We start from the raw sequence: 115,343 nt of genomic DNA, 5'->3' as shown, positions 1-115,343 counted from the left end.
GTACAACGGTTTTGATGGGGTGAGTAATCGCAATGGTTTTCGGTGGGGCGAGTAAGCGCAGCCCCAACCCCAGGAGTCACGGTTTTAGCCTGTAAACCACTTAGGAGTCTACGTGGTTGGCCTGCGCTCTAATAGGACGTTACAGCACTTGGAAGAAATAACATCCTGATGAAATTAGGTTAGATAATCGCTTTTCAGCTTGAATACACAATCATTCTGGTGTTTCCAGTGGTTGGTTCAGCAGTTCAAATCATGACAACATGGAGCTTATATCGAGAATCGCTTTCATGCACAGAACAGAATGATTGCGGAACATTTTTACCATGCACCACGAAAAATTTGTTCTGTCTAATCTACGTTTAGTTGTTCAGCTATATCAACCGTGTAGAAAATCTCACTAGCGGAGGCGGACCGTTTTGACTCCTGAGGGATCAGCACCATCTGAAGATCCACTTTTGCCAAGCGCTCTTCTTGGCAAAAGTTAGCTGAAGAGCGTGCCCCTAGGAAAGCAAAACGGTCCGCCGTAGCGGTTGCCTTACACCTTACCTTCTATACCTTTGTCAAGGGAGTTAACAAAGGAACAAACAACTCCTTTTTCTATGGAAATAAAGCTACTTTTTAAGGTGCGAAAGTTGAGTAATTAAAAAAAAAAAAAGATAATTGCTATCACTATGAATGAATGGAAAATGAGGAGGTTGGAAATGGAGATTAAAGACTTATTGATTTTTCAGAGCGTTGCCCATAACGGAAGCATCAGTAAAGCAGCAGATGAACTTAATTATGTACAATCACACGTCACAGCCAAAATAAAATCTTTGGAATCAAAATTACAAACCCAATTATTTGATCGTCACAGCAGAGGAACCACAGTGAATTCAGAAGGAAAAAAACTTCTTGGCTATACCGAAAAGATATTATTGATGATAGAAGAAATGAATAAGGATTTTCGGGATTCCGACAATCCATCTGGTGCATTAGAGATTGGGACAATAGAAACCGTTATGAAACTCCCGATGGTCTTATCTCCCTTTATCAGAAAATTCCCTAAAGTAGATATAACATTGAAAACAGGCGTATCACAAGAACTCATGAACCACGTATTGAAACATAAGCTGGATGGCGCGTTTGTTTCAGGAATCGGTAAACATCCGGAGATTGAACAAATGAACGTTTTCCAAGAGGAACTTGTTATCATATCTGACAGCGAAAGAGTTGACTATGAGCATTTAAAAACCAAGCCTCTACTCGTGTTTAATGCAGGATGCAGTTACCGGACACGTTTGGAAAACTGGTTGTACGATGAAGGTATAACAGATGCAAAAATCATGGAATTCGGTACATTGGAAACAATTTTAGGAAGTGTTATATCGGGGCTTGGCATCAGCCTTGTTTCCAAATCGGCAGTCAGCCATCTGGAAGCTGCCGGAGTCGTTCAATGTTACCAAATTCCTCAAAAGTATAGTGATATATCAACTGTTTTTATTAGACGGGCAGATACTTACTTAACAAATACGATGGCAAAATTTATTGATAACATCTATGAATTTAAAAAAACAGCTTCTTCTCCATTCATGCAGCCGATGGTTCATATTCCAGATCAAGGAAAGTATTTAGTATAGCAGGCCGTTATTTCAAAAATGGCTTCTTTCAACTTTTGATATTATTTTCAAGCCTTCTCTGCTCATAATTATCTCAAACAAAACATACCTATAAAGTAAAACATCATGGCGTTATAACGGCATCGCACTGGAATTGGGACTTGCTGTGAGCATTCGTCCAGCCAACCCACTGTCCGTTAGTGCCAAAATGAGATAATTTATAGACCCTAGTCCCAATGAAGCTTACATTGAGCCAAAGAGGAGGCTTCTTTTATGAATGAAAACGTGTCAAAAATAAATAATAAATGGGTTCGATTGGCTGTATTAACGATTGTTTTCTTAAATACAGCGGCTATGCTTTTGGGCTACAAACTAATTCCTCTATCAAATGAAGAACTTGTTTCCGTATTATCGCTCATTGCCTTATTCATATCGGAAATCTGGAATCATTGGAAAAATAACAGCTATACGTCACAGGCAAAAGAAGCAGATAAACTAATGGAAAAGTTGAAACGCTAGTATGAAAAAACAGATGGACAAGTCTTTGCCTTATCTTTTCAGCATCGGCACAGACTTATCCATCAGTTTGTCATTTATGTCATCTTCCCATAAATCATTTCCAGATGTTTTGGAAGTACTTCCACAATTGTCGGTGTTTTATTTAAAAACTCTCCATCACAATCAATGTTTTGTTCCGGGGAAGCAGATACTTCTAACCGGTTTGTCCGAAAATAAATAATATCATCGTCTTTTTCATTTTCCGGATAATCATCCTGTATTTTCGCTTCTAGCCATTTCTTTAAATACTTTAATTTCGCTTCTTTGACAATCAGCACATCAAATTTCCCGTCTTGTACATCTGCATTCGGAAAAAAGGATTGAATTCCGCCGAGAAAGGAACCATTGCCGACAACCAGCAATTCTGCCTTTTCGTCAAAATCCAATTCCTTACTGGCTAATTTCAATGCAAAAGCTTCATTCTTAAAAGCAAGCTTCGATGTATTCAAGTAATAAGAAACTCTTCCAAAAATCTGCTTATTTGCTTCATCCATTTCTTCAGCAACTTTGGAAATAATACCGATACCCCAGAAGTTTAAAAAGTAATGCTCACCGTATTTACCTACATCCACCTGAATTCGCTTCTGCCTAATAATTTGCTCCAACGCTTCTAGCGGCTTTTGGCTGATACCAAGTGTCCGGGAGAAATCATTGCATGTTCCACCTGGCAAAATGGCAAATACCGGTCTTTTTTTCAAAGGAGCGAGTGCATTCATGATTTCAAAAACTGTCCCATCTCCGCCACCTGCAATCAGCAGGTCCACTTCTTCTGCATGCTTTTCAACAAGCCGTTTTCCATCTCCTTCCTGTTCACTCTGATAGACGGCTGTTTCCTCAAATGCTTCGTTCAATCTAGATGTAATTTTATCTAATTTCCGGGCCAGTTGTTGTTTCCCTGATTGGGTATTTATGATTAACGCGACTTTTTTCATCTTTTACGCTCCTCGCAAGGTTAAAATTATGCATATGCCAAAATATGCATAAATACCTTTCTATTACATTATACATCAATATAAGCGTTTCCCTAAAAGAAAAGAATGACAGCCCTTTGGGTTTCTTTTGATTAAAAAAAGGACGAAACATCCTTATGATCAAGAATGTCTCGCCAGATTCTTACTCTTTCTCTATCACATGGATTCTACTTCCCCTGTATCGGCATGAACGATAAACCAGCCATACGTAGATGTTTGTGCAGCATCTCCCTGTCCAACAATCGAATATACTTGAACCACGAAATTTCCATTTTCATCTTGATGATCAGTAGCATAATACAAATCTTCATTGTCCATATCTAAGTACTCTTTCACAATTGTTTCCGCAGCTGATTCATCTATTTCTCCAGCTGGTTCTTCCCCATTCTCTTCCCCATCCTCTACTGGGTCTGAATTGGGGTTGTCTTCAGAGGTATCTGTATCCGTGTCAGCACCATCTGATGTTTCTGTCTCTGTATCACCAGACTCTGTTTCATCTTGATTGGCATCATCATTTTCCTCACTATCAGGACTGGTCTGATTTTCTTCTGCATCCTCCGTGCCATTTGTATCATTTCCAGATGAAGTTGCTTCATCTGTATCTTCTTCCTCTGTTTCTACCGTCGTTTCTTCATTTGTTGGTTCATTGGTTCCTTCATCTGTCGCTTCATTATCTGTATTCTTTTCCTGTCCGGATTGGTCTGTATCGTGATCCGTACCTTGTTCCGTATCCGCTTCTGCTTCATTATTGGAAGCATTACTTTCCTCAGCCGGTATTTCTTCCGTTTCCACATTGGAGACAATCCATTTCTCTTCATCCCAGAAAATAGAATATGTAACAAGCATTCTGTTATCCGTCTGTTCTTGTTCTACTTCATACAAATCATCTTCCATTTTTTCTAATTCATACGTTTCTTCTTCATCAAACCAGATGGGCTCTTCTGAATCAGCTATGTAGATAGAACCTTCTTCATTCTCTTCAAAATAAGTATCTGTGATATCTTCTGCTAATTCTTCGGACATAATTGTCATGAATTCCTGCTGAAGATCTTCCAAAGAATCAAACGCTGTTATTTCTCCGTCTTCTTCTGCATTTTCCATGACATTTTGGTAGGTTTCTTTATAGGTTTGTAATACTTCTTCCGCTTCTTTTTCCTCTAATTCCGGAATTTCTTCTGTCTGTTCATCCGGTTCTGGTGCCGGCTCTTGCGCTTCTTCCTCATCATTACTGCAAGCTGCCAGCAACAATACGAAAGCCGCAGCCATGACCATAGGCCTAAAAAATTTACTTTTCATCTTATTTCCTCCATTTCTAATTTCTTCTTTATCATACACCTTTTCCTTAAAATTAGAAATGACTATTCATAGAGGATTGTATATTTTTAAGCATGCGTCTATGGAACTACTTTCTTTTTTCAATCGTTAACCACGGCCTGCCTCCATCCCAATGTACCTGCACAGGAATTTTAAATGTTTCACTCAATAAAGCATCTGTTAGAACATCGCGTTTTTCTCCTGTCGCAACTAATTCTCCATCACGCACTAAAGCAACATGCGAAATGGCTTCTGTCATTTCTTCAATATGATGGGTAACATAAAGCAGATGCGTATTCTTTTTTAAATCATCCATTAATTCCAATACTTCTTCACGTGATAAAATATCTAAGCCAGAGCAAGGTTCATCTAAAATTAAGATCTCTGGTCTGCTCATTAACGCACGGCCGATAAGCACTCGTCTTCTTTCTCCTTGAGACAGTACCTGAAATTTTTCACCTTTTAAATAGGATAAACGAAGATCTGTAAGAATCTGATCAGCCTGCTGCCAATCCTCCTCTGCTACCTCTTCATAAATACCAAAAGAAGCAAATTTTCCACTGACAACAACATTTTCAACTGGTTCCAGCTGGATTGTTTCCTGAAAGCGGTCCAGAGCACTGCTGACATAACCAATCGATTTTCGTAATTCAGATAAATCTGTTCTTCCAAAAAGCTGGTCTAAGACCGTCATTTTTCCGGATGTAGGGTAGTTATAACCCGTAATAATATTTAAAAGGGAGGTTTTACCAGAGCCATTCAAGCCTAAAATGGCCCAATGCTCTCCTTCTTTAATTTGCCAATTGATATCTTTTAAAATTTCTTGATTATTTCTCCGCCATGTTATTTGATCAAAATATACAATATTATCCATTACTATTCACCTCTACACCTCTATATAATTGAAATATCTTTCATTTATAATGCTACATGAATGGTTTCTTTTTGATTATAATTATCTGAATATACAAATCATAGCATCTAAAAACCGTGAATTCAATATGGATAACGTTTTCTCCAAAAACCAACAGCAATCCCTGTTAACCATATATACACCGAAGCATATAGGATACGCTGAAGTAACCCGCCTGGCAGATCCGTAAATACTGGCTGTAAGAATAGACTTAATAGAGCTCCTGTTGAGACTGCCGTACAAATAATCGTCCACCAAAATAGACGGGGCATCTTTTGATAGATAGCGATACTAATTAAAATCATTGCGGGCACCTGTACAACCATTCCTGGAAGTGCCGTTAACGTGTGCCAATTAAAATGAATATCTGCAGGCACAATGCCGGAGATGCTATAACTTGCTCCAAAAATACCAATAAAAACACTTGCTAATATTGCAGAAAGGGTTTTAGGCCACAATGGATAAAGGAAAACAGCACCAATCAAGATAGCCATACCTGTTAAGAAAAACGTCCAGTTCATCAGCCAGTGGTAAGGGGAACAAATAGCATAGGTTGCAAGTACATAGGTGTCCGTTCCACAACTAGTTACCCCCAGGTCACTCATGGGTTGGTCTAGAAAACTGTAAGGTGCTGTAGCAGCTCGGATAACCATTGCTTCTATAAAAAAGTAGGCGCTTAAAACAATCCAGCTGATTAAACCAATTCGAATAGAGTGTCTATTCGGTTTACGCAATAAAAACATGGACAGAAAAACGATACATGCAACGATAACCATTGCTATAGCATGAAATTCATAACTCATTTTATCGCACCGCCTTTGATTGATAGATTGTATCATCTATATGTAAACTTATATTGAAAAATCGCTCCCTTCACTACTTACGTTATTTTATTGATAAAGATTCATTCTATTTATGATGGAGAAATTTTAAAAGGTTATCCTTCTTTTAGTCGGATAACCTTTTAAAACAACCTGTATTGTATTCAAAGAAATGTGATTTACAAATACTGCCCTGTAAATGAGTCTTTATTTTCCTTAATCATTTCCGGCGTTCCCTCGGCAATCACCTTTCCTCCTTTTGCGCCACCTTCAGGGCCTAAGTCAACAATCCAGTCTGCCGCTTCAATTACTTGACTATTATGTTCCACCATAATCACTGTATTTCCTGCATCCACCAAACGGTTTAACAGTTTAAGCAGCTGGATCGTATCATTCGGATGCAGTCCAGTGGTTGGCTCATCCAATAAATAAAGAGAAGTCTTTTTCCCCTGCTTCATCAATTCTTTCGCAAGCTTTAACCGCTGTCCTTCTCCTCCTGAAAGAGTAGTTAAGGATTGGCCCATTTTTAGATAACCTAAACCGATTTCTGTCAGAAGCTTTAAAGTGGCTTGTATCTTCTTTTCCCCTTCAAAGATAGGCAGACATTCATGCACAGAGCTCTCTAAAATATCATTAATGGAATAGCCCTGATATTTCACTGCTAATACTTCTTGTTTAAACCTTCTTCCCTGACATTCCGGGCATACGACTTCTAAATCAGGGAAAAAGAGCATGTTCGTCGTTACATAACCAAGTCCCTGACAGTTTTCACAACGACCTCCTGCTGTATTAAAAGAGAAATGCTTTGCAGTGAACTTCTTATCCTTTGCTTCCGGCAGTTTGGCAAACAATGACCGAATTGGGGTAAACAAATCAATGTAGGTTGCTGTATTGGACCGTTTCATCCTGCTGAGTGGGGACTGGCCGACAATAATCATCTGATTATAAGGCGCAAGACCAGTTACTTTTTCAAATCCTTCATGAATGGTCTCATCTGCTTTTGCCAACACATCAAATAAGAGAGAAGATTTTCCTGAACCAGAAACGCCTGTTACTGCTGTTAAGCATCCTGCCGGAAAAGTTACTGTTACATCCTGCAGATTATTTGCTGTGGCGTGATATATCGTAATACCTTCCTTCGTACCAGTTCGATTATTCATTTTCTTCGGTTTTTCTGTGCGCAAATATTGCCCTGTAACAGATGTTTCTTCATTGATCAATTCTTGTAAGGTTCCTTGTCCAACTACAGCGCCGCCAAGCTTTCCAGCTCCCGGGCCAATATCAATAATATAATCCGCTTCTTTCATGACGTCGACATCATGTTCAATTAATAGGACAGTATTTCCTAAATCACGGAGATGTTTTAAGACGCTGATGAGACCTGCTGTATCCTTAGGATGCAGCCCGACTGTCGGCTCGTCCATAATGTATAACACGCCTGTCAGTGCGGAATCTAAAAGTGCAGATAACCGTATCCGTTGCGCCTCTCCACCAGATAACGTAATGACTTGTCTGTCCAGCGTCAGATAGCCTAGCCCTATTTTGATAATACGGGAAAGCTTTGTTTTTACATCTTGCGTGAAAGTTTCAACAAGCTGATAACTTATTTGATTCAGTGACCTCTCTAATCGGCTTAACCATGCAGCCATTTCTTCTAAAGAATGAACAACTAATTGCGGAATCGTCCAGCCATCTACAGTAACTGCCCGGCTCGTTTCATTTAAACGTTCTCCATGACAGTCTGGGCAGGTTTGGGAATAGAAATAAGCATCTGCTTCTGCTGAAGAACCATCATGTTCCGCATAACGGCGCCACATCGAAGTCAACACACCGGGGAACTTCCCTTTTTCTACTGTTTTGGGAGACTTCACGTTTGGAAAAAGCTGCTTCACCTCATCGCTTTCCACTCCATAATAAAGAATCGCTTTTTGTCCTTCATTGAAATGCTTGATCGGTACATGATCAACATCTGGCAATTGATAATACCGAAAAGCTGCTTTTAAAACAGCAATTTGATATTCGCCGTAACGACCAACAAAAATGTCCACAGCACCATCTTCTAAAGAAAGTTCCTCATGAAAAACCGATGGCAAATGAATCGCCACCGTTTTTCCTAACCCCTTACAAGTCGGACAAGCTCCTTCCGTTGTATTATAAGAGAAATGGGTACGCGTTAGTTTTTCCATTTTTTCATCGCAATTTGGACAAAAGATATATTCTGTGAAGTTATCTGCTTCTCTTTCAACTTCCCCTTCATAAGTCATTGGGTTGATTCTGTGCTGACACTTCGGACAAGCTCTTACTCCAAGCTTTTCAAATACCATTCGCAGACTGGTATACATATCTGTCATCGTCCCGACTGTCGAGCGCGGGTTTCGGTTGGTAATATGCTGGTTAATGCTGATAGCAGGTGATAAACCACTGATAGACTCCACTTTTGGTTTATTGATTCCCTGCATCCCCATTGATTCTAGATATTGGCGCTGACATTCATTGAATAAGGTATCCAGAGCGAGTGTGCTTTTCCCAGATCCAGAGGGACCTGTAACGACAACCAATTTATTCTTCGGAATAGATACAGAGAGATTTTTTAAATTATTTTCCTGGGCTCCTTTTACAGTCATCATGTTATGCATGTTGATATTCCTCCTCCGTAGCTTCTGTTTTATCCATAGATTCTGATTGCAATCGCAACGTTTTTTTCATGGTGATATAGAAAAATAGTGTTTTCATTACGAATGGCATCTTGATATCCCTCCTTAAAAACATCTATTTCAATCATATAACATTTGTGCAAGTGCAATGTTTTATAATAAATGATACGCTATAATAACGTTCATCAATAAAAACCCGTCACGGGTCTATAAGGTTTTAGTTGAATCTTTGGAGGTAATTATGGAGTTAAGACCAATTGATATTGCTAAAAAACTAGATGTAGGAACAAGCGCACTTAGACACTATGAGGAATGGGGTATTGTGCCAAAAGCTATCCGAAAAGCAAATGGTTATCGGGTATACACAGAGGTTCACGAAGCCTATTTTCAATGTATCCGCGCCATGTACCCAGGTTTTGGCATGGGGACTGTCCGCATCGTGATGCCTCTGCTGCAGGAAAATAAATATATTGAAGCATTATGGAAAGTCAATGAAGTACAAGCTGAATTATACGAAAGAAAACAGCACGCCATGGATGCTGTTTCGATCCTAAACCCGGACAATATACAAGATTTTATGAAAAAGCAACGAAAGAAACATTATTCGATTGGAGAAGTAGAAAATGAGCTCCATGTTGCTGCAACAACCCTTAGGCATTGGGAAAAGGAAGGGTTAATTATTCCTGAAAGAAATCCGGAAAATGGCTATCGGTTATATACTCGCGAGGATATGAGAAAATTACTGATTATTAAAACCGTACAATCCTCTGTTTATTTCTTGGATACGGTACGCGATATATTGGATAAGATACAACATCACAGTCTAACAGATGCCAGAAAAATGGTGATCGATGCGCTCGATTATATGGATTATCAAATTGAACAGCAATTAAGGGGAGCGTATTATCTGTATAAGTTGGTTGATTTGTTGAAAGATAAAAATACATGAGCTTCATTTGGTTTTATGAGAAATGCCGGAACTCTGTACTGCAGCAACATACGCATGATTGCAAAAACAGATACCCCCTAGCGGAATATCTGTTTTCTATTTCTATTTCTATTCAAATTCCCAATCTAATTGCGGGTTTTTGGTAACACAATCAATATGCACATCTGCTTTATTCGTTCCGCCGAAAGTATGATTAGAGCCAAAAGCAACATGAACCGTCTCATAAGCTTTTTCATCTTCTAAAATATTTCCAGTGATTCTCGCAGCATGGTTCGTGCCAATTCCAAGCTCAGCTGCCAAACGCCCATTTCCTTCTCCAAGAAGGGATAACAGTAATGCTCCCTGTTCACCAGTTGCTTGAACAAGTCGTCCTTTTTCAACTGTCAGAACAACAGGCTCATCTACCAATCCAATTCCTGCCATAGAGCCATTTATCTCTATTTTCCCTTCCGCTAATCCTTCTACAGGAGCAATATATGCTTCCCCAGATGGAAGATTTCCTGATGCTGTTTTGCCGCGGAATATTCCTGTGCTGGCTATTCCATCTCTTCCTTCCAGTGGAATATGAAGCTTAAGATTTTTTTCTTTTCCAGTTGTAATGGTTACTGCTTTCGCTTTTGTCAGCTTAGCAGTCATGTCGGTTGTTTCTTTTTCGACACGCTTGTAATCTGCACTCATCGCTCCTTGCAGAATCATATCTTCCGTAATTCCCGGCATCGTAATCACACTTACCCCATGGGCATTTGCATTTTTTCTTGCAACCGTATGAGTAAGGGAATGCTTGGTCAGGCAAAATACAAGATCATATGCAAGCATCGCTTCCGAATTTGCTTCCGGCGGTTCTTCCCCTGATTTATCGCGATCCGACATGATTTGTAAATCCGCATTCCAATCATCCTGCTCCAAAGCCGCTTGAAATTTCTTGCCCAGAGCTTCGGTACTATGATCGGTTACCACTAACATTTTCGCATCTTTCTCTGCAAATACATTATGCTTCATTAATTTCGCAACGGTTTGCTGAAAAGAATTCATTTTACTGCCTTCTTTCTATGCCTTAAAATTATAATTTATTTAAATATGCTTTCGCTGCATAAGCAGCAACTTTTCTTGGCAGAAATACGCTTAATCCACTTGCATTCATCGCTCTTTCTTCATGCTTTTCATTGTACCCCATACAATCAAGGACAATCAAATCCGCCCCCTGATTCTTTAAAGCTCTTGCAGCCCCTTCTATATCACTTTTTTCATAAGGAGAAGCTACTTCCACAAGCTTTTTTATTTCCGGATGATTCCACTTTTCAATCAGCGAATCTCTTTGCTCTTCTAATGGAATAATTAACCCCAGATTTCCAGACGGCATTACCTCGCGGACAGCTTTGTTTAACTCAACGTCTGGATAAATAATTGGCTTGGCCCCTTGTAAAGTTGGAAAATCTCCTGTACAAAGCATCATAATTACATCTGTCTGTTCTTCCAACGTATCTCTTTCTTCCTGAAGCAGTGGAAGAAGTTTTGATTTTCCCATTTTTACAGAGCCTCCGTTTCTGACCCTGGATATATACGTTGTATCCGCAGTATCCGGCGCAACGGTATGAAATGAATCCGTATCGAGCCTATCCAAAGCTCCTCTTTCAACGATTTCTATTTCTGGACCAAGAATTCTCTGAATAGAAGGAGTAACATCTGTACGCGGAGCTTGTCCGATTGTTAGAACGCCTACACTTCCATTTACCATTTTAAGCTTTCCCTAATGTTTGCAGATGTTTCATCGATCCATAAAGTTCTTCCAAACGATTATACTCTGCTTTATCATAGAATTCGATTTGCTTCTGAGTAAATTCTTTGGCTACCTCAATAGAGAAACGGACAGCCTGTGCAACATCCACTTCATGACTAGCCCCTGTACCGCTTCCTGGAACAGCTGTCTGCGCAGTTATTGCTACACCAATAACTGGTGCATCAGTCGCAACTGCTGGTTGGAGGATACTGTTAATATGGAACACATCATTCCCATACGGGGTAATGTCCTGTGTGGTGACTGCAAAGGTGACTGGTAATTCTCCCGTTGTCATTTCCATAATTCTTATTAAATCATCGTTGAATTTTAACACATATCCCGACTTCACAGTTGGTGACAATGCTATTCCCCGGTGATTAAATACTTTATTTCCTTTTGTCGTATCGATAGATAATACTGCATCCATCTCTGGGAATACTTCATATTGATTCATCGTCAAAATATCCACCGGTGATCCCATAAAATCCACAGGCTCATGCGGTTGAGTTGGTGCATTTGGGCAAATATGTGTGGTGATATAAATATCCCCAGGCAGACGATCTCCTTTTTCAGCCATCGTTGCTAGTTTCAGAGCTGTTGTAACTGCAGCGGCCGCACCGTCCCCATCAGAAACAAACCCGATACGATTTGGACGTGCACCAAGTCCGCCCAATCTTCCAACAATACCTAGAGAAGGAGCATCCCCTCCGTCTACCTTTCCATTCGTTCCTTTAATCACTACTTTAATGAAATCAGTCGAACCAGTTTCCCCGGTTACTGTCTCAAAACTAGCATCGCAATAATTCATTTCATCGAACAGTTTTACAATTTTTTCGCCATTAATACTTGCATCATCTAATAATTCCATAACTTCCATTGTTTGTTTTAAAGACATTCTCTCTTCAGCTCCTTAGATAATAGATTTATTGATAATCGGCTCTACCGCTTTTAATAACTTCTGATTGTACATCGTAGAGCTTAAAAGTAAGTTCTCTTTTGGTACAGACATAACAGCTATTTTGATGCCTTCTTTCATTTCTGCACTGACAAGCGGTTTCCCCGTCTCTACATCGAAAGTCATAATCAGATCAGGAAATGTTCCTTTACGCTCCCCATTCTTTTCTGCAGTCATATACTCATTCCAAAAAGTAAGCTCTAAATCATCAATACGCACATAACCGACATCAAATCCGCCAGTTTTATCCAATTGAAATTCATTCACTTTACCAGAATGAATAATTCTTCCTTTTAGGTACGTTACTGCTTTTTCAATGCGTTCCGGACCCTCCGGCACAGATAAAAATTCATTTCCCAATTCCATTGCCTGTGATATTGCCCCAACTGCTGCGTTTTCCTTCATATACTGCGTATCGACCGGGTTTCGGCAAACACCAACCATGCCTCCAGCTTGCACGGAGATGGAGCGGACTGCACTGGAAGTAAGATCGAGTGTACCTGTAATAGAACCAGCTACTTCTTTATCGCCTTTCCCTCCAGCAAAGGTTTGAATCGATTGATAATCCGCTACTTCAGAAAGATTCATCGACCCCATGGAACCTGTTGGATGCGCTCTTCCATTGGAAGGGGCGTCTATTACAGGCAAACCAGATGCTGCCGCCTGCAGCCAGCCATTAATCGTGGTTGAAGCACCATTTTCATTTGTCATTAATGCTGCAATCGGCTGATTAAACTCGGCCTTCATTCGATGGACGGTATCAACCAACTGCCCGGAATCTACATACATTTCTTCAGCAGATGGAGCTCCCACTAACGAAACACAAGCAACAAATTCGTTATCCTGTAATTCATCGACTGTAATCAGCTCCGGTTTTCCCAAAGCAAAAGCAAGGTCCGCCTTTTCTAAGCCGTCAGCGATCCAGCCGCCTCCACCTCCGCCGAGAATACATCCTCCATATACAGCACGAATTGCATCTTCTTTTGTCAACATTTTTCTAACCATTGTCCAATCCTCCTAATTATCTTGCTTTCCATATAGATGAAAAGAAACTATAAATCGCATCACCAGCAATAAACCCGGCTGCCATCGTATACATTGTATTTTCTGCCTCCTGGCCTCGAAGCTTGATAATCGCGATTCGGATAATCAGTCCAGCGATAACAGCCCAGCCGGCGAGCGGGTTAACAATCAACAAGCCTGTCGCAAATAAAACTCCCATTTGACGTTTTGGACCGCCAATAAGCTGGATAATTGCCCCAGGAATGGCCCATAGTAATATCAGCATGCCAACATTTCCAGTCAGACCAGATTCAATCGTTGCTGCATAAACGGCATCAACAGGGGGAATGAGCCCTTGTTCAAAGAAACTCTCTGCGAATAAGAAAACAACGACAAATGCAACACCAAATCCGATAAACGCACTTTTAAGCTGTTGCTTTCTTCCAAATAATTCTTGCTCCAGCGTTGTTCCCTTTCGTAAAATAACACCTGTTTTCAAATCAAATCCCAAGTCCGCAAAGGCAGGTCCGGTAGAAGCGGTATATCCAGTTAATAATGCAAGGGCAATCGGCGGAAATCCAATCATCATGCCGATTAATAAGAAAATCAGCGTTACTGCAAATGCTGGAAACCATCCGGAGTGCATAGCGGCAATACCAACAATCATTTCACTGATGATGGCAGCAAGGGCAGCAAATAAAACAAATACTGCAATTTGCCATAGAGGCATATCTGTCATGATTCCACCTAAAATGGCAACCACCACTGCACCTAGAGCATAAAATAGATAACCAAGTCCAAAACCCGTTTTGATATCTTTTTCCGTACGTGTATACACATGCTCTGATGTCTCTTCTTTCATATTCCGCTGTTGCTTTCTCGATTTGACAAGGATGAAAATAAACTGTAAAAGTGCCACACTTCCTGCTCCGATCATCATGCCATGCGGAATATAATATGCATTTAAATCTACTCCGAATAATGGATCAGAATATCCCATAAGCAACAAGCCGATTCCAAACATGGCAAGTGCCCAAATATTACCGATAAAGGCTACACCAAAGGCGGACATCGAAATGCCAAAATAAGAACCGATTACCCCGCCAAGAATACCCAAACTTAAGTATTTAGCTTTCTTTCCGCCTTCATCTCCTGCTTTAATGGCTTCTGCTGTCGCTATTCCTGAAGGCCACGCTTCATCTGAACCAAATAGCTTTGTATCAAACACCTTGTATAGGATTAAAGCATCGATTGCAAGCGCAATACCCGAACCGATAAGCATAGGAATAATCAACTCAGGAACTCCCATCGCATAAGGCAATCCAATTGGAATCAATAAGCTGTTTGCCGCGCCAAAGGTTGCAGCAGATATCGTCGTTTGCACCAAATTTTGATTTTCTAATGTACGATATTTATAAAACATCTGCATCGGGATTCTCGCAATTAACATCGCAATCAGAGCACCGATAATAGAGGTGTTTGGAGTGATCCCCAGGGATGTAATTAATTGCATCCCAATAATGGCACCTAAAAATGCGATAATAATAGAGAATATGATAAATGTAGGATCAAACGTTTTCTTCTTCATCTTTTTCCCTCGTTTCTATTAGCTGATAAGCTATCGCCTGCGCTTCGACTAAATCAATCACAGGAATTTTCACTCTTTTCTGTAAATAATCTTTTAAACGAATAGTTGAAAATCCCGTACAGGCAAATAAAATAACATCTGCACCTGATTCCATCTGCTGGTGAACAAGTGTCAGTAATTCCTGTTTTGCATTCGCTTTGAATAAATCTGTTGTTTTACTAAGCTTTGATGAAGAAGTATAAGCGTGAAAACGACTTCCAAGCTCTTTTTTCATTCTTACGGGAGGTTCTTTCGTTATCCCTATAATTCCAACCTTACTCCCGACCATACTGGCAGCATGTGCACCTGAGACACCTGCGCCGATGATTGGAATATCTGTTTCCAAGCGAGCTTCATCTAATGCAGGATCTGCAGCACAGCTGATAGTAATGGCATCGATATCTCTTTCTTGAGATAGTTCTTTCGCCAGAGAAATAATCTTCGGTATCGCTTCTGCTTCCGATTCATTATCGTATATACCGTTCGGCTGTTCTCCGATACATTTTGTTTTTGAGGCAATATGATACAGCTCTTTCATTCTTTTTCCATGCTCCATCAAAATATTTTCATCGTCCGTTGTTAATACTCTGACAATTCCTAACATTACCTCATCTCCTTTCCGGCTATTATAAAGAGTTATAAAATGTTTTAGAATGTTAAAAATGCGCAATATATGCGCAATAAATTTTCACACTTTTTCCACGGCCCGGGAAGCATCTATCATATAGCTTTCTATAAATGATGAAAAGGATGCTTTGTTCCAGCTGTTGTGAAACGGGTTGAACTCCCTATTCACTTCAAAATAAAACAATCCTCAAACTCTGCTCATAGAATTTGAGGATTGCTCGGATTCTGTCATTTTTTCAATATTTTAACAAACCGCTGCCAATATTCAGTGAATACAAAAATTTCTACAGAATAAAGTCCACTCTATCATTACAAAATCTCTAGCGCTTCTTTTTTCAAGATAATTCCTTTATTTTCAAACAAAAACGTAAAATAAAACCAGCCTCCGGGTTACTAATATCCATATTTAATGCCTCTTCAATTTTATTTATCCGGTAATTTAATGTACGACGATGAATGAATAATTTTTCAGAGGTTTTCGATATGTTCCCGTTATTATCCAAATAAACGATTAATGTTTGGAGTAACTCATCATTTTCTTCCCGGAGCAATGGAGATAAGACCGTATCCGTATATTTTTGTACAACATCCTCTGAAGTTAAATGAATCAATATCTCATAAATTCCTAATTGGTCATGGAGATAGACATTTTCTTCCGGTTTTACCTTTTTCCCTATTTCCATCATTTTTGTAACGGAGTGAAGCGCCTGATCGAAATTTTGACCATCCGATATGCAAGGACTAATTGAAAGACGAATCGTTTCTGCGCTGTTTCCTGCGTTATATTGCATGACCAGCTGTTGCCACGCTTTCACAACCATTGGATAATCAGCCTTGTCCCCATAATGAAAAGCATAAAAATGATTATGTTTTTCAAAGATAAATGTTTTCCCACATTCAAATTGATTCAACAAGACATCCAGCTCTTTTCTGACTAGACAGGAAGCATCCACGAATACATTTTCCGGCTGGTTTGCCTGTGTTATCCACGGTGCTTGAAAGTGCACAATGGTTATCCCCTTATCTTCATTGTCCTTCACATCATGTAAATAAGATTCCATTAACTCCATTTCGTATAGTCGATGTTTTTGATAATAAATTTGATCACTCAGAAATAGTTCACTCAATTTATTACTCATTTTCTTCATCGTGACAGCATCTATTTCGGCTAATTTTTCATCTGCATAGAGTACATGAATAATACCAAAAACTTGATTCTTAGAAACTAAAGGGATTAACATTTTGTTCTTATACCCTTGCATTTTATAAATAATAAATGACTTATCGTTGAATTCTCTAATCCATTCTTCAATCATTTTTAAATAAGAAGTAACTTGCGGTGAAGAAAACAGAGCGCTCGATTTTCTCCATCCATCCGTTTTAAAATTGGCAGAGCGATACAAAAGCTTCCCTTCCAGATCCTCCACGTAAACGGAAGCATTCACGATTTCCGCAATGTTTTCAATTGCTTGCTCCATGGAGGTAAAACTTGATTCCTCCAGTTTAAAAAATGGATGATGTGTTTGAATCTGCAGTTGTTTCTCTTCATATAATTTTTCATATAGAGGCATCAATATATTTATATAAGAAATATTCTTTGGAATGGATATAATCGGAAAATCTCTTTTATCTGCCAATTCGATCATTTTTTCCGGAAGCTCATGAATAAATCTTCCAAGCTTGACCACAATCCCAGATGCACCTTTTTCAATTAACGTTTGGACAATGTCAATTTGTTTTTCTTCATCATCCTTAATCGAATAGAAAGTAGTCATAATCAATATACCAGGTGTCACCCAATCCAATACTTCAGGAACCTCCATTACTTCAACCGAATTAATTATATTGTTTAATCCTTCATGTCCTGTAATTAGTGTTCCTGCTGATAACTCTCCAATTTTTAATGCATCTGCTATTCTCATAAACGTACTCCTTACTGTTTCCTAATCTCACTTATGATTTTTAAAACAAATTATTGGTTTACTATCTGAACAGGATATTACAGTATCTTACCCTTTACAATATTTGAAGTCAAATACTGTCACCATTTACATCAATTAAAAACAGCCATGAACCTCGAAAATTTTAGGGTTAATGGCTGTTCGTGTCTTAGGAGAGAGTCACCGTAAAATTGATCCTTTGAGACAATTCCTATACTTATTATTTTTCTTTTAATATGAAGGAGTTTGGATGTTAATCGATACTTCACTTCTTCGATTTATACAGTATCCATTAATCACTGTGATAAAGCTTCAGGGAACATTTTACGTTTCTCCTTCTTCCGCATCCGGGACATACTCTAAAATATCTCCAGGCTGGCATTCCAAAGCCTCGCATATCTTTTCCAACGTCGAAAAACGGATTGCTTTTGCTTTTCCATTTTTTAAGATAGAGAGATTCGCCATCGTTATTCCAACCTTATCGGTCAATTCCGTCACGCTCATTTTTCGTTTTGCCAGCATAACATCCATATGAATCATAATTGCCATACGCTCACCTCACACCGTTAAATCATTTTCTGTTTTAATATCGAGTGCATTCTTCAAGATTTTCTGCAATACCGATGCAAATACGGCAATCACAAAGGATGCAAACATTGGAACAAAGCCAATAATGATAGCTCCTGGAGCATCATCTTTCTCTGCAAAGATATAAATAAATGGCATCATAACAATATAAATACCTGTAATAATCAGCGCATATTGCTTAATCTTTTTTAATGTGAAAACGGCGGATTCTGAAAAGGCATCGTTCTTGTCAATTAACTTTAATAGTCGTAAAGCCTGATAAAGCGCCATATAATAAGGAATCGTTGTTAAAAGAAATCCGATGATTATCGGGTAGATTACCCATTTTACCATAGACGGCCCATCCGAAATGTTGTTTATGAATTGCGGAATCAGGAAGATACTCAATACAAATATAAGTAACCCCATTAAATAAACGACTGTTTTTAAAAATACTGTTGAACTTTTTGGCATAACTATCACCTCATTGATAAATGCAATATTTCATGTTTCATTAACTTTTACTTCTGACAATATCTTGATTACTTCTATCCAGCATTCCTTCTATTTTCGCCTGCGATTGCTTTAACATCGCCACAATTAAAAAACTGACAATGACTAATAACAGCCAGGAGCTTACTTTTCCCAGATGGACCATACTCCACATTTCCGCCTGATTCGGATATTCCCATGCCTGGAAGAAAGTTGCTATATTTTCAGCGATCCAAATAAAGAATCCAATCAGGAAAAAAGAAAGGATAATAGGCATACGATAACGTTGATTACCAACTTTATAATCCACATGCGCTCTAAAGAAAACAATAATGACCAATGCAGATAGCCACCACCGTATATCCAGCCAGTAATGATGGGTAAAGAAGTTCAAATAAATCGCAGCTGCGAGCGGACCCGCTAAAAGAATAGATGGCCATTTTACCAGCCTTACATCCAGCCTTCTCCATGCCTGGCACAAATAGCTGGCTACACTTGCGTACATAAACCCGCTGTATAACGGAACTCCAAAAACTTTCGTATATGCTTCTTCCGGGTACACCCATGAACCCATATTCACCTTAAAGATTTCTAAGTTCAACCCGATGATATGAAATAATGTGATAACTACCAGCTCTTTTTTTGTTTCCAATCCAGATATGATCATAAAAACCTGTGTCAGTAAACAGATGATTAATAACCAATCATATCTTGATAAGAAAGGAAGTTCGATAAACTTTGTTATAGCTAAAGACGCAAAAATAATTACCGGAAAAACACAGGATAATGCTTGTTCATAGCCGAATCGAATAAGTTGTTTGATTGCTTTCATTTTTTTAGTCTCCATTTTTAATTTCATAATACTAATATTGATTATAGATATAATTTTATCGAAAATCAATAAATAATTATTAAAAATAGATAAAAATATGGTTGTGATTATTTTCGATACATAAAAAAAGACTAAACCAATTCGATTTAGCCTTCATCTTTTATAGATTTTATTTTTAAGTGCAATTATGCCTTTTTCTCCAATGCTAAGAGCCCTTCCTTCATCGAAATACCACCGCGAAATCCTGTCAGCTTACCATCCTTTGCTATCACACGATGACATGGAACGAGAATCATTACTGGATTGGCGCCGATTGCTGCACCAACAGCTCTGACAGCTTTGGGCTTTTCTATTTTTTCCGCTATATCCATATAAGAAACGGTCTTCCCATAAGGAATGTTTTGCAGTGCTTCCCAAACGGTTTCTTGAAATGCAGTACCTTTTAAATCGATCGGTACATCAAATTGTGTTCTTTCTCCGTCCAAATAAGAAATCAGCTGCTCCTTATAAGCATTGATTTTCTGTTCATCATGTACCAATTCTGCACCTGCTCTTTTTTTCTCAGCCCAGCTTTCTATCTCATCTATTTCTTTCTTTTGAGATCCAACATAGCATAGCCCTTTATCGGTTGCCGCCAGATAGAACGACCAGCCGTTATGCTCTAATTTTCCATAATATATTGTTTCTTCGTGGTTATTCTTCATTTCAGATACCTTCTCCCTGTTCGCTTTTCTGAATTGACGAGGTGTTAGATGATTCTTTTCTTTAAATAGGGTTGTAAAGCGAGTTGGATTTGTTATTCCTACAAGCTGACTAATTTCCTTAACAGATAAATTCGTTTTTATTAAAAAATCCTTTGCTTTCTCCAGCCTTATTTGCTGCAAATAAGCCAAAGGAGTTATTCCTCTCCATCTTTTAAACACGCGATGCAAGTGATAAGGACTGCCATGAACTGCTTCTGCAAGCTCGTTTAAGGTTAAAGACGTTGCATAATTTTCTCTGATATAATTTCCCGCCTGCAAAACCCATTCTTCATCCGGCAAGCTGCTTCCTCCAGATTTACATCTCTTACATGGTCTATACCCAGCCTGCAAAGCATCTTCTGCTTTTCTAAAAATCGTGACATTATCAAAGTTGGGAACTCTTGATTTACAAGAAGGGCGGCAAAAGATTTTTGTTGTTTTCACCGCATAAAAGAACTGCCCATCATATGCTTTATCATTTTCCATAATTGCTTTTCGCTGCTCCGCTGTGATGTTTGGATTCACTAGCAATCACCTCTACTTTCATTGTACACCTGAAAGATAAGAAATAAAGAGGCATCTAATTAAAAAGCAAGATATGAAAGCTTCTACTTTCCTCTTACAACTTGTTTTTGCCTGACTTTCTGCTGAAACAAAAAGGGAATGACTAAATACAAGGCATAAGCAAAAGACATCCAGGATGAAAAAGCAATAACCTGTGTCTCGTTTAAGTTCGGATAGATTATTTGATAATTTGAAAAAACAAAGCTATCCAGTACTAAACCAATCATCGTTCCTACAATTCCAAATCGGATCGCTGCATAATCTTTTTTATCAAATAAGGTATAGAGATAGACGACCAACATTAATAGGATGGCTGTTCCAACTAGAAGCATTGCGGAACTATATGTAAATGCATCCGTACCAGGTGGAAACAGAACTTTTTCTCCAAAAATTCGGAAAAATAATGTAGCAGCTCCCCAGACGATAACACCCCATGCTGCTGTGAACAAATAGGTTTTCATTCCATTGCCTCCTCGCTTACTTACATTACGTAACTGTATCTATAACTCTGTACAAATTTCTGATAACTTCCTGATGAACAAACTACAAAAAAGGGATGATATCATGCCCTCCTACCAGCATTATACCATCCCTATTTAAAATGAAGAAAAACAAGTGCATATTATTTTTTATCGCACAGCTATTTTTCAAAACATTACCGCTTCATTACATTCTGAGGATTCCCGTCTAAAAATGCCAGCGTATTTTCAAACGCCACTTCCGCACGTAATTCCATTGCCTCATCCGTTAAAAAGCCGACATGCGGCGTTAATATCGCATTTTTTGCATGCAATAGTTTATAATCGTCTGGAATTGGCGGTTCCATATCAAACACATCAATACCAGCTCCTGCAATTTTACCATTGTTCAACGCATCTGCAAGGGCATCATTATCCACAATCGGTCCTCTTGCACAGTTGATTAAAACGGCGGATTCTTTCATTAAATCCAGTTTTTCTTTCGAGATTAACCCTTGGGTACTAGGTATAGATGGCACGTGTAGAGTTACAATATCCAATTGCGTCATCATATCATCTAAATCCATATACTCTACACCCAAATCCACTGCTTCCGGATTAATACTGGCCTGATTGGAGGCCACTAATTTTGCACCAAAAGCTTTAAATAAACGCGCAACCTCGATACCTATTTTTCCTGTACCGATGATACCGACTGTTTTTCCTTTAATTTCCTTCCCTTGAAAAGCTCCAGAATATTTTGTTGCGCGGATATCTTCATTTCCTTGTGTGATATGACGATATAAATCCATCACCAGGCCAATGGTTAATTCAGCTACTGCCTGGTTTGCATACCCGGCGGCGTTACATACCAGAATATCCTGATTTTTTGCACCTGCTATCCCTACATGATCCACGCCTGTAAAAGCAACATTAATTAATTTTAAATTCTCACTTTGGTCAATTACTTCGGTGGGATACGGATTATTGGCAATCATCACAACGTCTGCGTCTTTACTGCGTTTTGCCAGTTCATTAGTATCCGTTGTTTTTTCATTATAGTAAGTAAATGCATGTCCTTTCTGTTTAATCGGTTCTGCTAATTTCTCAATCAGTGCATCTGGAACATTTAATGGTTCTAATAATTTTACTAACATTTCATTCATTCCTTCCTTGTTATCCCTGTCAAATGTTACTGTATCCATTTTTAAATAATTTACGCCGCCATCTTTCATAAGACTCTCTTTTTGTATACCCTGTTCAGGCATTATAGAAACAATAGAAATGAATAGAACAGCTTAAAACGTATCCTTTTATTATGAGATTACATATTATTTCCTCTTAAGGATTGCTTATCCGCCGTGTCACGACATAAAAAAGCCCCCTTTCTCAACAGAAATTGAAAAAGGAGGCTTTCCTTGATAGGAAAATTTTCTAAACGTTTTATTACATTACTTCACCGTTTCTTTTTGGCTGATCAAGGCGTCCTCCAGTCTATTTACCGCCACTACTAAAGCGTAAATAGATGCTGCGGTAATATCCTCATGAATACCTGCACCCCAATAAATTGCTCCTTGATGAGAAATACCAATCTGTGCACAGGCTTCTGCAGAAGAATCTTTACCTAACGATTGCTGCTCATAAACTTCTAAAGCATAGTCCATGTTAAAGTAAGCTTTTAATGCATTGCTGATGGCATCCAGACTTCCGGCGCCATTTCCTTGCAATTCGACTTGCTCCTCCTCTGTTTGGATAGTTAACGTAACTTCCTGCCCGTTTCCTTTATTAAAATGGTAATTCACAAGTTCAAAATACGGATGGTAGTCTACATAATTCTCTCTGAATACCTGATAAATTTCTTCAGCAGCCAGCTCTCTGCTGGTTTGATCCGATACTTCTTTCGTGGCATATCCCATCGCTTCATTCATTTTATACGGGAGCTTCACGCCAAAGTTTGTTTCAAGGATATAGCCGATACCGCCTTTTCCGGACTGGCTGTTGACTCGAATAACATCCGTTTGATAATTTCTTCCAATGTCTCCCGGATCCACTGGAATATATGGAATATCCCATTCTTCCACTTCATTTTCCTGACGATATTTCATTCCTTTGGAGATGGCATCCTGATGCGAACCAGAAAATGCTGTGAAAACAAGATCGCCGGAATAAGGATGTCTTTCATGCACTTCTGTTCTGGTCAGCTTTTCATACTTTTCACGAATCGCATTCATCTGGCTGAAATCCAATTCCGGATCAAACCCTTGCGAATACATATTCATCGCTAAAGTAATCAAATCCACATTGCCGGTCCGCTCGCCGATACCAAATAACGTACCTTCCACGCGTTCTGCTCCTGCGAGCACGCCGAATTCTGCATCACTCACACCGCTTCCCCGGTCATTATGCGGGTGAATGGATAAAACAACCCCATCGCGATAGGAGAGATTTTTATGAATATATTCGATTTGACTGGCGAAAATATGCGGCATCGCAACTTCCACGGTTGCCGGAATATTAATAATCGCTTTATGATCGGATGCCGGCTTCCAAATATCCAGTACACTGTTGCAAATATCTAATGCATAATCGACCTCTGTGCCCGAAAAACTTTCCGGACTATATTGAAAATAGAAATTCCCCTCTGTCTGTTCAGCCAGCTCCTGTACTAAAACAGCTCCGTCTAAAGCAATCTGTTTAATTTCATCTTTAGATTTCTTAAATACCTGTCTGCGCTGTGCCTCTGACGTTGAATTATATAAGTGTACAATGGCTTTCGGCGCCCCTTCAATGGCTTCAAAGGTCCGACGGATAATATGTTCCCTCGCCTGCGTAATCACCATAATGGTTACATCATCCGGAATCATATTGTTGTCAATCAGCGTTCGCACCAATGTAAACTCGGTATCGGAAGCAGCCGGAAATCCAACTTCAATTTCTTTAAATCCAATATCTACTAACAGCTGAAACATCGCCAGTTTTTCTTCTAAATTCATTGGAATCGGCAGTGCCTGATTCCCGTCCCGCAGGTCTACACTGCACCATGCCGGTGCCTTCTCTAAGGTTTCTTTCTTGACCCAGTCGTGCGAAACAGTCGGCGGCATAAAATATTGTTTTCCGTATTTTTGATGATTAAACATGTTTCATTCCTCCTCAGATTAAATGCAATTAAAAAAAGCCTTCCTTCTCCAGCAATGTAGATTGCTTGGAGACGAAAGACTTATGCTTACGCGGTACCACCCCGGTTTCATGATAATCATATATTACCATGCACTTATCCGGATACAGACAAATTTATCTTATAGAGGATGTTCAAAAAGTCCAATAAAAATGACACGGCGAATTTCTGCGTTGACGAGATTTTTCCGATACTCACGTATTATAAAGCATACGCTCCGTTCGTAAAAATCTCGTCGCCTTGAACTTCTTGGTCCTATTTATCGGTCTTTTTGAACACGCACTTATATCCTTCCCGTGTAACGGCGGGGTTCCGTCCTTAATTACTCTCTTTTACTCTTGGTTTCACTAAGGCTGCTCAAAAGGTGAGTTCCCTGCTTCCTTGTTATTGCTTTTCATCCGCCAGCAACTTTCTGCAAACAAGTCAGACAAGTACTACTCCTTATCCTTGCATTCCTATTTTGATATTTTCACTATCTTATCAGATTTATCAGAGAATGGGAAGGGGGAATTTCAAAAAATTTTCGGCACTTCCCCATTCATATTAAACATATCAGCTTTATATCACTTGCTTCTGTATTTAAAAATCTCCATTATATTTCCGTATTTCCGTTCCTTTCTATTTCAAATATTGTTTGACGTCTTCTATTGTTTCCAATTCATCAATATGATCGATGATTATTTCCAATGTGCTTATTTCCTGTTCGTATATCTGTTTCTTGATATCTTCTGCAAGCGGAGCTACAAACTTGGTGATTAATCGAATGGTTGTATTAGCTAGTGCTTCTGCTTTCCCTTCTTCTTTTCCTTCATTCCGAAAAATCTCTGCTAAAGTCATTGCCAATTCGCTCCCTTCTTGATAATTGCTTTCTATATGGTCAATTATATCATAATATTGTTCTTTTGTTTGCTTGTATAAGCCTCGTCATCAAAATGGACAATTTCATGTTTTTCACATACCTATAAGGGGTATATTACTAATAGAAATAAGAAAGGAGTGAATGACAAATGCATGAACAACACCAACATCACGATACACAACAACCTAATCATGGACATCATCATGAAGACCATCGTTCACATTCGCATGAGCATCATCACGAGCATATGATTGCAGACTTTAAAAAACGTTTCTACATTTCGCTTGTCTTGGCCGTGCCAATTATTCTGCTTTCTGATATGATTCAGTCGTTTTTCAACTACAATCTCTCATTTACCGGGGATAGTTGGATAGAGCTGATTCTAGCCAGCCTTATTTTCTTCTATGGCGGCTGGCCATTTTTAACAGGCGCTATTGATGAATTGAAACAAAAATCGCCAGGAATGATGACATTAATCGGTTTTGCAATCACTGTAGCTTATGTTTACAGTGCAGCAACTGTCCTCGGCCTGGAGGGGCATGATTTATTCTGGGAACTGGCAACACTGATTGCGATTATGCTACTGGGTCATTGGGTGGAAATGAAATCAGTCAGCAAAGCCTCTGATTCCATGGAATCTTTAGTGGAACTGATGCCACAGGAAGCAACCAAAATCGACCAGGCGGGTAATACAGAGGTTGTTCATGTTTCAGAGCTTCAAAAAGGGGATCATGTACGGATAAAACCCGGCGAAAAAATACCAGCAGACGGTATTGTTATAGATGGGAAATCTTCTATCGATGAATCGATGCTGACCGGTGAATCCATTCCTGTTGAAAAGCAGGTAAAAGATGAAGCCATCGGCGGTTCCATCAACACATCTGGTTCCTTGACAATTGAGGTTTCCAAAACAAGTGAAGAAGGCTATCTCTCACAGGTCGTTCAGCTTGTTAAAGAAGCGCAGGAAAGCAAATCAAAAACACAAGTGTTTTCTGACCGTGCTGCCAAATTACTATTTTATGTAGCTGTCTCTGCTGGTATTATTACGTTTGTAGTTTGGATAGCTTTAGGATATGGACTGGAAGAAGCCATGACACGAATGGTCACAGTTCTGGTTATCTCCTGTCCGCACGCATTAGGATTGGCGATTCCTTTAGTCGTCGCCCGTTCTACTTACCTGTCAGCGCAAAATGGCCTGTTTATCCGTAATCGTGCAGGTTTTGAAGATGCACGAAAAATCGATACTGTCGTATTCGATAAAACAGGGACATTAACCAAAGGGGAATTTGCTGTAACAGATATTGTACCTAATGGCAGTATCAGCGAGGATGAGCTTTTACAAAAAGCAGCTTCCATCGAAGCACAGTCGGAGCATCCAATAGCTGCCGGTATCATGGCTTCTGCCAAGAAACAGAAGATAGACTTGAAACAGCCGGAAACATTTGATTCGATAACCGGCGCCGGGATCAAAGCAAAACTGGAAGATACGTGGTATTTAGCTGTAAGCCCCGGATATATGGATAAAAACAACATTGCTTATGATACAGCCGCTTTGGATAGGTTATCTGACGCAGGAAAAACCGTTATTTTCGTTTTAGAGGAAGAACAATGCATTGGCATGATTGCACTTGCCGACCAGGTCAAAGATTCTTCTAAAGAAGCGGTACGCCGTTTGCATGAACTCGGTATCGAAGCACAGATGCTGACTGGTGATAATCAAACCGTCGCAAATGGTGTGGCCAAAGAAATCGGCATTGATCATGTAATTGCCGAAGTTCTACCTGATCAAAAAGCGGATCAGATCAAACAACTGCAAGCAAATAATAAAAGGACAGCGATGACTGGAGACGGAATCAATGACTCTCCTGCTTTAGCTACTGCTGACTTAGGTGTTGCAGTCGGTGCCGGTACAGACGTGGCGATGGAAACAGCAGATATCGTATTAGTAAACAGCAATCCGGTTGATGTTGTTTCCATTATTGAACTTTCCCGGTTAACCTATCGCAAAATGATTCAAAATCTCTGGTGGGCAGCCGGCTACAACATTATTGCTATTCCATTAGCAGCAGGTATTTTAGCTCCTTGGGGCATTGTTATGGATCCGGCAGTCGGCGCTGTGTTAATGTCACTAAGTACCATTATTGTCGCTTTTAACGCCAGGTTGTTAAAAAAGAAGAAATCCTAAAAAGAATGTTTCTTTTTTATAGGAAACTGAAAAACGCAAATCAGAAGAAATATCTGGTTTGCGTTTTTTACATACTATGTTGCATCCGGATTATTTTTATATTGTCTCCCTTTCTGATAATCCGCTTCTTTTATTTCATCTGGAACCATACTCCCGCCAGTAGCCCAAATCAGATGAATATGTTCTTCTGTCACTTCAGGATTGTTTTGAACGACATAAGCAGGGCCCATTAATCCCGTAACAGCTGATGGTTCTAGATGAATTCCCTCTGCATCCGCCATCTCTGTAATAAGACGGAACATTTGCTCATCACTGACTGTATAGATTCCTTCTATCAGCGGCTCCATTACTTTTCCAACAAAACCGGATGCTCTGCCCACAGCTAAACCATCTGCGGCGGTTTGGTTATCGAGTCCGAAATCCTGGACGGAAATCGTATGATGCATGCTTGTCATCATCCCAAGTAACATACACGGGGAGTGGGTCGGTTCGGCGAAATAACATTTTACCGCATCACCGAAAATCACTTTTAATCCAAACGCGACACCGCCAGGTCCTCCGCCGACACCGCATGGCAGATAAACATGCATCGGGGTTTCCGGGCTTATTTGAATTTCCTGCTCTTCCAATTGTTTTTTCAAACGAATCGCTGCTACCGTATAGCCTAAAAATAAATCTCTTGAGTTTTCATCATCAATAAAATAACTTTTCGGATCTTTTGCCGCTTCTGCTCTGCCTTCTTCTACCGCTTTACTATAATCCGATACATGCTCCACAACCTTGACGCCCCGCTCTCTTAATAAATCCTTTTTCCACTGTTTTGCATCGGCTGACATATGGACAATAACATGAAAACCAAGCTTGGCACTGATAACACCAATACTTAGTCCCAAATTACCAGTAGAACCTACTAAAATCGTATATTGAGAGAAAAACTCCCGATACTTATTCCCTGCCATTTTACGATAGTTATCTTTTTCGGATAGAAGTTGGTTTTCCAGCAACAATGTTTCTGCATGTTTCAGCACTTCATAGATGCCGCCTCTTGCTTTGATGGAACCGGAAATTGGTAAATGACTATCTAATTTTAAGTAAAACGTACCTGGAATTTCCTGCCCCGTTATGTCTTCTATTCTAGCTTTTATCTGGTCTGCTTTTTTTAGCGGAGATTCAATGATTCCTCCTGTATTTTCCGTCTCCGGATAAACCGTTGCGATAAAAGGAGCAAAGCGCGTCAAACGTTCCTCGGCATTTTGTATATCTGCCAATTGAAGCGGCTGATTTTGCAGTCCCTCCTGCTGATTCTGCACATAGGGGTTGCTCCAAAAAAATGGGGTATAATTTAAAACTGGGCCCAAATCTGGATACGCTCTGATCCATTCCTCGATCGGTTTTCCCTTTATTGTTGCCATTCTTCTTCACCTCTTTTGTAGAATGATAATATGCTATTTTCAGTTTTCATAGCAAGCATTATATTACATATTTCTCTTAAGCCAATCTTCCCTGGTTAAACGCATCTGAATTGCATCAATCCATTCCCCGTCAAATTGCAACTCATTTTCATGGATACCACTTTTTACAAAACCAATTTTCTCATAAACATGCCTTGCCCTTGGATTGAAGTCCAAAACATCTAACGTCAATTGATGAAGTGTTGTGTTTTGAAACACATAATCAATAATAAGCTGTGTTGCTTCTGTACCCAAACCACGGTTTCTTCCCTCCGGACCGATAAGAATCCTGTAATTCATGCTATGATTTGTTTCATCATATAAGTTCACTACTGTTTCACCTACGCAAGTACCTTGCTTCTTATCAATAATAGCCAAATCCAAACGATCTTTTTCCAGATATCTTGTCTGGTACCATTCATAAATAATATCCTTTTCTTCTTCCCAATCAAAATCCATATCACTCCCGGTTAATTTTAAAACTTCCGGGTCTGTTAAGCATTTTTTGATAAAAGGGAAATCCGTTTCTTTAAAAGGACGAAGCTTTACTTTTTCACCCTCTAATAAAGGTTTGTAGCCTAAATATACCATTATATCACTTCACTCCCTTCTTTTCAGAAACCGACAATATATACATGTTTTATTTTTTAATAGCTTTATAGATAAAGTAACCAATAATAGCAATCATTGCATACACACCAAAAAAGACAACAAAACCCCATAATCCCATCACAGCATCTGCAAATTCCATGTTTCCGCGCTGGGTATAAGCCTGCTGTATTTCGACAGCAAATACCAGCACAACCATCATCGTAAATGTATAAAGAAATGCTAAAATAGCAATGCTCCACTTTAATTTAGATAAGATTTTAAAAACAATGTAAACGAAAAAGAACGTGATAATTCCCAGTATGCCAAAAATCCAGAAATGCAGCTCTTTATCCGTCATACCCGCACCAAACGTATTGGCAATCACATCATGAATATCGTTAATCAAATCTACAATAAGCATAATCGCTTCTCTCATAATCAGACCCCTTTCTATGAAAACATCCTCTTATAAGACAGGGTACATGAAAATTAAAAATAATTCCTTTATTATCTTCTTCGTATTTATCACGGAGAACCGCCCGTTAAGTTTCCACTGAATGAAGTTTGGTTTATGCGAAAAGAATGAATCCTGTCTAATTCGCTTTGCACATAGTTAAATAATCCATAAAAAACCCGAAGCTAGAAAAAAACTAACTCCAGGAAAGTGAACTTTATTATTCTATTCTTCTGTCACCTTAAAAAACGTCCGAATCGCAGGAATTCCCGTTCCCGGGTGGTCATCCCGATAGGTTAATTGCGGTTTTCGATAAATATCAGGTATCGGGTCTTCCCCTTGATAAATAGAAGGATAAATATCAATTGTATGATATCCAGGCTCCCCGGAAGCTGTCAAAGGCAATTTAATGGTGCCTTGACTGTTGAATCCGCATATATACCCTATATAGGCATTATCGTAGGTCACACCCAGAGCATTATCAAATTCCGTCCAGCCGGCTCCTTTGATTTCAACAGTTATCGGTGTTCCAGCAGGCCCTTCTTCCGGTTCAATCGAAACAATAGACGGGAGAATGCGCAAGTATGCCTGCCCGTACACTTCGTCGCCCGCTTTTACTTCAATAAGATGCGGCAAACCTCCCAAGTCGTCCGGAATTGGAAATTCATGCGTGAACGATCCGTCTTCATCTGTCTCAACCGTATCAATTTCCATAATTTCAGGTGCGAACCCTTCGGTAGAAACACGGTTTCCAACCATCGTATGCCAATCTAAAGTCAGTTCCTGATTTTCAGGCAGTCCTTCTCCACTAAGTGTCACCATTTCATCCACCGTGCCCATTTCTTTATCCAGAGAAATTTGGACACCTTCTTTATTTTCTGGTTCAGGCATCTGAATACCTCCGTCAGCAGGCTCTGGAGGTTCTTCTACATATGCCATATCCGTATCTGTATCAGGTGCTTCATCGGTTATCGTAAAATCAAAGAAGTGTGTTTCAATATAATTGATTGCCGATGAATCTCTGCTGAGATATGGTGCACCGCTGGCTCCACTTTCTACCGTCACCGTATGCGTACCGGGGGAACCTGCAGCTCGTACAACCGCTTCTGCTTTTCCATCAGTAGAAATGGCTGTAATCATACCTGTATAGGCATTATCATAATTCACATGCCAAATGCTGCCGTACATATTCGGGCTTAATCCTTCTCCTTCTATTGTAATTTCGGTACCAGGCGGTCCAGATTCAGGAGACATGGTAAAAACAGTTTCTACAAAGAAATTTGCTTTTGCAATGGCATTCCCATCCTGTTGAATTAAAATATCATGATCATCACCAAACCCATCAGGGATGGTGATACTTCCACTCCATTCTCCATTTTCATCAGCGGTTCCTTCGCCGACTTCTTTTTCAACCTCATCATAAGCTGTCCCAAGGAAGGAATAATTATTTTCAATTTCGTATTTGCCTTCCATGTCAACGTAAATCACTTGAAGCGGTTCATCGGGATCAAGCCCTTCAGCCGTTAAGTGCACTTCATCACCAATTTCGCCCTCTGTCTCATCAAGTGTAAGTTTTCCAGTCATCGTGTTCTCCTGTTCAGACGCTTCCTCAGAAGAATTTTCTTCTGAGGTTTCTTCGTTTGACTCAGCGTCCGCATCAGTCTGACTATCCGTGGCAGAGCAGGCAGCCACCCCAACCATTGTTAAAAATAAAATAAATATAAGACCATATTTCCACTTACTCATCAGAATCCTGTCCTTCTCCAGATTCGATAATAGTCAATTTAGAAGGTTCTACGTCAAACGGCTCAAACGTATACTCTTCTCCATCTACCGTTGCAATAATTTCATAATCCAGTGTTCCTGTCGTGAAATCTTCCGGAATCTCCCATGGCACTGTATAAAGCAGCGTTTCTTCCGGTCCATGCGGTCCCAGTTCCATTTCAAATTCTTCTCCCGTTTCTAAAACTGCTTTTACATCTGCATCTTCAATGATTTCACCAGTGTTTTCATCCGTCACGGAAGCCCGGAATAACATTCTCCAACCTTGTTCAAATCTGCTGTTCACAACACACACAGCATGCTCAACGGTATGCGAATTAATCGTATCACCTGTTACAACTACATTCGGTGTTTCCTCCTTCTCCTGCTCTGTTGAACTCGCTTCACTATCCGCTTCTTCCCCTCCACACGCTGCAAGTAAAAAAAGCAGCCCAAACAGAAGAACAGATAACATCCAACCTTTTCTTTTTTTAATCCTCATTTTCTTTCTTCCCCCTTTTTAGTTAAATGGTAGTAGTAATCATGTCTTAATTATCTTATAAAAGGAAAGCGATTACAATGAAAAAGTATTAAAGGAACAGAATTTTTTCATTTTTACAAACATTACAGGAAATAATCCAATGTATACTATAAATATAGTACGTTCATTTAAAAATAGAACTTCCGCATTAGCTTATTAACGTATGGAGGGAATTAACGGCGTAATAATGAATATACATCTATTTTTATGGATGCATGCTTTGTTATTTTGATTAAGGAAAGAATCGACTTTTCTATCATTTCAGCCAAGAGAACTCCTTCCTCAAAAATTCCATAGAATTTTAGGTGAGAGGTGAATTGGCGGTTTTAATACTTTAGTAATTTAGATGTTAAGAAAACCCAAAGAAATATTTAACAGCATCGGCATAACATGAATAGTCTAAAAAGTTGTTAACAACTTTCAGAATAGTGGTATTTCCCCCCCCCCTCCTATGATATGATAGAAACATAGGAACTAATGTTCTGGAAGAGGGGGCGGAAATGAAATGGCTGTTTATCGAACCTTGCAAATTTGGGTGAAAAAAGGACACCGGATGCATCTGTATTTTCAAAATATGTGCCAAAACGCAAAGAATATGCATAACACAACTAACTTTTACATCCGGCAGGTTTTTACAGGTCTCAAACAAGAAAAGGAACTGCAGCCGTTACAAAAAGAAGTATTGGAAAGCCTTCAAACTCATTTGCCTGCAATCAATGCGAACCAGCTGAAAGCTTACCAACGAAGGAGTGTGAAAGAACAGGAGAAAGCCAAGTCAGAACAAAAGGAAATCAAATGTCATTTGTTTGAGATGCCCTCTAAGGATCATCCGTATATACCTTATTCTTTTTTGGATGCGTTGTTTAAATCGATGAAACAGACCGATTATCAATCCCTGCCAATCCAATCGAGTCAAGGCATCATGAGAACAGTCTTTCAAAACTGGAAAGCCTTTTATGGCAGTTTGCGGGAATATAAAAAGAACCCTATAAAATTTAAAGCACGGCCTAACATACCGTCATATTGTCGTTTAAAAGAAAAGGAAGTCGTCTTCTCCAATCAGGATTGTGTAGTAAAAGCCAAGAAATTTTTGAAGTTCCCTAAAACAAAACTATGTCTGAACATTGGAAAATTAGGTTATTCAGAAGGGAAACTCAAGCAGGTTCGGGTGGTTCCAAAGTATGGTCATTATGTGGTGGAGTTAGTTTTTCAGGTTCCTATAGAAGTAGAGAAGAAAGAATCCAAAAACCGTTTTTTAGCTGTAGATTTAGGTATTGATAACCTTGCAACCATCGTCACGAATACGGGCAAAAGACCAATGTTAGTGAAGGGCAAAAACGTCAAATCCATCAATCAACGATATAATCAACTAAAAGCCTATCATGCAAGCATCCTCCGGCAGGGAAAACAATCAAACGAGGGTTCATTTACATCCAAACGTTTGGAAAAGATCAGCCGAAAACGATTTCTTCAAATCAAAGATCTCTTTCATAAAGCCAGTTTTCAAATCTTGAAAATAGCCTTGGAAGAGGATATTGACACGATTATTATCGGGAAAAATAAAGATTGGAAGCAACATGTCACGATAGGAAAAAGAAATAACCAATCCTTTACAAATATCCCACACAGCCTGCTTATTCAAATGATCACATACAAAGCAGAAAAGCATGGAATAACCGTGGTGTTGACAGAAGAATCTTATACATCGAAGGCCAGCTTTCTTGATAACGATGACATCCCTGTTTATGGTCAGAAGCATAAAATCGCTGTATTTTCAGGGAAACGTATCAAACGTGGCATGTACCTTTCAAAAAACCAAGAGCGCATCCATGCAGATGTGAATGGCGCTGCAAATATTATGCGGAAAATTTTTAAAGATGCTTTTCATCATGACTTTGCCAGTATAGATGCTTTACGAAGACCAGTATCTTTGATTGTAAAATAAAAGTAGTCTCAGGAGGCAGGACCAATGAGATAGCGGGGTTGGGTGTTTTCAGCACACCGATGTGTCAACTCCACTGGTGGTTAATCGTCATCTTTAAAGTCGACACCGCAGAAACCTCCACTTCAAATTTCGATAGAAATGAAGTGGCGGGAATATTCATTCTAAATAACTAATATATCTTATATCCTCCAAATTTCTTATGTTTATTCTTACATAAAGTTGGGTATTAGTAATATTAGAAATATAATTATAATGAAAGTAGATTCAGGAGGGACCAAAAATGAGTACATTCAGAAAAGCACATTCAGAAAAATCCAGAGAGCATATGATTGATCTTCTTAACCAGCAGGTAACAGATTTAACGGATTTATTTATTCAGACAAAACTGGCACATTGGAATGTACGCGGACCACAATTTATTGCATACCACGAGTTTTTTGATGATTTAGCGGACGAACTGCCTGAATTAATTGACACGGTTGCAGAGCAAGCAGGTAGCTTAGGCGGTTCAGCAGGAAAGCCGGTACAATTCATTGCATCTGAAACCAGACTCCCTGCTTGGGAACTTCAAAACACCAAAGATATTCTGGTACTTGAAAAACTGACAGAACATTGGGCAATCGTAGCAAATAACATGCGCGAAGCAGTTGAAGTATCCGCAGAGGAAGATCCGGATACATCCGATTTATTTACAGAAGTATCCCGTAAACTGGATAAAAACCTGTGGTTCTTGGAATCACATTTAACAGACGGAAGCTCGGAATAAGGCATTTAAAAACAAGGAGCTGCTCTCTTGCAGTTCCTTGTTTTTATCACCTGGCAAAATTGTAAAATAGTGCCGTATTAAACGTTTGTTGTTATCATTAAAATACTGTTTTTTATGATACCCTAAAAAAACATAATCGCTCATTATTTAAATTCTCTAGGTTAAGAGACCATCTAAACAATGAACGAATACCTTACTTGACCAATCTATAATCATTTACAATCTCATTTATGTGCTGCATCGTTTTATTGGTTGCTTCATCTGCACTCAAATGACGTCGATTATTCAACACAGTGATTAACATACCTTGCCATATCAGCACGGTTCTCTCATTAATAACAGCTGCTTTTTCTTCTGATAATATACCTTCCTGAACAGATTGATTCAATGCATTTCGACTTCTTGTTGAAAGATTATAATCAATTAAAATTGTCTTTATATCCTCTGTCACCTCTCCATATAAATCCGACTGGTAGACATTATAATAATGTTTTAATAGCTCTTCTGGATTTTCTCCTAAATCAGCTAAAAAGATAGCGTTGTAAATTTCGGGCTCTTCAAAGGAATGTTTACAAAAACTTTCCCAGCTCAATAAGTATTTATCTAAAGAAGTATCTCCTTTTTCCATATGTTCCGGAAGCTCGTCAATAAATTTATTTAAATATTTTAGTGCTGCAAAAAAAATCAGGTGAGAAACTTCCTGAAAATAATTATAGATCGTAGCACTGTTATACCCTGCTTTCGTTGCAATCTCCCGTATAGTTACATTATCAATACCTTTTTGTTCAATAATTTCAGTTGTAGCATCAACAAAATACTGCCACATCCGCTGCATTTGAAGCTCTTTATTAGACATTTGGAATCCCTCCTTTACCTTATAAAGTGAAAATTCTTTCAGTAGGAGTTTCTTTCACCTACTGGAAGTTAGTTGAACGAATCAGGCCGTTCCTGGCTGATGGATCTCTCACTTAAAATTTTCAATTTTTCTCTATTCTTGAAGTGTGAGTCTTTTAGCCAGTTACACTGTGATAAAATCATGCAGAACTACTTTACTACTATAAAGGTTTTTCAGCTGTGAATCAAGAATACGAAAAGAAACACGGAAACATGATACAAAAATGCCTTTTATAATTTCCTATAATAACTAAAGCAGCATCCGCTTGTTACGAATGCTGCTTATTTGAATTATTTACGCAGGACTTCTATATAAATGAAAATTGTCTAATTCTTAGTCTCATTATCTGCTTCCTGATTATCATTTTCTGCTTCATTCATAATATCATCGGTCATTAATCCTTCTACTGCTGGTTCAGGTGAAGCGAAAAATGTTCCTCCTGATACATCTTTCACATTATGAACAACAATGAAAGCGTCAGGATCTACTTCCCGAATAATTCGTTTTAAAAAGATTAAACGATAGTTTGGTACAACTACATATAAAATTAATTGTTCCCGATCCGTAAATGTACCGTATCCATTAAAGTATGTAGCACTTGAACTCATATTTTTTGTTATTTGTTTGCCAATCTCGCGATACTTTTGGGATACAATGGTAACAGCTTTTTTCGCATCTAAACCGCCAATAACATAATCACTTGCGATTTTCCCAACTGATAACGATATCACTGTATACAATGTATATAATGGCCCAATGACAAAAATTCCTGCAAACACAATAACAGTATCTAAGAGAAACGTTGTAAGTATAATATTCCATTCAAATTTCTGCGCCAATAACCTTGCAATTTGAGAAGTTCCTCCTGTTGAACTCCCAGCTTGTATAATGAATGCAAGTCCTACCCCGCCAATTAGGCCAGCAAATATAGCTGCAACCAAAGGATCTCCCAGAGGTTCGGTAATTATATTTTCCGTTAAAAAGATAAATAAAGAAAGAAGCGGAACATTAATGGTGGTTATAATGAGCACATTTCTAGGCAAAAATTTAATACTTATCAATTGCAGGATAATAAATGAAATAAACGTAACAATACCAGGAGAGAGGCCAAATTGGAAGTAAAGCAATAATGCTATCCCAGGCACTCCGCCATCCGAAATTTGGTTAGGCATTGAAAATACAGTGAGTGCTAAGGCAACAAGTAAAGTGCCAGTTAATATAAAAAATATTTGTTTCGTCAGTTTAATAATAATCCCCCTCTATTAATTTGTTAAAGTAAACAAATACGCTTTGTTTATTATCCCTCTATTTTATATTAATAGGAAGATATTTTATTATGTTCTAATTTATCGCAGTGTAACTGGTTGGGCTGGGGCTCGGCCTACGCTTACTTATCCCGTTGATAACCAACAACCAGTTACACTGCGATAAAATCAAAATATATATTGTTGCTAAACAAATACCTCTTTTTAATCAAACCAAAACAAAAGTATTGTTGTTCTTAAAAACATAACAGAATCTGTTCCCTAGCCGGTTTTTGATTTAATATCTTCTTTTTCTTCTGGTTTTTTAAATTCACTTCTCAGCGCTTTTAATATCGTATATGTCATACATAGCATAAATATAATAAAGGGAGTGGATACTACAATAACTACTGTCTTTATCGTTTCTAAGCCTCCAGCTATAATAAATACTGCTGAAATACTAAAAATAATTAACCCCCAAATAAACTTTATCTTATTGTCAGGATTAATATTCCCTCCAGAGCTAAACATTGCCAGCACATAAGTACCTGAATCGGCGGAAGTGATGAAAAATACTAAACATAGAAGCATCATTAAAGCACTGGTTAAAGAGCTCATTGGAAAATACTCCAAGAACGAAAATAATGCTTGTGTAACATCTGTATTGACAGCTTCTCCCAACATACTATTTCCCAGGTCATGGATAAGGTGTATACCTGCCCCTCCAAAAATAGAAAACCAAATAAAACATAATATGGAAGGAAGGAAAAGCACGGCCATGACAAATTCCCTGATTGTCCTGCCTTTTGATATCCTGGATATAAATGCACCAACAAACGATGCCCAGGTTAGCCACCACGCAAGATAAAATATTGTCCAATTAGAGACCCAATTTTGCTGGTCGCCGTTAAAAGGAGCTAACTGTGAACTCATTGCTACGATATCACTGATATAACTTCCTGTTCCAGTGATAAAAATATCTATTATCTGTTTTGTAGGTCCTATAAAGAAAATAAACATCATCAAAACAAAAGCTAACAGCATATTAAAATTAGAAAGGTATTTTATCCCGCGATTAACACCTGTAAGTGCGGAAATCATAAATAATACAGTACCAAAAACGATAATAAACATGGAAACAGTTGTTGTATTAGAAAAACCCCAAAGAAAATTTGCTCCCTCAGAAATTTGAATTGCGCCTAATCCAAATGCTTGTGCAATACCTATAACTGTTATAAATATCGCATAAATATCAATTGTTTTACCCCATGGACCATAGATTCTGTCGCCCAAAACAGGATAAAAAATCGAGCTTACCCTGGCAGGAAGTTTTTTTCTAAATTGAAAGTAAGCCATTCCTAAGCCAACTAAACCAAACAACGCCCATGGATGTAACCCCCAATGAAAGAATGTATATTTTATTGAGAGTTCGGCTGATTCGGAAGTGGATCCTTCCCCAACAGGAGGAGATATATAATGCGTAATGGGTTCGGCCGTCGCCCAAAAAACCAATCCAATTCCCATTCCCGCAGCAAATAACATGGATATCCAAGATATTGTACTGAATTCGGGCTTATCTGAATCTTTCCCTAATTTGATAGTACCGTATTTTGAGAACATAAGGTAGACACTAACAATGACAATTAATAAAGTAACCACCAGATAAATCGGACCAAAATAATTCACATTAAAACTTAAGAAAGCAGGAGCAGCTTTTTCCAACCAATCCCTAAATATAATACCAAAAACCATAAACGCTAATGAAATAACTAAAGAGACACGTAAAATTAAATTATTTTTAAACATAGACATTCCTTTCTAATTCATTTTTAGTTTAAATAAAAATAAGGAAAATAGTATCTAACGTCAGTAAGCGCTTACAAATAAAAAGTCCTTGCAGCTTTTTTAGATTAACTAACCTCCTTTTCTCCTTCTGAATATTCCCTGTTTAATTCAGGTTCATCATTTACTAATCCTTTTATAATCGCATAATACATTAATAAGATTAGCAAAGCTAGCGGTGAAGTGAAGACTATAAGTACTGATTTTGCAGTCTCCAATCCTCCAGCAATAACCAAAATAATGGCATAACTAAAAAGAACACCGCCCCAGATCAGTTTTATTTTATTAGGCGGGTTAAGATTTCCTCCTGAACTGAACATTGCTAATACAAAAGATCCAGAGTCGGCTTGTGTTATAAAAAAAACTAAACTTAATACCATAACTAGAACACTCGTGAGAGAACTCATTGGAAAATAATCCAAAAACGCAAATAATGCAGTGGTGACATTTGAACTTACGATATCTCCTAAAGCAGTATTCCCTAATTCATGAATCAGGTGAATACCTGCCCCTCCAAATACAGAAAACCAAACAAAACACATGAGTGAAGGTACAACTAGTACTGCTAATACAAACTCTTTAATCGTTCGCCCTCTGGATACTCTTGAGATAAAAGCGCCTACAAAAGGGGCGCAAGATAGCCACCATGCCAAATAAAATACGGTCCAATTTGAAATCCAGTTTTGTTCTTCATTACTAAATGGAGCTAACCTGGTACTCATCGATAAAAAATCACTTATATAACTGCCAGTACCAGTAATAAACACATCAATTATGTGTTTAGTCGGCCCCAAAAACAAAATAAATAAGGTAATCAGAAGAGCTAAGATCATATTCACATTGGAGAGATACTTAATACCACGTTTAAGTCCAGTAACTGCAGACATCATAAATAAAATAGTTCCAATAATGATGATTACGATGGAAACAGCTATTGTGTTTGAAAATCCCCATAATATATTTGCTCCCTCAGAAATTTGTAATGCGCCTAACCCAAATGAATTCGCCAAACCAATTGCCGATATGATGATTACAAATATATCGATAGCGTTTCCTATCGGACCATATATTTTCTCTTTTAAAAGTGGATAAAAAATAGAACTAAACCTGGCAGGAAGCCCTTTTCTAAATTGAAAGTAAGCCATACCCAAACCTATGATTCCATACAATCCCCAAGGCTGAAGTCCCCAATGAAAAAAAGTATATTTCATCGCAGTGTCAGCAGATTCGGCAGTAGCTCCTTCCCCTTGCGGCGGAAATAAATAATGCGTAATTGGCTCCGCAGTGGCCCAAAATACTAAACCAATTGCCATCCCGGCTGCAAAAAGCATTGAAATCCAAGAAACAGTACTAAATTCAGGTTTTTCTGTATCCTTTCCCAATCTGATATTTCCGTACTTGGAAAATGCTAAATATCCGCAAACTACAACAACGATAAGACCAGAGAATAGATAAAAAACTCCAAAGTAATTTGCATTAAAACTTAAAAACATTGGAGCGACTTTTTCTAACCAACTTCTAAATACTAGACCCAGAACGATTAAACAGCAAGAGATGATTATTGAAATCCTTAAAACAATATTCTGTTTGATAATAATCCTCCTTAAACCACCTTAAAAATTACCAACTTTCTGACTTATTAATTTATAGTTCGGTTACATATATGAATACATTTATCTATCAAAATAATCTACTTAAAGTCCAGGTTTGCTGAATGTTATTTTACTTACCTGCAAATAAAATGAATATATAAGGATTTTCCTTTACCTTCAAGCCAACAGTATAAAATCCTATATTTATCTATACAGGAGACTATCTTTTTAGCAACTATTGGTTAACTAAAGAATCTAACCAAATGATGGCTCTCTAATAAAGTGAAACTTCTTTCAGTGGGGGATTCCTTTCATCCCCCATTGAAACGATAAAGGGACAAAGGCTAGGTTCGCAACGTCCTGTTTCAGGCACCTTTGTGACCTGCATCTTGTAGGCTAGAATGAATCCGATCGAAGGGCTTTTGCGCTTACTCGCCCTACCGAAGAGCTTTTGCGCTTTTCCGCAGGAGTCTCCGTGTTTTTCCTCCGCTGGTTAGTTTTATTGCTCTACAATTGTAACTATTATTATTTTCTTGAAAATCTATTAACCTGACAGCATTGGTAAGCACAGTCCCAGTACCAGCTCTAGCCAGTTACACGCCGATAAAACTTGAAATGCGTAAGGTGCATCTTTTAATCATTTTTATTGCCAACCGCGATATTGTTTTGGTGCCTCAATATTGTACCCTAATTCATCGGCTGCTACTTTTGCCCAGTATGGTTTTTTTAATAAGGCTCTTCCAATTACTATCACGTCTGCTCGCTCATTTTGTAAAATTTCTTCTGCTTGTATTCCAGTTTTGATCAGTCCAACAGCACCGGTAGCTATCAGCGTTTCTTGTTTAATAGCTTCACATCGCGGTACTTGATATCCAGGATATGAAGTGATTTCTGTTGGTACAACTCCACCCGAGCTGCAATCTATGAGATCAATACCCTGTTTTTTCATTTCATTTGTAAAATACAACATATCCTCTAAGGTATTACCCTCTTTATGGTATTCATCCGTTGAAACTCGTACGAAGATAGGGCCCTTCCATTCTGTTTTTACTGCTTCAATAATTTCAGAAAGAAAACGGTAACGATTTTCTTGTGGTCCGCCATACTGATCCGTCCTTTTGTTAGCCAAGGGAGATAAAAATTGATTAATTAAATATCCATGTGCTGCATGAATTTCAACAACATCAAAATCTGCTTCCATAGCACGTCGAGCTGCTTGTCTGAATGCTTCAATTGTCCGTTTAATATCCTTCATATCCATTTGATTAGGAACTTTACTCTTATCGTTAAAGCGAATGGACGATGGAGCGAAAATACCGCTATCCACTACTGCTTTTCTACCTGCGTGCGCAAGTTGAATGCCTGCTTTAGCTCCATAAGCATGTATCTGTTCATTCAGTTTCTTTAACCCTTCTACATGGATATTATCCCAAATACCCAAATCTTGTACGGAAATACGCCCCTCTGGTTGAACGGCTGTAGCTTCTGTCATAACTAAACCAACTTGACCAACCGCCCTGCTTATTAAATGGGTGAAGTGAAATGGTGTAATGATTCCATCCCTTTCACATGAATACATACACATCGGGGACATAACAATTCTATTCTTTAATTCTGTATCTTGAAACGTTATGGGTGTAAACAACATTGACATGATGAGATTTCTGCTCCTTATTTTGATTTCTAATATTGATAGGCTAGAAACGCTCAGATATTTATTCATTTCTTAAAAACTGTAAATAGCTGCATCTAGAGTTTTTTTAATGCCTCTTCTATTTCTGTATTACCTGTAACAAGATCAAAAGCACGTTTATACGTGTTTTCTTCATTTAAGGATGTAATGGCAGTCCGTGCCACGTCTTCTCGCGGAATTGTATCTCTTTCCAAATAATCCGCTGCCTTAATTCTGCCGATACCTGACTCATTTAACAAACCGCCTGGTCGCAGAATCGTATAGTTCAAACCGCTCGCTTGAAGAAATCTATCAGCATAATGCTTTGCTGCTGAATAATGGGCAAGTTTTTCCGGCCAGTTCTCTCTTTTATTTCTGTGGATAGCGCTAATCATTACAAAGCGTTTCACACCAGTTTTCTCCGCAGCTTCTACTGATTTAATAGCCCCATCCTAATCAATTAACATGGTTTTATCCGGTCCAGTATGTGCCCCTGAGCCAGCCGTAAAAATAACTGCGTCACAGTCTTCTGCCGCTTTAGTCAGTCCATCTACACTGCCCTCCAGGTTACCCAAAACGGTTTCTACTCCAGATAGTTTTAATTCCTCTTCCTGCGCTTCTTTCCTGACCATTGCCCTTACTGTATGTTCATCACTGTTTTGCAACTGAGCAACGAGATGTTTTCCGATTTGTCCGTTTGCACCGATTACAAGAACTTTCATATAGAACTCCCCCCCTCTTTAAATTCAGACTAAAACGAAACAAAGTCTCCTTTTTATTGAGGTGGTTTATACCAACCTTTGCTGTTTTCCTATCAATTTACAAAGTTTCATTTATAAACCAGACCTTGATCATTAACCGCTTTTTTTATTAAATAAATGAAATTATCAATATTCCGAATATTCACCATATATCTCCCACGGTATAGCCTTCTGAAAATGGATCTGTTTTATCTAAAATATACTTTGTGAATCCATAAATCCATGCTTGCCCGCCTACTTTTACATGGATAGCATCCATCGATCCAACTTTTGAATTTCCTAAAACCTTTCCTTCAAAAATAATACCAATTAGTCCTTCATTTCTCCAGCTGTCACCTACTTTTAATTCTCCCTTAGCATGCTTAATAGTCATTAAAGCTGAAGTACCTGTTCCACAAGCGCACCTATCCAAAGCACCAGTCCAAGTGCTTTCATCATTAAAATCAATGTCGCCGGTATACATCGTATTTACAATTTTAGAATCTGCGTCGGGATTATTCGTTGGACCATGCATGATGGAAATCGTGATCCCAATCCCCGGATAATCCGGGTGCTCAGGGACTTCGAGCTGTTCTTTGGCTGCTTGTGTACAAAGGGCAGATATTTTTGCTATTTCTTTCCCTTGGTCCGGAACAAGTTCCAGCCAATCAAATTGTCTGCTGTCTATAATACAATAGTACATTCCGCCCCAAGCTACATCGACTTTTACTTTGCCAAGTGTAGGCACATCAATTTCTGCATCGATATGCACTGCATAAGATGCCACATTATCAAAATAAACCTGTGTTACTTTACCATCTTTACAATTTGCTGTAATAGGAATGACTCCCCCAGGAGCTTCAAGAGCAAACTCTGTTACAGGCTCCTGCATTGGTATCATGCCAGTTTCCAATAATGCAGTGGCAACACTTATGGTATTGCCGCCTGACATCATAGGATATTCAAGCTGTTCCATTATAATATAACCTGCATCTGCATCAGGATGTTTTGCAGGCACAATAAGGTTACAACAAATCGGCGGATAGCCTCTGGGTTCCCTAAGCATTAACTTTCTTAACTGATCATCATTTTCTTCCAGCCAAAGCGCTTGCTCATATACTGAATTTCCCGGAATTGTCGGGATCCCTGAAGTAACAACCCTCATAGGTAATCCAGCATGTACTTCAATCGCATCAAACGATCTTTCTATTTTCACAGGAAAATCCCCCTATCAACTATCTTTTCATCTTTAATCAGTAATAGAGTGTATCTATTCCGCAGTAACGTCAATGACAAACTTCCCAGCCAATGTTTTAGATAAGAAAGCTTTTTGAGCTTCTACCATATCCTTTAATGGAAATTCTTTTGCTACGGCAGGTTTGATTTTTCCTTCTTCAATATATCGAATAAGATTCAAGAAGGCTTCTTTTGTTTGATACGTACTTCCAAACAGACTTAAATCTTTTAAATAAAGATCTCGCACATCCAGCTCTACAAGCGGTCCGCCAATTGCACCAATAACACCGTATTTTCCACCTTTTTTCAAAACATCTAAAAGCTCTGGCCACATGTCTCCAGCTGCTACATCTAAAACGACATCCACTTTCATTTTCCCAATCTTTTCTACATAGCTGTCTCCCCTGAAGATGATTTCGTCAGCGCCATAACTTTTTACTCTTTCGACTTTGTCTTGGCCACAAACAGCAATAACCTTCGCACCTCTTACTTTCACTAACTGTACGAGCGCAGCACCAACGCCCCCTGAAGCACCAGTTACCAGAACGACATCGTCTTTTTCGACACCCACTCTGGAAATAAGGTTTTCAGCGGTTCCATATGCGCAAGGAAAAGTGGCAAGTTCTTTATCAGATAAACTGGAATGGATGACAAAGGCTTCTTCTGACAGTACGGATGCATATTCGGCAAAAGCACCATCACATTCGGAACCAAAAGTAATGGATTCCAATCCACTTTCACTTGATTCTCTTTGTTGTACCGTACGTATCAATACTCTTTCACCCAGTCTGTCTTGACTGACACCTTCTCCTACAGCAACAACAGTACCGCAGCCATCTGCTCCTTGAATTCTTGGAAAGTGCATTGCCTCCCCAAGCCATGAACCATCATCTGTAACTTCTTCTTTAAATCCTGATGCGCCGCCTTCATTCGTTTCTGATTTAACACTCTTGGAATACCATCCAATACGTGTGTTTATATCTGTATTATTTATAGCTGCTCCACCTATTTTCACCAATACTTCTCCTGCTTTTGGTGTTGGAACATCGATATCTGTACGATACTCTAATTTTTCGAATCCACCATTTCCGGTTAAATATACGCCACGCATTTTTTCTGGAATTGTATGCATTGTTTCTCTCCTTTTACAACAAATCACGTTTTCTTTCGTTCTCCATTCAAAAAAATTTAAAAATATACTAATACCGCTGCAACAACATACAATCTTTCAGCTGACTTTTTCAAAATCTGAGGAATAATATAAACAATATTATCCATATTTTCTATAATTTAGGAAGAGATATTTTGAAAATTCATTATTCCTCAGCGCTGTTATAACATAGTATCTCTACCGATTTTCAAATTTTTATCACGTAATGGTCTTTGAAAGAAAGCGTTTTTTATAGGGTTCATCATTATAGGAGGGGCGCTATTTACTTCGCTCCCCCTTCAACACTATAAAATCTCTGATTTTTTAATGCAAATTGATGGATATAGCTCATCCTAATTCGCCTCTACATACATGCATTCTTTTAGTTTTATATCCGTATTTGGCAATAGCTCTGGAACGACAGGATGCTGCTGGTTAATTAGACGGCGAACTGACAAAGCATTTTTAGGTTGATTAACAAGTAAAGCTGCCTCTATCACATTACTTTTATTTAAATAGAAATAACTAAATTCCTTATCTTCTTTATTCCCCCGTAAGACAGTCGTTTCCCAATTCTTTGTATGACCAAAATATTGCAGACGATAATCATATTGATCGGACCAAAAATATGGGACTGTTTTATAAGAAGTCTGCTCCCCGCCCAGCATATTTTTCGCAACATTTTTACCGTGATTGATCGCATGATCCCAATGTTCTATGTGAATGTTATTTCCTAAAAACGGCCACATTGCACAATCTCCGGCAGCATACACATTTGGCAATGAGGTTTCACCAAATTCATTAACAATATAACCTCGGTCAATCTGTAATTCTTTATTAAGCAATGCAGTATTAGGTATAACTCCGACACCAACAATTACTGCCTGACATGGAATTGTTCTCCCTTCTTCTGTCAGAACTTCTTCCACATGCGTATCTCCATTAAATTGTACAACACTATCTTCCATAATAGCGTCTACACCTTCAGATTGGTGCATTTGAAGGAAATACTCTCCCATCTCATCTCCGAGAATATGAGCTAGTGGAAGCGGCGCACGTTCCAATAAAGTTACTTCTTTACCCAGCTTTTTAAATGAAGATGCAAGCTCTGCTCCAATAAAACCTGCTCCAACAATAGCAACCTGTTGAATATCATCCAATTTCCCCCTTATTGCTTTTGCATCGGATAATGTCTTCAAGTAATGAATACCTTCAAGGTCTGATCCTTTTATTGGTAATTCTCTTAAACTAGATCCTGTTGTTAATAAAAGTTTATCCCATTTTACTGTTTCTCCATCTGATAAAACTGCAGTTTGTTTCTCTGAATCAATTGAAACGATCTCAACTCCCAGTTTCAAATCAATACGCAATTCTGTTAAATTTTCATGCGTTTGCAAAGTTATATCTGTCTCCGATGATTCGCCCAGCATATATTCCTTTGATAGCGGCGGACGGTCATACGGGAGCTGCGTATCACGGTCAATTAACACAATGCGGCCTTCATGCCCCTCTATACGCAGTGCTTCAGCCGCATGTGTTCCTGCTATACCAGCGCCAACAATTACAATCGTTTCAACAGTAGTAGTCATTGTTCATCCTCTCCAATCATCTTTAAATCAGAATATATTTTACAATGTCATATCATGGTATCCATATTCATTTTACATCTTTATTCGCCGTATATATCCAAAGCTTTTATCCAGATAGAGCCTTCTTGTTCTAATACGTCATATACAGACAACGGAGTAACAGCAGGACCTTCTAATACAGATCCATCCCGAATATCAAAACAAGCAAAGTGCAGAGGACAGTATAAACAATGGTCTTCTAACTCACCGTCAACCATTTCTGAATAAGCATGTGTACATATACCATCTACCGCAAATACAGCACCGTCTACTCGTGCCACAACTACGGTTTCTGTTCCAAGTGGCACATCAATCATTTCACCTTCTTTAACTGAATCACTTGATGCAACAAATGTATATTTGTTTTCCTCCATATTTCCCTCCGATTGAAGATTTTCTGTTTGAATCGTCATGTTCTCATCTCCTTCCTTCATGGTCGCCAAGACAGGGAGAGCATTTTTGGAAAAAGGGATATAGTGATGTTAGATTTGATATCTTTCACCATATCCCTGTCTGTCACTTAATTATTTTCCAGTTCATTTTTCACGTACTTCTTAAAATTAGCAACCCGCCAGTCAATCGGCGTCAGCGTGCCGCCATTTTTATATGATCTGGATTCATTTCCAAGCTGAGCTAATGCACAAGCTTCCCAATCCTCTTGACACGTTACATCCCAGAACTCAATTGCATCATCGAGGTAGGCGTCTTCTTTTTCTAAGACATCTGGATCAAACAACCAGTACCCTTTCACGATTGATTCATCTGCTGAAACCGGGAAGATAGCCGCAACAAACACATAGTCAGAAGCCATGCAAAGGTATGAGTGCGGGAAAATATGCAGATAGGAAATTTTTCGCTGATCTTCTTCACTTAATCCCGGAAATACTGGTCTGTATGCTTTTCCGTCTACATTCACACGCTCGAATCCAGGATTTAATCCCATAGAGCCAACGTGTTTGATAACCTTCGTTTCCGGTACTTCTTCATCCACCCATTGTCTAGGTTGCATCGGTGGAGTAGCTTTACTTAATTCCGGATGAATCGTACCGCAATGATAGCATTCCTCCGCGTTATCCATTAATAATTTCCAATTTGCTTTTACGTTATAGGTTCCTGTTTTACCAACTTTTAATCTGTGCATTTGATATTGTTCATAAATGGACCATGATTCTGGTAAATTAAAGCTTTCATGCAAGGTAGGAGCATCCGGATCCGCATTAATCCAAATAAAACCATCCCATGTTTCTGTTCTTATGCTTGCCAGAGAATGCTCGCTTCTATCAAACCCTTCATCCTCATCTGAGATATTTGGTGCTTTGGTCAATTCACCAGTATCTCCGCTATACATCCAGCTATGATAAGGGCAGATAATTCTTCCTCTAGGGAAGTTTCCTGCCTCTGTCGTACACAAGCGGGAACCGCGATGGCGGCATACATTATAGTACGTATTGATATTGCCATCTGAAGCACGGGTAACAATAAAGTTTTCATGTGCGACTTGAACGGTTTTATAATCGCCGCTGTTCGGAATTTCTTCTTCCCGTCCTGCAAGCAGCCATGTCTTAAACCATATTTTTTCTAACTCTTCATGAAAGTGATTTGGATCATAATAATCACTTCCTGGAGACGTAGGTTCAAACTTTGCATAACTTGGGAAACCGCCTTCGATTGATTTCATACTATTAACCTCCCATTTTTTATATTTATAAAGTGAAACTTCCTTCAGTGGGGGCTTTCGTCCCCCGCTGATGGTTAGTTGAACGAATCGGGCCGTTACTGGCTGCCCTATCTCCCACTTAGACTTTTCGATTTTTCTCCATTCTTGAAGTGGGAGACCTATAGCCAGTTACACTGCGATAAATTAATAATTTTCAGCAACTGTTTTTGCTTGCACAAAGTGTAATAGATACTCTAAAGTTCCAGTTTTTTCACCAGTACCGGACATATAATAGCCGCCAAACGGCTGGACTCCTACTAATGCCCCGGTACACTTACCATTAAAGAATAAGTTCCCACATTCCATTTTTCTTCGTGCGTAAGTGATTTGCTCGCGATTATTTGTATATAATGCTCCTGTCAGCCCAAACTCGGTGTCATTATATACATCAATTCCTTCCTCAAAGTTGGCTACTTTACATATAGCCAGAACTGGTCCAAAAATTTCTTCTTTCATTATTTTTGCACCCGGCGCAACGTCTTTGTAAACAGTTGGAGTAATATAGTACCCTTCTGTATTATCACTGTTGCCTCCAAAAACCAGTTCCCCTTCTTTACTACCGATTTCGATATATTCATTGATTTTATTAAATGCTTTATCATCAATGACCGGCCCTATCGGATTATTCTCTGTACCTGGACCAACATGAAGATGATTCATACGTTCTGCTATCTTTTCGACCATTTCATCGTAAACGCTTTCATGGATGATAGCTCTTGAACCGGCAGAACACTTCTGTCCTTGGTAACCAAATGCAGATGTCACGATTCCGTCAGCTGCAGCATCCAAATCTGCTGACTCATCCACAACAACACCGTTCTTTCCTCCCATTTCAGCAATAACACGTTTTACCCAACGCTGATTTGGTATTCTTTTATGAGCTAATTCATCAATGTGTAATCCTGCTTCTTTTGATCCGGTAAACGAAATAAAATTAATATCTCTGTGTGTTACCAAATCATCTCCAATTTCCCGGGACGATCCTGGTACGAAATTAATGACGCCATCAGGAATCCCTGCTTCTTGCATAATTTCCATGAACTTTGCTGCTATAATTGGCGTTAAGGAAGCTGGTTTTAGTAATACGGTATTACCAGTAACGATAGCGGATACGGTCATCCCTGTGACAATCGCTATGGGAAAATTCCATGGAGAAATAACAGCCCCAACTCCAAGCGGTTTATATTCAAGATGATTTTCAACACCGGATAACGTTACAAGATCTTTTCCTTCCATGAGCTCTATCGCTTTACGACCATACATTTCCAGAAAATCAATTGCCTCATTAATCTCTCCATCAGCTTCCGCCCAATTTTTACCTGCTTCGTATATTTGCCATGCAATCAATTCTGATTTACGCTGCTGCATAATCTTAGATGCTTTGAATAAATAACGTGCTCTTTCCAGAAAAGTTAAAGAACCCCAATGTTCATAAGCATTTTTTGCAACCGTTATTGCTTCTTCAAGATTTTCTTTATCGGCTTGACTCATATAACCAACCGCTTCATGGTGTGCAGCTGGATTATAAGAAGCCAATTTGTGTTCTTTTAAAACTTCTTTCCCTCCAATAATCAGAGGATATTCCTTCCCGAACTCGGATCGTACATATTCTAAATTTTTATTTAGCGCTTCTCTATTTTCAGTTTTTCCCCAATCTGTAGGTGCGTCATTTTTAAATGGTTCGATAGGCAAAAAATCACCTCCTAAAAAGTTAATACATTGCTGGTTCAGACCACAGTTTTACTGACGTTCCCAATCCGCGTTCCTTCGCATTTTGATAAATCTTATAACTGTTTGCTGTATCTGTTGCACAAATCCCCAAAGTTACAAAAAAGACGCTGTCATCTTCATTTTCCCGAATAACTTTATCTCCTTTAATGACCTGGCCTAACTCTGTAATATCATTCGCGTCCAATTGACCAGCTTTCGTTAACTCGGATAAAGGATATTTATCATCTTTTAAGCGTAATTTATAGTCCATGCAATATTTATTAAAACCTTCTAAAATAGCTTCGTTTTTATGATCCCACATGGATACACCGGAGTGGAAAGAGCCTTTTTTAATCCATTCTTTAGGAATGTATTCATTTCCTAAGTTGACGTTTGTAGCTGTATATACGATATCGGATTGCGCTACAGCTTCCTCTACACTTTTACAGATCTCAAATTTATACCCTAAGTGTTTCCACTTTTCAGCGAATTGTTTTGCGCGATCCTCATTCATATCATATAAACGTACCGTGTTAATGTTTTTCATCACTTTGCTTGTAGCCTCGATATGAGCGTTTTGAATCACACCACAACCTACCAGCCCAAGGACTTCTGAATCCGGGCGAGCACAATATTTTGCCCCCAAAGCACTGGAAGCCCCAGTACGTAAAGCGCTTACAATCGTGTCGTCCATCACAGCAAATGGGTAGCCTGTATCTTCATTATAAAGAATAATCATTCCATTTGATCTTGGTGTCTGTCTTTCCACCGGATTCAAAGGATTACTTGGAATACCTTTTACAGCTGCAACACGCATTTCTTCAGATTGGATTAAAGCAGCGTGTACACCGATTCTTTTTCCAGAGTAATTTCCTTCTTCCCATAATAAATGTAATAATTCCGGTTCAACCACTTTATCTTCTGCTAACCATAGATTTACTTTTTCTACATATTCCAGAATCATGTCCATATCTTTTGCGCCACTTTCAATACATTCTTCCTGAGATAACCATAAAACGTCTACTTCTTTAGAATTACTCATTAAATGAAACACTTCCTTTTCGCTTTTATTTTTGTTATGAAATATTTTGCTAAAATTGCTTCGTGCTTATTTAAAGAAATAAAGTGAAACTAATATGTACACATCCCCTCTTTCAGTAGCAAAAAGTAATCATGATTACTACTTTGATTATATTATAATCATGATTATTATAGAACGCAATAGGCATTTTAAAATTTTTTTGCTTTATTATTAATTTGGTAAATTATCCAAATTATATATATACTAATTATTCTGATTATGATATAATCATGATTATCATTTGAAAGCGATTTCAAAAAATTGTAATATTAAAGTTGTATTTTGTAAAGGGGGGATTCTATCCTGAGGATGTATCAAAAATTCTTTCAATCACTATTCATTATTATTTAGATTTAATTTTAAAAATGAGGAGGAATTTTCTTGTTTAAACGCAACAGCGTTCTTAGTATTTCTTTATTGCTAAGTATATTGTTCGTAATTATCGGTGTGGTCTTTAATAATTGGCTAGGAGAAAAAGCAGCTGCATTTTTGGATTTTACAGTGACTTATTTTAACTGGTTCTACTTACTTGTAGGCACTATTTTTGTAGCTTTTTGTATTTATTTAATGTTTTCTAAATTCGGGAAAACACGATTAGGAAAAGATACAGATAAGCCTGCTTATAGTACGCTGTCATGGATTGCCATGCTGTTCAGTGCAGGCATGGGAGTTGGATTGGTGTTTTGGGCAGTTGCTGAACCTGTTTCGCATTACATAACACCACCCACTGGAGAAGGTGAAACTGCAGAAGCTGCCACCGAAGCAATGAGAGCTACTTTTTTTCATTGGGGGATGCACCCTTGGGCATTATTCGGTACTGTAGCGCTGGGATTGGCTTATTTTCATTTTCGTAAAGGATTACCGCCATCCATAAGTTCCATTTTTCACCCATTGTTAGGAGAAAGAATTTACGGAACCCCCGGCAAAACAATTGATATTGTTTCTGTATTTATTACTGCCGTTGGGGTTGCAAGCACATTTGGATTAAGTACTTTACAAATTAACAATGGGATGAATGCGCAATGGGGCGTACCAATTACATTTTCTAATCAGTTACTTATTATAGGTTTTGCTACATTATTATTTATTGTTTCTTCGTGGTCAGGGTTGAATCGGGGTCTTAAATATCTCTCTTACTTTAATATGGTACTTATGGCTTTTGTCGTGTTCATCATACTTATCTTAGGTCCTACCAGACAGATCTTTGAAATACTGATTTCCACCACAGGAAGTTATGTGGGAAGTATACTGCCTACGAGTCTTCGGATGGAACCGTTTGATAGTGAAGGAAGCAATTGGATAGGTACCTGGACCGTATTCTACTGGGCCTGGTGGACCACATGGTCTCCTTTTGTAGGATCCTTTGTCGCCAGGATTTCAAAGGGAAGAACCATTAGAGAATTTGTTTTAGGTGTATTATTAGTACCCTCCTTTATATCCTTTATCTGGTTTTCCGTTCTTGGAGGCAGCGCTATGCACTTAATTCATGATTTAGGCAACAGTCAATTAGCTGAAGCGATAAATGCAAATGTGGATGGAGCTTTGTTTGCTTTTCTAAGTGAATTTCCACTAGGTTCCTTTTTAAGTGTATTGGCTCTTCTACTGATTTTTATTTTCTTTATCACCTCAGCAGATTCCGCTACTTTTGTGTTAGGAATGTTGAGCAGCAATGGTAATCCTAATCCGACAAGAAATCTCAAAATAACCTGGGGATTGGTCACTGCAGGATCTGCTGTTGTTTTCTTATTAGCCGGCGGTCTGGAAGCAGTCAGAACAATAGCTATCGTTATAGCCACACCATTTACGATCATTACTGTTTTTATATGCTGGGCCGTGTTGAAAGAGTTAAGAAATGAAGATAAAATCAGACAATCTAAAATTGCAAATAAAAAATACAAGGTGGCACGATATAGCGACTATGATTACAAATCCCGCGCTGAATAAATGGACAAGCTAAACAGGATACATTCAGGATTAACTGTAAAAAAAGATTCCTTCCAGCAATATTTTGCTGGAGGGAATCTTTTTTAGTCTTTGTTCTGTTCTTCGTCTGTGCATTTATTTTTTAGAACTGTTCCATGTTTGCCAGAGAATCCATGTTAACCGAATAAAGTCTTATTATTTTCTTGTTCGAACAAACAACAAAGCTAAAACAGCTCCAACAAAAGCAATCATACCTGCCCAGAAGAATCCTTGTTGGAAACCTTCATTTAAAGCAACAACTGAATCAGTAGCTTCACTCGCTCTTGTTGCCGTACCCGCAATTGCAACCATAACGGATAGACCAATAGCAGAGCCGATTTGGAAGTTCGTGTTGTATAAACCGGAAGCAAGCCCCGATTTTTTCGGTTCTACTTCTGATACAGACGCTGTTGTAGACGCTAAGTAAGCAAGTGCATTACCAAGTGCTGCTACAAATGATGGGAATAATACGCTGATAAAGTAAGTACCATCTACTGTTGCAAATTGGGAAAATAGAATATTACCTAAGCCAAGAATAACAAAACCTACTACCATCGTCATTTTTATACCTAATTTAGCCAATACCTTTTCAGCTACTGCAATCATGAAGAAGGCCATAAATAAAGGTACAGGTAGTACTGCCATTGCACCAGCTGTTGGAGAGTATTGCAGTACTTGCTGCAGATAAAGGATCAACATATAAATTAATGGGAACCATGTTGCCTGTGTTAAAAAGACGCCGACATTACCAATACCTAAATTAGGTGTTTTAAATATATGAAGTGGTAATAACGCTTCTTTCATTTTGGATTCTACAAGAAGGAAAATTAGAAACAGAACAACACCTGTAATAAGAGAAATCATAACATTACTTGATGTCCAGCCGCTGTGTTCCGCTGATACAATACCATATACAAGTAACATCAGAGACACTGTGACTAAAATAGCACCAATATAATCAATACGACCTTTCATTCTTTGTCCGGATTTTTGTAATAGTTTCGGGCTAAAAATCAAAACTATAATACTTAACGGTACATAGATGAACAATGTCCAGCGCCAGCCGAGTGATCCAGTTAAAAGTCCGCCAAATACAATTCCGAATGCGCCCCCAGCTGCACCAGACAAGCCCCAAAAAGCAAGTGCCTTTGCTTTTTCAGACGAGCTGAAATTAAACAGCCGCATGACCATAGATAGAGCGGAAGGCGCAATGAAAGCAGATCCCAATCCTTGCATTCCACGAAATATATTTAAACTTATTTCACTCCAGGCTAAACCTGCAAATAAAGACGAAACTGCCAAAATAAAAACACCAGTATTAAAAATACGGCGGTTGCCATATAAATCAGCTAATTTCCCTCCTAATAACAGGAAGCCTCCAAATATGAGCAAAAATGCGCTCATCACCCATTGCAAACTTTCTTGCGTATAACCGAGTGACTTCTGAATGGACGGCAGTGCTATCTGAATAATAGATGCGTCCATTATTACCAAGAAGTTCGCAAAACATAATAAAAACAGTGCTTTCCACCGTTTAGGGTCTGGTTGTGAGTTTGTATTTGTATGTGTAGACATCGTTGTATTACCTCCAATATTACATGTAACCAAACATCATATAGATGTTATTTAAATATTTACCATTTGCTCTTTCCCGATTCTTCTCCAGAATTTAAAGAAAGTCTCTCTTTTCTTGCCGAGCTTTGCATAACTATCGATGATTCTCTCTATCATTTCGTACAGCTCTTCCGGCTCCAGGTTCTCTTGCAAAAGCATCCCTACTTCTGCATCGAATCCCTTACCTTTTCCACCTACATATAAATTGTACTGATCTTTAAATTTCATAACGCCTATATCGCTGACCATTGGTTCTCCGCAGCCAATCGGACAGCCTGTATAAGCCATCTTTAATGTAAAAGGAACTTGTTTGCCAGCAAATCGCTTATTGAGCTCTTTGGCAACAGGCATCCCTTCCCGCTCTTCCCCTTTACAGAAATTACAGGTTCTTAAACTCTTCACATAACTTCCTACTGGGTAACAAGCCAACCCCACATTTTCAAATTCCTTTATTATTTCTTCTTTTTTGTTTTCTGGTATTTCGATATAAAGTTGTTGAAAAGTGGTTAATTCCAGCTCCTCGCTTTCATCCATATACTTGGAAATGGTCAGCAGCTGATTGGCATTTAGTTTTGATCCAAATCCAATACCTCCATTGACAGCTATTTTTATCTTTTTATCATCACTTTCCATATGGACTCCCCCTCTTTATACTTTTTCACCACTTTTATACAATACGCTAGTAAGGTATTTAAAATGATAAAAACAATTCGTTATTACAAAGTAGATTCCATAAAGACATTAAAACTCTTTATGGAATCCATTTATTTCTATTAGCTGATTTCCAACAACTTTTTAATTTCTTCTTTATTTTGCTCAAATCCGGTCATACTCTTAGCTTTTTTCCTTAAACCTAATATAGAAGATTGAGAAAAAACAATTCCGGGAACAATTCTATTCCCTGTTATCTTTTTCAATTCTTTCTCTTTTTCTGGCTGTTTTGCTAAGTCATATTGTTTATGCGGGATTTGATGTTCTTCTAAGAAGTTTTTCAAGTCCTGGCAATCCGAGCAGGTCGGTCTTGTATAGATTTCCAAATGATATGCAGCCATTTGTAAACTTACCTCCTCCAGGTATGAGGCTGTTACTTATTCACTTACATCAATGTTGAATGAATAAGTGTGTACCTTATTATCAAATTCAAATTCTGCCCAAATTTTATACATTCCCTGCTTCGGAAAATGAGCATGAAATGTAGTGGTGTCGTCAGAATCTGGATGAACATGGATATATTGTTCTGCAGCTTCATCTACAATGGCCACATGACCTAACGCACCTAAATACGGCTCAGGGGTTTCTCCGTGCATATTAAAATCTAAAGGAACAGCTTTCCCAGCCTTTGCTTTGACATCCTCTAACGTAACGGTTTTTCCATCCACTTCTTTAGTCCAATCATCGTCAGACTTCAAATCAGCTTTACCTGTTTCCTTCGTTCCGACCTGAACAGTATTAGGAGCTACCTGATATGCTTTTTCCTTTGGCGTAATATCAACAAAGGCTTTGTACGTACCATCCTTTAAAGGCTGGTTAATGATATAATGGCCTTCCTGCTCTTTTTCCGGATGCAAATGATAATACTGCTCTAAATCATTCGATACCATAATAAAATGCATTTCTTTTTCATGTGCTAAAGCCAGTTCCGGCGCTTTTCCGGCATTATCCTCTAAGGCGATAGATATTTTTCCGTCCTTATACGTTACATTTACTTTTACCTCTGATTCACCTGAATGATTATGGTGATGGTGATGACTATGATCCATATTTACTTCCTCCTTTGATTTTTTCATATGATAATTCAAAGCATTTCCGTTTGTTTCGACAGATCCTATGAGAAGAACTTTTTTACAAGAGGGTAACTCTTAATCTGCCGGTGCTAACTCTTCCTCTGTTACCCATTTATGGTATTGAACTTCTTCTCCAGTATCTGTGGTTTCAAAATCAACCATATAGACAGTCGTTTCGTCTGCAGAATCGATTTCTGCATTCGCACCGTCCATTCCTTCCATATGATTCGCATTTAATACAACCTTCGTGCCAGCTTCCAATGGAGCAGCATCTGGATTTTCCAATTCTTCATGGATAACCCACTTGTGGTCACTGATTTCCTGCCCTTCCTCTGTCGTATAAGATACGGTGTAAACCGTCGTATCAAACGCACCGGAGATTTCCGCCACAGCACCATCCATTCCTGGCATATGATCGGCATTTATGATTGCTTCGCTGCCAATTTCAAATGTCGGATCTGATGCTTCTTGAAGACCTGCAGGGATGTCTCCAGAACTAGACATTTCTTCAGCTGAATGATTCATCCCTCCATGCTCCTCTGCGTGTTCATCATGTTCCATTTCTCCGCTCGCCAGCGGATTTTGTCCGGTAATAATACCGAATGCTGCAAAAACTGCCACTACATAAATAATCCCTAAGGAAACCCATTTCTTAATGGACATCTTATTGGCCTCCTTTTAACTTCAAGCGTTGTAATCGTAAAGCATTTACTACAACAGATACAGAACTGAATGCCATCGCTGCTCCGGCAACCCACGGAGCGAGCAGTCCAATCGCTGCAACCGGAATAGAAGCTGAATTATAGAAAAAGGCAAAGAACAGGTTTTGTTTAATATTACGCATTGTTTTTGCACTAATTTGTACACTGTCTGCCACACTATTTAAATCACCGCGCATCAGTGTAATATCTGCCGCTTCAATCGCTACATCTGTTCCAGTACCAATCGCCATGCCGATATCTGCCACGGCTAACGCTGGGGCGTCATTAACACCGTCACCAACCATAGCAACTTTTTTGCCTTCCTCTTGAAGTTTTCTAACCTCATCTGCTTTTTGCTCGGGAACAACTTCTGCAATCACACGGTCGATTCCTACCTGTTTTCCGATTGCGTCAGCTGTCCGCTGATTATCTCCAGTCAGCATAATGACTTCTAGTCCTTGCTCGTGCATTCTTTGTATAGCTGATTTGGAAGTTTCTTTTACAGTATCTGCAACTGCAATCACACCAGCTAATTGATTTTCTAACCCAATTAACATCGCTGTTTTTCCTTCTGATTCAAGGTTTTCCATATTATCTTCTACAGAAGAGGTATCAATATTCTCTCGTTTCATCAGTTTTCTAGTACCGACAAAAATCATTTTTCCATCCACAGAGGCCTGGATACCGTATCCCGGTACTGACTCAAAAGAATCGGTTTCTTGAATCTGAACACCTTTTGCTTTTGCACCTTTAACAATTGCTTCTGCAAGCGGGTGTTCGGAATTATTTTCAGCAGAAGCCACAAAAGCGAGCACTTCTTCTTCTGTAAAACCTTGTTCAGGCAAAACATCTGTTAATTCAGGTTCGCCTTTCGTTACTGTTCCTGTTTTATCTAAAACAATCGTGTTTAGATTACGTGTATTCTCTAAATACTCTCCGCCCTTAAATAATACGCCTAATTCTGCTGCTCTCCCTGACCCGGCCATAACGGATGTCGGAGTAGCTAAACCAAGTGCACAAGGGCAGGCAATAACCAATACTGTAATCGCAGGGACTAAAGCAGAACGTAAATCCCCAGGTGCGACAAAGAAATACCATACAAGTCCTGTTACAAGCGCTATCCCTACAACAATTGGAACAAATACACCAGATACACGATCCGCTACACGTTGAATATCTGCTTTACTTCCTTGCGCTTCCTCAACAACCTTCACAATTTGCGAAAGAGCTGTATCCTTACCAACTTTTGTCGCTTCAACGGTTAATAATCCATTTTTATTAATGGTTGAACCAATAGCCACATCACCAGTCTTTTTATCAACGGGGATGCTTTCCCCAGTAATCATCGATTCGTCAACTGCGGATTCCCCTTTAACAATTTGACCATCCACAGGAATTTTTTCACCAGGACGTACCATGACGGTATCACCAACGATTACTTCTTCAATTGCAATTTCTTGTTCTTCCCCGTTTCTGATCACGCGGGCAGTTTTCGCCTGCATGCCAAGCAATTTTTGTATTGCCTGACCGGTTCTTCCTTTCGCACGGACTTCAAATAATTTTCCAAGCAAGATTAATGTGATAATAACTGCGGAAGCTTCAAAATAAAGATCCGGCATGCCAACCTGACCTTGGATTTGCCACTCTACTCCAAGGAAAATACTATAAATGAAAGCAACCGATGTACCTAATGCGACTAGAACATCCATATTCGCACTGCCATTTTTCAATGCTTTATATGCAGATTTATAAAATTGTGCACCAACGATAAACTGTACGGGTGCAGCTAATGCTAGTTGTACCCACGGATTCATTAACATATCCGGGGAATAGATAAACGACGTAAATTCAAAGTGTGTCACCATCGTCCATAATAAAGGAAGGGTTAAAATGGCTGAAAAGATAAATTTTCCAGTTTGATGGCGAATTTCTTCTTCTTTATTATTGGCCGTTTCTTCTTTAGACGCTTGCACTTTTAGGCTATAACCTAATTTCTTTACCGTTTCCATCATATCGCTGACAGTAACTTGACCCTGGTCATAATCTACCGCCACATTTTCTAAAGCAAAGTTAACGGTAGCGTTCGAAACGCCTTCCATTTTATTTAATTGTTTTTCAATTCTATTGGCACATGCGGCACAGGTCATACCTGAAATATCAAATGTTTGTTTATTGTGCGCAACATGATAACCTAATTTTTCGATTTTATCTTCAAAATCCTGTACATTTGTTTTTTCAGGATCGTAAACAACTTTTGTTTTTTCAATTGCAAAGTTGACATTTGCATTTTCCACGCCATCTATTTTATTGAGGCCTTTTTCAATTCTATTGGCACATGCAGCACAAGTCATACCTTGAATTTGTAGATTCGCTTCCTTTTGTGCTCCCATTGTTTTTCACCTCTCCATATACCTTATAGGGGTATTTAAATTTCAAAAAGGGGATCGTGCTGAAACAGCACGATCATCTTCCTTCTATATTAAGCAACATCATAGCCTTGTTCTTCGATTACTTCTGTAATTTCTTTTAAACCGACTTGTTCTGAATCAAAAGATACGTCTACTTTTCCATCTTCTAAATGTACTTTGACGGATTCCACTCCATTCAATTCTCCTACATTCCCTTCAATAGATTGAACGCAATGACCGCAAGACATTCCTTGTACATTGAGTGTTTTATTTTCCATTTAAATTACCTCCTAATATTTGATTCATTTTCATATTACCATACCCCTGATAGGTATTGTCAAGTGAAAAATTTTTATTTTATCATTTTTGAGATGGTTGTCATAAATTCTTCCACAATTTCTGGATCCTTATTCTCTAATCTGTCCATTACACAGGTGTTTATATGGCTTTCTAAAAGCAGCCTTGAAACAGAATGTAAAGCAGATTGTACCGCCGACATTTGCGTTAAGATATCATCACAATATACATTGCGGTCAATCATACGTTTAACACCTTTCACCTGTCCTTCGATTCGACTCATGCGATTCATTAAATTTCGTTGGAGTTCATCGGGCATATATGCATTGGGATCTTCTCCTTCTTCTACACAGCACATTTTCTTCTGTTCTATTGGATTCATATGTTCAGCAGTCTTTCCCATATTCATTCTCCTCTCTTACTCCAAGGATTATTTAAATCTAATTTGTTTCTGATTTCATTATACTATACCCCCACAAGGTATTTAAAGTCTGTTTTAATATATACTGCTCTTGAATACATTCACAACTACCTTTCTTTCGCATCAAATTGGCACTGCGCATGTTAGTTTCTTGGATTTTGGGAATCATTTTTAAACATCAACATTTTTCATCTAGAAGGTAAATCAAGTCGCGCTTAATGGGTTACCCTGCTTTGTTTCTTTAATAGATAAATACAACTTATAATTTCCATAGTCAAGTATTTTATTAAGGACGAGGTTTAACTGGTCTTGCGAACGAACTTTTATTTGTAAATGGTAACAGCCTTCTCCCGACACCCGATGAACTTCCACAATTTCTTTTTGGTTATTGGTAAACTCTAAAAATGCATGATGATCTGCTGTTTTCATATATATAATGACAAAAGCTGTATAAGAAAGCCCTAATTTCATTTCATCTACAATAATCGAATACGATTTAATTACACCATTATCCTCAAGTCTTTTAATACGATTTCCTACCGCTTGCCCTGTCATATGAATCTGCTTTCCTAAGTCTTTCCACTGTATACGCGAATTTTCAGATAGTAACTGAAGTATTTGAACATCAATATTATCAAGTTCCATAATCTATTCCTTTCATTGTGAAATGATTTGCCTTAAAAGTGTTTCATCAACGTATCGATAGAAATCGACGTATCGTTTATCATGGTATTATAACAAATTTTTTCATGAGGTGATAATAATGAGTACAGCTTTAATTATTGTAGATATTCAAAACGACTATTTTCCAAACGGAAATATGGAACTAGTAAACACTGACAAAGCAGCTTCTAACGCTGCCAAAGTGCTGGAATGGTTCAGACAGAATCAAAAAGATAATATTTTTCATATTCAGCATATTGCCAGTGATCCATCATTAGGTTTCTTTCTTCCAGATACGGAAGGAGCAAATATAAATGAGGCTGTTCTTCCATTAGAAAATGAAAGTGTTATTACAAAACATTTTCCGAACAGCTTTTTAAACACAGAATTAGAAAGCAAATTAAAAGAAAAAGGCATAACCAACGTTATTGTCGTAGGTATGATGACGCATATGTGTATCGACGCAACAGTGAGAGCAGCAGTGGATTTGGGTTATGATACAACGCTTATTGAAGATGCATGTGCTACAAGAAGCTTAGCTTATGATGGCAAAGAAGTTCCAGCTGAACAAGTTCATTATGCTTTTGTCGGTGCACTTGATGGGATGTATGCTACTATAGATTCTACGGAGAATTTTTTAGCTACTAGAAACTAATTCAATTTTAAACGAAAACGGAAGACTTCTATATCCAAAAAGAAGTCTTCCGCTTTTATCTTCTACTGTATTACTCATCATCATTCCGTAATAGATTCATACCACTTCTTCATCAACGTAAATGTTTCCTCATCAAATCCAATAAAGTAAACATCCATCTCATTCCCTGACAAAAAGTCATGAATAACCGAAACAGCAACTTTAAATGCTTGTTCTTTAGGATACCCATAAACACCAGCAGAGATAAGCGGAAAAGCAATGCTTTCCAATTGATATTCCTTCGCTAAATGAAGGGAATTTTTATAGCAATCTGCTAACAGTTTCTCTTCATTCTCTTTTCCGCCGTGCCAAACCGGCCCGACGGTGTGAATAACATAGTCAGCAGGTAACTGATAACCTTTTGTTATTTTCGCTTGCCCAGTTTCACAACCGCCGAGAGTACGGCATTCTTCATATAATTCAGGTCCTGCCGCACGGTGAATGGCTCCATCAGCCCCGCCTCCTCCTAACAATGTGGAATTAGCAGGGTTCACGATAGCATCTGTATGAACTTTTGTTATATCATTTTGAATGATTTTAAATGGCATACGAGCATCACCTCTATTCAAAATCTTTACTTAAAATATCCACACGTTCTTCAAAAGAAACTTCACGATGCACTTCATGCAGCATCCACACATAGCCAAAGCTATCTAAAAACATTGCATTGGAAATACCCATTTCTTCCATTCTTGTGACTGGCTGAATCTCTGTTGCATTGGCAGCCATTGCTTTATCATATGTTTCTTGGATATCTGGAACCGTTACATTAAACCAAAAGGATTGGGCTTGACCTTCTTTTGGTGCAAATAATTGATATTCCGGATTTTCATCAAGCATATGGAATCGTGTACCATAAATAGTAAATACCGCTTCGTTATTCCCAACCTTAAAATTGGTCTTCTCTACCACTTCTACATCAAAAATGGATTTATATTGTTCCAATGCTGTTTTGCTGTCTTTAACTACAAAATCAAATTCTACTCCTTGTACCATTCAGCTCTCTCCTTTTTTATAGGTGTATCATCTTTTATAAGGGTGCCTTTTAGATGATGCCTTGTTAAACGTTACAATATTTCTTGATTTGTTTGCAAACCATTATTCCTTCTTATAATTGTGCTGTAAACCAATCATTATAACATCTTTTTATTGGATATTTTTTGCACGTTCCAGCCAAGACTCTTTGCCCATGCACGTGCTTCTGATGCTTCCGATTTATCTCCTTCATAAATCGCCCCTAAAAATTCCGCAAAGCCGCTTAATCCGCCAACATCATCATAAACGTTGATTCCTTGTTTATGAATGCATATTGGCTTATGCTTATCCAAGACTTCCGCCTCCGCTATCGTAAGCTCTTCTTCACCAATCAGATTTTGTTGCAGTAAATCTGCATAATCCGCATGTTTTGTTATAGTCACCGTCCAATTATCTCCAAAATCGTATTGATAAAACAGTTCTCTGGTAACCGGAAACAACGCTTCATCATTCATGGATTCATTTTGTGCAGCCAGCAGCTTATCTGCTTCTAAACGTTCCAACAAACTATCCTTACCGCCCTCCATTGTGAGAGTAGCATTCATTTCATCAAGTGTCAGATCAATTAAAGGTGCTTTTCGCAAGGTTTTCCTTTCGGCATCCGGATTCTCTTTCATCCGATCCAGATAGTCCCTGACTGATTCCTGTACCTCTATCATTGAAAAATGATCTAACATCTGCTGTATGTCTTGTTTTGCCGCTTCCGGATGCTCTAAATTTCCGCCATATACATAAGGGCCTGTATACTTTTTCTTCAGCCACGTATTAATACTTCCACTTCTGTAATCTTCATCCCAAAAAATATCACGCTCTGCTTCAGAAGGCGGTTGAAAAAGATCGCCTACTAAATCGGACCAGCCTTTTACTGTATTACCGGTTAAATTTTGATAGACAGACTTTGGCAACTGAAATTTGCGCAGATGCGAATTCTTCCATCCAAATAATTTTTGAATTGCATAATGCAGATTGTGCAGCGGCATGTCAGACGGAATAAGAATATCCCTTGATATAGACTTACCATCTAAGGACTCCCCATATCTTTTCAACATTCTTTTTTCAAAATCTGACAAGTAATCATCTGTTAATTCCAGATGCAGACGAACAGGAGCAATTTCTTCGTTTGTCATGTTCCTATTGTTTTTCACTTTTTTCCCTCCAATCTTACTTAGTTCCAAGTTTTTTATAACTAACTTTATTATATGAAACATTATTTCTAATGCCAAGCAAGATTACATGCAACCTCGCAGGATAATTTATACATGAGCAATTGGTTTATCTACAGTTTAAAAGATAAACCGGTTACAATTTATTTGCACATCATCGTACAACCACTGGCAAATCCTCTTCAACCGTAAAAGAACATTTGTTCGTTTTTATTACTATACCAAACTTTCGTTCTTAAAGCGAGCATTTTTTCTTAAAACTACTGTTATCAAAAAAACGCTTATCAATAGATAAACGTTTTGCCTTTTTTATCAACTGTTGAAAATGACCATCTTACCTATAACATTTCTGCTCTCCATGCGCTTAAATGCTTCATTTATATCGCTTAATTTAAAATGATGCGATATCGGTATTTTAATTTCTTCATTTGCTACTAAACGGAAAAAACAAATCGCACTTGTCTTTAAAGCATGCGGGCAGTCTTTTTGCCTTTGACCAGAACTGTAGCCAAGAACAGCTTTCGATGTGGTATGAAGGTCATATGATCGAACAGTTCCGCTTTTCCCGGAAGCATGCCCAAAAGTGATTAGCTTGCCATAAGGCGCTAAACAGGCAAAACTTTTTTCAAATGTATGCCCTCCGATGGAATCGAAAACAATATCTGCTCCTTTATCATTTGTAATTTGTAACACTTTTTCTTTAAAATCAACTTCTGTGTGTTGAATGACATAGTCAGCACCATATTGTCTGATAAACTTTGCTTTTGTTTCGCTGCCCACAACACCAATCACTTTAGCTCCAATATGCTTGGCAAGTTGTAATAATGTGAGCCCGACACCTCCAGCAGCCGCATGTATGACTGCTGTTTCATCTTTTCGTAATCCGGCGACTTTATATAAAAGTTCATATGCTGTGATTCCTACACTGATTGAAGCAGCCGCTGCATCAAAATCAAGATTATTCTCCATAGGATAGAGCAAGTCTTCATGCACACATACATATTCTGAAAATGCCCCGCCAGAAGGAAAACCTGCAACTCTATCTCCTATTTTAAAATGCTTTACTTTCGATCCTTTATCGACAACATATCCTGCACAATCAAAACCAGGAATGAAGGGTTCTCTTGATTGCTGATGATATGCTCCTTTAACCGCCAAGAGATCCGCAAAATTTAAACTGGTTGCATATACCTCCACGAGAACCTCATTTTCTCGAGGAACTGGTACAGATACATTTTGGATGACGACATATTGATTATTCTCTTTATCATAGTTGCTTACAGCAGCCTTCATGCATATCACCTGCTTTAGGATTTTGTTTTAGTATAACATGGGAATCGTTTTTAATTATTTTGACTGCTGATTTTATATCAAAAGCACCTCTTTGCGAATTAATAAAAAGTCGTTTTTTTTCACGTCTATATATTTGATTTTTTATACAATCGATCTGCCCCTGACTATTGCAATGTTCTTTCTAATACATATAAGCAAATTTATATCTCTTCATACTTCTATTGTGCAGTGGAGGGCTTTGACTTGTATTGCAGTCTCACCCAAGTGCACCTAGCCTTCTATGAAGTCCGTGTTCCTAAGGGCAGAGGTTTGCCGCTTCCTTCAAATTCTGGGTCGCCCCAGACGCCCTTGACTTAAGCTAACTACTGTTACTGCCTTCGTAGTTCGGGACTTCAACCCTAGAGAGTGCGCGCATGCCTGGCGCATAACAAGAAGCGGCAGGAACCTATTCCCTGCCGCTTCTTGTTACTTATCCTATTCATCTTTATGGTCTTTTCTCTCTTCGCCTCTCTGATTTTTTCGTCCTTTAACACTTTTATAAAGATTTCCGGGTGCCTCTGATGTTTTTTCGATAATATCGTTCGCTTTCCCCGCTGCACCCTTTAAAATATTTCCCGAAGCATCGGTCGCTTTTCCAACAAGTCCTCCTTCACCTGAAATTGATTTAATAATTTTACCGGACGTATCAACGGTATGGTCGAAAAACTTGTTCGCTTCCTGAGAGGTCTTTTTAATTATATTATCATCGTCTTTGCCTTTTTGGTTTTTATCGTTAGTCACCGGCATTCCCTCCCCTCTAATCTGATCAAGCTTCTTTACTAAAGTTATGATGTTTTCATTAAAAACATGACTTTTCGGAGAAAAAAAGAGTCGATGTAGCGAAAGGATTTCAATATAAAATCCTCTTGAATGAATGTCATCATTCAAAGCTTTTGTGATACCAATAGTTCACAGCTTTTCATATCAATCTTTTCTACAGATTGATAACATCTTTTACCCCTCTTCATCATTTACTTTATATATATAAAAAACTAAACTACGAAATAAGAGCCACATGCCCTCATTTACGCAATTTAGTTTATGATCTCTCTCAGTCATTATTTAGAACGAATTGTAAGTGTGTCACACATTCCACGTGCCCCGTACTCGGAAACATATCCACCGGCTGTACTTCCTTCGCCTCATAACCGCCGTCTTCCAAAATACGCAAATCCCGTGCCAGTGTCGAAGGATTACAAGAAACATACACAATCCGCTCCGGTTTCATTGCCATCATCGCATCCAGAAATTCTGGATCACAGCCTTTTCTAGGCGGGTCGACAACAATCACATTCGGATCCAGGCCTTCTTTCTTCCAAGCCGGCATCACTTTCTCTGCCTGTCCAACGGTAAATTCCGCATTATTTATTCCATTATGCGCTGCATTTTTCTTTGCATCTTCAATGGCTTCTGGCACAACCTCGATTCCATAAACTTTTTTCGCTTTTTGAGCAAGGAACAGAGATATCGTACCTATGCCGCAGTATGCATCAACAACGACATCATTTTCATCAATAGCAGCATACTCCAAAGCTTTATCATAAAGCACCTTCGTCTGTGCAGGGTTCACTTGATAAAAGGACTTTGGTGAAATCGCAAACGTTAAATCACCAATCGTATCATGAATATAAGATGCACCCCATAATACATTTGTCTTCTTCCCTAGAATCACATTCGTGCGCTGGTCATTGATATTCTGCATAATCGAACGGATAAAAGGAAACTTCTGCTTCAATTCTTCCACCATTTGTTCTTTACCCGGAAGTTTGGCTGTACGAGTTACCAAAACAACCATCATTTCTCCCGTGAAGTGGCCTGTCCGAATCATAATATGCCGAAGCTCACCGCGATGTGTTTTTTCATCATAAGCTGTCACGCCATATTTATTCATTAAATGACGAACAAATGGAAGCACCTCATTCATCGCATGACTGTGCACATGACAGGTATCTTGATTTTGTAAAATCCGGTGGCTTCTTTTTTGATAATAACCTGTGATTAATTCGCCGTCTTTTTCATCAACTGGAATTTGTATCTTATTCCGGTAATGAGAAGGGTCCTCCATACCGATAATCGGATGTACCGGGACATGCTCCAGATGCGCTATTTTTTTCATCACATTGTGGACCTGGTTCTGTTTCATCTGTAATTGAAGGGCATAGCTCATGTGCTGGAGCTGGCACCCTCCACAATAGACATGACAGGTTGGCTCCACACGCTCCGGGCTTGTTTTTTTCAGTTCCAGCAGTTTCCCGAAACCATAATTTTTATTTACTTTAACCACTTTGATAAGTGCTTCTTCTCCTGGTAAGGTCTTCGGAATAAACAAAGGATAGCCGTCTATTTTCCCGACACCGCTTCCTTCATGTGTTATATCTTCTATTGTGATGGATAATTGCTCATTTTTTTGAACAGGTGTCTTTCCTGTAGATTTCGCCATTTTACATCTTCCTCTATTTCCGTAATCGATTTTAATACCTTATTTTATCATAAGGGTGTAAAAATCGAAAACAATACTCCTTTACCGGTCCGTTCATTCTCAAAAGAAAAAAGCCTCTAAACAAATCCTGTTTAGAGACTCTCATCCTTATTCCAAATCTTCTTGATGCTCGATAAACTCAGCGGGAACCATAAATTCAATATGTTCCTGAAGATTGATAAATTCTCCTGGCAGCATACCGCCGTATTCGCCATCAATGTTCAACTGCATTTTATCCTCATTTGTCACTTTAATACGCTTTGCTTGTGTATAGATAATGTTTTTACTTTTTAAGTGTTCCCCTCGAAGGGCAAGTGATGCAATTTGAATAAATTCAGCAAGATTGGTTTTCTTTAAGATGAGAACATCAAAGTACCCATCATTTAAACGTGCATCGGGAGCCAGCTTTTCAAAACCGCCGACGGAATTCGTATTAGAGATTAGAAAAAGCATGATATCCTCTTCCAGAACATGCTCATCGTACTCAATTTTAACGTGGGCTGGTTTCAAAGAAGGCAGCATCTCAATGCCTTTCATATAATATGCTAATTGACCTAACATGGTTTTTAATTTGCTTGGGACATCATATGTTAATTCCGTCAGTTTTCCTCCGCCGGCAATATTGATAAAGTAATGCTCATTGGCTTTTCCGATATCTAATTTCATCGAATTGCCTTCCAAAATAATGTCTGTAGCCTTACCAATATCCTTAGGGATATGGAGTGCTCTGGAAAAATCATTTGTTGTTCCAGCAGGTAATATCGCTAACTTTGGTCGATGCTCTTGTTCTGCTACACCATGAACAACCTCATTTATCGTACCATCGCCGCCAGCAGCAACAATGAGGTCATAGCCTCTCTCTACTGCAGTTTTTGCTGCGTCGATAGCATCCCCCTCACATGTTGTCGCATGCGCTGAAGTCTCATAACCGGCTGTTTCCAGCTTTTCTAAGATATTTGGTAATTCTTTTTTGACTGCTTCACGTCCCGAAGTAGGGTTATAAATGATTCGGGCCTTTTTCATGTTCTTTCCTCCCTGTATGGAAGTTATATACGTCCTATAAATTAAACTCACCTAGTCCATATCATAGACTTTTTTTATATATTTGAAAAGCAAAATGAACAGAAAAATAACAAACTTCGACAAAATGTAACTTTCTTACCCATTTGAGAGGCTGCCACATCACATCATGCGGCAGCCTGCTCGTTTGCTTTATTCTTTTTATCTTGGTGCTATTCTGTGGACTTATCTCTTTTCAAGCTCCGCTGCCAGAATTTCGTTTACAAGCTGCGGGTTCGCCTGTCCTTTTGTTGCTTTCATAATTTGTCCGACAAGGAAGCCTTTTGCTTTTTTCTTGCCATCTTTGAAATCAATGATAGATTGTTCATTTTGATCGAGAATATCATTGATAACCGGCTTTAATTGCTCTGGATCAGAGATTTGCACCAGGCCTTTTTCTTCGACAATTTTTTCCGGGTCACCGCCGTTTTCAACCAGTTCTGCAAATACTTTCTTCGCAATTTTAGATGAAATCGTGCCATCATCAATCAGTTGAATCATTTTTGCCAAGGCGACTGGTGTAATGGCCAATTCTTCTACTTCTTTATAGTTTTTATTCATGTAAGCAGAAACTTCTCCCATTAACCAGTTGGACACCTGCTTCATATCGGCTCCTTGTTCTACTGCTTCTTCAAAGAAATCGGACATCTGCTTGGATGCCGTTAATACATTTGCATCATATTCCGACAGACCTAATTCATTCACATAACGTTCTCTTCTTGCATCAGGAAGTTCCGGAATTTCACTGCGGATACGTTCTTTCCAAGCCTCATCAATATATAGCGGCACAAGATCAGGTTCCGGGAAATAACGATAGTCATCCGAACCTTCTTTAACACGCATTAGAATCGTTTCTTTGGTTTTTTCATCATAGCGGCGTGTTTCCTGTAAAATCTCTCCGCCGGTCAGTAATTCTTTTTCCTGACGTTTTTCCTCAAATTCCAATCCTTTTTGCACAAAAGAGAAAGAGTTTAAGTTTTTCAATTCTGCTTTGGTACCAAATTCCTCCTGTCCAATTGGACGAAGCGAGATATTAGCATCACAACGCAGAGACCCTTCCTGCATTTTCACATCTGATACACCTGTATATTGAATAATATTTTTCAGCTTCTCTAAGTATGCATAAGCTTCTTCCGGAGAACGCATATCCGGCTCGGATACAATTTCAATCAACGGTGTTCCCTGACGATTGTAATCGACATACGAATAACCATCTTCCCCGTGTGTCAATTTTCCGGCATCCTCTTCCAAATGCAGACGGGTGATGCCAATTTTTTTCTTCTGGCCATTTACTTCAATTTCAATCCAGCCATGTTCCCCAATTGGCTGGTCAAATTGTGAGATTTGATAAGCTTTCGGATTATCCGGATAAAAGTAGTTTTTACGGTCAAATTTTGTATCGGTTGCTATTTCACAATTTAATGCCAATGCTGCTTTCATAGCAAAGTTAACCGCCTCTTCGTTTAAAACAGGCAGCGTTCCCGGGTATCCTAAGTCAATCGGATTCACATTTGTATTTGGTGCAGAGCCGAATTCGTTTGTGCCCGGGCTGAAGATTTTTGATTGTGTTTTTAACTCTACGTGTACCTCAAGTCCAATAATTGTTTCGAAATTCATTACTTGGCACCTCCCAGTTGAGGTCGTTTTGTATGGTGTTCCGTTGCTTGTTCAAATGCATGAGCAGCACGATATACGGTGCTCTCATCAAAATAATTCCCAATAACTTGCAAACCGATTGGCAATCCTTCCTCGGAGAATCCGCAAGGAATAGAAATACCAGGAACACCTGCTAAGTTAACTGGAATCGTCATGATATCATTGACGTACATCGTCAGTGGATCACTTGTTTTTTCGCCCACTTTAAAGGCTGGTGTTGGTGCTGTCGGCCCGACAATCACATCATATTCTTTCAAAATATTATCAAAGTCATTTTTTATTAATGTACGTACTTTTTGTGCTTTTTTATAGTATGCATCATAGTAACCGGAACTAAGTGCAAAGGTTCCAAGCATAATACGACGCTTCACTTCGTTACCAAATCCTTCACTGCGGGATTTCACGAACATATCCAGCATGTTTTCGGCATTCTCTGACCGGACACCATAACGTAACCCATCAAAGCGTGCTAAGTTTGCGGAAGCCTCCGAAGAAGAAAGCAAGTAATACGTTGAAAGGGCATATTTCGAATGTGGTAAAGACACTTCTTCCCACGTTGCGCCCAGATTTTCATAGACTTTTAATGCTTCCATCACCGCATTTTTTACTTCTTCTGAAACACCTTCTGCTAAGTATTCTTTCGGAACAGCAATTTTTAAGCCTTTCACATCGCCTGTTAATGCCTCTGTGTATGCTGGAACTTCTACATCTGCGCTGGTAGAGTCCATTTTATCATGACCTGCAATAACTTCCAGTACACGCGCATTATCTTCTACCGTGCGAGTTAAAGGTCCAATCTGGTCTAAGGAAGAAGCAAACGCAACAAGGCCGAAACGGGATACACGACCATACGTAGGTTTCATACCGACGACTCCACAGAATGCTGCCGGCTGCCGAATCGATCCACCTGTATCAGAACCTAAAGAGAACAACACTTCTCCTGCTGCTACTGCTGCAGCTGATCCGCCGCTGGAACCGCCAGGAACGTGATCGGTATTCCACGGATTACGAGTCGGTACATAGCCGGAATTTTCATTGGAAGATCCCATTGCAAATTCATCCATGTTTAGTTTACCGACAGCAACCGGATTTTCTGCGTGTAATTTTTCAACCACTGTTGCATCGTATAATGGATCATTAAAATTATCCAAAAGTTTACTTGCACAAGTCGTCCGAAGTTCTTTTGTGACAATATTATCTTTAATACCTGCTGGAATACCAAATAAGACACCGGATTTATCTTCAAGCTTGTCCAGCTCTTTTGCTTTTTCCAATGCTTTTTCTTCATCAAGTGTCAGGAATGCATGTACATCTCCGTCTACTTCTTTAATTTGCCGATAAGATTCTTTGACTAAATCTACTACAGTAATCTCCTGATTATGTAATTTTGCTTCTAATTCTTTGATTGTATAATCAAATAAAGACATGAACCTTATACCCTCCTTTATTCTTCACTATTTGCTAAAATGGATGGCACACGGATTTGTCCATCTTTTTGATCTGGCGCATTCTTTAATGCTTCTTCCTGTGTAATCCATTTTTTAGGCTCATCTTTGCGCATCACATTTTTTAAATCCAATACGTGTGTCGTTGGTTTTACGTTTTCTGTATCTAATTCATTCAACTGCTCCGCATATTCAATGATCGCACTCAGCTCGCTGGCCATTTGCTCCACTTCTGCATCATCAAATTCCAAGCGTGCAAGATTAGCTACATGCTTTACTTGCTCTTTTGAAATCTCTGCCATCTCTTTACCCTCCAAAACATTTTATTGATTTTTATAATATGCTACCGCAATAGCACTTATATTCCAGCATGGGTTTTATTGCTCCATTTATACACTCATCAAAATAATATTATACCATTTTTGAGTCCTGTTTGATATGAATATTGCTGACAATATTCATCCTATTAAAACCGTCGCATAATGATAATAGCAAAATAAACGGATACAAGGCAAGTTTATCACTCTGCATACGAACGAAAAGCGGAAAGCGCCCGTTTAAAAACGTAGAGACTGGAGCGGCGTAACTGAGATAAAGGAATCACGGTGAGGTGACGAACCGATGATGACTTATCGTAGGGCAGGACGGGAAGTCTCCTAGTTTTTGGCGCTTGGAGCTGGACATGGCTGTTCCTGAATAAGAATTTATTCAGGCAAAACGTTATTCTTTCTTTTTCTCCAAAAAAACCAAGCTATTCTATAATTTACAATTAATATTATAGAATAACTTGGTTTTAAACGCGAAAAAATATCAAAGATGGGCAATATGTTTATACGTTTGACTTGCTTCCCGATAATATTGTACAGCATCTTTATAGTTGCTGTTGCTTTCATAATGCTTTGCCAACAGTTCAGAATAGAGAATATAATTCCCATAGTCTTTTTGCTTCTTTAATAATGGCAATAGATTATCAATTAATAGTTGTTCAAAATGATGAAACTTTTCATCCAGTAAATAATAATAGCTGCGTAAAATATACTTATATACGATATACGGTTGCTTATCCGTTAAATCATAGAATTGTTTCAATCCATAATTAATATACTCTTCTGCTTCATCATAATAATTCGCATGATAATATTCGCGCACAAGCAGCGCAGTTACTTCCATTTTATTGCCAGAAGGGACATCGGAGCTGTTCAATACGATTTTATAATAGGCAATTGCTTTTGTTGAATCGCCTTTGGAAGCATACAGATAACCAAGATTCTGATGAATGGTTTGAATCACCGTTTTATCATGGACAGTTTCTGCCAATTTTAATCCAAGCGTGAAATTTTCAGCGGCTTTTTTATATAATTTAATATGACAATAGCAAATTCCTAAAATATTATGTGCCCGTGCACAGCGCAGAAAATTATATTGTTTCATATACATTTTCAAAGCTTCCTGAGCATACTCAATAGCTTCCAGAGAATTTCTTAACTTAGAGTGTGTCATGGACATATAATACTTTAAATCCGCTTCGATTTTTTCACTCAAACGGTAACTTTCTGTAATATTTTCTGCTTTTTTATATTGGTACATGGAATGATAATAATTCTGCACAAAAAAACTGTAACGTCCGTTAAATAAATACCAAAAATACTGTTCTTCCAAACTGAAAGTATCCATCGTCTCTTTTAAATGCGTAATTTGGCTAGCAGCTAAATCCTTTCTGTTCATCAATGAAAAATACTTTATTTTATGGATTTCAAACATAACAAGATGGTTGGAATAGTTTTTATCCATTAATTCCTGAATTTCGCTATAACCTGCTTCCATTTCCTGTTCACTGCTGCTTTCATCCAATAACTCATACCAGCTCTGACATAGTTGCCCAATTGCTTCATCTTGATGCTGATCCGTGGTAACACAGAGTCTGTTGCACAGCTTTTTTATAATATCTTCATTCGGTTCTGTTTTCTGATTCTCAATTTTAGATAAATAGGATAAAGAGACAATTCCTTCTGATAGCTCTCCTAAAGTCATTTTCTGCTTCATACGTTGTATTTTAATATACGTTCCAATTGCTATCATGTTAACTTTCTCCCCATTCTTCTTAATCTTTATCACGAATTAAGTATCCATCCTCTTTTTTCCTTGCACAGACAAACTTGTATATGCTTGTCCTTTCCATACATCCCCCTTATTTTCTTTAACAAGGAAAATAGGTCAAAAGGTTCTGGAAAGCACTTACAATTCAAGAAACGGAATATCGATTGAAAAAATGCCTCTCCTTTTCATTCAGCACATCTTGATACTCGTAGTATTGACAACTCCTTTCATTCAATTTATATAGTATATGGACTCCGATATGATACATTCATTGTACCATAATCTGCATCGTTTCAATTTGGGAAAATAGCCAGATGAAACGATAATGAGTTCTAACTCCATTGAAAAATTTTCTTAAAAAAAGAAAATTTACTGCCTATAACTGACAAAGCAGTTACGGACAGTAAATTTTCTACCCTTTTAATCATACACATGAATCTGGATTTCATCTTCACCCGCATTTCGGTAAAGCAGGCTTTCACTTTTTTGACTGGAATTTATATTTACTTCGATATCATAATAATTCGGGAACATTTCCTCGATAAGCCCATAAACATATTGGGTAAATCCGATAACTTCTCCTTTTCCGTAGAACTCGATCGGTATATCCATACGTAGTTTTTGCAGCTCCTCATCTACATAGAAACCTTCTCCTACCATACCGACATAGTTAGGGAAGAAATCACTGATTTCATTTGCAAAATTGGTAACAAGCTCCTGATCATCATAATATTTATCTTCTCCTTCATCAGAAGGGAATAGAATATTTTCTTCCTCAACATCTTCCCAGTCGCCGACAGAACTGCTGCCTCCATCGACAGTTGTCTTAGCTACAAAATTTCCCGGTACAGGGGAAGATTCTTCTTCCTCCCGATATACACCAATCATAATCGGGATATCACTTAATTCTTCATCATTTTCACGAATATCGTTTACAATATCCTCTGCAATCTCTGTTGCCTGATTCATCATATCACTTTCTGATATCTCTTCATATTCATAAGGTTCCCCGGTATCTGTCTGGAATTGGTACACAGATTTCATTGCCAACCCGATGGAAATTCCCTCTAAATGAACATTATCTTCTTCCGTCTGTGTTAAATAGTTTTGTTCTAAAATATGCGATAAGTAACGCGGATTTTCCCGGAACGTTTCTTCATCCGACCCTTTATCCACTTCCGGATTCAATTCATCAATCCAACTATAGATACGGTCACTATCGAAATACTGCCCTTCCTGAAAGTAATAATCTTCCGGGTCATATACATCCATTGACAGCCGACGGAGCCCTTCTTCCATTTCGTCAATATCAACACGGTTAGCTACCTGGTTCGTAATAACACCTCTGGCTTCACTTGGCTGATATGGTAAAATCATACGATAATTTTCCCCGGAAAGTCTATTAGTTGGCACAATAGAGGCTTCTTCCTGGCTGGTTTCTTCCTGGACAACCTCATCATCATTAGATGTCTGCTGCATACATCCACTTAAAAACAGTGCGATTACTGCAATGGATAGTATCCATTTTTTCAAAGCGAATCACTCCTCTCCCTCGGCCGCTTCTTTTAACTCTGTCTCGGTCCATACTTCTACATTTAATTTTTCTGCTTTTTCCAATTTGGAACCGGCGTCCGCTCCGGCAATAACAACATCTGTCTTTTTACTGACACTACCAGTTACGGTTCCGCCCAACGATTCAATCAGCTCTTTCGCTTCTTTTCTCGTATATTGCTCCATTTTACCAGTCAGTACAACTGTTTTTCCAGAGAATAAGCTATCTGTTGTCATTTCTGCTTTTTTCGGGCCGGTATAAGTCATATTAACACCTAATGCTTTTAACTCGTTCAACAGCTCTGTCACTTTCTCTTCCTCAAAATAACGAACAACGGAATCTGCCATCTTCTCACCAATTTCTTCAATCGCTGCAATCTCTTCCAAACTGGCATGTTGAAGCTGTTCCATTGTTTCAAATTCCATCGCTAAGGTCTGCGCAGCTTTTGATCCGATAAAACGAATACCCAGTCCAAATAATAATCTTTCTAACGAATTTTCCTTCGAACGCTCTATTGCTTGTAAAAGATTGGTAACAGACTTTTCACCCATCCGCTCCAAATCCAGAAGGTCTTCTTTTTCCAATCGATATAAATCCGCAATGGTATGCACGAGATCTTCACGGAAGAGCTGAATAATTACCTTTTCTCCAAGCCCGTCGATATTCATGGCGTTTCGGGATACAAAATGGATCAACCCTTCCTTCAATTGTGCCGGACAATTCGGATTGATGCAGCGTAATGCCACCTCTCCTTCTAAACGGACTAATTCATTTCCGCATTCCGGACAAACGTCTGGCATATAAAATTCTTTTTCTTCCCCTGTACGCTGTTCCACAAGGGAGCGGACTACTTTAGGAATAATATCTCCTGCTTTTTTTATCACGACCTGGTCACCAATCCGGATATCCTGCTCGCGAATGAGATCTTCGTTATGCAAGGACGCCCGCTGCACGGTTGACCCGGCAATCCGGACAGGCTCCAGCATGGCTGTAGGAGTCACTACACCTGTTCTGCCTATACTTAATACAATATCTTTTAAAGTGGTCACCACTTCTTCTGCAGGGAATTTATAAGCAATCGCCCAACGCGGACTTTTGGCAGTAAAACCAAGTTCATCCTGTTGATCTAGGTTGTCTACTTTAACTACAATACCATCAATTTCATAATGTAAATCTTGGCGATGCTCTGTCCAATAGGTTATAAATTCCAGCACTTCTTCAATGCTTTCTGCCCTTTTCCACTCTTTATTCGTTTTAAAACCTAGACGCTCTAATGCTTCCAAACGTTCACTGTGCCGGCTTATTCTATTATCATCCCATTCACCCACACCATATAGGAATATATCTAAATTACGCTTGGCAGCTATTCTCGGGTCGAGCTGCCGCAATGACCCGGCAGCTGCATTTCTCGGATTGGCAAAAGGCTCTTCTCCGTTTTCTTCCCGTGCTTCATTCAACGCTAAAAAAGACTTATGCGGCATAAAAGCTTCACCGCGAACTTCTACTGTTCCTTCTTTTTGAATACTTAACGGGATGCTTCGTATCGTGCGCAGGTTAGAGGTAATATCCTCCCCGATTCTCCCGTCCCCGCGGGTAGATCCCAGGACAAACTTGCCATCCTGATACTTCAGGGAAACGGCTAAACCATCTATTTTCAATTCACATACAAAAGTAACTTGACCGGATACCCCTTCTGCCGCCCTTCTGGCAAAATCCCGTAAGTCTTGTTCATTAAAAGCATTGCCAAGACTCATCATCGGTGTTTCATGCGCTACTTTTTGAAAAGCGTCAAGCGGTTCTCCGCCGATACGTTGTGTAGGGGAATCATCCCTTGCAAATTCCGGATATTCTTTTTCTAAATCCTCCAGTTCCCGTAATTTCCGATCGTACTCTGAATCGGGGACAGCGGGATTGTCTAAAACATAATAGGAATAACCATATTGGTTAAGGAGCTCAACAAGTGAGTCCATCTGTTCTTTTATCTTTTGTTCATTCATTCCCTTTTACTCCTTTGTTATTGGGGCAAATTGTGCAAGCAGACGCTTGATGCCGATCGGTGCAGGAAATGCTACATCTAATTCCAGCTTATCGCCTTCTCCCTGCACCCTGACAACTGTACCCGTTCCCCATTTTTTATGGATAGCTTTATCACCAACGGACCAGTCTTCTGATTCGGCACCACTGGGTTTGGGACCTTGTATTTTTTCAGCTCGTTTTTTCGGAGGGGCTTCCTGTTTTTGCCATGATCCAAAGCTGTTCTCTTTCCTGCTGTTACCGCCAAATGGTGTTTTTTCAACTGGTTCCATTCCTTCCATTAATTCTGGAGGAATTTCATTGATAAAACGGCTGAGCGGATTCATATTCGTACGTCCATATAATGTACGCATTTGCGCGTGTGTCAAATAAAGTTCTTCTTCTGCTCTGGTAATCCCGACATAAGCGAGACGGCGCTCTTCTTCCATCTCTTCCTCATCCATCATTGAACGGCTGTGTGGAAAGACGTTTTCTTCCAAGCCGATTAAGAAAACAACCGGAAACTCCAATCCTTTTGCCGCATGCAATGTCATCAGCGTGATTTTTTTCGATTGATCAGGATCTTCTTCATCGACACGGTCAAGATCTGCAATCAATGCCAAATCTGTTAAGAAGGCAATCAATGATTTATCTTCATTTGCTTTTTCAAATTCTTGAGTAACGGTTTTAAACTCTTCTAAGTTTTCCAGTCTGGACTGCGCTTCGATGGAACGCTCATTACGCAACATTTCCTCGTAACCTGTCCGCTCGAGCACTGCTTCCACCATATCTGTCGCTGTTAAAAATTCCAATTGCTTTGTAAGCGATTGGATAAGATCCAGAAATCCGGCTAATGCATTGGCCGCTTTTTTGGAAACACCCGTGAAATCAACTTCCTTCACTACATCAAACAGAGAAATATCATGCGTAGCCGCATATGCCTGCAAACGATCCATCGATGTTTTGCCAATTCCTCTTTTCGGTTGATTCACCACACGCTGGAAGCTGATATCATCATCCGGATTAGCAATTAACCGTAAATAAGCAATCATATCCTTGATTTCTTTACGGTCGTAGAAACGGGTACCGCCGACCATTTGATAATTGATTCCCGATTTCACAAACGTATCCTCTATCGCACGGGATTGGGCATTGGTACGATATAGAATCGCAATATCGCTGGGTTCGTATCGATCGTTACCAATTAATTGCTGAATCGTATCTGCAACATACAAAGCTTCTTCCTGCTCCGTTGCGCCTTTATAATAGGTTATCTTTTCACCGTCATCTTTATCCGTCCAAAGATTTTTCGGTTTCCTTCCAGGATTATTGCCGATTACTTTATTGGCAGCCTGTAAAATAGAATTGGTAGAACGGTAATTTTGCTCCAGCATCACCGTTTCCGCCGAAGGATAGTCTTTTTCAAAGGAAAGGATATTGGTAATATCCGCTCCGCGCCAACGGTAAATAGACTGATCGGAATCACCGACAACACATAAGTTTTGATATCTATTGGCAAGCTGCTTTACCAGAAAGTACTGGGCATGGTTAGTATCTTGATACTCGTCCACATGAATATATTGAAATCGTCTCTGGTAGTATTCCAACACTTCCGGTACACGGTCAAACAAATGAATCGTCTGCATAATCAGGTCATCAAAATCCAACGATTGATTTTTCCGCAGCATCTTCTGATAGCTTTCATAGACCTGTGCTACTTGGCGCTCGTAGAAGTTACCGGCATTCTTGGCAAATGCATCTTCGGTAATCAGTTCATTCTTGGCACCACTGATTTGGCCAAGCATCGCCCGGGGATCAAATTGTTTGGGATCAATATTTAAATTTTTAAGTACTTGCTTCACCACTGATAACTGGTCGGCACTGTCTAAAATGGAGAAGTTCGAGGAATAACCAATCCGGTCAATATCCCGGCGTAAAATCCGGACACACATCGAGTGGAATGTAGAAACCCACATATATTCCCCTTGCGGACCGACTAGTTTCGCTACACGCTCTTTCATTTCTCTCGCTGCCTTATTGGTAAAAGTAATCGCTAGAATATTACGTGGAGATACTTCCTTCTCTCCCATTAAATAAGCAATTCGATGTGTCAATACGCGTGTTTTTCCGCTTCCTGCACCCGCCATAATTAACAATGGACCTTCTGTATGCCGGACAGCCTTTTGCTGCTCCGGATTTAATGTATTTATCATCGCTTCAAGCGTTTGCTCCATGTTGCATCTTCCTTCCTCAATGAGCTTCTTGCTTATTCTCCTTTAACAGCTATTACTGTCTTGAGTGCTTGTTTTAAATTCGTATAAATGCTGTTTCCCACAATAATCGCATCCGCGTGTTCCTTCATCTCTTTGGCCTGATCCGGCGTTTCAATACCGCCGCCATAGAAAAGCTTTGTCTGATCAAGTTCGGCTTTCACTTCACGAACGACTTCCGGGTCACCATAAGTTCCGCTGTATTCGACATAAAAAACAGGCAGATGAAAAACATGCTCTGCCATATAAGCATATGCCTTCACATCCGCTGTTTCCGGCAGTTCACAATTCGCATGCTGAAAAACTTTTGCCTCCGGATTTAATACACAATAACCTTCAAAGTATACCTCACTATACTCCATCATGTCGATATATTCTTTAATCGCTTTTTGCTGGATATCCATGACATATTTTTTCTCTTTCGAATTCAACACCATCGGAACAAAATAAGTATCAAACCCTGGTGTTAATGTCTCTTCGTTGGAAATTTCCAGAACAACCGGCACCATATGCGCTCTACGAATCCGTGATAATAAATCTAAAACGCCGTCTAAAGTAACATTATCTGTTCCACCGACAATAATTGCATCGGTACCTGACTCACAGACTTTATCTAAATCTTCATCGGAAATCTCCTTTGCCGGGTCTAACTTAAACATATGCTTCCATTCATCTATATTTATCATTCGTTATTAATCCCCCATCATGACATTCGTTTCTTTATTATAACAAAAATCGGCACATGGTTAGAACGGATAAAGCAAAGATTTTAAAGAAAACTTGGCATTCGTAAAAGAGAGACTTAAAAGCGTATGTTGCTTTCTTAAAATATAAAGAAAAGCGCACATTTGCTTACCCACAACAAAAAATAAGCATTCCCTTCTGTAAAGAGAGAATACTTATCCCCAGTATTTATCACACTGTGCCATATTTTATTATTTTACATTCAATTTTTCTAACACAAGGTTATAGCCGTCACTTCCATAATTAATGCAGCGCCTTACCCGGGAGATGGTTGCAGTCGATGCTTTTGTCTCCTGCTCAATGGCGCTGTAGGTTTTTCCTTCTGTCAGCATTTTTGCTACATGTAACCGTTGTGATAAGGATTGAATTTCGGACATTGTTGCAATATCATCAAAAAACTGATAACACTCCTCGCGAGTATCTAACGACAATATCGCATCAAACAACTGATCAAGCTGCTCTCCTCGTAACTTATCAATTTGCACTTCATTTCCCCCTTGTATTTCCTGTTCTTCTTTCATTGAATAGCTGAAAGAAGAACAGAATAATATTGATTCCAGGTAAAGCTATTTTGATTAAAATAGCTTTACCGCATGGTTGCCGGGATGACAATTTCCCGTTTTTTCACATCGATTAGTCCCTGTTGGGTAATGCGAAAGAAAGGAAGATGGATAGCTGACAAAAATAATAAACTGTAAATAGGATCATTATAGGCGTATCCGTAAGCTGCCAATACTTTTTTCAGTTCTTTGTCACTCGAAATTATTTCTTCCATTGGAACCTTAGCCATCACTCCACCGAGAGGAAGCGGGATTTCAGCTAAAATCTCTCCTTGATCTACTAATACAATCGCTCCACCCAACTCTTTCATACGTTGAGAGGCGATACGTAAGTCCTTTTTAGAATTACCAATATAGATAATATCTCCGGTTGCCGAAAAACTGCTGACTAATGCACCCAGTTTTGGTGCAAAACCGCGAATAATCGTGTTCACACGCCACTCGCCATATTTATCAATCAGTGCAATAAACTGTTCACTCTTATTGGCAGGAATTTCATCTGCACTAACATCGGATAGAATCGTATATGGCTGGATAATGACATCGTTCACCATATCCATGCCGATTGGACTGGAAAATTGCAAATCTTCTTCTGTTAATTCCCAATCAAGTTCAAGCGGAGTAACTTCATATTCTTCCCACGGAATAACAGATGGTTGAGAAATAACTGTACCATCTTTTTTAATCCATTCTCCTTTACTGATAACACTTTCCGGATGCGGATTTTGTTTATCGAAAAGGATATTGATATTAGCAACCCGTCCCGGTGCAATACTGCCGAACTCTTCTTCCTTATTAAAATGTCTGGCAGGGTGATAACTTGCCATCCGATAAGCCGTCTCTAAAGGCAGACCGCTCTCAATTGCTTTTTCGATACATACATTAATGATACCGTCTTCCATAAAGGCTGGTGTCGGACCATCCATTGTAAAACTCATATTATCAAATTGGGACATCCCTTTATCTAAAAGCCCTTTGATGATTTCCGGCAAATCAGGACGGATTGGCGAATAACGAAGACTGACACGATAACCAAGCTCCAGCCGTTTCAATACATCCTCTGCAGACATCGACTCATGGTCGCTTGAAATACCGAAAAGTTTCATTTTCGTTAATGTTCGGGATGAGGCACCGGGCAAGTGCCCTTCAATTGGTTTGCCAAACTTTTTCATTTCCTGCATCCAATACAACAACCGGTCGCCGCCGGTTAACAGGCTTGGCCAGTCCGTAAGCTCCCCGCCTTGCACAACCATTGGATGTTCCGCCCAATCCAATATATCTTTTGTATTAAACATCTGATTGTCCTTCAACATGGTTTGACTGTCAAATCGATTCCACCAAAACATATTTACCGGCAGTTTCGAAAAAGTATTCATCATTGAAAATGTCTTTTTTTTATTCAACAGTAAATACCAGGTTAAATTATCATTCACAAATGTCGTTGTCCCTGTTTTTGCAGCATGCATCACGGTTTCTTCCGGATTAGCAGCTTGAAAAGGGTGGGCATGGGGCTCGATATAACCTGGCACAACAAATTTCCCCTGACAATCATAAAAATAGGTTCCGGTTGTTTCTTCAGGCAGCTTCTCACCGACGTATACAATACGGTTCTCATACATCCAAATATTTGCTTTTAGCCATTGATTTGTATATACATTTAAATAGGTTGCATTGGTTAAGACAATACCAGGGGCAACCGTCCCGTCAACTACTTTAATATGCTGTCGTAATTCCCGATTTCTCCATAATGTCATTAATCAACTCTCCACTATCTGTCATTTCTTTTTATTTTATCATATTGTAACGCTTTAACATAGTAAAGCCGTCTTTTTCTCTTAGGATTATACAAAGATACCACATTTCAAACAGACTTTGACAATAAACACTTTTCTTCTTTTATAAAAAGCAGCGCCGTTTCTACAAATTTCGCAAAAACGACGCTGCTTTTTATGAAACACTTGATAAGAAGATAAAACGAAGTCTCCTTTGTTCCATTTGCTATGAAAGGTAATCAGCTGCTTTCAGTTACTGTACATTCTCCACAAAGTAAGTAGCAATTTGCGGGAAGAAGCACATCAATATGATAAACAGCACCATGATAAGTGCAAACGGAATAACTCCTTTTACAATTTCACCAATCGTATTCTCTTTATCCAGTCCTTTTAAAACAAAGAGATTTAATCCCACTGGAGGTGTAATCAATGCCAATTCCATGTTAATCACCATGATAATCGCAAACCATATCGGATCGAATCCCAAAGCAGTTATAATCGGATACAAAATCGGTACCGTAATAACCAAAATAGAAACAGTTTCCAAGAACATCCCTAATACAAGTAACACAATATTAATAAAAATCAGGATAACCCAAGGAGAAACATCTGCCGCTGTTGCTACTGCAGTGATTTGCTGTGGAATTTGTAACATCGTTAGGATAAAACCCAGCAGTTTAGCACCAATGATAATAAACAGGATCATGGCACTTGTATTGACCGTAGACAAGGTAATCTTTTTCAGATTAGCAAACGTCAGGTTCCGGTATACAAAAATGGCAATAAGAAAGGCTAATACCACTCCAACCGCCGCTGCCTCTGTCGGTGTAAAAAGGCCCGAATAAATCCCGCCGATAATGACAATCGGCAACAATAGTCCCCAGATGGCTTTTTTAGAAGCTTCCCAACGTTCTGTCCATGTCGCGGGTTTTTCTCTGATATGCCGCATTTGAATAGATGAAAAAATCATAAAACTTAACGTTAATACAATACCTGGCACTACACCGGCGATAAACAATTTCCCAACGGATTCACCGGTAAGTGAACCATATAAAATCATTGGAACGCTTGGAGGAATAAGAATTCCCAGCGTACCCCCGGCTGCTAATAAGCCGAGCACATAACGCCTTTTATATCCGCGGCGAACCATCTCCGGAAGCGCCACAGCACCGACCGTCACAGCCGTAGCTACACTGGAACCGGAAATAGCTGAAAAAACCGTACAGCAAAAAACGGTAGCGATAGCTAATCCTCCTGGAAAATGCCGGAACCATCTGCTTGCCATCTCATATAGATCCCGTCCAACACCGCTGACAACCAGGATTTGACTCATCAGTATATACATCGGCAATGCTGTCAATGTAAAATCATCCAGAGCAGAATACGCTATAATCGGAATTTGGTCAAAAGCGACACTTCCGCCATTAAATAGATACATACCTAATATAGCCAGCACGCCTAAAGAAAATGCAACAGGGAGACCAATAAGCAAGAATGTCGCTAATCCTCCTGCAAAAAATAGATTCATAGAGACTCTCCCCCTTTATGTACACCGCCGTCAATCAGCTGCAATATAAATGCGATAATGAGTAACACGCCGCCTACCGGAATAAATAATTCCGGTAAATACATCGGAACACGCAGCAAGGAAGTAGACGTAGTCCCTAATTCAAACGTCAACGAAACATGCGTAAACCCGTACCATGTCAAAATAATACTAAAAAGCAATCCCAACACATTACAAATATATGCGAATACCTTACGTGTGGCATCATTCACTCGATTAACCAATAGATCGACTGTTATATGCGCATAGCTTCTCACAGCATATGCCGTTCCTAAAAAACAACTTCCGATAATGGCATACGTGGATAATTCCGTTGCCCATGAAGTCGGCGTACCAAAAAATGATCTCGATAACACTTCATAAAATGTCATCAATGTTGTTACAAATATTAATATTCCAGCTAAGTAGGCTGCGTATTTAATTAATAAATCTGAAAATTTATATAAAGCATTCATACTATAACTCCCTTCCAAGTGTTGAGCAACGTTTAGTCCTCCTCGGCAATATTTAATAATTCTTTACCTGCTTCCCCAGCCTCGTCTTCAAACGTTTTCCATACCGGCATTGCTGCTTCTTTCCATATATCAAGCTCGTCCGCAGGCACTTCATATACTTCCATTCCTCTGTCTTTCAGCACTTGGAGTGTTCTCTCATCTTCTAACTTTGTCTGATGACGAATCCATTCTTCGGTTTCACTGGCAGTATCTTCAATTAAGGTTTGTGTTTTTTCAGGTAAATCATCCCAATACTCCTGATTCACACCAAGAATAAACTCAAAGTAAGCATAATTATTAACGGTTAAATAATCTGTGACCTCATCATAACTGCGCTGCACCATTGCTGTTGTTCCAGATGTTGCTCCATCTACAGTCTCTCTTTGTAATCCCATATATACTTCTCCGCCTCCCATAAATACGGGAGATGCTCCATAAGCTTGAATTAATTCAGAAGGAAGCGTGCCGACACTTCGGATTTTCATTCCCTTAAAATCTTCCGGAGATTCGAGCGGACGCTGGTTATTCGCAAATTGCCCAAAGCCATAATCCCCAAACATCAGCACTTTCACGCCAACATCTTCCATCTCTGAACGAAGGATGTCGCCAAACTCACCATTCAGTGCTTCGCCGACTTCTTCATAGTTTTCAAACACATAAGGAACATCAAAAATTCCCATAGCCGGCACAGTGGAAGACCAAATCGTAGACGAATTCATTCCCATTTCAATGCCGCCTGTTAAGAGCGATTGGTTCATGTCTTTATCAGAGAGCAGCTGCCCATTTGCAAAAACCTGCATCTCGATTTGACCATTTGATTCTTCTTCTATTGTTTTTACGAATTCTTCTATTCCCTGAGAAATATGATGACCAGGCGGCAAATTGTAAGCTAAGCGGATAGTAGCCGGTTCGTATTCCTCTCCACTTGCTTCTGCATTTTCAGATGCTTCGTCATCGTTGCTGCAGGCCGCCAGCATAACTCCTGTAAGAAGCAGCAGAAAAGAAAGATGACGTATTTTTTTCATTCCATCATCTCCTTTATCGTACGCGCTCTATCTAAATGCCGTATTCTTCCCAAAGGCTTTTTGGAAACCAGACCCGCTGCAAAATCAGCAGCTTCGAACAGCTTATTAACATCCACGCCTGTCTGAACTCCCATCCGTTCAAATAAATACACCAAATCCTCTGTCGCCAAGTTCCCGGCTGAACCCGGAGCAAATGGACATCCGCCAATGCCGCTGACAGCTGTCTCAAACGTCCTTACTCCAGCTGTATACGCCGCATATGCATTCGCTGCTCCCAATCCTCTCGTATCATGAATATGAAAAGAAACCTTTGTATCTCCTGCCACATCCAATACTTTTTGGAATAAACGATCGACTTCATTCGGTGTTGCAATACCAATTGTATCTGCAATACCAATTCTGTCTGCTCCTGCTTGTACAGCTTTTTCTACCAATTGCAGTACTTTTTCTTCTTCTACATGACCTTCATAGGGGCAGCCAAAACTGACGGCAATCGAGAAGCAAATCTCCATTCCTTTTGCTTTCACTTCCTTTGCCACTTCTGTAAACATTTCAAAATTTCTATCGATTGTCATTCCTAAATTTTTATCGCTGAATGTTTCGGTTGCGGAAGCTACCCAATTCAGTTCCAGATTCGGAAAATGACTGGCCCGCATAAATCCTTTTTGATTGGGAATTAATGCGATTGGCTGTATATTCTCATTGGCACTAATCTGCTCTAACAACGCTTCCGCATCCGCCATCTGGGGAACTTTTTTCGGATGTACAAAAGAAGTTGCTTCTATTTTTTGAATTCCTGCTTCTGTCAGCTTATGGATAAGTTCTGCCTTATTTTCCGTAGAAACGCTATTCGCTTCTATTTGCAGTCCATCACGCGGGCTGACATCAACAATCGTAACCTGTTGTGTCATCAGATAATTCCTCCTTCTTTTAACCTTTTAAAATCCTCATAGGAGAAGTTTAAATATTCTTTGTAAATTTCCTCATTATGTTGACCGAGCGTCGGTCCGTTTGCCTCAATTCCACCCGGTGTTTCCGAAAGCTTTGGAACAATGCCAGGCGTTTTTATTTTTTTACCGTCAGCTAATTCAACTTCCTGAATCATATCTCTCGATTGGTAATGAACATCCTCAAAAATATCCTTAATACTGTAAATCGCGCTGACTGGAACAGAAGCTTCATCCAAAATCCGCTGTACTTCTTGAAGTGAATGTTGTTTTGTCCAAGATTCAATGACATTATCAATATATTCCACGTTATTCACCCGGTCTTGATTCGTAGCATATTTGGAATCGATTGCCATATCCTCTCTCCCTATGGTCGTCATCAGGCGCTGAAATATCCGATCGCCATTCCCGCCGATAATAACATAAGAGCCATCCGCACATAGATAGGAGTTAGACGGTGCAACACCCGGCAATGTACTGCCTGTACGCTCGCGAATCTCTCCGGTTAAATCAAATTCCGGAAGCATTCCCTCTAATAAGCTGAATACAGACTCATAAAGAGCAACATCCACTTCCTGTCCACTTTTTTCCTCATCACGATCCCGAACCCGCAGTGCCATCAGTGTGCCGATAACAGCATATAATCCGGCAACCATATCTCCAATCGCAATTCCGACCCGGACCGGCGGCAAATCTGGATACCCGGTTAAATATCTTAAACCGCCGACTGCTTCAGCAACACTTCCAAAACCGGCTTTTTCCCGATAAGGTCCTGTCTGCCCGTAACCGGATATTCTTGTTAATACAATAGAAGGGTTCACTTTTTTCAATGTTTCATAGCCTAGTCCCCATCTTTCCAACGTCCCCGGTTTAAAGTTCTCTAAAACGACATCTGCTGTTTTGGTCAGATTTTTTATAATCTCCTGCCCTTCCGCCTCTCGAAGGTTGACTGTAATCGATTTTTTATTTCGAGCTTGGACATGCCACCAAACAGATGTATCTTTATACATTACTCGCCAGTTTCTGAGTGGATCCCCATTTGTCGGTTCTTCTACTTTAATTACTTCTGCTCCAAATTCAGAGAATAATTTCCCCGCAAAAGGAGCTGCTACAATATTTCCTAATTCTAATACCTTTATTCCTTCAAGCGGCTTTTTCTTACTCAATCCAATCCCTCCAACGTGTCTTTGTTCAAATTCTTAAAATGTGTAAAATCTCTTTCAATATGCTGTTTCATCAACTCTTTCGCAGCATTTGCATCCTGCTTGGCAATCGCCTCCCATATTTGTTCATGATCCACATATGCTGTTTCTCTGTAGGTCGGGTCTTTATCCACAATCACTTCCCGATAAAAACTGTTCACCCCGCGCAGCGTCCGAAGCATGGATATCAAAAAAGGATTGGCGCTGGCTTCAATAATAATGTCGTGAAAAGCTACCGTAACGTGCTTTTCATTATCATCTTGCTTTTCTTTATGATGAGCGGTATTCTCCACTTCCTGTTTCATCAATTGCAATTGTTCATCTGTCCGTCTGATAGCAGCATAATAAGCAGCCAGCGACTCCATCCCTATCCGGCATTCATATAAATACCTAAAATCCATAAGGGAAGGCTCAACTACCGTAACACCGCCTGTTCTTGATAAATTCAAAAATCCCTCTTGTTCCAGCATCCGTATCGATTCCCGAATAGGGCTTCTGCTTACATGTAATGTTTCTGCTATTTTTTCTTCTATTAATTTTTCCCCAGGTTTGAATTTTCCGACAATAATTTGCTCTCTCAAGTAATCATAGACTTGACTCTTTAAGGTTTTCTTCACAATCTCTACTATGATAATCACCTCTTGTATACAGTATGCAAGTTCATTCGTTCATACTATTACAATAAAAGTAAAAAGTCAAACTATTTTAAAGATCATTTTCCTATTTGAAAAAAACAAGAGCTCCATACCTCAAAGCGAGATACAGAGCTCTTGTATTATCCATTATTCGATTCTTAAAACAGAATTATTTTTTGCTTAGTTGGTCCACTGCTAAAATAGCCTGTGCAACATCATCAGCAGTAATTTCTTCTGAAAGGTTGCCCATGGTTTCGCCTTCTTGCGTTGCAGCTGCTCCTACTTTACGTAAATCTTCATAGGATACTTCGTCCAAATGCATTTCTTCTAATGTGGTTGGCAAGCCTAAAGAACGATAAAATTCGATATATTTTTGGATTTCTTGTTCAGGATGCAGTTCAAGTACAAGCTGTGTCAACGTACCGTAAGCAACCTTCTCACCGTGTGTCAGATGGTGAATATCTCCATCTAATACAGTAAAACCATTATGAATGGCATGGGCAGCAGCCAGTCCGCCGCTCTCGAAACCAAGACCGGATAAGAGCGTGTTTGCTTCCACGACCGCTTCCACCTGTTTTGTCACCAGATTTTTTTCTACTGCTTTATATGCAGCTTTACCATAGGCGAATAACGTTTTCTCACATGCTTCAGCAATAGCTTGTCCAGCAATACTTGTCTTTCCTCCAGCCATTGCATCTCCATTACTTTTAATGGTTGCTCTTGCTTCTACCCATGTTGCCATGGCATCCGCAATTCCGGAAGCAAATAACCGTGGCGGTGCACCTGCAACTACTTTGGTATCTACAAGCACCAGCTCTGGATTTTTGTTATAGAATTTATAGGATTCAAACACACCCTCATCACTGTAGATAACAGACAAAGCGCTTGTTGGCGCGTCTGTTGACGCAGTGGAAGGAACAATAACAACACTTACTTCCAATATGTCAGCAACTGCTTTGGCAGTATCGAGTGTTTTTCCTCCTCCAACGCCAATAACAAAGTCAACATCTTCCTGTTTTCCTTCATCTGCAATACGTTCCATTTCATTTAAAGAAGCTTCTCCATTAAATTGGATATAATGGAATTGTAATGCTTCTTCCTTCAGGCTGTTTTCAATGGTTTCTCCTGTGATGCCCCATACGACTTCATCTGAAAGAATTAACGGCTTTTTACCGATGTTCTTAATCTGTTTACCAAGATCATTCAAAGCACCTTTTCCTTGAATATATTTGCTTGGTGATGTAAAAATGATATTTGACATCTAATCACTCCATTTCTAAGATTTGTCTATATTATAACATAGAATTCAGTTTTTGTGAAATGTTTCACAATTGTGGCATTTTCATCTTACCCGCTCTGCTTTTTTGACTTCTTATGCCAACTGCCAACGTTTTGCGCGTGAACCTTTTGGTTTCATCTGGATTCTTTATTTGGTTCTTAGAAATATTGCGCAGGTCATCAAACAAAAAATAATTTCTCACTATTAGCCATTGTTCTATTCCGGAATATCCGTTTTTTGGAGAGACAAAACCAGAACGAATGATATTATCCTTCCCATTAAGAGACCATACATACTAAAATGACACATTTTCATTGCCAATCCAATACTAAAAAAATAACCATGCAAAGGCTTATGCTTCATCCTTTGCATGGTTATTTTTTTACTGAGCAATATCATTTCGGTAAAAAAAGTTACCGTTCAGTTCTGCTTTGTCAAGCTGCTGATACACGTTAGCTGCAGCCTGCGAAAGCGTTTCTGCCCGTCCGCCGACCAGAAGTACTCTCCCTCCGTCAGAAACAAGTTTGCCATCCACTTTTTTTGTTCCGGCATGGATAATAAAAGTGTCTGTTGATGTACCTAGCTGAGGCAGCAGTTTCCCCCTTCTGTATGTACCAGGATATCCTTCTGAAGCAAGTACGACACCGACACAGGCTCCAGGATACCATTCTAAATTCGGATTCTTTTTCGCCAAGACATCTTGCATAACTTGGACCAAATCATTCTTTAATAATGGGAGAACAACCTGTGTTTCCGGATCGCCAAAACGTGTATTGAACTCAATTACCTGGGGTCCGTTTTCTGTCATGATTAAGCCTGCATATAGAATTCCTGTGAATGGTCTGCCCTCTTCCAGCATCCCTGCTGCTGTTTTCTCTAAAATTTGTTCCACCGCAAATTGGTATGCTTCCGCTGTTAAATCCGGAATAGGCGAAAAAGCTCCCATACCGCCTGTATTGGGACCTTGATCATGATCAAACGCCCGTTTATGATCTCGTGCTGCCATCATCGGATAAACTTTATCTTCATGAACAAATGCCATTAAAGAGAACTCTGAACCTTCTAAATATTCTTCGATGACAATGGTAGAACCGGCTTGCTCAAATGTTTTATCGACAAGCATATCATCAATCGCCTGAATAGCTTCTACTTCTGTCATCGCTACAATAACACCTTTTCCAGCTGCTAAACCATCTGCTTTGACCACAATAGGAGCTCCTGTTTCGGAAATTCTCTTTTTAGCTTTTTCCGCATCATGGAAAACACCATAAGAAGCAGTAGGGATGCCATATTTTTTCATAAAATCTTTCGCGTAGCTTTTACTCCCTTCCAATTTTGCTGCTTCCTTCGTCGGCGCAAAGATAGCGAGGTTTTCCTGCTGAAACCGGTTGGTAATGCCGGCATCTAATGGATCTTCCGGGCCAACAATTGTTAAGTCAATTGCTGCTTCTTTCGCAAAAGCTGCCAATTCTTCGATGTGCATTTCATCAATGGGAACACATTCTGCCTCTTCTCCCATGCCGGCATTTCCAGGAGCAACATAAATCTTATCCAGCTGCTGATTTTCCTTTAACTTTTTAATCATACTATGCTCTCTGCCACCGCGACCCACAACTAATATTTTCATCGCTTCTCCTCCGTTTTCATTTTATTCAGACGAATCGATTTTTTTATCTGCCATGTACTTTAATCAGAAAGCTCCTGCATGAACAAATAAAGAAATACAGGAGCTTCTGCGTATAATTAATGTTTAAAATGACGTACAGAAGTATTGACCATGGCAATCCCGTATTGATTACATACATCGATGGAATCTTGGTCGCGTTTGGATCCGCCTGGCTGAATAATCGCTGTGACACCGGCTTTAGCGGCTGCTTCTACGGTATCCGGCATCGGGAAGAAGGCATCTGATGCAAGGACAGCTCCTTTTGCCTTGTCTCCTGCCTGCTTGATAGCAATTTCTGCAGCCCCAATCCGATTCATCTGACCGGCACCTACACCAATGGTCTGCGCTTCCTTTGCAAGCACGATTGCATTTGATTTCACGTGTTTCACAGCTTTCCAAGCGAATAGTAAATCAGCTATTTCTGCTTCAGTCGGCTGTTTTTCCGTTACCACTTCTAAGTCCTCTGCTGTTACTTCTTTGACATCTAAATCTTGGATAAGAACTCCGCCATCAACGGTGGTCATCCGCTTTTGATCGGCCTGCTGATTCGAAACATCCAATTCTAAGAGACGGATATTTTTCTTCTCTGTTAATAAAGCAAGTGCATCCCCCTCAAAAGAAGGTGCAACGACAATTTCTAAGAATATTGAAGAAAGCTGCTCTGCTGTCTGTCTATCAACCGGACGATTGCAGGCTACAATTCCTCCAAAAATAGAAATAGGATCCGCTTCATACGTACGTTCAAACGCTTCAGCCAATGTTGCTCCAATACCGATGCCGCATGGATTCATATGCTTGACCGCTACTGCAGCAGGTTCACTATAGTCCCGCAAAATTTCTAATGCTGCATTAGTATCTTGAATATTATTATAAGAAAGCTCCTTGCCATGCAGCTGGTTGGCAGTTGCCAAGGTTGCTTCATGTTGAATAGGTGCTTTGTAAAAAGCGGCCTGCTGATGCGGATTCTCTCCATAACGTAAATCCTGCACCTTTTCATAAGTCACGGTATATGTTTCTGGAAATACTTCTTCTGTCTTTGTTTGGAAATAGGCTGCAATCATCACGTCATAATGTGCTGTATGACGGAATACTTTCGCTGCTAATTGCTGACGAAAAGCATAGTTATCCGCTTCCGTTTCCAGAGCTGCCAGAACAGATGGATAGTCAGCCGGGTCGGCAACAACGAAGACATCTGCAAAGTTTTTCGCTGCAGAGCGAAGCATAGATGGTCCGCCAATATCAATATTCTCTATAATTTCCTCATGGCTTACCCCTGCTTTTTGAACCGTTTCTTTAAACGGGTAAAGGTTAACAGCTACAAGATCAATTGGAGCAATCTGATGCTCCTCCATTTGCGCACGGTGATCTTCATTGGTTCGTTTTCCTAAAAGTCCGCCATGAATCATTGGATGCAATGTTTTTACTCTTCCATCAAGCATTTCCGGAAAGTTTGTTACTTCCTCTACCGGAATCGCCTGGACGCCAGACTCTTTCAATAAACGGATGGTTCCGCCGGTTGATAAGATTTCAAACCCTTTTGCTTCGAGCCCTTTTGCGAATTCTGCGACCCCTGTTTTATCGGATACACTAATAAGCGCACGTTTTTTCATGATAATTCCTCCGTTATATTCTGCTTAAGTTGATTGATTACATTTGGATATAAGCGATGCTCCACCGCTTGGATTCTCGTTTTCAGCTGCTCTTCCGTTTCTCCAGGCAGCCTTTGTATTTCTTCCTGTGCAATGATTGGACCGGTGTCCATGCCTTCATCTACATAATGAATCGTTACTCCTGTCTTGGAAACACGGGACCTATAGGCTTGGCCAATCGCGTCTTTTCCGGGGAAGTCCGGTAAAAGGGAGGGGTGTATATTCACAATCCTGCCTTCATATTGTGAAAGTAAGGTCTCCCCGATGAGCCGCATATAACCTGCTAGGAAAATCCATTCGACTTCTAAAGCTTGCAGTTTTTCCACAATCACTTTTTCATATTCCTGTTTGGAAGCATACTTTTTTGGCTCTGCTACAAGTGTCTCGACTCCATAACTTTCAGCTTTTTTGATAACCGCTGCTCCCGGCTTATCACAGACAAGCAGCACGATCGAACTCGCAATTTTTTCATCCTGCATCATGGCATCAAAATTACTTCCTGTGCCGGATGCAAACACACTGACCCGCTGTTTCATGAAGAAATCTGCACCCCTTCACCTGCAATGACCTCTCCAATAACGGCTGCTTCGACCTTGTTCTCCTGCAAGATATCACAGACTGTCTGCGCTTCTTCATTGGGTACAGCGACGACCATGCCGATGCCCATATTGAAAACACGGTACATCTCACGCGCATTAATTTCTCCTCGTTTTTGCAAGAATGGAAAAATCTCAGGAACATTCCAAGTCCCTTCTTGTACTACTGCTCCAAGACCTTCTGGCAGCATACGAGGGATATTTTCATCAAACCCGCCGCCGGTAATGTGTGCGATTCCTTTCATATGTACCTTTTCTTTTATGGCTTGAACTGCTTTTGCATAAATTTTTGTTGGTTCCATTACTGCTTCCTTCAAAGGTTTTGATAATCCATCAGGCGTTTCTTCAAAATCCAGACCTTCCATCAGCTTGCGGACAAGCGAATAGCCATTGGAATGAATGCCGCTTGATGCGAAGCCAATCAGCGTATCTCCCTCTGCAATGGTTTTACCTGTAATGATCTCTGCTTTCTCAACGATACCTACCACAAAACCAGCTAAATCATATTCATTTGCGTCATACATTCCCGGCATCTCTGCTGTCTCGCCGCCAATCAATGCAGCACCAGCCTCCTGGCACCCTGCAGCAACACCAGAGACAATCGCTTCGATCCGCGCCGGGTCATTTTCTCCGCATGCAATATAATCTAAAAAGAAAAGCGGATCGCCTCCTTGAGCAACAATATCATTCACGCACATCGCTACTAAATCCATTCCTACTGTATCATGCTTGTCCAATTCGATCGCAAGCTTTAATTTGGTGCCAACGCCGTCTGTCCCAGAAAGCAGGACAGGCTCTTGATAGGAAAAGGAGGATAAATCAAATGCTCCTGCAAAGGAACCTAACGAGCCCAGCACCTCTTTACGATGTGTTTTTTGAATATGTTTTTTCATTCGCTCTACTGCTTCGTAGCCTTTTTCAACGTCTACACCAGCTTGTTTATAAACATCTGACATCTTTTCGCCCTCCAACATGGATTTGATTCTAGTGTGTGTTCAAATAGAACATCCTCTACTAGCAGTTTGATATGTCCATTTCCTTCTCATTAGCCGGAGGAACTGGATACAAACCTGTCATACAAGCCATACAGACACCTTGATGGATCGTTTTATCTTTGACGATAGCATTTTCCAAGCCTTCTCCAGACAGATAAGCGATACTATCCGCCCCAATGATTTCCCCAATTTCGTCAATACTGTTGTTTGCTCCAATCAGTTCTTCCTTCGTAGACATATCGATTCCGTAATAGCAAGGGTTTGTAATCGCCGGAGATGCAATCCGTACATGTACTTCCTTCGCACCAGCATCCTTTAACATTTTTACAATTCGTCTGCTTGTTGTTCCGCGAACAATGGAATCATCGATCATAATGACACGTTTTCCCTCTACGATTCCGCGGACTGGAGACAGCTTCATCTTTACACCAAGCTCTCTCAGCTCCTGGGAGGGCTGGATAAACGTTCTTCCAACATAACGATTTTTGATAATCCCCATTTCATAAGGCAGCTTGCTTTCCTCCGCATAGCCAATGGCGGCTGAAATACTGGAATCCGGCACTCCTATGACTAAATCTGCATCAACCGGGGCTTCCTTAGCCAGTTCTTTTCCCATCCGCTTTCGTGATGCATGCACATTCACATAGTTTAAATCACTATCCGGTCTGGAAAGATAGACATATTCCATCGCACACATTTGTCTTTTACCGCGCGGGGCAAACCGGAAGGAAGTAAGACCCTCTTGATTAATTTTAATCAACTCACCCGGCAGTACCTCTCGCTCAAAGGTTGCACCGATTTGATCGAAAGCGCACGTTTCCGATGCAACTACATACGCTTCCCCTATTCTTCCAATAGAAAGTGGTCTGATTCCAGCCGGATCCAGCGCAGCATATAAGGTATCATCCTCTAAAATAAGATAGGCATAAGCACCTTTGACCCGGTTGAGCGCTTCGGAAATAGTTGCTTCCGTGACCTCTCCGCTTCGTTTCATTAAATGGGCCAGCACTTCTGTATCAGAGGTCGTTTGAAAAATGCTTCCCTCTTTTTCAAGCTCTTCACGTAATGCGGTAGCATTCATTAAATTTCCATTATGCGCTAAAGCCATGCCGCTCGTAAGCGACTGAAAAAGAAGGGGCTGTACATTTTCCAGCCCTTTTCCTCCCTGTGTCGCATACCTTACATGCCCTAAAGCAATTTTCCCGCTTAAATCATCAAATTTCACTTGTTTAAAAACGTCATTAACCAATCCAAGCTGTTTATAGCCGATTAATTCCTTATCTTTACTGACAACGATCCCGGCACCTTCCTGCCCGCGGTGCTGCATCGAATGCAGACCGTAATAGGTTAATTCTGCTGCTTTCTCATGTCCCCAAATTCCGAATACGCCGCATTCCTCGTTTATGCCTTTGATTTCAGCAAGCATGGAATAGCTCCTTTCCAAAGTGCTTTTAACGCTGCTGCATCTTCCTGTACCATCTTCTCGTTATTCGCCATGATAGTTAGCTGATTATCTGCTGTTACTTCACCAAGTTTAACTGCATCCGCAAATACATCTTCCAAAGCGGCCTGGTGCTCCGGATTTACGGTAACAAGAAAACGTGATTGGGTTTCACTGAATAACGCAACCGTTGCATCTCCTGCCAGTGTTACTTCTGCACCCAGCGCTTCACTGGAGAATAACGATTCCGCTAAAGCAACTCCTAATCCGCCCTCTGCAAGGTCATGCGCAGATTGGATTTTACCCTGTCTGATTAAAGAGAGCAGTTTTTCTTGACGTTCCGCTTCGATGGTTAAATCCAAATGCGGTGCTTTTCCTTCATATTTTCCATCCTGGATAAATTGCAATTCACTGCCGCCAAATTCATTTTTCGTTTCGCCAATAAGATAAATACTGTCGCCGGCTTTTTGGAAAAAGCTTGGCGTAATATGTGCCGTAGATTCATGCAGTCCAACCATGCCGACAACCGGTGTCGGATAAATCGATTTCCCTTTAGACTGATTATATAAGGAAACATTTCCGCTGATAACCGGCGTTTGCAATGCTTTACAAGCCGCGCTCATCCCTTCCACGCTTTTTTCCATTTGCCAGAAAATTTCCGGGTTTGTCGGATTACCGAAATTCAATCCATCTGTAAGACCTAATGGCTTTGCTCCGGAGCAGACAATATTGCGGGCAGCTTCTGCAACAGCAATCTTTCCGCCTTCTTCCGGGTCTAAATAAATGTAGCGGGAATTACAGTCGGTTGTAATTGCCAATGCTTTATCCGTTCCTTTGATACGAACGACTGCTGCGTCAGAACCAGGTGTCACAACGGTATTGGTCTGCACCATGGAATCATATTGGTCATAGACCCACTCTTTACTGGCAATCGTCGGACGCTGCAGTAATTGTTTCAACATTTCTCCATGATTATCTACCGCTGGTGTTTGAACATCGATTTTCTGAAAAGCTTGATAATAAGCAGCTTCCTTCGATGGCATATGATACACCGGTGCATCATCCGCCAAAGAATCCACCGGAATATCTGCCACGATTTCATCATGATGCTTGATACGGAAGACTTTTTCCTCGATAACCTTTCCGACTGGAACAGATTTCAAACCGTACTTTTCAAAAATTTCAATGATTTCCTGTTCACGGCCAGCTTTCACGCAAAGCAGCATTCTTTCCTGGGACTCAGACAGCATCATTTCATAAGCAGTCATATTTTGCTCACGCTGCGGCACAAGATCTAAGTTCATTTCCAGCCCGGTACCTGCTTTACTCGCCATTTCGCTGGCAGAAGAGGTTAAGCCGGCAGCTCCCATATCCTGCATGCCGACAAGTGCATCGGAATGAATCACTTCCATACATGCTTCAATCAACAATTTTTCCATAAACGGATCTCCAACTTGGACAGCAGGACGATCTTTATCCGAATCTTCTGCTAAATCATCCGAGGCAAAGGTCGCACCATGAATACCGTCTCTTCCTGTTGGCGGTCCTGCATACAAAATCGTATTGCCGATTCCCGCAGCAATTCCCTTTTGTACGTCATCATGATTGATCAGTCCCACACACATGGCATTGACAAGTGGATTATCTTCATAGCTATCATCAAATTGCACCTCGCCGCCAACAGTTGGAACACCAACACAGTTTCCATAACCGGCAATCCCGGCAACAACTTCGGAAAATAGATACTTGGTACGATTTGTTGTTAACGGTCCAAAACGTAAAGAGTTCATTAACGCGATCGGACGTGCTCCCATGGAGAATACATCTCGAATAATCCCACCGACGCCTGTTGCTGCTCCTTGATACGGTTCAACAGCAGACGGATGATTATGACTTTCCACCTTGAAAACAACTGCCTGCTCGTCGCCAATATCAATGACTCCTGCACCTTCTCCAGGCCCCTGTAGGACATTTGGGCCCTCTGTCGGGAACTTTTTTAAGAGTGGCTTTGATGTTTTATAGCTGCAATGCTCAGACCACATAACAGAAAAGATACCTGTCTCCGTAAAATTTGGTCGACGGCCTAGGATCGTTTTGATTTTCTCAAACTCCTCATCATTTAAACCCATATCCTGATACATTCGATCTTGTTCTATTTTTTCTGGATCGATATTATGCGTTAACTGCATTGCTGCTCCTCCAATTCGCGATCATAGATTGAAATAGTCTTAACCCGTCTTCACTTCCTAATAAAGCTTCCACTGCCCGTTCCGGATGCGGCATCATGCCCAGCACATTACCGGCTTTGTTGCGAATACCGGCAATATCCTCTACGGAGCCATTCGGATTGTTTTTATAAGTGAATACGATTTGATGGTTGTCTTTTAATTCCTGTAACGTTTCCTCATCACAGAAATAGTTTCCTTCCCCGTGAGCGATTGGAAAACGGACAACCTCGTTCTTATCATACAACGTTGTAAAAACCGTCTCATTATCCTTGACGACCAATTCTTCCTGATGACACATAAACGAAAGATTTTTATTACGCATTAACGCTCCCGGCAGGAGGCCCGCCTCCGTCAATACCTGAAATCCATTGCAAATCCCCAGTACAGGCTTGCCTTTTTCCGCATGCTCCCGAATCTTGTTCATGATGTCTGACGTAGACGCCATCGAACCAGACCGTAAATAATCGCCATAAGAAAAACCGCCCGGGATAAGAATCCCGTCTACATCATCTAACAAATGCGTATCCGTGTACCAGACAAGACTGGCTTCCGCACCGACAACCTCCCCGGCTGCATGATACATATCCCTGTCACAATTGGAACCTGGAAAAACAATCACCGCTACCTTCACAATGACCGTACCTCCTCCAGCTCAATCCGATAATCCTCAATGACCGGATTCGCCAATAATTGCTCACACATCTGTGTTACTCTTTTCTCTAATTCAGGCCCGTCTTCTACTTGAAGTTCAATATATTTTCCGACACGGACATCTTCCACCTCCGGATAATCCAAAGAATGAAGCGATGTTTGGATTGCCTTTCCCTGTGGATCCAACACACCTTGTTTTAATGTAATGTATACCTGTACTTTTCTCATAGCTGCGCCTCCAAACGATTTAATATTTCTTCATATACGGTAATTAAATCTCCTGTACCTTGACGAAAAACATCTTTATCTAATTTCTCATTCGTTTCGATATCCCATAGTCTGCACGTATCGGGAGACACCTCATCAGAGAGCAGAATATTACCTTCCTTGTTTCGGCCGAATTCCAATTTAAAATCGACCAGACGGACGCCGATAGCAGCAAAAATTTCTGTTAATGTTTGATTGACTTTTCTTGCTTTCGTTTTAATATCTGCGAGTTCTTCTGCCGTCACATCCGTCAGAAAAAGCGCATGTTCATCGTTTATTAACGGATCTCCTAAACGGTCATCCTTATAAAAGAGTTCTGCCAATGCAGGTTCAAACGGCGTATTTTCCGCGATACCGAGACGCTTGGTAATACTACCTGTCGCAATATTCCGAATTACCACTTCTAGCGGAATAATATCTGTTTTCTGAACTATTTGGGTAGTGGAATCCAGCCGCTTGATAAAATGCGACGGAATTCCTTTGTTTTCTAATGCTTGGAACAGGAGGGAAGAGATCTCATTGTTGAGTCTCCCCTTCCCGGTAAACTGAGCTTTCTTCTCTCCATTAAAAGCTGTCGCATCATTCTTATACGAGAGAATCAAGTGATTTTCATCCGTGTCTGATTGATAAACCTTCTTTGCTTTTCCTTCATACAAAAGCTCGAGTTCCATATGGGAATTCCTCCTAGGCAAGTCCAATTTTTGTAAAAATTTGATCCACATTCTTCAAATGGTAGGTATAATCAAAGCAGTCATCGATTTCTTCCTGCGTTAATTTACTTGTAATCCGCTCATCCTGCTCTACCAATTCCTTAAAGGAAGTTGCTGTTTCCCAGGCTTCCATTGCTTTTGGCTGCACAATATCATAAGCTTCCTCACGCGCCAATCCTTTATCAATCAACGTTAACAATACACGTTGCGAAAAAATAACCCCATGGGTACGGTCAATATTACGTTTCATATTTTCAGGGAATACCGTTAAGTTCTCTACAATATTGCCGAAGCGGTGCAGCATATAGTCGAGTGCAATCGTCGCATCCGGTAAAATGACACGCTCTGCGGAGGAATGCGAGATATCACGTTCATGCCATAAAGCCACATTTTCATAAGCCGTTACCATATAACCGCGGATAACGCGTGCCATCCCTGTCATATTTTCGGAGCCAATCGGGTTACGTTTATGCGGCATCGCAGAAGATCCTTTTTGCCCTTTTGCAAAGCGTTCTTCTACTTCTCTTGTTTCGGTTTTTTGCAGGCCGCGGATCTCCGTTGCAAACTTTTCAATCGATGTAGCAATCAATGCTAATGTAGATAAATAAGCTGCATGACGGTCACGCTGTAAGGTTTGTGTGGATACCGGTGCTGGTGATGTGCCCAGCTTTTCGCAGACATATTGTTCTACAAATGGATCGATATTGGCATAGGTTCCAACCGCTCCAGACATCTTTCCAAACTCTACATTGTTCGCTGCAAGCTCAAAACGCTCGACATTACGCTTCATTTCCTCATACCATAAGGCCATTTTCAAACCAAAGGTCGTCGGCTCTGCATGCACGCCATGGGTACGCCCCATCATGACAGTATGTTTATGTTCTTTCGCTTTCTCTTCTAAAATCCCGACAAAGCGGTTCAACCCGCTTCTTAAAATGTCATTTGCCTGTTTCAATATATAAGAAAGAGCTGTATCCACCACATCGGTAGAAGTCAAGCCATAATGGACCCATTTTCTTTCCTCGCCTAATGTTTCCGATACAGCACGGGTGAATGCCACCACATCATGGCGTGTTTCCTGCTCGATTTCGTAGATACGGTTGATATCAAAGGAAGCATTCTTACGCAGTTTGTTAACATCCTCTTCCGGAATAAATCCAAGCTCGCTCCATGCTTCACATGCCAAAATTTCCACTTCCAGCCATGCTTTGAATTTATTTTCCTCCGTCCAGATATTGCCCATTTCTTCTCTTGTATAACGTTCGATCATTGGTTTGCTGCCTCCTCAAAAATATGCAATTGTTTCCGTAAAGCTTCTGCTGTTTCTGCTGTAAATGTAATATGTCCCATTTTACGTTTTTCTTTCGGTTCTTCTTTTCCATACAGATGAAGGAAACCAAAATCATGATTCGCAGTAAATTCGATTGCTTTTGGCAGCGATTCGCCTAAGACATTGATCATCGCGGTCGGCTGATGCAAGCTGACTGGGATAAGCGGCAATCCGCAAATTGCCCGGATATGCTGCGTAAATTGCGATACATTACACCCTTCGATCGTATAATGTCCGGAATTATGCGGTCTCGGCGCCATTTCATTCATATAAATCGTACCCTCGCCGACAAACATCTCAATCGCAAAAGTCCCGACAATCTCCATGCGTTCCGCAATTTTCGCCGTCATCGCATACGCTTTTTCTTCAAGCGCCGCCTCTATATCTGCCGGCACCGTTGTTTTGTACAGAATATGGTCACGGTGTTCATTCTCAGCGATGGGGAAGAAGGTGATATCTCCTTGCTGCGACCTTGTAAAGACAACCGAAATTTCCTTATCAAATGGAACCCATCGCTCTATTATACAATAGCCATGCTCTTGGAAAAACGCTAAAGCTTCCTTTTTATCTTCTTCTGTAGTCAGTTTCAGCTGTCCTTTTCCATCATACCCTCCCCGGCAGGTTTTAATGACTGCCGGAAGCGGAATAATGGACAGCGCTTCTTTACAGGCTTCCTCTGCTTTCACGATGCGAAATGCTGGCACGGAGAGCTCTAGCTCATCCATCAGCAGCTTCTCTTTTTCACGGTTCTGGGTAACCTCTAATGCCAACGCCCCCTGTGGAAGCTTTCCTGCGTTCTGGATAAGCTCTGCAGCATCCAAGTCAACATTTTCAAATTCATATGTAATCACATCGGTTTTTTCAATCAATTCTTTTACAGCTGTGATTTCTGCATAGCCTGCAACAATCTGCTCATCGGCAACCTGCGCAGTCGGGCAGTTCGGTGTCGGGTCTAAAACAACAATGCGGTACCCCATGTATCTAGCAGCAATGGCCATCATTCTGCCAAGCTGACCGCCACCAATAATTCCAATCGTCTGAGGAGGCAAGATTTGTTTAATAGGTTGCAAGCTGATCCCTCATTTCCTGAACAGCGTCTTTCATTGCTGTACGGTATGCTTCTAATGCCTTTTCTGCCTCTTTATCAAACGTACTGATAATCTGCGTTGCTAAAATAGCAGCATTCTTTGCTCCCGCTTTGCCAATCGCAACGGTTGCAGTCGGGACGCCGCCGGGCATTTGAACAATCGATAAGAGTGAATCGACTCCTTGAAGTGCTTTGCTTTCAACAGGAACGCCAATAACTGGGAGCGTTGTCTGTGAAGCGACCATTCCAGGCAGATGTGCTGCCCCGCCTGCACCGGCAATAATAACTTTCAGTCCTTTTTCCCGCGCGCCTTGAGCGTAGGTAAACATATCATCTGGCGTACGGTGGGCGGAAATAACTTCTTTTTCATAGCTGATATGTAACGCTTCGAGTTCTTTGCAGGTATGCTGCATGGTTTCCCAATCAGAGATACTTCCCATAATGACACCAACTTGAGCCATCGAATCCCTCTTTCTGAATTTTTATTGTTTTTTACGGATTTTAAAAGGTAGTTTTAATATAATGTTCGGTTTTTGATTGAATAAATGCAATATTAAGTTACAGCTGACAACATTGCACAATTATTCGCTATACTAGAAACCGTCGACAGCTATTCCTTTACATCTCAATACCCTTATTACATCAAAAAATAAAATATAAACCATTAAAAAAGTCCATTCACCTTCCATAAGGGAAGATGAATAGACTTGGTAAAAGCTGTTCAAAGCGTAGTTAATCGGACTTTTGAACATCCTTATTATAAGCATCATTCAACATCCGCTGCTCTTCAAACAACGGCTCATCCTCCCTCATAGTCCGGTCATTTACGGTGCCGGGTAGAAACTTCCTGAGCCTTATTCTCAAGTATATATGAGGCATTTTTCAATTGTTGGCTTTAGCATACCAAATTAAATAGAAAAACGCAAGATAATGTCGAACATTTTTAGTTTCACATGAAATTAATGTTCGGTTTTTGATGCTTGTTCTTTGGATTCAGTCTCATTTTGTATCTGTTCTTTGGTTTTATTCTCTTTTCGCATTAATTTTCCTTTACGAACTTGTTTCACCCAGAATCCGCCATGAATTCGTTTTGGCTCATAAGAGATAATAAATGCTTTCGGATCAATTTCATGGATGGTTTCATATAATCTCAATTCATACTTTCTTGGTGTTAAAATTTGAACGGAAAGTCTGTCACCATCCATTCCATAGGAAGACCAGCTTGTTACGCCATATCCTTTTTCACGAAGACGTTGTGTAAAATTTAAATCCGGATTAGCGGAGACAACATTCACGGTAATGTAGCCAAGGGCAAGCTTTTCTTCAATTTTGGAACCAATGATCAAACCTGTTGCGAAACCTACTGCATAAGCAATCACATTTTGAAATTGGTTGAGGTTATCTAATACGAGCATCAGCCCGACAACATACATCACCATTTCAAATATACTTACAAATGCAGCAATATAGGTTCGGCCCTTTAGTGTTAAAATCATACGAACCGTCATAATGGATACGTATAATACATTCACTATAAATATAATGGCCACCATAACGAGCGCATTTTCCAACATATTGATTCCCCCTTTACCTCCTTAAAAATAGCTTCAAACAGAAAAAAGCACCTGAATAAAGACATCAGATTTTATACTCCCCTTTATTTCCCATTAATAAACACTTCCATCTATATGTGAAATAAGGATACTTTAATTTACCATATTTGAAGCAGCATACGCTACAAAACTTTTGGATAAACCTCTACGTAATATTATGATTTTTCACAAGTACGCAGACCATGTTCCGGCTTTATTTAACAATTAATTTTATGATATATAGGTGCATATCACACCAAATGATAAATACTCAATTGACATTTTGGTAATTGCCAAATACTATTTACCTATGGAAAATCTAGTAGAAATTTTTAAAGTGTTAGGTAACGAAAAAAGATTAGAGATACTTCAATGGTTAAAAGATCCTGCCAGCCATTTCGAAAAACCTGTTGCAGATATTTCAAAAAATCTCAAAGAGAAAGGAGGCGTCTGTGTTGGCGACATTCAAGAAAAAGCACAAATGTCACCATCCACTGTATCCCATTATCTCAAGATGATGCAACAGGTCGGACTGCTAAATTCCGAACGTCATGGACAATGGACTTACTATCGGCGCAATGAGGAACGTATAGAGGAGTTAACTTCTAAAATTAAAAAAGATCTTTAAGAGAGATCTTTTTTATTTGTTACTTTGAAAAATACAGCATATATTGGTTATTTAACTACCTAATATTTGCTGTACATATTGTAGAGATTAGGCAAGGTTGTATACATCCATTCCATTTTTCAAAATTGACATATCGTGAAAAAACGATATATAATTGTATCTATGGAAATGATTGATGTATTTAAGGCGTTATCAAATCAAACTCGACTGAACATTTTAAAGTGGTTGAAGGAACCGGAGAAGCATTTCCCTAAACAAGGTGCTCATCTGCCAAAGGGAGTAAGTATCAAGGGAGGCGTGTGCGTAGGCGATATTCAGGAAAAAGCAAGTGTTTCTCAATCTACGGTTTCCCAATACCTCGCTATGATGCAAAATGCAGGTCTCTTGGAATCTGTCCGTTATGGTCAATGGACTTATTATCGGCGCAACGAAGATATGTTGGCACGATTAGCTGAATATATTAAAACAGAAATCTAAGTCAGTTGTAGATTTCTGTTTTTTTGTGTTATTATATCGTTTATTCTCGATATTCGAAAGTAAGGATTTAACAGGTTATTATTTCATACGTTACTAAACATATATTTTAGCAGTGATCATCAGTTCAGCGCTAAGCTTGAAAGTGTAATTTACGGCTAACTTGGAGAGTCTATAGGAGAGCTAGAGTGATTATCGACCGTTTTGGCTGGTTCGATAGTTTAATCATCCCTTTCGATTGGAAGAGGTTTGTCGCACTGCTATTTATGATGATTGCTGTTTATTTCATATACAAAGGAAACAAACGCTCTAACGCGGAAAAAGTCGATCCACAAAGGACTTAATAAAATGAACTTTATTCAGTAGGGGGTTATTTTCATCCCTACTGAATAAAGTTTCTTTATATATTTTGATTAAAGACAGCTTAACACATTTATTTAATAAAGTTTCCCTTTGTTCTCCTTCTTTTCATTATCTATCTATTCTCTTTCGCAATAATTGCATCACACCAAAAGTAACAAGCACAGATGTTACAGCTATGATAAGTGGAGAAATAACATTTCCTCTTACAAGCGTTGTCTCCGAAGATAAAGTTCCAGTCTGCTGCCACGCCACGCTGATATCCGGTGTATAGAACAATGTCAATAGTATTCCTGCAGCAAATTGAAAGACTAAAAAGGAAGCACAGAAAATTCCTGCAACAACAAGATATTTTTTCATCAACATTTCCTCCTTTTAAACATCCTACGTTTTAACAACACTTAACGTTTCAACCTGACATTAGAAAATTATATTCTTAAAAACCTCTTAATCTCTTACGCAATGTCTTCCTCCAAATAATTCCTAAATCTGTACAATGAAACAGTTTGTCTGCACTCCATAAATTTTCACGATCTAAATACATAACTTCATTACAAGCTGCAATCGACCATTGGGGATTAGGACGTTCTATCAGCTGTAAATCTTTCTTCGGCTGGATTTTACCTGCTTCCAGCACGCGAAAATACCATCCTGTTTTTAAGCCGTTTTCCATTTCCTTCTGCGATACGATGCCAGGCTGAGATACTTGAATCGTTGCTTCCCCTAACTGATAAATATCGCCAATAAAAACAGTATGCTCCTCCATTTCCAGTACGGAGAAGTTTTCCTTTTTTTCACCAGCACGTTCTGTAAACAACTTCTTTACGCCCGGTTCATTATAATGCTTCACTGGAAAAGCAAAAATACTTTTATCAAAGATAGCTTTCTTTTTTTCCGGATTCTCTTCGGCAAATCCTAATCTGGATAAATACATAATATTTATTATCTCATTCTGTTTACTAGTAAGAATCCTATGTACAAATGGTTCTTCCATGATGTCACCTTATTTCTAAAAATACTTAAATTATGTTATATTAATTTCATTCTACAAATTATCATGACTTTTGAAAAGCCTCAAGGAGGAGTTAATATGGCAATACAAAAAGCAACATTTGCCGGCGGCTGCTTCTGGTGTATGGTGAAGCCGTTTGACCAATGGGATGGCGTACATCAGGTAGTATCCGGATATACTGGAGGATATACAGAAAATCCTGTTTATGAACAAGTCAAGCAAGGTGATACGGGACATTATGAAGCTGTCGAAATTACGTACGATGACTCCATTATCGATTACCAAACCATTCTCGATTTATACTGGCCGCAAATTGATCCGACCGATCCGGACGGACAATTCCAGGATAGAGGCGAGCAATATCGAACAGCTATCTTTTATCATAATGACGAACAGAAAGAACTGGCTGAAAAATCAAAACAGCTGCTTGCGGAGAGCGGACGTTTTGCGCAACCGATTGTGACAGAAATCAAAGCAGCGACAACTTTTTATCCTGCAGAAGATTACCATCAGGATTTTTATATAAAAAGCAAAACGGAATATGAAGAAGACCGTGCTAAATCAGGGAGAGATGAATTTATCGCGGAAAATTGGCAGGAATCATTATAGATCATAATAACATGAGGAAAGAGACCAGCTAACGAATAGGTTAGCTGGTCTCTTTTGGAAACATCACATTTCCTTTTCCTTACATGCTTCTATAAACCCTTGATAAATAGCTGGAGAGGGATCATCCGCAAGATTAACCAGCCCCTCCGGATGCCATTGCACCCCTAAAACAAAACGGTGGACTTTACTTTCAAAAGCCTCCATTACACCATCAGCTGCCATTGCAGAAATAATAAAATTTTCCCCGAGTGAGCGGTTTGCTTGATGGTGGTAGCTGTTAACCTTGATTTCCCTTGCTTGCACCAATTTTTCCAATAAAGAAGATGGTGCTATTCGGACAGCATGTGAACGATGATGAAAAGCTGCTTTTTGAGTATGTTGTATAAGCCCGTTCGGATATTGTGAACCTAGATCCTGATACATGGTTCCTCCTGTAACTACATTTAAAATTTGACATCCTCGACAAACACCAAGTATCGGCTTATCTTTCTCTAAAAAATGTGGAATAATCTCCTGCTCCAGCCGATCTCTTTCTGGTATGATTATCCCCAGATTCTGATTCGGTTCTTCTTGAAACAAGGAAGGATCAATATCATACCCCCCCGGAAGGTAAAGACCGTCCAATTTATCAAGCAAAGTAGCCATTTCTTGGTAATCACTATAATACGGCAGAATAACCGGAATACCTCCAGCTTGCTCGATTGCTTTAACATTTCGCAGGTTCATTTTATATTCCATTCCGTCTATTTCCATCGATGCAGTTAGACCAATAACTGATTTCATTTCGTTGCCTCCCTCTGATTGCCGGTTGCATAATGATTATAATGACAGCCTTTTATTTTTGATATATTCTATACAGGTACGCAACAGCTTGTGATTTTTTGCAATCTATATATGCACCAGAAATTATACAAGTCTTCATATAATAAAAGGAGAGCAGCATCAGATGACGTGCTCTCCAGTTTATTTATGTTTTTATTCGTTATGTCAAAAAGATAAAATACAATGCAAAGATAACAAACAGAACATACATAATCGGATGAATTTCTTTTGCTCTACCTTTCATCAGCATGGTAATCGGGTAGAAAATAAAGCCAATCGCAATCCCGGATGCGATGCTGGCAGTTACCGGCATCATTAATACAGTAAAGAAAGCTGGTACAGCAATCTCAAATTTATCCCAAGGAATATCCTTCAGGCTGCTTGCCATTAAGACGCCGACAATAATCAATGCTGGTGCTGTTACTTCATTCGTTACGACACTCAGTAAAGGAGAGAAAAATAAAGCTAAAAGGAACAAAATACCTGTTACAACAGCTGTAAATCCAGAACGTCCTCCTACACTAACGCCGGATGTTGACTCCACAAAGGAGGTTGTTGTCGATGTACCAACTGCAGCTCCGACCACGCTGGCAGAAGCATCTGCAAACAGTGCTTTTCCGGCTCTTGGCAGCTTATTATCCTTCATTAATCCGGCTTTTGTCGCCACAGCAACAAGCGTCCCTGCTGTATCAAAGAAATTAACAAATAAGAATGTCAAAATAACAATCAGCATTTCCATTGTAAAAATTTGATCAAAGTGGATAAACGCCTGCCCAAATGTCGGCGCCAAGCTTGGCGCACTGCTGACAATACCGCTGATGCCGGATGGTACAGGAATCAACCCAAAAACCATACCGGCAATGGAGCTGATAATCATACCATAAAAAATCCCTGCTTTGACACCGACAGTCATCAAAATAACAGAGACAACCACACCGAAGATAGCTAATAATACTGTTGGCGAGGATAGATCACCAAGGGCAATAATCGTTGATGGATCAGCTTGCACAATTTCTGCATTTTTTAAACCGATAAATGCAATAAATAAACCAATACCAGCTCCAACAGCTTGCTTAAGACTAGGCGGAATCGCATTGATAATTAACTCACGAATTCCCGTTAATGTTAAAATAATAAATATGATTCCAGAAGCTAAAACCCCTGCTAGCGCCGTTTCCCATGGAATACCAAAGCCCATCACAACCGTATATGTAAAGAAGGCATTCAGCCCCATGCCAGGTGCAAGCGCTACGGGATATTTCGCAAGGACCCCCATAATAATAGAACCAAAAGCAGCCGCAATCGCCGTCGCAGCAAACACCGCTTCCTGATCCATTCCCGATTCCCCTAAAATGCTCGGGTTAACAAATAAAATATAAGCCATCGCTAAAAAGGTCGTTAAACCAGCGACAGATTCAGTTCGAAAATTCGTACCCAACTTGTCAAATTCAAAAAAATTACGCATGTACTTTTTCCTCCATTTTTTACTGGAATTTTTTATTCTCTAAAATAGAAAAGTTCCTCAAATATGTATCCAGCTCTATTATGCTCTGTTAAATAGTGCTTATTCGACAAAAAAACTCTTAATCACATTAAGAGTTTCTGTAGGAACAGCAGAGGATAATCTTTTGCTTTTCATCATATAATCAAATGAAATCAAGATAATTTCCGCTGCGTAGTCAGACCGTTTACGGTGGTCTGGTAGAAACTCTGGGCCGTATCCCCGAAATTATACGCATTTCTATTAACTTTACATTCTTATATTACTAAGACAGCTATTTTTTGTCAATAAAACACGAACAAAAAACAGCATTTATATGCTTAACATTCGTTGATAGAGATTCATATTACCAAAGCAGGTATTTTTCCGCATAAAAACCCGCAGAAATAATCCTCCTCACCGGATTTCTGCAGGCTTTCTTATCGAAAGATGTTACGTATATTGACGCAATTCAGGTGGAGTATAACTGGTAATAAACGCTTCAATCTCCTCCAGAGAATCGGAAAATAATATGCGTTCTCTATCCTGTTTCGATAAAAATCCGTTTTCCACCATGTCATCATAAAACCTTGCCAGGCTGTCATAATATCCATTTTGGTTAAAGAGAATACATGGATTATTATTTTGGCCAACCCTTGCCCAGGATATCACTTCTGCGATTTCTTCTAATGTTCCCGGGCCGCCTGGAAGCGCTATGTAACAATCCCCTAATGCGATCATTTTATTTTTCCGTACCGTCATGGAGTCCACTACTTCTAAGGAGGTTAAGTCCGGATGGCTCAGCTCCCTTTCCACTAAGAAGTCAGGAATAACCCCGATAGCTTCCCCATGATTTGCTAATACTTCATCTGCTACAACACCCATTAATCCAACTTTCCCGCCGCCGTAAACTAATGTATGCTTCTTTTCGGCAATCCATTGTCCAACTCGCTTTGCAGCCTCTTGATAAACTTGATCGTTGCCCAGACTTGCGCCACAATAAACAGCGATATACATGCTCATCCCCCATTTCTATCTATCTTCTATGTTTACTAGAGATAACTTATTTTACAATACAGCATGATAATGATTCAATACATGTATATGCTTTTTAAAATAATAAATAGAGATGAGGTAATCATCAGTTAGGATGGTGAAAGAGCAAATGACTTATACATTTGTGCACGGGCTCGACCAAACTGCATCCAGTTGGCAGCCGATTATAGATGATTTAGAAATCGATTCACAACAAGTCGCTTCACCAGAATTATTTTCTTTACTTGGGGAAGACAAACCGAATTATTCCAATGTATATCAGCATTTTTTCAATTATTGTGAAAACCTGGATGGAGCCGTTCATCTATGCGGCCTTTCATTAGGCGCGATTCTCTCTTTAAACTATGCACTCGACCGCCCAGAAAAAGTAGATTCGCTGATATTAATGGATGCGCAGTATAAAATGCCAACGTTTCTTCTCACGATACAAAATGGCATTTTCCGAATACTGCCCAATTCTGTATTTCAAAAAATGGGGCTCCCTAAAAAAGACACGATTCAACTCACCTCATCGATGAAAAAAATCGATTTCAGTAAGCAATTAGCAGAGATATCCTGCCCAACACTTATTTTATGCGGAGAAAAAGATAAACCGAATCGAAAAGCAGCGGAGCAATTAAGCAGCGAGATTCGGGATGCAGACTTGGAAATGGTTAAAGAGGCTGGACATGAAGCAAATGCAGATAATCCGGAAAGGCTGGCAGAAATAGTAGGTGATTTCTGGAATAAGCCCGTATTATCTCGGTCTCCACATGCACATGTGTAAAAAAAGGCTGTGTATAGCAGAAATGAATCATTTCCGCCATACGCAGCCTTTCCTTATTGCATATACAATCTATTTTAATGCCTGTTTCACCTGCCGGATATAATAAAAACGCACAATAAAGAAATAGATGATTTGAATGGCTAAGAACAGACCGAGTACCATGGCTGATTCTCTCACCAAATTGTAGAAAAACATATTAGACAGCGCTGTTAACGCGACTGCTCCATGTATCAGCGCAACCGCAATCGGCGTAAAGAAAAGCAATGCGGTTTGTCTGTTTAATACTTTCTTCAATTCTTTCTCGGTCAATCCCATTTTCGTGATTGCCTGGAATTTTTTCTTATCTTCATCTAAATCAGAGTAGAGCCGGAAATACAGAAAGCTTCCTGCTGATACGAAAAAGACGATGCCGATAAATAGGCCGACAAACAAAACGGGGCCAAATGATTTATTAATATTATATTCTTGATAAGCGACATTTTGAATCATTCCGTTAGATACCGCATTAGCCAGTTTTTCTGACGTTGCAACTGGGACATCTTCTCCATCTCTGTCCTGCCAGGCATAGTAACTTTCTTCCATCGAAGCATCAGGCAAATTGTCAAAGTCACTATCGGACACCACGTAATAATTGCTTCCCGCAGGCAGAGCATTCGATTCGATCAATTGCCCCGGTTCGATCACAGACCCGTCATGTAATTCCAGGGCTGCATTTTCCAGCACTTCCGCTTCCGTATTCCCTGCATGCATATCTTCTAAGAAAACTTGTCCAGTCTCCATGAAAGCCGGTGCACCATCTTCCACGTCAAGTGTTTCTTTATCCGTTAAAGCTGCAAGCCGATTATAATCGGACTGTTTTGCAATCATTACCAGTGATTCATCCTGTTCTTCAAAGTACTGCACTTGCATGGCTTCCCTATCCATATGCATGTCCGCTTCTGTGAATGCTTCCTCCATCATGGAAACATTCGCTTCATCCTGCTCCCCGTCACCGGTGTATGTTATCGTATAGGGATTCAATTGCTCCGTACCCGCTGTAGTATACGACTGAAATCCGTACAGCGAACCAATCGCACTGAAAGCAACCGTAGAAATAATCGCCACCAGGAAAAAGGATCTGGCGTTATCTTTCATCCGGAAAGACAAATCGGATAGTAGTATCATATTCGTTTTATGCCAGAAAACATTCTGATTTTTCTTCAGACGCCGGATGATAAATACACTTAACTGTGTAAATAAGAGGTATGTGCCAAGAATCACAACGATAACAACCGGAACCAGCGCTCCCACTACTGCCAGTCCTTCAACAGAAAGCGCAACGGCATATCCCGATCCAAGCAAAAGAACTGCCAGGATGGTTAAAAGCAGATTCGCTTTTGGCTCCCCTTTGGACTTTTGATCGCCTTTGATTAAATCAATCAATTTCCGGCTCCGCAAAATATAAGACACGAAGATAGAAATCAGAAAAAATAATACGATAAAGCATCCCAGCGTCAGCAAAATAGGCTGCGTTGGAAAATAAAACGGCAATTCATTATCAATAACGAGCACATTTTCCGCTATCAGTAAAATCCCTTTGGCAAATACGAGTCCTAATCCGATACCGCCAATCGTAGCTAACAAGCCAATAAACATATTTTCCAAAAATACCATCGAACGAATCTGCTTCATGCTCATTCCCTGCATCATCAATAAGCCGAATTCTTTTTTCCGTGATTGCAAGAAAGAACTCATGGAATAAAGCACAAAGAAAAAGGAAAACACATAGATAATCCCGGCAGCTACATTCATTCCTACACTGACATTGGAATTCATATTGTCTCCGGTTAACTGCGGATGCGACGCAAAAATAGAAAAGGTAAAGAATACCATCACTGTAAACAAACTGGTCAGAAAATACGCAGCATAAAGCCGTTTATTCCGGATGACATTATTAAACGCGAACTGACGAAAAGTCATTGGAATCCCCTCCCATTAATGAGAGTGTGTCAATAATCTTTTGGAAAAAAGCCTGCCGATTATCGCCGCGATGAATTTCCGAATAAAACTTCCCGTCCCGGATAAATACGACACGATTGCAATAGCTTGCCGCCTGCGGATCATGCGTAACCAAAAGCATGGTTGTTTTTTCCTTTTCATTAATCGACTCCAGCAATTCCATCACATCTTTAGAGGACTTGGAATCCAAATTTCCAGTCGGTTCATCCGCTAAAAGCAATTTAGGTGTATGAATCATCGCACGGGCAACCGCAGCTCTTTGCGCCTGACCACCGGAGATTTCATACGTTCTTTTGTCCATAATATCTGTTATCCCTAACTTTTCCGCAATTTCTTTTGCTTTTTCTTTCATGTCACTTACCTTTTTGCCATCCAACGTTAACGGCAGGACCATATTTTCTTCCACGGTCAGGGTGTGCAGTAAATTAAAATCCTGAAAAACAAACCCTAATTCCCGTCTGCGAAATTGTGCCAGCTTTTCCTTTTTCAAACGATGCGGGTCCTCCCCATTAATTAAGATTTCCCCGGTCGTCGGTTCATCTATCGTAGCAATCATATTTAATAGTGTTGTTTTTCCGCTTCCAGACGGCCCCATAATGCCCACAAATTCATTATCCTCTACGGTTAAATCAATGTCTGACAGTGCACGATAGGAAAGTTTTCCTTCGTACACTTTACTGACCTGTCTTACTTTCAACATAAGAATACTTCCTTTCTTGTCATCATTTATTTAAGCCTAGTATAGCGCGGGTCTCCAGGAAGAAACGATCGATATTTCTTTCAATTAGCTTACATTGTTGTAAGGTAACTCATCACATAATAAATAAATAGAACAAGGGAAGTAATATTTCAGAAAACTTACAGGTTAGGAACTGATGACAATTTAAAATCAGGAACAAAATCGCTAACGCGACTAAATCACGTCCCAAGTAGATGCTAATCACTTGGGACGTTTTTCGCTTCAATCATAGTGCCATTACAATGCGGACAATGAAGTTCTACTTCATCTCTATTATTTTTATCCACACTAAATTCACCAATGATATACTCCGGGACTTCATCGGTTCCATGGCAATCTAAACATTGAAATAATATGATCTTCATTTCTTCTTTTAAGCCAAAAGGATCCTCTTCGTCCAGCCAGTCTGGAAAAAATTCATCTGATTTATCCGGCTCTTTTGGGTTTGTCAATTCCGTATCTCCTCCTTCTTTCTTTCTCTACATCCTCCATGTAATGATAAATCCACCCATAGTCAGCATGCCATATTCCAATGAGCTCCATCTGTTTACGGCAACACGGACATTCCAAAGGGTCCTGTTCAAATGATTCTATCATACGTTGACGGTATGTTTTTTTCTTACGTTTTGCTTCCAAAAGAAACGAAATCTGCTTCGTTCTCATGAACGCATATAAACTCAATATTTGTTGCGCTTTACGATGAGCCCTTCTACTATACAG

At 39.6% G+C, this 115,343-nt stretch carries 102 protein-coding genes, 5 pseudogenes, 2 riboswitches and 1 other annotated feature; of the genes and pseudogenes, 13 read left to right on the top strand and 94 right to left on the bottom strand.

The window, feature by feature from the left end:
• Window positions 1-701 precede the first annotated feature (701 nt).
• Window positions 702-1,619, top strand: coding sequence for a LysR family transcriptional regulator (locus B7E05_RS08170; RefSeq protein WP_080873743.1), 918 nt, complete (start codon window positions 702-704; stop codon window positions 1,617-1,619).
• Window positions 1,620-1,871: 252 nt separating this feature from the next.
• On the top strand, window positions 1,872-2,117 hold the full coding sequence (locus B7E05_RS08165) for a phage holin (protein ID WP_080873742.1): 246 nt from the start codon (window positions 1,872-1,874) through the stop codon (window positions 2,115-2,117).
• Between the two features lie 74 nt (window positions 2,118-2,191).
• On the opposite strand, the gene B7E05_RS08160 is transcribed toward B7E05_RS08165, so the two are convergent.
• From B7E05_RS08160 to uvrA, 5 genes are all read right to left on the bottom strand, one after another.
• Window positions 2,192-3,088 (bottom strand): diacylglycerol/lipid kinase family protein, encoded by an 897-nt coding sequence (locus B7E05_RS08160; protein ID WP_080873741.1) that lies wholly within the window; start codon window positions 3,086-3,088, stop codon window positions 2,192-2,194.
• A 195-nt stretch (window positions 3,089-3,283) separates the two neighbouring features.
• A complete protein-coding gene (locus B7E05_RS08155) occupies window positions 3,284-4,423 on the bottom strand; it encodes a hypothetical protein (protein ID WP_080873740.1) in 1,140 nt (379 codons plus the stop codon).
• A gap of 106 nt (window positions 4,424-4,529) precedes the next feature.
• Window positions 4,530-5,315 carry an ABC transporter ATP-binding protein gene (locus B7E05_RS08150; RefSeq protein WP_080873739.1) on the bottom strand — a complete coding sequence of 262 codons (786 nt, stop codon included), beginning with the start codon at window positions 5,313-5,315 and terminating at the stop codon, window positions 4,530-4,532.
• A gap of 122 nt (window positions 5,316-5,437) precedes the next feature.
• Window positions 5,438-6,157, bottom strand: a complete 720-nt coding sequence (locus B7E05_RS08145) for a DUF998 domain-containing protein (protein WP_080873738.1) — start codon at window positions 6,155-6,157, stop codon at window positions 5,438-5,440.
• A 197-nt stretch (window positions 6,158-6,354) separates the two neighbouring features.
• On the bottom strand, window positions 6,355-8,811 hold the full coding sequence (uvrA, locus tag B7E05_RS08140; protein ID WP_080873737.1) for an excinuclease ABC subunit UvrA: 2,457 nt from the start codon (window positions 8,809-8,811) through the stop codon (window positions 6,355-6,357).
• Window positions 8,812-9,070: 259 nt separating this feature from the next.
• Between uvrA and B7E05_RS22515 the strand changes: the two genes are divergently transcribed.
• Window positions 9,071-9,778 carry a MerR family transcriptional regulator gene (locus B7E05_RS22515; RefSeq protein ID WP_080873736.1) on the top strand — a complete coding sequence of 236 codons (708 nt, stop codon included), beginning with the start codon at window positions 9,071-9,073 and terminating at the stop codon, window positions 9,776-9,778.
• Between the two features lie 108 nt (window positions 9,779-9,886).
• Here B7E05_RS22515 and B7E05_RS08130 read toward each other — a convergent pair whose 3' ends face one another.
• The 16 genes and pseudogenes from B7E05_RS08130 to B7E05_RS08060 all read right to left on the bottom strand — a co-directional run bounded on the left by B7E05_RS08130 (window position 9,887) and on the right by B7E05_RS08060 (window position 25,374).
• Window positions 9,887-10,810: an aminopeptidase gene (locus tag B7E05_RS08130; protein WP_080873735.1), complete on the bottom strand. Its 924-nt coding sequence runs from the start codon at window positions 10,808-10,810 to the stop codon at window positions 9,887-9,889.
• A gap of 28 nt (window positions 10,811-10,838) precedes the next feature.
• Window positions 10,839-11,513 (bottom strand): AroM family protein, encoded by a 675-nt coding sequence (locus tag B7E05_RS08125; RefSeq protein ID WP_080873734.1) that lies wholly within the window; start codon window positions 11,511-11,513, stop codon window positions 10,839-10,841.
• A gap of 1 nt (window position 11,514) precedes the next feature.
• On the bottom strand, window positions 11,515-12,450 hold the full coding sequence (locus tag B7E05_RS08120) for a DUF1177 domain-containing protein (RefSeq protein ID WP_080873733.1): 936 nt from the start codon (window positions 12,448-12,450) through the stop codon (window positions 11,515-11,517).
• A gap of 15 nt (window positions 12,451-12,465) precedes the next feature.
• A complete protein-coding gene (locus B7E05_RS08115) occupies window positions 12,466-13,515 on the bottom strand; it encodes an S-methyl thiohydantoin desulfurase family protein (protein ID WP_080873732.1) in 1,050 nt (349 codons plus the stop codon).
• Window positions 13,516-13,531: 16 nt separating this feature from the next.
• Window positions 13,532-15,100 carry an OPT/YSL family transporter gene (locus tag B7E05_RS08110; protein ID WP_080873731.1) on the bottom strand — a complete coding sequence of 523 codons (1,569 nt, stop codon included), beginning with the start codon at window positions 15,098-15,100 and terminating at the stop codon, window positions 13,532-13,534.
• Entirely contained in the window at window positions 15,081-15,743 is a 663-nt protein-coding gene (locus tag B7E05_RS08105; protein ID WP_080873730.1) for an aspartate/glutamate racemase family protein, read from the bottom strand. The genes B7E05_RS08110 and B7E05_RS08105 overlap by 20 nt, the downstream gene beginning before the upstream one ends.
• A 358-nt stretch (window positions 15,744-16,101) precedes the next feature.
• Window positions 16,102-17,688 carry a PucR family transcriptional regulator gene (locus tag B7E05_RS08100; RefSeq protein WP_080873729.1) on the bottom strand — a complete coding sequence of 529 codons (1,587 nt, stop codon included), beginning with the start codon at window positions 17,686-17,688 and terminating at the stop codon, window positions 16,102-16,104.
• A gap of 342 nt (window positions 17,689-18,030) precedes the next feature.
• Window positions 18,031-18,255, bottom strand: coding sequence for a helix-turn-helix domain-containing protein (locus B7E05_RS08095; RefSeq protein WP_080873728.1), 225 nt, complete (start codon window positions 18,253-18,255; stop codon window positions 18,031-18,033).
• A gap of 9 nt (window positions 18,256-18,264) precedes the next feature.
• Window positions 18,265-18,747 (bottom strand): DUF2975 domain-containing protein, encoded by a 483-nt coding sequence (locus tag B7E05_RS08090; protein ID WP_080873727.1) that lies wholly within the window; start codon window positions 18,745-18,747, stop codon window positions 18,265-18,267.
• A 40-nt stretch (window positions 18,748-18,787) separates the two neighbouring features.
• Window positions 18,788-19,597, bottom strand: coding sequence for a DUF817 domain-containing protein (locus tag B7E05_RS08085; RefSeq protein ID WP_080873726.1), 810 nt, complete (start codon window positions 19,595-19,597; stop codon window positions 18,788-18,790).
• Window positions 19,598-19,782: 185 nt separating this feature from the next.
• Window positions 19,783-20,265: pseudogene (locus tag B7E05_RS21920) on the bottom strand (methylated-DNA--[protein]-cysteine S-methyltransferase); the annotation flags it as partial.
• A gap of 45 nt (window positions 20,266-20,310) precedes the next feature.
• Window positions 20,311-20,826, bottom strand: a pseudogene (locus B7E05_RS21915) (bifunctional transcriptional activator/DNA repair enzyme AdaA); the annotation flags it as partial.
• 122 nt (window positions 20,827-20,948) lie between these two features.
• Window positions 20,949-21,365: a DUF5367 family protein gene (locus B7E05_RS08075; RefSeq protein WP_080873724.1), complete on the bottom strand. Its 417-nt coding sequence runs from the start codon at window positions 21,363-21,365 to the stop codon at window positions 20,949-20,951.
• Window positions 21,366-21,559: 194 nt separating this feature from the next.
• Window positions 21,560-22,597 carry an NAD(P)-dependent oxidoreductase gene (locus B7E05_RS08070; protein WP_245833029.1) on the bottom strand — a complete coding sequence of 346 codons (1,038 nt, stop codon included), beginning with the start codon at window positions 22,595-22,597 and terminating at the stop codon, window positions 21,560-21,562.
• Window positions 22,598-22,813: 216 nt separating this feature from the next.
• Entirely contained in the window at window positions 22,814-24,499 is a 1,686-nt protein-coding gene (locus tag B7E05_RS08065) for a 2-isopropylmalate synthase (protein WP_080873723.1), read from the bottom strand.
• Window positions 24,500-24,563: 64 nt separating this feature from the next.
• Window positions 24,564-24,994: a binding site (T-box leader), on the bottom strand.
• Window positions 24,995-25,155: 161 nt separating this feature from the next.
• Entirely contained in the window at window positions 25,156-25,374 is a 219-nt protein-coding gene (locus B7E05_RS08060; RefSeq protein WP_080873722.1) for a hypothetical protein, read from the bottom strand.
• Between the two features lie 170 nt (window positions 25,375-25,544).
• Here B7E05_RS08060 and B7E05_RS08055 point away from each other — a divergent pair, with 170 nt between their 5' ends.
• Window positions 25,545-27,581 carry a copper-translocating P-type ATPase gene (locus B7E05_RS08055; protein ID WP_080873721.1) on the top strand — a complete coding sequence of 679 codons (2,037 nt, stop codon included), beginning with the start codon at window positions 25,545-25,547 and terminating at the stop codon, window positions 27,579-27,581.
• A 74-nt stretch (window positions 27,582-27,655) separates the two neighbouring features.
• Here B7E05_RS08055 and B7E05_RS08050 read toward each other — a convergent pair whose 3' ends face one another.
• The 5 genes from B7E05_RS08050 to B7E05_RS08030 form a co-directional block, all read right to left on the bottom strand.
• Window positions 27,656-28,993 carry a D-serine ammonia-lyase gene (locus B7E05_RS08050; RefSeq protein WP_080873720.1) on the bottom strand — a complete coding sequence of 446 codons (1,338 nt, stop codon included), beginning with the start codon at window positions 28,991-28,993 and terminating at the stop codon, window positions 27,656-27,658.
• Window positions 28,994-29,056: 63 nt separating this feature from the next.
• The gene (locus tag B7E05_RS08045; protein ID WP_080873719.1) at window positions 29,057-29,623 is read right to left on the bottom strand and encodes a GNAT family N-acetyltransferase; all 567 of its coding nucleotides are present in this window, start codon (window positions 29,621-29,623) and stop codon (window positions 29,057-29,059) included.
• A 49-nt stretch (window positions 29,624-29,672) separates the two neighbouring features.
• Complete coding sequence (locus B7E05_RS08040; protein WP_080873718.1) at window positions 29,673-30,059, bottom strand: hypothetical protein; 387 nt, start codon at window positions 30,057-30,059, stop codon at window positions 29,673-29,675.
• 243 nt (window positions 30,060-30,302) lie between these two features.
• The gene (locus B7E05_RS08035) at window positions 30,303-31,823 is read right to left on the bottom strand and encodes an IPT/TIG domain-containing protein (RefSeq protein WP_080873717.1); all 1,521 of its coding nucleotides are present in this window, start codon (window positions 31,821-31,823) and stop codon (window positions 30,303-30,305) included.
• Window positions 31,816-32,340: a hypothetical protein gene (locus B7E05_RS08030; protein ID WP_080873716.1), complete on the bottom strand. Its 525-nt coding sequence runs from the start codon at window positions 32,338-32,340 to the stop codon at window positions 31,816-31,818. The genes B7E05_RS08035 and B7E05_RS08030 overlap by 8 nt, the downstream gene beginning before the upstream one ends.
• 544 nt (window positions 32,341-32,884) lie before the next feature.
• Here B7E05_RS08030 and B7E05_RS08025 point away from each other — a divergent pair.
• Both B7E05_RS08025 and dps read left to right on the top strand, forming a co-directional pair.
• Entirely contained in the window at window positions 32,885-34,324 is a 1,440-nt protein-coding gene (locus B7E05_RS08025; protein WP_080873715.1) for an RNA-guided endonuclease InsQ/TnpB family protein, read from the top strand.
• 280 nt (window positions 34,325-34,604) lie between these two features.
• A complete protein-coding gene (gene dps, locus B7E05_RS08020; protein WP_080873714.1) occupies window positions 34,605-35,090 on the top strand; it encodes a DNA starvation/stationary phase protection protein Dps in 486 nt (161 codons plus the stop codon).
• Window positions 35,091-35,283: 193 nt separating this feature from the next.
• Here the strand turns inward: dps and B7E05_RS08015 are convergent, their stop codons facing one another.
• The 13 genes and pseudogenes from B7E05_RS08015 to B7E05_RS07955 all read right to left on the bottom strand — a co-directional run bounded on the left by B7E05_RS08015 (window position 35,284) and on the right by B7E05_RS07955 (window position 51,558).
• Complete coding sequence (locus B7E05_RS08015) at window positions 35,284-35,946, bottom strand: TetR/AcrR family transcriptional regulator (RefSeq protein WP_080873713.1); 663 nt, start codon at window positions 35,944-35,946, stop codon at window positions 35,284-35,286.
• A 365-nt stretch (window positions 35,947-36,311) separates the two neighbouring features.
• Window positions 36,312-37,205 (bottom strand): YitT family protein, encoded by an 894-nt coding sequence (locus B7E05_RS08010; protein ID WP_281252500.1) that lies wholly within the window; start codon window positions 37,203-37,205, stop codon window positions 36,312-36,314.
• 306 nt (window positions 37,206-37,511) lie between these two features.
• Window positions 37,512-39,035, bottom strand: a complete 1,524-nt coding sequence (locus B7E05_RS08005) for a BCCT family transporter (RefSeq protein ID WP_080873711.1) — start codon at window positions 39,033-39,035, stop codon at window positions 37,512-37,514.
• Window positions 39,036-39,139: 104 nt separating this feature from the next.
• Window positions 39,140-40,639 carry a BCCT family transporter gene (locus B7E05_RS08000; protein WP_342745022.1) on the bottom strand — a complete coding sequence of 500 codons (1,500 nt, stop codon included), beginning with the start codon at window positions 40,637-40,639 and terminating at the stop codon, window positions 39,140-39,142.
• 667 nt (window positions 40,640-41,306) lie between these two features.
• A complete protein-coding gene (gene namA, locus B7E05_RS07995; RefSeq protein ID WP_179134492.1) occupies window positions 41,307-42,317 on the bottom strand; it encodes an NADPH dehydrogenase NamA in 1,011 nt (336 codons plus the stop codon).
• A 95-nt stretch (window positions 42,318-42,412) separates the two neighbouring features.
• Window positions 42,413-43,057 (bottom strand): annotated as a pseudogene (locus B7E05_RS07990) (SDR family oxidoreductase).
• Between the two features lie 181 nt (window positions 43,058-43,238).
• The gene (locus B7E05_RS07985) at window positions 43,239-44,291 is read right to left on the bottom strand and encodes a proline racemase family protein (protein WP_143833200.1); all 1,053 of its coding nucleotides are present in this window, start codon (window positions 44,289-44,291) and stop codon (window positions 43,239-43,241) included.
• A gap of 54 nt (window positions 44,292-44,345) precedes the next feature.
• Window positions 44,346-45,443, bottom strand: a complete 1,098-nt coding sequence (locus B7E05_RS07980; RefSeq protein WP_080873709.1) for an alcohol dehydrogenase family protein — start codon at window positions 45,441-45,443, stop codon at window positions 44,346-44,348.
• 371 nt (window positions 45,444-45,814) lie between these two features.
• Window positions 45,815-47,050, bottom strand: coding sequence for an NAD(P)/FAD-dependent oxidoreductase (locus tag B7E05_RS07975; protein WP_080873708.1), 1,236 nt, complete (start codon window positions 47,048-47,050; stop codon window positions 45,815-45,817).
• An 80-nt stretch (window positions 47,051-47,130) separates the two neighbouring features.
• A complete protein-coding gene (locus B7E05_RS07970) occupies window positions 47,131-47,502 on the bottom strand; it encodes a Rieske (2Fe-2S) protein (RefSeq protein WP_245833028.1) in 372 nt (123 codons plus the stop codon).
• Window positions 47,503-47,609: 107 nt separating this feature from the next.
• Entirely contained in the window at window positions 47,610-48,767 is a 1,158-nt protein-coding gene (locus tag B7E05_RS07965) for an aromatic ring-hydroxylating oxygenase subunit alpha (protein ID WP_080873707.1), read from the bottom strand.
• Window positions 48,768-48,950: 183 nt separating this feature from the next.
• Window positions 48,951-50,492, bottom strand: a complete 1,542-nt coding sequence (pruA, locus tag B7E05_RS07960) for an L-glutamate gamma-semialdehyde dehydrogenase (RefSeq protein ID WP_179134619.1) — start codon at window positions 50,490-50,492, stop codon at window positions 48,951-48,953.
• A 25-nt stretch (window positions 50,493-50,517) separates the two neighbouring features.
• A complete protein-coding gene (locus B7E05_RS07955; RefSeq protein ID WP_080873705.1) occupies window positions 50,518-51,558 on the bottom strand; it encodes an ornithine cyclodeaminase family protein in 1,041 nt (346 codons plus the stop codon).
• A 420-nt stretch (window positions 51,559-51,978) separates the two neighbouring features.
• Between B7E05_RS07955 and B7E05_RS07950 the strand changes: the two genes are divergently transcribed.
• Complete coding sequence (locus B7E05_RS07950) at window positions 51,979-53,541, top strand: BCCT family transporter (RefSeq protein ID WP_080873704.1); 1,563 nt, start codon at window positions 51,979-51,981, stop codon at window positions 53,539-53,541.
• 174 nt (window positions 53,542-53,715) lie between these two features.
• Here B7E05_RS07950 and B7E05_RS07945 read toward each other — a convergent pair whose 3' ends face one another.
• The 9 genes from B7E05_RS07945 to B7E05_RS07905 all read right to left on the bottom strand — a co-directional run bounded on the left by B7E05_RS07945 (window position 53,716) and on the right by B7E05_RS07905 (window position 61,429).
• A complete protein-coding gene (locus B7E05_RS07945) occupies window positions 53,716-55,134 on the bottom strand; it encodes an MFS transporter (protein ID WP_080873703.1) in 1,419 nt (472 codons plus the stop codon).
• Window positions 55,135-55,185: 51 nt separating this feature from the next.
• Window positions 55,186-55,806, bottom strand: coding sequence for a nitrite reductase (locus tag B7E05_RS07940; RefSeq protein ID WP_080873702.1), 621 nt, complete (start codon window positions 55,804-55,806; stop codon window positions 55,186-55,188).
• A gap of 140 nt (window positions 55,807-55,946) precedes the next feature.
• Window positions 55,947-56,225, bottom strand: coding sequence for a glutaredoxin family protein (locus tag B7E05_RS07935; RefSeq protein ID WP_080873701.1), 279 nt, complete (start codon window positions 56,223-56,225; stop codon window positions 55,947-55,949).
• A gap of 36 nt (window positions 56,226-56,261) precedes the next feature.
• Entirely contained in the window at window positions 56,262-56,933 is a 672-nt protein-coding gene (locus B7E05_RS07930) for a hypothetical protein (RefSeq protein ID WP_080873700.1), read from the bottom strand.
• A gap of 99 nt (window positions 56,934-57,032) precedes the next feature.
• Window positions 57,033-57,620: a YdhK family protein gene (locus tag B7E05_RS07925; protein WP_080873699.1), complete on the bottom strand. Its 588-nt coding sequence runs from the start codon at window positions 57,618-57,620 to the stop codon at window positions 57,033-57,035.
• Between the two features lies 1 nt (window position 57,621).
• Window positions 57,622-60,048, bottom strand: coding sequence for a heavy metal translocating P-type ATPase (locus tag B7E05_RS07920; protein ID WP_080873698.1), 2,427 nt, complete (start codon window positions 60,046-60,048; stop codon window positions 57,622-57,624).
• Between the two features lie 89 nt (window positions 60,049-60,137).
• Complete coding sequence (copZ, locus tag B7E05_RS07915; RefSeq protein ID WP_080873697.1) at window positions 60,138-60,344, bottom strand: copper chaperone CopZ; 207 nt, start codon at window positions 60,342-60,344, stop codon at window positions 60,138-60,140.
• A gap of 74 nt (window positions 60,345-60,418) precedes the next feature.
• Window positions 60,419-60,766: a metal-sensitive transcriptional regulator gene (locus B7E05_RS07910; RefSeq protein WP_245833026.1), complete on the bottom strand. Its 348-nt coding sequence runs from the start codon at window positions 60,764-60,766 to the stop codon at window positions 60,419-60,421.
• A 222-nt stretch (window positions 60,767-60,988) separates the two neighbouring features.
• A complete protein-coding gene (locus tag B7E05_RS07905) occupies window positions 60,989-61,429 on the bottom strand; it encodes an Lrp/AsnC family transcriptional regulator (RefSeq protein ID WP_080873696.1) in 441 nt (146 codons plus the stop codon).
• Window positions 61,430-61,547: 118 nt separating this feature from the next.
• On the opposite strand from B7E05_RS07905, the gene B7E05_RS07900 reads away from it, so the two are divergent.
• Window positions 61,548-62,102: a cysteine hydrolase family protein gene (locus B7E05_RS07900; protein WP_080873695.1), complete on the top strand. Its 555-nt coding sequence runs from the start codon at window positions 61,548-61,550 to the stop codon at window positions 62,100-62,102.
• 80 nt (window positions 62,103-62,182) lie between these two features.
• Here the strand turns inward: B7E05_RS07900 and B7E05_RS07895 are convergent, their stop codons facing one another.
• The 37 genes from B7E05_RS07895 to B7E05_RS07715 all read right to left on the bottom strand — a co-directional run bounded on the left by B7E05_RS07895 (window position 62,183) and on the right by B7E05_RS07715 (window position 104,661).
• The gene (locus B7E05_RS07895; RefSeq protein WP_080873694.1) at window positions 62,183-62,689 is read right to left on the bottom strand and encodes an O-acetyl-ADP-ribose deacetylase; all 507 of its coding nucleotides are present in this window, start codon (window positions 62,687-62,689) and stop codon (window positions 62,183-62,185) included.
• 13 nt (window positions 62,690-62,702) lie between these two features.
• Window positions 62,703-63,137 carry a VOC family protein gene (locus tag B7E05_RS07890; protein WP_080873693.1) on the bottom strand — a complete coding sequence of 145 codons (435 nt, stop codon included), beginning with the start codon at window positions 63,135-63,137 and terminating at the stop codon, window positions 62,703-62,705.
• 137 nt (window positions 63,138-63,274) lie between these two features.
• Window positions 63,275-64,321, bottom strand: a complete 1,047-nt coding sequence (locus B7E05_RS07885) for a plasmid pRiA4b ORF-3 family protein (protein WP_218672697.1) — start codon at window positions 64,319-64,321, stop codon at window positions 63,275-63,277.
• Between the two features lie 330 nt (window positions 64,322-64,651).
• Complete coding sequence (locus B7E05_RS07880; RefSeq protein ID WP_080873692.1) at window positions 64,652-65,632, bottom strand: quinone oxidoreductase family protein; 981 nt, start codon at window positions 65,630-65,632, stop codon at window positions 64,652-64,654.
• A gap of 474 nt (window positions 65,633-66,106) precedes the next feature.
• On the bottom strand, window positions 66,107-66,412 hold the full coding sequence (locus B7E05_RS07875) for a hypothetical protein (protein WP_245833024.1): 306 nt from the start codon (window positions 66,410-66,412) through the stop codon (window positions 66,107-66,109).
• Window positions 66,413-66,722: 310 nt separating this feature from the next.
• Window positions 66,723-68,111, bottom strand: coding sequence for a 23S rRNA (uracil(1939)-C(5))-methyltransferase RlmD (gene rlmD, locus B7E05_RS07870; RefSeq protein WP_080873691.1), 1,389 nt, complete (start codon window positions 68,109-68,111; stop codon window positions 66,723-66,725).
• 147 nt (window positions 68,112-68,258) lie between these two features.
• On the bottom strand, window positions 68,259-69,173 hold the full coding sequence (locus tag B7E05_RS07865) for a diacylglycerol kinase (protein ID WP_080873690.1): 915 nt from the start codon (window positions 69,171-69,173) through the stop codon (window positions 68,259-68,261).
• Between the two features lie 222 nt (window positions 69,174-69,395).
• Complete coding sequence (gatB, locus tag B7E05_RS07860; RefSeq protein WP_080873689.1) at window positions 69,396-70,826, bottom strand: Asp-tRNA(Asn)/Glu-tRNA(Gln) amidotransferase subunit GatB; 1,431 nt, start codon at window positions 70,824-70,826, stop codon at window positions 69,396-69,398.
• On the bottom strand, window positions 70,826-72,292 hold the full coding sequence (gene gatA, locus B7E05_RS07855) for an Asp-tRNA(Asn)/Glu-tRNA(Gln) amidotransferase subunit GatA (protein WP_080873688.1): 1,467 nt from the start codon (window positions 72,290-72,292) through the stop codon (window positions 70,826-70,828). Before gatA ends, gatB begins: the two co-directional genes overlap by 1 nt.
• 17 nt (window positions 72,293-72,309) lie before the next feature.
• Window positions 72,310-72,612 carry an Asp-tRNA(Asn)/Glu-tRNA(Gln) amidotransferase subunit GatC gene (gatC, locus tag B7E05_RS07850; RefSeq protein WP_080873687.1) on the bottom strand — a complete coding sequence of 101 codons (303 nt, stop codon included), beginning with the start codon at window positions 72,610-72,612 and terminating at the stop codon, window positions 72,310-72,312.
• Window positions 72,613-73,120: 508 nt separating this feature from the next.
• The gene (locus B7E05_RS07845; protein ID WP_080873686.1) at window positions 73,121-74,389 is read right to left on the bottom strand and encodes a helix-turn-helix domain-containing protein; all 1,269 of its coding nucleotides are present in this window, start codon (window positions 74,387-74,389) and stop codon (window positions 73,121-73,123) included.
• Between the two features lie 438 nt (window positions 74,390-74,827).
• Complete coding sequence (locus B7E05_RS07840; RefSeq protein WP_080873685.1) at window positions 74,828-75,940, bottom strand: CamS family sex pheromone protein; 1,113 nt, start codon at window positions 75,938-75,940, stop codon at window positions 74,828-74,830.
• 6 nt (window positions 75,941-75,946) lie between these two features.
• On the bottom strand, window positions 75,947-77,956 hold the full coding sequence (ligA, locus tag B7E05_RS07835) for an NAD-dependent DNA ligase LigA (RefSeq protein WP_080873684.1): 2,010 nt from the start codon (window positions 77,954-77,956) through the stop codon (window positions 75,947-75,949).
• A gap of 6 nt (window positions 77,957-77,962) precedes the next feature.
• Window positions 77,963-80,206 (bottom strand): DNA helicase PcrA, encoded by a 2,244-nt coding sequence (pcrA, locus tag B7E05_RS07830; protein ID WP_080873683.1) that lies wholly within the window; start codon window positions 80,204-80,206, stop codon window positions 77,963-77,965.
• A gap of 32 nt (window positions 80,207-80,238) precedes the next feature.
• Window positions 80,239-80,928, bottom strand: coding sequence for a heptaprenylglyceryl phosphate synthase (gene pcrB, locus B7E05_RS07825; protein WP_080873682.1), 690 nt, complete (start codon window positions 80,926-80,928; stop codon window positions 80,239-80,241).
• Window positions 80,929-81,177: 249 nt separating this feature from the next.
• A complete protein-coding gene (locus tag B7E05_RS07820) occupies window positions 81,178-81,471 on the bottom strand; it encodes a YerC/YecD family TrpR-related protein (RefSeq protein WP_080876248.1) in 294 nt (97 codons plus the stop codon).
• 101 nt (window positions 81,472-81,572) lie between these two features.
• Entirely contained in the window at window positions 81,573-83,300 is a 1,728-nt protein-coding gene (locus B7E05_RS07815; RefSeq protein ID WP_080873681.1) for an adenine deaminase C-terminal domain-containing protein, read from the bottom strand.
• 271 nt (window positions 83,301-83,571) lie between these two features.
• A complete protein-coding gene (locus B7E05_RS07810; protein ID WP_080873680.1) occupies window positions 83,572-84,846 on the bottom strand; it encodes a TRAP transporter large permease in 1,275 nt (424 codons plus the stop codon).
• On the bottom strand, window positions 84,843-85,340 hold the full coding sequence (locus B7E05_RS07805; RefSeq protein WP_080873679.1) for a TRAP transporter small permease: 498 nt from the start codon (window positions 85,338-85,340) through the stop codon (window positions 84,843-84,845). The genes B7E05_RS07810 and B7E05_RS07805 overlap by 4 nt, the downstream gene beginning before the upstream one ends.
• Window positions 85,341-85,372: 32 nt before the next feature.
• The gene (locus B7E05_RS07800) at window positions 85,373-86,404 is read right to left on the bottom strand and encodes a TRAP transporter substrate-binding protein (RefSeq protein WP_080873678.1); all 1,032 of its coding nucleotides are present in this window, start codon (window positions 86,402-86,404) and stop codon (window positions 85,373-85,375) included.
• Entirely contained in the window at window positions 86,401-87,315 is a 915-nt protein-coding gene (locus tag B7E05_RS07795; protein WP_080873677.1) for a hydroxymethylglutaryl-CoA lyase, read from the bottom strand. Before B7E05_RS07795 ends, B7E05_RS07800 begins: the two co-directional genes overlap by 4 nt.
• Window positions 87,315-88,517: a CaiB/BaiF CoA transferase family protein gene (locus B7E05_RS07790; RefSeq protein ID WP_080873676.1), complete on the bottom strand. Its 1,203-nt coding sequence runs from the start codon at window positions 88,515-88,517 to the stop codon at window positions 87,315-87,317. Before B7E05_RS07790 ends, B7E05_RS07795 begins: the two co-directional genes overlap by 1 nt.
• Complete coding sequence (locus B7E05_RS07785) at window positions 88,514-89,170, bottom strand: GntR family transcriptional regulator (protein WP_245833022.1); 657 nt, start codon at window positions 89,168-89,170, stop codon at window positions 88,514-88,516. The genes B7E05_RS07790 and B7E05_RS07785 overlap by 4 nt, the downstream gene beginning before the upstream one ends.
• A 187-nt stretch (window positions 89,171-89,357) precedes the next feature.
• Window positions 89,358-90,449, bottom strand: coding sequence for a glycerol dehydrogenase (locus B7E05_RS07780; RefSeq protein ID WP_080873674.1), 1,092 nt, complete (start codon window positions 90,447-90,449; stop codon window positions 89,358-89,360).
• A gap of 400 nt (window positions 90,450-90,849) precedes the next feature.
• A complete protein-coding gene (purD, locus tag B7E05_RS07775; protein WP_080873673.1) occupies window positions 90,850-92,094 on the bottom strand; it encodes a phosphoribosylamine--glycine ligase in 1,245 nt (414 codons plus the stop codon).
• Window positions 92,095-92,210: 116 nt separating this feature from the next.
• On the bottom strand, window positions 92,211-93,743 hold the full coding sequence (gene purH, locus B7E05_RS07770; RefSeq protein WP_080873672.1) for a bifunctional phosphoribosylaminoimidazolecarboxamide formyltransferase/IMP cyclohydrolase: 1,533 nt from the start codon (window positions 93,741-93,743) through the stop codon (window positions 92,211-92,213).
• Entirely contained in the window at window positions 93,740-94,318 is a 579-nt protein-coding gene (purN, locus tag B7E05_RS07765) for a phosphoribosylglycinamide formyltransferase (protein WP_080873671.1), read from the bottom strand. The genes purH and purN overlap by 4 nt, the downstream gene beginning before the upstream one ends.
• Entirely contained in the window at window positions 94,315-95,334 is a 1,020-nt protein-coding gene (gene purM / locus B7E05_RS07760) for a phosphoribosylformylglycinamidine cyclo-ligase (protein ID WP_080873670.1), read from the bottom strand. The genes purN and purM overlap by 4 nt, the downstream gene beginning before the upstream one ends.
• A gap of 58 nt (window positions 95,335-95,392) precedes the next feature.
• Window positions 95,393-96,799: an amidophosphoribosyltransferase gene (purF, locus tag B7E05_RS07755; protein ID WP_080873669.1), complete on the bottom strand. Its 1,407-nt coding sequence runs from the start codon at window positions 96,797-96,799 to the stop codon at window positions 95,393-95,395.
• Entirely contained in the window at window positions 96,775-99,003 is a 2,229-nt protein-coding gene (gene purL / locus B7E05_RS07750) for a phosphoribosylformylglycinamidine synthase subunit PurL (RefSeq protein ID WP_080873668.1), read from the bottom strand. The genes purF and purL overlap by 25 nt, the downstream gene beginning before the upstream one ends.
• Complete coding sequence (purQ, locus tag B7E05_RS07745) at window positions 98,987-99,673, bottom strand: phosphoribosylformylglycinamidine synthase subunit PurQ (RefSeq protein WP_080873667.1); 687 nt, start codon at window positions 99,671-99,673, stop codon at window positions 98,987-98,989. The genes purL and purQ overlap by 17 nt, the downstream gene beginning before the upstream one ends.
• Window positions 99,670-99,921: a phosphoribosylformylglycinamidine synthase subunit PurS gene (purS, locus tag B7E05_RS07740; RefSeq protein WP_080873666.1), complete on the bottom strand. Its 252-nt coding sequence runs from the start codon at window positions 99,919-99,921 to the stop codon at window positions 99,670-99,672. Before purS ends, purQ begins: the two co-directional genes overlap by 4 nt.
• On the bottom strand, window positions 99,918-100,631 hold the full coding sequence (purC, locus tag B7E05_RS07735; protein ID WP_080873665.1) for a phosphoribosylaminoimidazolesuccinocarboxamide synthase: 714 nt from the start codon (window positions 100,629-100,631) through the stop codon (window positions 99,918-99,920). Before purC ends, purS begins: the two co-directional genes overlap by 4 nt.
• Window positions 100,632-100,644: 13 nt before the next feature.
• Entirely contained in the window at window positions 100,645-101,940 is a 1,296-nt protein-coding gene (gene purB / locus B7E05_RS07730; protein ID WP_080873664.1) for an adenylosuccinate lyase, read from the bottom strand.
• Window positions 101,937-103,070: a 5-(carboxyamino)imidazole ribonucleotide synthase gene (gene purK, locus B7E05_RS07725; protein ID WP_080873663.1), complete on the bottom strand. Its 1,134-nt coding sequence runs from the start codon at window positions 103,068-103,070 to the stop codon at window positions 101,937-101,939. Before purK ends, purB begins: the two co-directional genes overlap by 4 nt.
• Window positions 103,057-103,548: a 5-(carboxyamino)imidazole ribonucleotide mutase gene (gene purE / locus B7E05_RS07720; protein ID WP_080873662.1), complete on the bottom strand. Its 492-nt coding sequence runs from the start codon at window positions 103,546-103,548 to the stop codon at window positions 103,057-103,059. Before purE ends, purK begins: the two co-directional genes overlap by 14 nt.
• 331 nt (window positions 103,549-103,879) lie before the next feature.
• A riboswitch (purine riboswitch) is annotated at window positions 103,880-103,981 on the bottom strand.
• Between the two features lie 65 nt (window positions 103,982-104,046).
• Window positions 104,047-104,661: a DUF2179 domain-containing protein gene (locus B7E05_RS07715; RefSeq protein WP_080873661.1), complete on the bottom strand. Its 615-nt coding sequence runs from the start codon at window positions 104,659-104,661 to the stop codon at window positions 104,047-104,049.
• Between the two features lie 328 nt (window positions 104,662-104,989).
• Here B7E05_RS07715 and B7E05_RS07710 point away from each other — a divergent pair, with 328 nt between their 5' ends.
• The 3 genes and pseudogenes from B7E05_RS07710 to B7E05_RS21910 form a co-directional block, all read left to right on the top strand.
• A complete protein-coding gene (locus B7E05_RS07710) occupies window positions 104,990-105,307 on the top strand; it encodes an ArsR/SmtB family transcription factor (RefSeq protein ID WP_080876247.1) in 318 nt (105 codons plus the stop codon).
• Window positions 105,308-105,469: 162 nt separating this feature from the next.
• Entirely contained in the window at window positions 105,470-105,784 is a 315-nt protein-coding gene (locus B7E05_RS07705) for an ArsR/SmtB family transcription factor (protein WP_080873660.1), read from the top strand.
• 185 nt (window positions 105,785-105,969) lie between these two features.
• Window positions 105,970-106,125: pseudogene (locus B7E05_RS21910) on the top strand (DMT family transporter); the annotation flags it as partial.
• Window positions 106,126-106,252: 127 nt separating this feature from the next.
• Here B7E05_RS21910 and B7E05_RS07700 read toward each other — a convergent pair.
• Complete coding sequence (locus B7E05_RS07700) at window positions 106,253-106,501, bottom strand: hypothetical protein (RefSeq protein ID WP_080873659.1); 249 nt, start codon at window positions 106,499-106,501, stop codon at window positions 106,253-106,255.
• Between the two features lie 76 nt (window positions 106,502-106,577).
• Window positions 106,578-107,135, bottom strand: a complete 558-nt coding sequence (locus B7E05_RS07695) for an MOSC domain-containing protein (protein WP_080873658.1) — start codon at window positions 107,133-107,135, stop codon at window positions 106,578-106,580.
• 96 nt (window positions 107,136-107,231) lie between these two features.
• On the opposite strand from B7E05_RS07695, the gene msrA reads away from it, so the two are divergent.
• Entirely contained in the window at window positions 107,232-107,762 is a 531-nt protein-coding gene (gene msrA / locus B7E05_RS07690) for a peptide-methionine (S)-S-oxide reductase MsrA (protein WP_080873657.1), read from the top strand.
• Between the two features lie 63 nt (window positions 107,763-107,825).
• Here the strand turns inward: msrA and B7E05_RS07685 are convergent, their stop codons facing one another.
• From B7E05_RS07685 to B7E05_RS07675, 3 genes are all read right to left on the bottom strand, one after another.
• Window positions 107,826-108,545 (bottom strand): gamma-glutamyl-gamma-aminobutyrate hydrolase family protein, encoded by a 720-nt coding sequence (locus B7E05_RS07685; RefSeq protein ID WP_080873656.1) that lies wholly within the window; start codon window positions 108,543-108,545, stop codon window positions 107,826-107,828.
• A 199-nt stretch (window positions 108,546-108,744) separates the two neighbouring features.
• A complete protein-coding gene (locus B7E05_RS07680) occupies window positions 108,745-110,049 on the bottom strand; it encodes an NCS2 family permease (RefSeq protein WP_080873655.1) in 1,305 nt (434 codons plus the stop codon).
• 191 nt (window positions 110,050-110,240) lie between these two features.
• A riboswitch (purine riboswitch) is annotated at window positions 110,241-110,341 on the bottom strand.
• Window positions 110,342-110,517: 176 nt separating this feature from the next.
• Window positions 110,518-111,081 (bottom strand): LOG family protein, encoded by a 564-nt coding sequence (locus B7E05_RS07675; protein WP_080873654.1) that lies wholly within the window; start codon window positions 111,079-111,081, stop codon window positions 110,518-110,520.
• Between the two features lie 148 nt (window positions 111,082-111,229).
• On the opposite strand from B7E05_RS07675, the gene B7E05_RS07670 reads away from it, so the two are divergent.
• Entirely contained in the window at window positions 111,230-111,886 is a 657-nt protein-coding gene (locus B7E05_RS07670) for an alpha/beta fold hydrolase (RefSeq protein ID WP_080873653.1), read from the top strand.
• Between the two features lie 69 nt (window positions 111,887-111,955).
• Here the strand turns inward: B7E05_RS07670 and B7E05_RS07665 are convergent, their stop codons facing one another.
• From B7E05_RS07665 to B7E05_RS07650, 4 genes and pseudogenes are all read right to left on the bottom strand, one after another.
• Window positions 111,956-113,845, bottom strand: coding sequence for an ABC transporter permease (locus tag B7E05_RS07665; protein WP_080873652.1), 1,890 nt, complete (start codon window positions 113,843-113,845; stop codon window positions 111,956-111,958).
• A complete protein-coding gene (locus B7E05_RS07660) occupies window positions 113,820-114,584 on the bottom strand; it encodes an ABC transporter ATP-binding protein (RefSeq protein ID WP_080873651.1) in 765 nt (254 codons plus the stop codon). The genes B7E05_RS07665 and B7E05_RS07660 overlap by 26 nt, the downstream gene beginning before the upstream one ends.
• A gap of 236 nt (window positions 114,585-114,820) precedes the next feature.
• Complete coding sequence (locus B7E05_RS07655; RefSeq protein ID WP_245832918.1) at window positions 114,821-115,075, bottom strand: hypothetical protein; 255 nt, start codon at window positions 115,073-115,075, stop codon at window positions 114,821-114,823.
• Window positions 115,050-115,343: pseudogene (locus tag B7E05_RS07650) on the bottom strand (IS91 family transposase); the annotation flags it as partial. The gene B7E05_RS07655 and the pseudogene B7E05_RS07650, both read right to left, overlap by 26 nt.

Source organism: Oceanobacillus timonensis, from assembly GCF_900166635.1.
In the GTDB taxonomy this organism is placed as follows: Bacteria; Bacillota; Bacilli; order Bacillales; family Amphibacillaceae; genus Oceanobacillus; species Oceanobacillus timonensis.
This window is presented reverse-complemented; position numbering and strand designations above follow the sequence as displayed.

Bases quoted from the DNA above. Each gene is read 5' to 3' on its own strand.
- B7E05_RS08170 (WP_080873743.1), top strand. From the start codon at position 702: ATGGAGATTAAAGACTTATTGATTTTTCAGAGCGTTGCCCATAACGGA.
- B7E05_RS08165 (WP_080873742.1), top strand. From the start codon at position 1,872: ATGAATGAAAACGTGTCAAAAATAAATAATAAATGGGTTCGATTGGCT.
- B7E05_RS08160 (WP_080873741.1), bottom strand. From the start codon at position 3,088: ATGAAAAAAGTCGCGTTAATCATAAATACCCAATCAGGGAAACAACAA.
- B7E05_RS08155 (WP_080873740.1), bottom strand. From the start codon at position 4,423: ATGAAAAGTAAATTTTTTAGGCCTATGGTCATGGCTGCGGCTTTCGTA.
- B7E05_RS08150 (WP_080873739.1), bottom strand. From the start codon at position 5,315: ATGGATAATATTGTATATTTTGATCAAATAACATGGCGGAGAAATAAT.
- B7E05_RS08145 (WP_080873738.1), bottom strand. From the start codon at position 6,157: ATGAGTTATGAATTTCATGCTATAGCAATGGTTATCGTTGCATGTATC.
- uvrA (WP_080873737.1), bottom strand. From the start codon at position 8,811: ATGCATAACATGATGACTGTAAAAGGAGCCCAGGAAAATAATTTAAAA.
- B7E05_RS22515 (WP_080873736.1), top strand. From the start codon at position 9,071: ATGGAGTTAAGACCAATTGATATTGCTAAAAAACTAGATGTAGGAACA.
- B7E05_RS08130 (WP_080873735.1), bottom strand. From the start codon at position 10,810: ATGAATTCTTTTCAGCAAACCGTTGCGAAATTAATGAAGCATAATGTA.
- B7E05_RS08125 (WP_080873734.1), bottom strand. From the start codon at position 11,513: ATGGTAAATGGAAGTGTAGGCGTTCTAACAATCGGACAAGCTCCGCGT.
- B7E05_RS08120 (WP_080873733.1), bottom strand. From the start codon at position 12,450: ATGTCTTTAAAACAAACAATGGAAGTTATGGAATTATTAGATGATGCA.
- B7E05_RS08115 (WP_080873732.1), bottom strand. From the start codon at position 13,515: ATGGTTAGAAAAATGTTGACAAAAGAAGATGCAATTCGTGCTGTATAT.
- B7E05_RS08110 (WP_080873731.1), bottom strand. From the start codon at position 15,100: ATGAAGAAGAAAACGTTTGATCCTACATTTATCATATTCTCTATTATT.
- B7E05_RS08105 (WP_080873730.1), bottom strand. From the start codon at position 15,743: ATGTTAGGAATTGTCAGAGTATTAACAACGGACGATGAAAATATTTTG.
- B7E05_RS08100 (WP_080873729.1), bottom strand. From the start codon at position 17,688: ATGAGAATAGCAGATGCATTAAAAATTGGAGAGTTATCAGCAGGAACA.
- B7E05_RS08095 (WP_080873728.1), bottom strand. From the start codon at position 18,255: ATGGCAATTATGATTCATATGGATGTTATGCTGGCAAAACGAAAAATG.
- B7E05_RS08090 (WP_080873727.1), bottom strand. From the start codon at position 18,747: ATGCCAAAAAGTTCAACAGTATTTTTAAAAACAGTCGTTTATTTAATG.
- B7E05_RS08085 (WP_080873726.1), bottom strand. From the start codon at position 19,597: ATGAAAGCAATCAAACAACTTATTCGATTCGGCTATGAACAAGCATTA.
- B7E05_RS08075 (WP_080873724.1), bottom strand. From the start codon at position 21,365: ATGAAAACCTATTTGTTCACAGCAGCATGGGGTGTTATCGTCTGGGGA.
- B7E05_RS08070 (WP_245833029.1), bottom strand. From the start codon at position 22,597: ATGAAAGATGGCGGCGTAAATTATTTAAAAATGGATACAGTAACATTT.
- B7E05_RS08065 (WP_080873723.1), bottom strand. From the start codon at position 24,499: ATGTTTAATCATCAAAAATACGGAAAACAATATTTTATGCCGCCGACT.
- B7E05_RS08060 (WP_080873722.1), bottom strand. From the start codon at position 25,374: ATGACTTTAGCAGAGATTTTTCGGAATGAAGGAAAAGAAGAAGGGAAA.
- B7E05_RS08055 (WP_080873721.1), top strand. From the start codon at position 25,545: ATGCATGAACAACACCAACATCACGATACACAACAACCTAATCATGGA.
- B7E05_RS08050 (WP_080873720.1), bottom strand. From the start codon at position 28,993: ATGGCAACAATAAAGGGAAAACCGATCGAGGAATGGATCAGAGCGTAT.
- B7E05_RS08045 (WP_080873719.1), bottom strand. From the start codon at position 29,623: ATGGTATATTTAGGCTACAAACCTTTATTAGAGGGTGAAAAAGTAAAG.
- B7E05_RS08040 (WP_080873718.1), bottom strand. From the start codon at position 30,059: ATGAGAGAAGCGATTATGCTTATTGTAGATTTGATTAACGATATTCAT.
- B7E05_RS08035 (WP_080873717.1), bottom strand. From the start codon at position 31,823: ATGAGTAAGTGGAAATATGGTCTTATATTTATTTTATTTTTAACAATG.
- B7E05_RS08030 (WP_080873716.1), bottom strand. From the start codon at position 32,340: ATGAGGATTAAAAAAAGAAAAGGTTGGATGTTATCTGTTCTTCTGTTT.
- B7E05_RS08025 (WP_080873715.1), top strand. From the start codon at position 32,885: ATGGCTGTTTATCGAACCTTGCAAATTTGGGTGAAAAAAGGACACCGG.
- dps (WP_080873714.1), top strand. From the start codon at position 34,605: ATGAGTACATTCAGAAAAGCACATTCAGAAAAATCCAGAGAGCATATG.
- B7E05_RS08015 (WP_080873713.1), bottom strand. From the start codon at position 35,946: ATGTCTAATAAAGAGCTTCAAATGCAGCGGATGTGGCAGTATTTTGTT.
- B7E05_RS08005 (WP_080873711.1), bottom strand. From the start codon at position 39,035: ATGTTTAAAAATAATTTAATTTTACGTGTCTCTTTAGTTATTTCATTA.
- namA (WP_179134492.1), bottom strand. From the start codon at position 42,317: ATGTCAATGTTGTTTACACCCATAACGTTTCAAGATACAGAATTAAAG.
- B7E05_RS07980 (WP_080873709.1), bottom strand. From the start codon at position 45,443: ATGCATACAATTCCAGAAAAAATGCGTGGCGTATATTTAACCGGAAAT.
- B7E05_RS07975 (WP_080873708.1), bottom strand. From the start codon at position 47,050: ATGACTACTACTGTTGAAACGATTGTAATTGTTGGCGCTGGTATAGCA.
- B7E05_RS07970 (WP_245833028.1), bottom strand. From the start codon at position 47,502: ATGACGATTCAAACAGAAAATCTTCAATCGGAGGGAAATATGGAGGAA.
- B7E05_RS07965 (WP_080873707.1), bottom strand. From the start codon at position 48,767: ATGAAATCAATCGAAGGCGGTTTCCCAAGTTATGCAAAGTTTGAACCT.
- B7E05_RS07955 (WP_080873705.1), bottom strand. From the start codon at position 51,558: ATGAGTAATTCTAAAGAAGTAGACGTTTTATGGTTATCTCAGGAAGAA.
- B7E05_RS07945 (WP_080873703.1), bottom strand. From the start codon at position 55,134: ATGTCTACACATACAAATACAAACTCACAACCAGACCCTAAACGGTGG.
- B7E05_RS07940 (WP_080873702.1), bottom strand. From the start codon at position 55,806: ATGGAAAGTGATGATAAAAAGATAAAAATAGCTGTCAATGGAGGTATT.
- B7E05_RS07935 (WP_080873701.1), bottom strand. From the start codon at position 56,225: ATGGCTGCATATCATTTGGAAATCTATACAAGACCGACCTGCTCGGAT.
- B7E05_RS07930 (WP_080873700.1), bottom strand. From the start codon at position 56,933: ATGGATCATAGTCATCACCATCACCATAATCATTCAGGTGAATCAGAG.
- B7E05_RS07925 (WP_080873699.1), bottom strand. From the start codon at position 57,620: ATGTCCATTAAGAAATGGGTTTCCTTAGGGATTATTTATGTAGTGGCA.
- B7E05_RS07920 (WP_080873698.1), bottom strand. From the start codon at position 60,048: ATGGGAGCACAAAAGGAAGCGAATCTACAAATTCAAGGTATGACTTGT.
- copZ (WP_080873697.1), bottom strand. From the start codon at position 60,344: ATGGAAAATAAAACACTCAATGTACAAGGAATGTCTTGCGGTCATTGC.
- B7E05_RS07910 (WP_245833026.1), bottom strand. From the start codon at position 60,766: ATGGGAAAGACTGCTGAACATATGAATCCAATAGAACAGAAGAAAATG.
- B7E05_RS07905 (WP_080873696.1), bottom strand. From the start codon at position 61,429: ATGGAACTTGATAATATTGATGTTCAAATACTTCAGTTACTATCTGAA.
- B7E05_RS07900 (WP_080873695.1), top strand. From the start codon at position 61,548: ATGAGTACAGCTTTAATTATTGTAGATATTCAAAACGACTATTTTCCA.
- B7E05_RS07895 (WP_080873694.1), bottom strand. From the start codon at position 62,689: ATGCCATTTAAAATCATTCAAAATGATATAACAAAAGTTCATACAGAT.
- B7E05_RS07890 (WP_080873693.1), bottom strand. From the start codon at position 63,137: ATGGTACAAGGAGTAGAATTTGATTTTGTAGTTAAAGACAGCAAAACA.
- B7E05_RS07880 (WP_080873692.1), bottom strand. From the start codon at position 65,632: ATGAAGGCTGCTGTAAGCAACTATGATAAAGAGAATAATCAATATGTC.
- rlmD (WP_080873691.1), bottom strand. From the start codon at position 68,111: ATGGCGAAATCTACAGGAAAGACACCTGTTCAAAAAAATGAGCAATTA.
- B7E05_RS07865 (WP_080873690.1), bottom strand. From the start codon at position 69,173: ATGAAAAAGGCCCGAATCATTTATAACCCTACTTCGGGACGTGAAGCA.
- gatB (WP_080873689.1), bottom strand. From the start codon at position 70,826: ATGAATTTCGAAACAATTATTGGACTTGAGGTACACGTAGAGTTAAAA.
- gatA (WP_080873688.1), bottom strand. From the start codon at position 72,292: ATGTCTTTATTTGATTATACAATCAAAGAATTAGAAGCAAAATTACAT.
- gatC (WP_080873687.1), bottom strand. From the start codon at position 72,612: ATGGCAGAGATTTCAAAAGAGCAAGTAAAGCATGTAGCTAATCTTGCA.
- B7E05_RS07845 (WP_080873686.1), bottom strand. From the start codon at position 74,389: ATGATAGCAATTGGAACGTATATTAAAATACAACGTATGAAGCAGAAA.
- ligA (WP_080873684.1), bottom strand. From the start codon at position 77,956: ATGAATGAACAAAAGATAAAAGAACAGATGGACTCACTTGTTGAGCTC.
- pcrA (WP_080873683.1), bottom strand. From the start codon at position 80,206: ATGGAGCAAACGCTTGAAGCGATGATAAATACATTAAATCCGGAGCAG.
- pcrB (WP_080873682.1), bottom strand. From the start codon at position 80,928: ATGATAAATATAGATGAATGGAAGCATATGTTTAAGTTAGACCCGGCA.
- B7E05_RS07815 (WP_080873681.1), bottom strand. From the start codon at position 83,300: ATGACATTATGGAGAAATCGGGAATTACGACAGCATATTAAAGTAGTT.
- B7E05_RS07810 (WP_080873680.1), bottom strand. From the start codon at position 84,846: ATGAATCTATTTTTTGCAGGAGGATTAGCGACATTCTTGCTTATTGGT.
- B7E05_RS07805 (WP_080873679.1), bottom strand. From the start codon at position 85,340: ATGAATGCTTTATATAAATTTTCAGATTTATTAATTAAATACGCAGCC.
- B7E05_RS07800 (WP_080873678.1), bottom strand. From the start codon at position 86,404: ATGAAAAAAATACGTCATCTTTCTTTTCTGCTGCTTCTTACAGGAGTT.
- B7E05_RS07795 (WP_080873677.1), bottom strand. From the start codon at position 87,315: ATGACACAACAGGTTACGATTGTTGATGTCAGCCCGCGTGATGGACTG.
- B7E05_RS07780 (WP_080873674.1), bottom strand. From the start codon at position 90,449: ATGTCAAATATCATTTTTACATCACCAAGCAAATATATTCAAGGAAAA.
- purD (WP_080873673.1), bottom strand. From the start codon at position 92,094: ATGAAAATATTAGTTGTGGGTCGCGGTGGCAGAGAGCATAGTATGATT.
- purH (WP_080873672.1), bottom strand. From the start codon at position 93,743: ATGAAAAAACGTGCGCTTATTAGTGTATCCGATAAAACAGGGGTCGCA.
- purN (WP_080873671.1), bottom strand. From the start codon at position 94,318: ATGAAACAGCGGGTCAGTGTGTTTGCATCCGGCACAGGAAGTAATTTT.
- purM (WP_080873670.1), bottom strand. From the start codon at position 95,334: ATGTCAGATGTTTATAAACAAGCTGGTGTAGACGTTGAAAAAGGCTAC.
- purF (WP_080873669.1), bottom strand. From the start codon at position 96,799: ATGCTTGCTGAAATCAAAGGCATAAACGAGGAATGCGGCGTATTCGGA.
- purL (WP_080873668.1), bottom strand. From the start codon at position 99,003: ATGCAGTTAACGCATAATATCGATCCAGAAAAAATAGAACAAGATCGA.
- purS (WP_080873666.1), bottom strand. From the start codon at position 99,921: ATGAGAAAAGTACAGGTATACATTACATTAAAACAAGGTGTGTTGGAT.
- purC (WP_080873665.1), bottom strand. From the start codon at position 100,631: ATGGAACTCGAGCTTTTGTATGAAGGAAAAGCAAAGAAGGTTTATCAA.
- purB (WP_080873664.1), bottom strand. From the start codon at position 101,940: ATGATCGAACGTTATACAAGAGAAGAAATGGGCAATATCTGGACGGAG.
- purE (WP_080873662.1), bottom strand. From the start codon at position 103,548: ATGGCTCAAGTTGGTGTCATTATGGGAAGTATCTCTGATTGGGAAACC.
- B7E05_RS07715 (WP_080873661.1), bottom strand. From the start codon at position 104,661: ATGTTGGAAAATGCGCTCGTTATGGTGGCCATTATATTTATAGTGAAT.
- B7E05_RS07710 (WP_080876247.1), top strand. From the start codon at position 104,990: ATGGAAAATCTAGTAGAAATTTTTAAAGTGTTAGGTAACGAAAAAAGA.
- B7E05_RS07705 (WP_080873660.1), top strand. From the start codon at position 105,470: ATGGAAATGATTGATGTATTTAAGGCGTTATCAAATCAAACTCGACTG.
- B7E05_RS07700 (WP_080873659.1), bottom strand. From the start codon at position 106,501: ATGAAAAAATATCTTGTTGTTGCAGGAATTTTCTGTGCTTCCTTTTTA.
- B7E05_RS07695 (WP_080873658.1), bottom strand. From the start codon at position 107,135: ATGGAAGAACCATTTGTACATAGGATTCTTACTAGTAAACAGAATGAG.
- msrA (WP_080873657.1), top strand. From the start codon at position 107,232: ATGGCAATACAAAAAGCAACATTTGCCGGCGGCTGCTTCTGGTGTATG.
- B7E05_RS07685 (WP_080873656.1), bottom strand. From the start codon at position 108,545: ATGAAATCAGTTATTGGTCTAACTGCATCGATGGAAATAGACGGAATG.
- B7E05_RS07680 (WP_080873655.1), bottom strand. From the start codon at position 110,049: ATGCGTAATTTTTTTGAATTTGACAAGTTGGGTACGAATTTTCGAACT.
- B7E05_RS07675 (WP_080873654.1), bottom strand. From the start codon at position 111,081: ATGTATATCGCTGTTTATTGTGGCGCAAGTCTGGGCAACGATCAAGTT.
- B7E05_RS07670 (WP_080873653.1), top strand. From the start codon at position 111,230: ATGACTTATACATTTGTGCACGGGCTCGACCAAACTGCATCCAGTTGG.
- B7E05_RS07665 (WP_080873652.1), bottom strand. From the start codon at position 113,845: ATGACTTTTCGTCAGTTCGCGTTTAATAATGTCATCCGGAATAAACGG.
- B7E05_RS07660 (WP_080873651.1), bottom strand. From the start codon at position 114,584: ATGTTGAAAGTAAGACAGGTCAGTAAAGTGTACGAAGGAAAACTTTCC.